This window comes from Bacteroides sp. OF03-11BH (assembly GCF_003604005.1).
Classification (GTDB): domain Bacteria; phylum Bacteroidota; class Bacteroidia; order Bacteroidales; family Bacteroidaceae; genus Bacteroides; species Bacteroides ovatus.
Map to the genome: position 1 here is coordinate 1 of NZ_QTMW01000019.1, position 115,343 is coordinate 115,343.

65 protein-coding genes and 2 pseudogenes (1 of these 67 running past the window's edge) are annotated in these 115,343 nt (G+C 41.0%); 53 read left to right on the forward strand and 14 right to left on the reverse strand.

The window, feature by feature from the left end:
• The 23 genes from DXA54_RS15065 to DXA54_RS15170 form a co-directional block, all read left to right on the forward strand.
• Positions 1 to 2,815, forward strand: a 2,815-nt coding sequence (locus tag DXA54_RS15065; RefSeq protein WP_233525090.1) for a SusC/RagA family TonB-linked outer membrane protein, incomplete at its 5' end; no start/stop codon positions are given.
• An 18-nt stretch (positions 2,816 to 2,833) separates the two neighbouring features.
• Positions 2,834 to 4,411, forward strand: coding sequence for a SusD/RagB family nutrient-binding outer membrane lipoprotein (locus DXA54_RS15070; protein ID WP_004310777.1), 1,578 nt, complete (start codon positions 2,834 to 2,836; stop codon positions 4,409 to 4,411).
• Between the two features lie 32 nt (positions 4,412 to 4,443).
• Positions 4,444 to 5,508 (forward strand): glycoside hydrolase family 18, encoded by a 1,065-nt coding sequence (locus DXA54_RS15075; protein ID WP_022199820.1) that lies wholly within the window; start codon positions 4,444 to 4,446, stop codon positions 5,506 to 5,508.
• Between the two features lie 22 nt (positions 5,509 to 5,530).
• The gene (locus tag DXA54_RS15080) at positions 5,531 to 6,742 is read left to right on the forward strand and encodes a DUF1735 and LamG domain-containing protein (protein WP_008640544.1); all 1,212 of its coding nucleotides are present in this window, start codon (positions 5,531 to 5,533) and stop codon (positions 6,740 to 6,742) included.
• 23 nt (positions 6,743 to 6,765) lie between these two features.
• Positions 6,766 to 7,248 carry a DUF1735 domain-containing protein gene (locus tag DXA54_RS28525; RefSeq protein ID WP_243647657.1) on the forward strand — a complete coding sequence of 161 codons (483 nt, stop codon included), beginning with the start codon at positions 6,766 to 6,768 and terminating at the stop codon, positions 7,246 to 7,248.
• The gene (locus tag DXA54_RS28530) at positions 7,217 to 7,729 is read left to right on the forward strand and encodes a discoidin domain-containing protein (protein ID WP_243647658.1); all 513 of its coding nucleotides are present in this window, start codon (positions 7,217 to 7,219) and stop codon (positions 7,727 to 7,729) included. Before DXA54_RS28525 ends, DXA54_RS28530 begins: the two co-directional genes overlap by 32 nt.
• 164 nt (positions 7,730 to 7,893) lie before the next feature.
• Positions 7,894 to 10,095: a DUF4838 domain-containing protein gene (locus tag DXA54_RS15090; RefSeq protein WP_120079905.1), complete on the forward strand. Its 2,202-nt coding sequence runs from the start codon at positions 7,894 to 7,896 to the stop codon at positions 10,093 to 10,095.
• Between the two features lie 97 nt (positions 10,096 to 10,192).
• Positions 10,193 to 11,521 carry an MFS transporter gene (locus DXA54_RS15095; protein ID WP_009039639.1) on the forward strand — a complete coding sequence of 443 codons (1,329 nt, stop codon included), beginning with the start codon at positions 10,193 to 10,195 and terminating at the stop codon, positions 11,519 to 11,521.
• A gap of 16 nt (positions 11,522 to 11,537) precedes the next feature.
• Complete coding sequence (locus DXA54_RS15100) at positions 11,538 to 12,506, forward strand: 1,4-beta-mannosyl-N-acetylglucosamine phosphorylase (protein WP_004318517.1); 969 nt, start codon at positions 11,538 to 11,540, stop codon at positions 12,504 to 12,506.
• A gap of 7 nt (positions 12,507 to 12,513) precedes the next feature.
• A complete protein-coding gene (locus tag DXA54_RS15105) occupies positions 12,514 to 14,787 on the forward strand; it encodes a GH92 family glycosyl hydrolase (RefSeq protein WP_120079907.1) in 2,274 nt (757 codons plus the stop codon).
• 301 nt (positions 14,788 to 15,088) lie between these two features.
• A complete protein-coding gene (locus tag DXA54_RS15110; protein WP_120079909.1) occupies positions 15,089 to 15,982 on the forward strand; it encodes a sugar phosphate isomerase/epimerase family protein in 894 nt (297 codons plus the stop codon).
• Positions 15,983 to 16,141: 159 nt separating this feature from the next.
• Positions 16,142 to 17,578 (forward strand): DUF4992 family lipoprotein, encoded by a 1,437-nt coding sequence (locus tag DXA54_RS15115; protein ID WP_008640536.1) that lies wholly within the window; start codon positions 16,142 to 16,144, stop codon positions 17,576 to 17,578.
• 29 nt (positions 17,579 to 17,607) lie between these two features.
• Positions 17,608 to 20,994, forward strand: coding sequence for a SusC/RagA family TonB-linked outer membrane protein (locus DXA54_RS15120; protein WP_004311797.1), 3,387 nt, complete (start codon positions 17,608 to 17,610; stop codon positions 20,992 to 20,994).
• A 12-nt stretch (positions 20,995 to 21,006) separates the two neighbouring features.
• Complete coding sequence (locus tag DXA54_RS15125; protein ID WP_120079911.1) at positions 21,007 to 23,199, forward strand: RagB/SusD family nutrient uptake outer membrane protein; 2,193 nt, start codon at positions 21,007 to 21,009, stop codon at positions 23,197 to 23,199.
• 456 nt (positions 23,200 to 23,655) lie between these two features.
• A complete protein-coding gene (locus tag DXA54_RS15130) occupies positions 23,656 to 24,510 on the forward strand; it encodes a DUF6261 family protein (RefSeq protein ID WP_120079913.1) in 855 nt (284 codons plus the stop codon).
• Positions 24,511 to 24,836: 326 nt separating this feature from the next.
• The gene (locus DXA54_RS15135) at positions 24,837 to 26,576 is read left to right on the forward strand and encodes a thrombospondin type 3 repeat-containing protein (RefSeq protein WP_070782974.1); all 1,740 of its coding nucleotides are present in this window, start codon (positions 24,837 to 24,839) and stop codon (positions 26,574 to 26,576) included.
• Between the two features lie 2 nt (positions 26,577 to 26,578).
• Positions 26,579 to 27,247, forward strand: coding sequence for a DUF3826 domain-containing protein (locus tag DXA54_RS15140; protein ID WP_115484745.1), 669 nt, complete (start codon positions 26,579 to 26,581; stop codon positions 27,245 to 27,247).
• 205 nt (positions 27,248 to 27,452) lie between these two features.
• The gene (locus tag DXA54_RS15145; protein WP_004300482.1) at positions 27,453 to 28,376 is read left to right on the forward strand and encodes a glycoside hydrolase family 43 protein; all 924 of its coding nucleotides are present in this window, start codon (positions 27,453 to 27,455) and stop codon (positions 28,374 to 28,376) included.
• 31 nt (positions 28,377 to 28,407) lie between these two features.
• Entirely contained in the window at positions 28,408 to 31,728 is a 3,321-nt protein-coding gene (locus tag DXA54_RS15150; protein ID WP_120079915.1) for an MGH1-like glycoside hydrolase domain-containing protein, read from the forward strand.
• A gap of 153 nt (positions 31,729 to 31,881) precedes the next feature.
• Positions 31,882 to 34,716, forward strand: coding sequence for a glycoside hydrolase family 78 protein (locus DXA54_RS15155; RefSeq protein WP_165863253.1), 2,835 nt, complete (start codon positions 31,882 to 31,884; stop codon positions 34,714 to 34,716).
• 199 nt (positions 34,717 to 34,915) lie between these two features.
• On the forward strand, positions 34,916 to 36,268 hold the full coding sequence (locus tag DXA54_RS15160; protein WP_008647389.1) for a glycoside hydrolase family 28 protein: 1,353 nt from the start codon (positions 34,916 to 34,918) through the stop codon (positions 36,266 to 36,268).
• A 96-nt stretch (positions 36,269 to 36,364) separates the two neighbouring features.
• Positions 36,365 to 38,329 (forward strand): DUF3826 domain-containing protein, encoded by a 1,965-nt coding sequence (locus tag DXA54_RS15165; protein WP_120079917.1) that lies wholly within the window; start codon positions 36,365 to 36,367, stop codon positions 38,327 to 38,329.
• Between the two features lie 201 nt (positions 38,330 to 38,530).
• Complete coding sequence (locus DXA54_RS15170; protein ID WP_004306221.1) at positions 38,531 to 39,322, forward strand: patatin-like phospholipase family protein; 792 nt, start codon at positions 38,531 to 38,533, stop codon at positions 39,320 to 39,322.
• Between the two features lie 26 nt (positions 39,323 to 39,348).
• On the opposite strand, the gene DXA54_RS15175 is transcribed toward DXA54_RS15170, so the two are convergent.
• From DXA54_RS15175 to DXA54_RS15195, 5 genes are all read right to left on the reverse strand, one after another.
• Complete coding sequence (locus DXA54_RS15175) at positions 39,349 to 40,233, reverse strand: SDR family NAD(P)-dependent oxidoreductase (protein ID WP_008647395.1); 885 nt, start codon at positions 40,231 to 40,233, stop codon at positions 39,349 to 39,351.
• 113 nt (positions 40,234 to 40,346) lie between these two features.
• Positions 40,347 to 44,207 (reverse strand): family 78 glycoside hydrolase catalytic domain, encoded by a 3,861-nt coding sequence (locus DXA54_RS15180; RefSeq protein ID WP_120079919.1) that lies wholly within the window; start codon positions 44,205 to 44,207, stop codon positions 40,347 to 40,349.
• A gap of 31 nt (positions 44,208 to 44,238) precedes the next feature.
• Entirely contained in the window at positions 44,239 to 45,705 is a 1,467-nt protein-coding gene (locus DXA54_RS15185) for a glycoside hydrolase family 140 protein (RefSeq protein ID WP_004306218.1), read from the reverse strand.
• Between the two features lie 20 nt (positions 45,706 to 45,725).
• Complete coding sequence (locus tag DXA54_RS15190; protein WP_120079921.1) at positions 45,726 to 46,928, reverse strand: glycoside hydrolase family 105 protein; 1,203 nt, start codon at positions 46,926 to 46,928, stop codon at positions 45,726 to 45,728.
• A gap of 14 nt (positions 46,929 to 46,942) precedes the next feature.
• A complete protein-coding gene (locus DXA54_RS15195; RefSeq protein WP_120079923.1) occupies positions 46,943 to 49,411 on the reverse strand; it encodes a glycosyl hydrolase family 95 catalytic domain-containing protein in 2,469 nt (822 codons plus the stop codon).
• Positions 49,412 to 49,662: 251 nt separating this feature from the next.
• On the opposite strand from DXA54_RS15195, the gene DXA54_RS15200 reads away from it, so the two are divergent.
• From DXA54_RS15200 to DXA54_RS15230, 7 genes and pseudogenes are all read left to right on the forward strand, one after another.
• Positions 49,663 to 50,670, forward strand: a complete 1,008-nt coding sequence (locus DXA54_RS15200) for a quinone-dependent dihydroorotate dehydrogenase (RefSeq protein WP_115484753.1) — start codon at positions 49,663 to 49,665, stop codon at positions 50,668 to 50,670.
• Positions 50,667 to 51,461, forward strand: a complete 795-nt coding sequence (locus DXA54_RS15205) for an alpha/beta hydrolase (protein ID WP_004306213.1) — start codon at positions 50,667 to 50,669, stop codon at positions 51,459 to 51,461. Before DXA54_RS15200 ends, DXA54_RS15205 begins: the two co-directional genes overlap by 4 nt.
• A gap of 144 nt (positions 51,462 to 51,605) precedes the next feature.
• Positions 51,606 to 52,523, forward strand: a pseudogene (locus DXA54_RS15210) (hypothetical protein); the annotation flags it as partial.
• 30 nt (positions 52,524 to 52,553) lie between these two features.
• A complete protein-coding gene (locus DXA54_RS15215; RefSeq protein ID WP_118418843.1) occupies positions 52,554 to 53,471 on the forward strand; it encodes a dihydrodipicolinate synthase family protein in 918 nt (305 codons plus the stop codon).
• 11 nt (positions 53,472 to 53,482) lie between these two features.
• Positions 53,483 to 54,685: an AGE family epimerase/isomerase gene (locus tag DXA54_RS15220; protein WP_120079925.1), complete on the forward strand. Its 1,203-nt coding sequence runs from the start codon at positions 53,483 to 53,485 to the stop codon at positions 54,683 to 54,685.
• On the forward strand, positions 54,682 to 55,128 hold the full coding sequence (locus DXA54_RS15225) for a YhcH/YjgK/YiaL family protein (RefSeq protein WP_120079927.1): 447 nt from the start codon (positions 54,682 to 54,684) through the stop codon (positions 55,126 to 55,128). Before DXA54_RS15220 ends, DXA54_RS15225 begins: the two co-directional genes overlap by 4 nt.
• A 36-nt stretch (positions 55,129 to 55,164) precedes the next feature.
• Positions 55,165 to 56,400, forward strand: a complete 1,236-nt coding sequence (locus DXA54_RS15230) for an MFS transporter (protein ID WP_061448333.1) — start codon at positions 55,165 to 55,167, stop codon at positions 56,398 to 56,400.
• A gap of 444 nt (positions 56,401 to 56,844) precedes the next feature.
• On the opposite strand, the gene DXA54_RS15235 is transcribed toward DXA54_RS15230, so the two are convergent.
• Both DXA54_RS15235 and DXA54_RS15240 read right to left on the reverse strand, forming a co-directional pair.
• Positions 56,845 to 57,375: a GNAT family N-acetyltransferase gene (locus tag DXA54_RS15235; protein WP_120079974.1), complete on the reverse strand. Its 531-nt coding sequence runs from the start codon at positions 57,373 to 57,375 to the stop codon at positions 56,845 to 56,847.
• Positions 57,376 to 57,489: 114 nt separating this feature from the next.
• Positions 57,490 to 59,922 (reverse strand): ATP-binding protein, encoded by a 2,433-nt coding sequence (locus DXA54_RS15240; protein ID WP_120079929.1) that lies wholly within the window; start codon positions 59,920 to 59,922, stop codon positions 57,490 to 57,492.
• Positions 59,923 to 60,138: 216 nt separating this feature from the next.
• Between DXA54_RS15240 and DXA54_RS15245 the strand changes: the two genes are divergently transcribed.
• The 3 genes from DXA54_RS15245 (at position 60,139) to DXA54_RS15255 (ending at position 68,300) form a co-directional block, all read left to right on the forward strand.
• A complete protein-coding gene (locus DXA54_RS15245; protein ID WP_004318345.1) occupies positions 60,139 to 62,838 on the forward strand; it encodes a hypothetical protein in 2,700 nt (899 codons plus the stop codon).
• Between the two features lie 202 nt (positions 62,839 to 63,040).
• Complete coding sequence (locus DXA54_RS15250) at positions 63,041 to 67,240, forward strand: malectin domain-containing carbohydrate-binding protein (protein ID WP_120079931.1); 4,200 nt, start codon at positions 63,041 to 63,043, stop codon at positions 67,238 to 67,240.
• A gap of 214 nt (positions 67,241 to 67,454) precedes the next feature.
• Entirely contained in the window at positions 67,455 to 68,300 is an 846-nt protein-coding gene (locus DXA54_RS15255) for a helix-turn-helix domain-containing protein (RefSeq protein ID WP_120079934.1), read from the forward strand.
• On the opposite strand, the gene DXA54_RS15260 is transcribed toward DXA54_RS15255, so the two are convergent.
• Positions 68,297 to 69,799, reverse strand: coding sequence for a PAS domain-containing sensor histidine kinase (locus DXA54_RS15260; protein ID WP_120079936.1), 1,503 nt, complete (start codon positions 69,797 to 69,799; stop codon positions 68,297 to 68,299). The genes DXA54_RS15255 and DXA54_RS15260 overlap by 4 nt on opposite strands.
• Before the next feature lie 172 nt (positions 69,800 to 69,971).
• Complete coding sequence (locus DXA54_RS15265; RefSeq protein WP_099147522.1) at positions 69,972 to 71,501, reverse strand: TlpA disulfide reductase family protein; 1,530 nt, start codon at positions 71,499 to 71,501, stop codon at positions 69,972 to 69,974.
• A 126-nt stretch (positions 71,502 to 71,627) separates the two neighbouring features.
• Here DXA54_RS15265 and DXA54_RS15270 point away from each other — a divergent pair, with 126 nt between their 5' ends.
• The 6 genes from DXA54_RS15270 (at position 71,628) to DXA54_RS15295 (ending at position 84,412) form a co-directional block, all read left to right on the forward strand.
• Entirely contained in the window at positions 71,628 to 74,882 is a 3,255-nt protein-coding gene (locus DXA54_RS15270; protein WP_120079938.1) for a glycoside hydrolase family 2 TIM barrel-domain containing protein, read from the forward strand.
• Between the two features lie 36 nt (positions 74,883 to 74,918).
• Complete coding sequence (locus DXA54_RS15275; protein ID WP_120079940.1) at positions 74,919 to 77,768, forward strand: glycoside hydrolase family 2 protein; 2,850 nt, start codon at positions 74,919 to 74,921, stop codon at positions 77,766 to 77,768.
• A 145-nt stretch (positions 77,769 to 77,913) separates the two neighbouring features.
• Positions 77,914 to 78,600 (forward strand): response regulator transcription factor, encoded by a 687-nt coding sequence (locus tag DXA54_RS15280; protein WP_120079976.1) that lies wholly within the window; start codon positions 77,914 to 77,916, stop codon positions 78,598 to 78,600.
• A complete protein-coding gene (locus DXA54_RS15285) occupies positions 78,597 to 79,964 on the forward strand; it encodes a sensor histidine kinase (RefSeq protein ID WP_120079942.1) in 1,368 nt (455 codons plus the stop codon). The genes DXA54_RS15280 and DXA54_RS15285 overlap by 4 nt, the downstream gene beginning before the upstream one ends.
• Before the next feature lie 119 nt (positions 79,965 to 80,083).
• Entirely contained in the window at positions 80,084 to 82,735 is a 2,652-nt protein-coding gene (mgtA, locus tag DXA54_RS15290; RefSeq protein WP_120079944.1) for a magnesium-translocating P-type ATPase, read from the forward strand.
• Between the two features lie 162 nt (positions 82,736 to 82,897).
• Positions 82,898 to 84,412: a TlpA family protein disulfide reductase gene (locus tag DXA54_RS15295; protein ID WP_004312799.1), complete on the forward strand. Its 1,515-nt coding sequence runs from the start codon at positions 82,898 to 82,900 to the stop codon at positions 84,410 to 84,412.
• Here the strand turns inward: DXA54_RS15295 and DXA54_RS15300 are convergent.
• The 5 genes from DXA54_RS15300 to DXA54_RS15325 all read right to left on the reverse strand — a co-directional run bounded on the left by DXA54_RS15300 (position 84,405) and on the right by DXA54_RS15325 (position 88,073).
• Complete coding sequence (locus DXA54_RS15300; protein ID WP_004325968.1) at positions 84,405 to 84,923, reverse strand: hypothetical protein; 519 nt, start codon at positions 84,921 to 84,923, stop codon at positions 84,405 to 84,407. The two genes, DXA54_RS15295 and DXA54_RS15300, sit on opposite strands and share 8 nt — an antisense overlap.
• Positions 84,913 to 86,124, reverse strand: coding sequence for an AAA family ATPase (locus tag DXA54_RS15305; protein ID WP_004325967.1), 1,212 nt, complete (start codon positions 86,122 to 86,124; stop codon positions 84,913 to 84,915). Before DXA54_RS15305 ends, DXA54_RS15300 begins: the two co-directional genes overlap by 11 nt.
• Before the next feature lie 281 nt (positions 86,125 to 86,405).
• Positions 86,406 to 87,134: a DUF3990 domain-containing protein gene (locus DXA54_RS15315; RefSeq protein ID WP_120079946.1), complete on the reverse strand. Its 729-nt coding sequence runs from the start codon at positions 87,132 to 87,134 to the stop codon at positions 86,406 to 86,408.
• On the reverse strand, positions 87,128 to 87,409 hold the full coding sequence (locus DXA54_RS15320) for a DUF3791 domain-containing protein (RefSeq protein WP_004296045.1): 282 nt from the start codon (positions 87,407 to 87,409) through the stop codon (positions 87,128 to 87,130). Before DXA54_RS15320 ends, DXA54_RS15315 begins: the two co-directional genes overlap by 7 nt.
• A gap of 142 nt (positions 87,410 to 87,551) precedes the next feature.
• Entirely contained in the window at positions 87,552 to 88,073 is a 522-nt protein-coding gene (locus DXA54_RS15325; RefSeq protein WP_120079978.1) for a hypothetical protein, read from the reverse strand.
• Positions 88,074 to 88,693: 620 nt separating this feature from the next.
• Here DXA54_RS15325 and DXA54_RS15330 point away from each other — a divergent pair.
• The 14 genes and pseudogenes from DXA54_RS15330 to DXA54_RS15395 all read left to right on the forward strand — a co-directional run.
• Positions 88,694 to 89,281: a DUF3575 domain-containing protein gene (locus DXA54_RS15330; RefSeq protein WP_004296042.1), complete on the forward strand. Its 588-nt coding sequence runs from the start codon at positions 88,694 to 88,696 to the stop codon at positions 89,279 to 89,281.
• A gap of 7 nt (positions 89,282 to 89,288) precedes the next feature.
• Positions 89,289 to 90,830, forward strand: a complete 1,542-nt coding sequence (locus DXA54_RS15335) for a DUF3868 domain-containing protein (RefSeq protein ID WP_004325964.1) — start codon at positions 89,289 to 89,291, stop codon at positions 90,828 to 90,830.
• Positions 90,831 to 90,885: 55 nt separating this feature from the next.
• A pseudogene (locus DXA54_RS15340) lies at positions 90,886 to 92,474 on the forward strand (Mfa1 family fimbria major subunit).
• 3 nt (positions 92,475 to 92,477) lie between these two features.
• On the forward strand, positions 92,478 to 93,446 hold the full coding sequence (locus DXA54_RS15345; protein WP_008647475.1) for a FimB/Mfa2 family fimbrial subunit: 969 nt from the start codon (positions 92,478 to 92,480) through the stop codon (positions 93,444 to 93,446).
• Between the two features lie 37 nt (positions 93,447 to 93,483).
• Complete coding sequence (locus tag DXA54_RS15350; protein ID WP_120079948.1) at positions 93,484 to 95,958, forward strand: fimbrial protein; 2,475 nt, start codon at positions 93,484 to 93,486, stop codon at positions 95,956 to 95,958.
• A gap of 30 nt (positions 95,959 to 95,988) precedes the next feature.
• The gene (locus DXA54_RS15355) at positions 95,989 to 98,298 is read left to right on the forward strand and encodes a DUF4906 domain-containing protein (protein WP_165863254.1); all 2,310 of its coding nucleotides are present in this window, start codon (positions 95,989 to 95,991) and stop codon (positions 98,296 to 98,298) included.
• A gap of 33 nt (positions 98,299 to 98,331) precedes the next feature.
• Positions 98,332 to 99,126 (forward strand): DUF1566 domain-containing protein, encoded by a 795-nt coding sequence (locus DXA54_RS15360; RefSeq protein ID WP_120079952.1) that lies wholly within the window; start codon positions 98,332 to 98,334, stop codon positions 99,124 to 99,126.
• 51 nt (positions 99,127 to 99,177) lie between these two features.
• Positions 99,178 to 99,543 carry a DUF4469 domain-containing protein gene (locus DXA54_RS15365; RefSeq protein ID WP_004296035.1) on the forward strand — a complete coding sequence of 122 codons (366 nt, stop codon included), beginning with the start codon at positions 99,178 to 99,180 and terminating at the stop codon, positions 99,541 to 99,543.
• Positions 99,544 to 99,623: 80 nt separating this feature from the next.
• Positions 99,624 to 100,517, forward strand: coding sequence for a helix-turn-helix domain-containing protein (locus tag DXA54_RS15370; protein ID WP_008647481.1), 894 nt, complete (start codon positions 99,624 to 99,626; stop codon positions 100,515 to 100,517).
• 207 nt (positions 100,518 to 100,724) lie between these two features.
• Complete coding sequence (locus DXA54_RS15375; RefSeq protein ID WP_120079954.1) at positions 100,725 to 104,024, forward strand: glycosyl hydrolase; 3,300 nt, start codon at positions 100,725 to 100,727, stop codon at positions 104,022 to 104,024.
• A gap of 116 nt (positions 104,025 to 104,140) precedes the next feature.
• Positions 104,141 to 105,574 (forward strand): sialate O-acetylesterase, encoded by a 1,434-nt coding sequence (locus tag DXA54_RS15380; RefSeq protein WP_008647485.1) that lies wholly within the window; start codon positions 104,141 to 104,143, stop codon positions 105,572 to 105,574.
• A gap of 33 nt (positions 105,575 to 105,607) precedes the next feature.
• Positions 105,608 to 107,908 carry a DUF5703 domain-containing protein gene (locus DXA54_RS15385; RefSeq protein WP_120079956.1) on the forward strand — a complete coding sequence of 767 codons (2,301 nt, stop codon included), beginning with the start codon at positions 105,608 to 105,610 and terminating at the stop codon, positions 107,906 to 107,908.
• A 273-nt stretch (positions 107,909 to 108,181) separates the two neighbouring features.
• Positions 108,182 to 110,836, forward strand: a complete 2,655-nt coding sequence (locus DXA54_RS15390; protein WP_120079958.1) for a glycoside hydrolase family 2 protein — start codon at positions 108,182 to 108,184, stop codon at positions 110,834 to 110,836.
• A gap of 136 nt (positions 110,837 to 110,972) precedes the next feature.
• Positions 110,973 to 115,343 carry the 5' portion of a two-component regulator propeller domain-containing protein gene (locus DXA54_RS15395; RefSeq protein ID WP_120079960.1) on the forward strand. The gene runs 60 nt beyond the window's last position, so only the first 4,371 of its 4,431 coding nucleotides appear in the window; the start codon lies at positions 110,973 to 110,975; its stop codon lies beyond the right edge, outside the window.

A 115,343-nucleotide genomic window follows, 5' to 3' on the forward strand; every position in this document is an offset into this window, starting at 1 on the left:
CTCCCAAGCAATCACGCTTACTAGTGCACAACCCTTGAAGGTTACTTTAGGAGAAGATACGCAGGTGTTGGACGAAGTAGTCGTTACTGCATTAGGTATCAAGCGCGCAACTAAAGCATTAAGCTATAATGTGCAAGAAGTAAAAGGTGATGAATTGACAACTGTAAAAAGTGCCAATTTTATGAACTCACTGGCTGGAAAGGTGGCTGGTGTTAATATCAATGCATCTTCATCCGGTGTTGGAGGGGCTACGCGTGTAGTTATGCGTGGTACCAAATCTATATCTTCAGACAATAATGCTTTATATGTAATTGATGGTGTTCCTATTTTTAATACAAATAAAGGTGACACTAACGGACAATATTCAGCCCAACCGAGAGGAGAGGGTATATCTGATATCAATCCGGAAGATATTGAAAGCATGTCTGTATTAAGTGGACCTGCTGCTGCGGCCTTGTATGGCTCTAATGCAGCGTCTGGTGTAATTTTAATTACTACAAAGAAGGGAAAAGAAGGTAAGGCACGAATTATTATTTCTAATAATTCTACTTTTTCCAATCCTTTTATAATGCCTGAATTCCAAAATTCTTATATAAACCGCGCAGGTTCCTTTGCTTCATGGGGAGATAAAGCGTCTTCCCTTTTCGGAACTTATGAGCCAAAAGATTTTTTCAATACAGGTACTAATATTCAGAATAACGTTTCTTTATCTGTTGGTAATGAAAAGAATCAAACTTATCTGTCTGTAGGTACTACTAATGCAACTGGTATCATTCAAAATAGCAAATATGACCGTTACAATTTTACCTTCAGAAATACAACAAAATTCCTGAAGGATAAAATGACATTAGATGTGGGTTTTAGCTATATTATCCAAGAAGATCTTAATCTAATGGCACAAGGTGAATATTTCAATCCACTACCAGCCGTATATCTATTCCCGCGTGGCGAAAACTTTGAAGCTGTGAGGATGTATAAAACGTATGACACAACTCGTAAGATTGATGTACAGAACTGGGGATGGGGTGATCCTGGATACAGTATGAAAAATAATCCATATTGGGTGGCTAATGAGATGAACCATGGTATGAAAAAACAACGCTACATGGCTAATGCCAGTTTAAAATATGAAATTTTAGATTGGCTTGATGTGACAGGGCGTGTCCGCATTGATAATGCAACCAATGATTATTCAGATAAAAGAAATGCTTCTACTGACCTTTACTTTACTAATAGTTCTATTTATGGATTCTATAAGTACTATAAAGCTGACGATAGACAGGCTTATGCAGACGTGATGGCTAATATTAATAAACGCTTTGGTGACTTAAGTTTAAGTGCTAATATTGGCGGTAGTTTTACTCAAACTTATTATGACGAAAGAGGATTCCAAGGTGGTTTGAAAGATATGTCTAATGTTTTTAGTCTATATAATATGACTACTACCTTGGATAAAGATACTTATCCTATAGAAAGTGGATATAAACAACGTACCAACTCTATTTTTGCTAGTGCGGAAATTGGCTGGAAGAGTATGTTATATATGACTTTAACCGGGCGTAATGATTGGGATTCAGCATTGATTAATACAGAACAATCATCTTTCTTTTATCCATCAATAGGACTTTCAGGAGTAATTTCCGAAATGGTGAAATTACCCAAAGCTATTACTTATTTGAAAGTACGCGGTTCATTTGCTTCAGTAGGTGCTCCTATTCCTAAGAATCTTTCTTCTAACAAAACGTATGAGTGGGACCCTGCGACTAGTCAATGGAAATTACAAACTTACCGTCCTTTGCCTAAACTTTATCCTGAACGTACAAATTCTTGGGAGGCTGGTTTGAATGCCAAATTCTTTAATAATAGTTTAAGTTTGGAAGTTACCTGGTATAAGGCTAATACTCGCAAACAAACATTCCAGGTTCCTTTGTCAGGAACCGCTGTATATGCGACTATGTATGCACAGTCTGGTAATATTGAGAATAAAGGTATGGAATTTTCTTTAGGGTATAATAAATCATGGGGAGATTTCTCATGGAATTCCAATTTGACTTTTAGTTTTAATAAAAATAAGATTGTAGAACTCTTGGATGATGCAGTGGATGATGAAGGTAATCACTATAGTTTGAGTGAGATAGATAAAGGTGGCATTGGATCGGCTAAAGTTATTCTTCGTAAAGGAGGAAGCATGGGAGACATGTATGTCACTAATCGTTTGAAACGTGATAACGAAGGAAATGTATTTATTGATAAAGCGAGCCAGAATGTGAAAAAAGAGGATATAAAGAATTCGGATGAGTTTATTCATATTGGCTCTGTATTGCCTAAGAGCAATTTAGGCTTTAGAAATGATTTCTCTTATAAAGGCATTAGCTTGGGATTCATGCTTGCTGCCCGCTTTGGAGGTATTGTTATCTCACCAACACAAGCTGTAATGGATCAGTTCGGAGTATCTAAGGTCACAGCTTTAGCACGTGATAATGAAGGTGTTCCTGTAAATAATGGAAAAGTGGATCCCCAGACTTATTATACAGAAGTGGGTGGAATAAGTGGATTGATGTCTAACTATGTATATAGTGCTACTAATGTTCGTTTACAAGAGTTATCGGTGGGCTATTCACTTCCAGCCAAATGGTTTAATAACAAATGTAATCTTAGTTTGTCAATAACAGGTCACAACTTGTGGATGATTTATAATAAAGCACCATTTGATCCGGAAGCTACCGCTTCTACTGGTACTTATTATCAAGGTGTTGATTACTTTATGCAACCAAGTTTGAGAAGTTGGGGATTTAATGTAAAAATACAGTTTTAACGATAAAAGAATAACCAAATGAAAATATATAAATTCATAACGCAGATTTCTATTGCAGGCTGTATGCTTGTTGGAACTCCAATGTTACAAGGATGCATGGATAATAGCTTGAATGATCCGTTGGGAAAAGTTTCGGAAGAAGAACTTGGACGAGATGGATTTGCTGCCAATGCTTTCTTCTTGACTTTATGTGATTATGCATATCCCATAGCTACTGAAAACATTTATAATACCAATGAATCCTTGATTGGTGACTGCTATGGACGTTATCAAGTAATGGCAACAGATAAGTTTAAAGGGGCAAATTTTGCTACATATAATGCACCCGAGAACTGGTTAAACTGGCAGTTTGCAGATGATAATGTAATGGTATTGACGTATGGTGCATGGAATAAAATAAAGAATGTAACCCAAGGGACAGGGGTTAACTTTGCATGGGCACAGATCCTAAGAATTGCGACAATGCATCGTATGCTTGATATGTATGGGGCACTTCCTTATTCCCAAATTTCAAGTGATAAACTTTCGACTCCTTACGATACAATGGAGGAAGCATATCATGCAATGTTTACTGATCTGACTGATGCAATTAATGTAATGACTGTTTATGTGACCGAAAATCCAAACAACAGAACGATGGCTAAGTATGATAAAGTTTATGACGGTGATTTTGAGAAATGGGTGAAATTTGCAAATTCACTGAAACTACGTATGGCCATTCGTATTCGTTTTGCAGATCGTGAATATGCCAGACAGATGGCGGAGGAAGCTATTAACCATTCTATAGGGGTAATTACTTCCAATGAAGATAACGCAACTTCTTTAGGCACTAAAAATCAATTGTATACGGTATTAGTGCAATGGCCTGACCAATGTGTCTCTGCCGATATTACATCTTATATGAAAGGATACAACGATCCACGTATGTCGAAATATTTTAAAAAGAAAACGAGCGATAAAGGAGATGATGATTATGTGGGTATGCGCGCAGGTTTGTCTTATGGTAATGATATTACCGGACCGACTTTCTCTAGAATAAATGTTGGAGAGATGGATCGTACTTTATGGATGAGTGCAGCTGAAACAGCTTTTAATAAAGCTGAAGCGGCAATGTTAGGATGGGATGTAAAAGGAGAAACGGTGAAAGATTTGTATGAATCAGCTATCAGACTTTCCTTTGCACAATGGGGAGTATCGGATGGTATTGACCAATACCTGAATGATGAATCAAGTACTCAGGCTGATTATGTAGATCCTAATGAGAATAAGGGGAATGAAAGTGCTATTAGTTCTATAACTATCAAATGGAAAGATGATGCTGGTGAGGAAGAAAAACTGGAAAGATTAATAACCCAAAAATGGATTGCAATGTGGCCTTTGGGACAAGAAGCATGGAGCGAGTATCGTCGTACTGGGTATCCGCGTTTTTTCCCGTTATTGAATGGAAATGTAACCAATCTTCCTTCCGCTAATCGTATTCCGTTCCCACCATCGGAATATATTCGTAATGCTGCTAATGTAAATGCTGCTGTAAGTAAATTGGGTGGCGCTGATAATTATCAGACTAAGGTTTGGTGGCAGCGTAGGGATAAGTGAATAATAGTATAATCTATATTAATATAAATAGTATGAGAAAGATATTCTATTTTATAATGTTGTTATTTGGCATAACGGTTGCGAATACAGCGTGTGATGATTGGACAGACATGGAACCAAAATTCCAGGAAGATATGACTCAGTCGTCACTTCCGGAAGAATACTATGCCCAGCTTCGCGCTTATAAGAAAACAGATCATCCGGTTGCTTTCGGATGGTTTGGTAATTGGACCGGAAATGGAGCTACTTTAGAAAAATGTTTAGCCGGACTTCCTGATAGTGTGGATTTTGTTTCTATTTGGGGTAACTGGAGAAATTTGACAGAAGCGCAAACAAAAGATTTGCGTTATGTACAAAATGTAAAAGGGACTAAAGCTTTGATGTGTTTTATTGTTCAAAATATCGGTGACCAATTGACTCCCGAGGAATATAAAGATAATTATCTGGAATTCTGGGGATGGAATGAGAATAAGGAAGAAGCTATAAAGAAATATGCCCATGCAATATGTGATAGTATTGATAAATATGGATATGATGGCTTTGATATTGACTATGAGCCTAATTTTGGTCATCGAGGTAACATGAGTGGAAGTGATGAGAATATGTTGTTGTTCATTCAGACCTTGGGAGAAAGAATCGGACCAAAATCGGGTACAGACAGGCTATTAGTAATTGACGGTGAGCCACAAAGTATTGTATCGGAGTCAGGTCCTTATTTTAATTATTTTATAGTGCAGGCTTATGATTCTCCAGGAGATAATACTGGACGTGACAATTTGGATAGCCGTTTAAACTCTACAATAAGAAACTTCGATGGGCATTTGACTGCAGAAGAAGTTGCTAAGAAATATATTGTAACTGAAAACTTTGAAAAATGGGCTTTGTCTGGTGGGGCTGATTTCACTGATCGATATGGAAATAAAATGAAGTCATTGGAAGGTATGGCACGTTGGACACCTATTATTAACGGGAAAAAATGTGTAAAAGGAGGGGTTGGAACTTATCATATGGAGTATGAATATACAATTGATGGTACAGAAGAATCTTATCCTTATTTGCGTAATGCTATCCGCATTATGAATCCACCGGTAAAATAATAAATTTAAAGATATAATAATTATGAGATATCTGGTAAAAAATAAAAATACAATAATGTTCGCCTTTGCCATATTGCTTTGTGCAATTATAGCAAGTTGTGAAGATGCAAAGTATGATACTATCGGCAGTAGAATTTATTTAGCTGAATCCAGTAGTTTGTCTTATGAGTCCAAAAAGGTAACAGTAGCCGAAGAGGGTAGTGTTGTCACTGTGACTCCGCGGTCGGGACAAATTGCAACAGAAGATATAGAAGTTACTTTGGGACTAAGTCCGAAATCGTTGGAAGTATATAATACAAAAAGTGGTACGAACTATAAATCTATGCCGGAAGGTTCATATTCTTTTGATCAAAAGACAGTGGTTATAAAAAAAGGAGAATTAGTGGCTCCTACTGTTAAAGTAACAATTGATCCGTTGACAAAGGAAATGCTTGATTCTGGTGATAAATTTGCACTACCGGTTGCTATTACTGCTGTATCAGGTGGGCAACAAACTTTGGAAGGTGCAGATGTGATGATTTATATCATGGATCAGGTTATTATAACCTCTGCACCAGTGTTGACGGGTACAAAACCAATTACTATGGAAATGCGTCAGGATTATACAGTAACTCAATGGTCACTTGAAATGCGTATTAATATGAGCGAACTTGGGGATGGGGTGACTCCTGGAGTTGGTTATCCTGGTCCTCCTAGCTATCAGAATCAAGCAATATTTTCTGCAGGTCCAGGTAATGGTATCGCAGAAGATGGTGAAATTTATATCCGTTTTGGTGATGGCCCGATTCCTGGTAATATTTTGCAGATAAAAACACAAGGTACTCAAGTAAATGCTGCTACTAAGTTTAAAAATAATCAATGGTATCATTTAGCATTTGTTTGTGATGGAGTGAAATTGACTATTTATGTAAATGGAAATATTGATGCAACATTAGATCTTCCAAGAAAACCTTTGCGTCTTGTTAAGAATAGTTTTGGTATATGCAATGGTGATTGGATGGTTACAGATGCTATAGTTAGCGAAGTACGTTTTTGGACTACTGCTATTTCACAGTCGCAGATTCAGAATAATATGTTTGCGATAAATCCGGGTACGGATGGCTTGGAGGCTTATTGGAAATTGAATGAAGGGGCAGGAACCGAGTTTAAAGACGCAACTGGTCATGGAAATAAAGCCACGGCGCCTAATGGAGTTGTCAGATGGGTAGATGGCATTAGATCAGATGGTAAATAATATAATATTCAAATGATGTAATTATGAGATTGAAAAATATAATATGGAAAACAGTAGTGATGTCATTAATGGCATCACCACTGTGCATCTCTTGTGACGATGATGACGAAGTTACTGTAAATTCTAAGTTTTATCTTTCTACGAAAGTTTTTCCGGTAGATTCTTATGAAGCATCGTTGTCAGTGATTTTGAAAGATAATTCAGTGGTCGTAAATGAGTTACAACCTAATTATCGGTTTGTTGCATGTGCCACGGAGAGATTATCGAAAGATGTGAAAATAACAGCCGATAGTGATGATAATCTAGTAAGTGCTTACAATAAAGCTAATGATACGGAATATAACATATTACCTGCTGAAAATTATTCTTTCACCAATAAAACTGTTACTATTGAAAATGGAGAAAGTGTATCTGGAGATTCTATAAAAATAGAGCTATTAAATGTAGGATCGTTGACTACAGAAGGGATATTTGTTGCCAGTTACCATATCTTCTATAGAAGGTAATAACTTAGATGCACTTAGCTCTAACAGAGGAGTAGTTTATGTGAAAATTCAAAATATTCATGTCAATGTAGAGTCCGGGCAACCGGCTGAAGGTACTTTGATTGCCGATCGTTCTGGCTGGACTGTAAAAGTTGCCCCGACGACTCGTGGAGATGCTAAAAATCTAATTGATGGAACAAATTCTGATGTAGCTCGTGATGGAGGAGCAGAATATTGGCTAACTGTGGATATAGGTAAGGTGCAGACATTAACAGGAATAAGAAATAAGTGTTATGCTAGTAGTTATTCACCGACTGCAGTAGAAGTATTTACTTCAGGTGATGGAATAAAATGGAAATCTATCGGAACTGTAACTATTTCAAGAAGTGGCACACAATATATTAAGTTTTCGAAAGCTATTGAAACGCGTTATTTAAAGTATTATGTGAAACAAGGTCCCAATACGGTCAGCCTTACGGAATTTGACCTATATGCGAAATAATTAATAGGTTATTGAAAATTTTTAAGTCCCACTTTTTCGTATTTTCGGATAAAGTGGGACTTATTATATAAGTTAATAAATAAAAAAAGAAAAAGATTGATTGTTTAATAGTATCATATTGATTGTATTACTATTATATAATAACTTTTAATAGCAAGAAAAACATGAAATTATCTATTATTCTACGGTTCTGTTTATGGTTTATGGGAATTAGTATGGCGTTTCCGTCTCTCTCTCAAACTATGTTAGTAACTAATGGGAATACAAGTTCTAGGATCATTTTGAAAGAGAATAATCAAATATCGTGGACAGCTGCAAATTTGTTACAAACATTTATTCAAAAAGTAACCAGTTGTAAGCTGCCTGTTGTTATAAGTCAAACTCCTCGAAAAGGAGATATTCTCATTGGTGGTCAATCTCCAGCGGAAGTAACAGAGGATGGATTCTCTATTTCTACTCAAGATGGTATTCTAAAAATATCTGGTAAAGAAAACGGTGTTGTATATGGGGTTGTTACTTTATTGGAGCAATATTTGGGTATCGATTATTGGGGAGAGAATGAATATTCTCTTACCCCTTCAAAAACGGTGAACTTACCCTTCATTAATAAAGTCGAAAACCCGGGCTTTCGTTATCGTCAGACACAATGTTATGCTATCCATACAGACTCTATTTATAAGTGGTGGAATCGTTTAGAGGAACCGAATGAAGTGTTTGCTGCCGGTTATTGGGTGCATACTTTTGATAAGCTTCTGCCTTCATCCATTTATGGGAAAGAACATCCGGAATATTATTCTTACTTCAAAGGAAAACGCCACCCGGGAAAGGCCAGTCAGTGGTGTTTGAGTAATCCGGAGGTTTTTGAGATTGTTGCTCAACGTGTTGATTCTATTTTCAAAGTAAATCCAGATAAACATATCATGTCTGTAAGTCAGAATGATGGTAATTATACAAATTGTACGTGTGATGCTTGTAAGGCAATTGATGATTATGAAGGAGCATTATCAGGAAGCATCATCACTTTTCTGAATAAGTTGGCTGCCCGTTTTCCGGATAAAGAGTTTTCCACATTGGCTTATCTATATACAATGAATCCTCCGAAGCATGTGAAACCTTTGCCAAATGTGAATATTATGTTGTGTGATATTGACTGTGACCGTGAAGTAACTTTGACGGAGAATGCTTCGGGAAAAGAGTTTGTGAAAGCCATGGAAGGATGGTCTAAGATTACCAATAATATTTTCGTGTGGGATTACGGTATTAACTTTGATAATTATCTGGCTCCATTTCCTAATTTCCATATTTTACAGGACAATATCCGTCTTTTCAAAAAGAATCATGCCACCATGCATTTCTCTCAAATAGCAGGGAGCAGGGGAGGAGATTTTGTAGAACTTCGTGCTTATTTAGTGTCAAAGTTAATGTGGAATCCCGAAGTTAATGTAGACTCATTGATGCAACATTTTCTGCATGGATATTATGGTGAAGCAGCGCCATATCTTTATCAGTACATAAAGATAATGGAAGGCGCATTAATCGGTAGTGGACAGCGGTTGTGGATATATGATTCACCCGTATCACATAAGTATGGCATGCTAAAGCCTGCTTTGATGCGTCGTTATAATCATTTATTTGATTTGGCTGAAAAGGCTGTTGCAGCAGATCCCGATTTCTTAAAACGAGTTCAACGGGCACGTCTGCCAATTCAGTATTCAGAACTGGAGATTGCACGAACAGAGACAGAAAAAGATTTGGTAGATATCAATAAAAAGTTAGACCTTTTTGAGGAACGCGTGAAAGAGTTTCAAGTTCCTACATTGAATGAGCGTTCCAATTCACCGGTAGACTATTGCAAATTGTATCGTAAACGTTACATGCCGCAGAAAGAAAAAAGTTTGGCTTTGGGTGCAAAAGTTACTTATCTAATTCCTCCTACGGGAAAATATGCGGCATTAGGAAAAAACGCATTGGTTGACGGTTTGTTTGGTGGAGCAACCTTTGTTGATAGCTGGATTGGTTGGGAAGGAACCGATGGTGCATTCGTTATAGATTTGGGCGAAGCGAAAGAGATACAAAGTGTGGAAACAGATTTTCTTCATCAAATAGGGGCCTGGATTCTTTTTCCTCTAAAGGTGGTTTATTCATACGCTGATGACGGTGAACATTATACGCATTGGAAAACGATTGATTTACCGGAAGAACGTACCGGTGAGGTAAAATTCCGTGGAGTCAAGGCTGAATCAGCCGAACCGATAAAAACTCGTTATGTAAAAGTAGAAGTCACTGGAACGAAAGAATGTCCGACTTGGCATTATGGTGTAGGCCATCCTTCGTGGTTCTTTATAGACGAAGTGATAATAAAATAAAAAAAGTAGGGGGAGACGTTAGTAGTTTCCCCCTTTTAGTTGTATTATATATAGATGGGTCAGAAAAATGTTTTTTTTCATCTATATACTATGATTTATGCAACAGAATAAAACTGCTTCTCAACGAAAAACTATTAACCCGGCTTGCTGGGTACCTACTGCTTATTTTGCAATGGGACTTCCCTTTATTGCTATTAATTTGGTTTCTGTTTTCATGTTTAAGGATCTTGGAATTTCGGATACGCAAATTGCATTCTGGACTTCTCTGATTATGATGCCTTGGACACTGAAATTTTTGTGGAGTCCTTTTCTTGAAATGTATCGGACGAAAAAATTCTTCGTATTGATTACAGAATTATTGAGTGGTGTATTGTTTGGAGTAGTAGCCTTTTCTTTGTTTTTTGATTACTTTTTCGCTATAAGTATCTCTACGATGGCAGTGATTGCCTTTAGTGGAGCAACGCACGATATTGCTTGTGATGGTGTATATATGGCTGAATTGAACAAGGAAGATCAGGCAAAATATATCGGAGTTCAAGGGGCTTTTTATAATGTAGCCAAATTGGTTGCTAATGGAGGATTAGTTGCTATGGCAGGAGCATTGGCAGAGCACTTCGGAGCAATAGAAGGTGCTTCGATAGATGTTAACAAAGGAGCGTATTCATCTGCATGGATGATTATTTTCGGCGTAATTGCGGCAATAATGGTACTGATCGGTATTTATCATATAAAAATGTTACCTTCTACACAGGTTCCGTCAACAACAAAGAAAACTGCATCGGAGGTTGGACACGAATTGGTAGCAGTAATTGCTAACTTCTTTACTAAAAAGCATATTCTTTATTACATCTGTTTTATTATTTTATATCGTTTGGCAGAAGGCTTTATCATGAAAATAGCTCCGCTGTTTTTACGTGCTTCAAGGGATGTAGGCGGCTTAGGACTGTCGTTAACAGAGATCGGCACGCTAAATGGTATCTTTGGTTCCGCTGCTTTCGTTTTAGGCTCATTGTTAGCAGGTATTTATGTCTCTAAGTTCGGATTGAAAAAGACACTGTTCACTCTCTGTTGTATTTTTAATCTTCCGTTTGTTGCCTATACTTTTTTGGCAGTTGCACAGCCTACTAATGTATATCTGATCGGAACTTGTATAACAATGGAATATTTTGGTTATGGCTTTGGTTTTGTCGGATTGACGTTGTTTATGATGCAACAGATTGCTCCAGGCAAACATCAAATGTCACATTACGCATTTGCTTCAGGAATCATGAATCTGGGAGTGATGCTTCCGGGAATGGTTAGTGGTTATCTTAGTGACTTATTAGGATATCGTAATTTCTTTATCTATGTGTTAATCGCAACTATTCCAGCTTTTCTGATTACTTATTTCATACCTTTCACGTATGATGACTCAAAAAATAAATAATATAAAATCAACGATTATGAATAAAATTCAAATTCCTTGGGAAGATCGTCCTGTCGGATGTACGGACGTTATGTGGCGTTACTCACAAAATCCAGTTATCGGACGTTATCATATTCCTTCATCTAATAGTATTTTCAATAGTGCTGTTGTTCCTTTTGAGGATGGTTTTGCAGGCGTATTCCGTTGTGATAACAAAGCTGTACAGATGAATATCTTTGCAGGTTTTAGTAAGGACGGAATTCATTGGGATATCAATCATGAACCTATTCAGTTTAAAGCAGGTAACACGGAAATGATTGAGTCGGAATATAAATACGACCCTCGTGTTACATGGATTGAAGACCGCTATTGGGTGACTTGGTGTAATGGCTATCATGGCCCTACGATTGGTATTGCCTATACTTTTGACTTTAAGGAGTTTTTCCAGTGCGAAAATGCTTTCTTGCCTTTCAATCGTAATGGTGTACTTTTCCCGCAGAAGATCGATGGCAAGTATGCGATGTTGAGTCGTCCCAGTGATAATGGACATACTCCGTTTGGCGATATATACATCAGCTATAGCCCGGATATGAAATATTGGGGTGAACACCGTTGTGTAATGAAAGTGACTCCTTTCCCGGAAAGCGCTTGGCAGTGTACAAAGATTGGTGCAGGTTCAGTTCCTTTCCTTACAGATGAAGGCTGGTTGCTGTTCTATCACGGTGTAATCACTACTTGTAATGGTTTCCGTTACGCTATGGGAGCTGCCATATTGGATAAAGATCATCCGGAAAAAGTTCTTTACCGTACACGTGAATATCTGATAGGTCCGGCTGCTCCTTACGAACTTCAGGGTGACGTTCCTAATGTAGTATTCCCCTGTGCTGCTTTGCAAGATGGTGAACGTGTTGCTGTTTATTATGGTGCGGCAGATACTGTGGTAGGTATGGCCTTCGGATATATAAAAGAGATTATCGATTTTACGAAACGAACGAGTATCATTTAATAAAGATATGAAACGTATTATATTAACTTACACACTTGCTTTTTCCCTTCTTTCCGCATCTGCGGGGGAAGGGGGAAGCCCTCCCCTAAAAAATACGGATAAAGGTCTTTTGATAGATTATGTAGATCCTTTTATCGGAACTACTAATTTCGGGACTACCAATCCCGGAGCGATTTGTCCAAATGGTATGATGTCTGTGGTTCCTTTCAATGTGATGGGATCTTCCGAAAACACATACGATAAAGATGCCCGATGGTGGTCTACGCCTTATGAATATACAAATTGTTTCTTTACCGGATATGCTCATGTGAATTTGAGTGGAGTCGGTTGTCCGGAATTAGGTTCTTTATTATTGATGCCTACTACCGGAGAACTGAATGTGGATTATAAAGAATATGGTAGTAAGTATAAGGATGAACAGGCCTCACCGGGCTATTATTCTAATTATCTGACTAAATATAATGTAAAAACAGAAGTTTCGGCTACTCCGCGTAGCGGTATTGCCCGGTTTACTTTCCCAAAAGGGAAAAGCCACATCCTGCTGAATTTGGGTGAGGGGTTAACGAATGAGAGTGGCGCTATGCTTCGTCGTGTAAGCGATAGCGAAGTGGAAGGAGTCAAACTACTTGGCACATTTTGTTATAATCCTCAAGCTGTATTCCCCATTTACTTTGTATTGCGGGTTAAGAAGAATCCTTCTGCAACAGGGTATTGGAAGAAACAACGTCCGATGATGGGGGTTGAGGCTGAATGGGATAAGGATCAGGGAAAGTATAAACTTTATACTCGCTACGGAAAAGAAATAGCAGGAGATGACATTGGTACTTATTTCTCCTTCGATACAGAAGAAGGTGAACAAGTAGAAGTACAAATGGGAGTTTCTTTTGTAAGCATAGAAAATGCCCGTTTGAATCTGGATCGTGAACAGGCTGGAAAGGAGTTTGAGAAGATTCATGCGGAAGCACGTTCCAAATGGAATCATGACTTGTCACGCATAACAGTGGAAGGTGGTACAGATGCCCAAAAGACTGTGTTTTATACAGCGCTTTATCATTTGCTGATTCATCCTAATATTTTGCAGGATGTAAACGGAGAATATCCGGCAATGGAAAGTGATAAGATCCTGACAACCAAAGGTGATCGCTATACCGTATTTTCTCTTTGGGATACCTACCGCAATGTTCATCAATTGCTGACCTTGGTTTATCCGGAACGTCAGATGGAAATGGTGCGCACAATGCTTGATATGTATCGTGAACATGGATGGTTGCCTAAGTGGGAATTATATGGCAGAGAAACATTGACAATGGAAGGTGATCCGAGTATTCCGGTAATTGTAGATACCTGGATGAAAGGTTTGCGTGACTTTGATGTTGATTTGGCTTATGAGGCAATGTACAAATCTGCTACGTTACCGGGGGCGGAAAACTTGATGCGTCCTGATAATGATGATTATATGTCTAAAGGATATGTACCCCTTCGTGAACAGTATGACAATTCCGTCTCTCATGCATTGGAATATTATATTGCCGATTTTGCATTGTCTCGTTTTGCAGCTGCTTTAGGTAAAAAGAAAGATGCAGAGATGTTCTATAAACGTTCTTTAGGATACAAACATTATTATAGTAAAGAATTTGGTACTTTCCGTCCGATTCTCCCCGATGGAACGTTTTATAGCCCGTTTAATCCGAGACAAGGAGAGAACTTTGAACCGAATCCCGGTTTCCATGAAGGTAGTTCCTGGAATTATACGTTCTATGTACCACATGATGTATATGGCTTGGCGAAATTAATGGGGGGAAAGAAACCTTTTATCGATAAACTACAAATGGTTTTTGACGAAGGACTTTACGACCCGGCAAATGAACCGGATATTGCTTATGCTCATTTATTCTCATACTTTAAAGGTGAAGAATGGCGTACGCAGAAAGAGACGCAGCGTTTATTAGATAAGTACTTTACAACAAAACCTGATGGTATTCCAGGAAATGATGATACGGGAACGATGTCTTCCTGGGCTATTTTCAATATGATCGGTTTTTATCCGGATTGTCCCGGACTGCCCGAATATACATTGACGACTCCGGTCTTTAATAAGGTAACGATCCGGTTAGATCCGAAATGGTATAAAGAGAACGAATTGGTGATTGAAACCAATCGTACTCAACCAGGAGCTTTATATATTGATAAGGTACTATTGAATGGCAAGAAGTTCAATAAATATCATATCACACATGATGAACTTGTTCACGGCAAATATTTAAAGTTTGATTTGAAATAACACACAGTGTTTCATAGGTATCGTTTTTGGGTTGACAGGGCTGTCGGACTTCTTATAGTCCGGCAGCCCATTTTTTTACATTTACTTCTGTTATTACTTCTTCGAAAATAGTGACGGTATATGCCCGGGATAGTGACGGTATCGGACCAAGATAGCGTCACTATTTGTCTTGGATACCGTCACTATCTTACTTTCATTAAATTATACTTCGTAGCATTTTTAGTTATTCTCTGTTTTATAGGTGATTACAAAAATCTATTCCATACGTCTACTATGTAAATCGTATGCAATAAAATAAAAAATGAGAAGAAATTTATTTAAACATATCCTTTGGATATTGATACTTGCAGAGTGTTTTCCTCTATTGGCAATTGCCGGATCGCAGCAAAAGGAACAACGTTATAAAATAGCCGTATGTGACTGGATGATTCTGAAACGTCAGAAAATCGGTTCATTCCAATTGGTACATGAATTGAATGGTGACGGTGTAGAATTGGATATGGGTGGCCTTGGCAAGAGGGAAATGTTTGATAATAAATTGCGCAAGCCCCATTTCCAGCAATTATTTCGTGAAACTGCTCAAAAATATCAATTAGAAGTTTCTTCTATTGCTATGTCCGGTTTCTATGGACAGTCTTTTCTGGAACGAGCTAATTATAAAGATTTAGTTCGGGATTGCCTTCATGCCATGAAAGTGATGAATGCCAAAGTAGCCTTTCTTCCTTTGGGAGGAATCAAAGCCGGATGGGAAAAGATTCCGGCACTACGGACAGAAGTTGTAAAACGCTTGAAGGAGGTAGGAGATATGGCAGCTTCTGAAGGAGTGGTGATTGGTATTGAAACTCAACTGGATGCAAAAGGAGATGTGAAACTACTGAAAGAAATTAATTCTCCCGGAATCAAGATCTATTTTAAATTTCAAAATGCATTGGAGAATGGAAGGGATTTGTGCAAGGAGTTGAAGATTCTGGGGAAAAAGAGGATTTGCCAGATTCACTGTACGGACACAGATGGAGTGACTTTACCTTATAATGAACGATTGGACATGAATAAGGTGAAAAAGACACTGGATAAGATGGGATGGAGTGGATGGCTGGTGGTAGAACGTTCGCGTGACAAGAATGACGTGCGGAACGTGAAAAAGAATTATGGTACGAATATTAAGTATTTGAAAGAGGTGTTTCAACAGAGATAGGAGGATATTATGATATAGTTAAGAGAGAAAAAAGTGCAAAATCTATTTTTTTATTCTTTTAAGTGATTACATATTTTTTGATTGTACGTCTTTCCTTAAAAGAACTTTTAGATTTTGAAGATATAATATATTATTTTTGTTTAAATTAAAATTTAATCTATGAAGAGTAAGATGAAGATTAAAATGAAAGTTGTCGGGAGCATAGCTTGTTTATCGATGATTTTATTTATGGGCTCTTGTGCTGGAGATGGTTTTGATGAAGAAACCTTCTCCGGTGGCGTGACGAATACGCAATTGGATTCGCCGAAAGCATCGGATGTGGCTTTTGAAAAACTGGCTACAACTGAAAATAATGTAAAAGTTACTTGGTCTGTTGTTATGGGGGCAGGTGGTTATAAATTTTCTATGTACATTGTAGATGACCCTGATCATCCTGTAGCTGTAGTGAAGGACAGTATTGTAGACGGGACGGCTGTAGTATGTCCTTGGGTAGAAGATACGAACTATAAGGTTGAGATTGCAGCATTGGGGAATGAAAAGTTGAATAATACAGCTTCCGTTTCCGCCACTGAAATCAGTTGGTCTACACTTGTTGCCGCAACGCTTGTTCCTAATGGTACAGACTTGACTACATATTTTGCTGAACATCCGGTGACTACGGGAAAAGATACAGAAGTTGCTTTCGAACTGGAAGCAGGAGGGACGTATTATATTTCAGGAGATTTGAACTTTGGCGTAAATAATGTACAGTTGCGCGGAAATAAAACACGCGGGAATGCGAATGTGAAATTCACTGCTCCGGCTTCTATTATTACTTGTGGTGGAGGATTAGCCTTGAAGTTTATCAACTTTGATTGTGATGTAGTGACAGATGGGGCTTTTTTAAAGTTTGGTGATGTTCCGGAAGAGATATTGGATACAAAGAGAACCGATCATGGAAAAGTAACTAATCCTATGGTTATTCAATCTTGCAATATCAAGGCTGTTAGAAAATACTTAGTTCACATTAACGGAAAGAAGTATGGTATTCAAAATTTTGCAATCAGAAATTGTGTAATAGATTGCTATCAAGCTGCTGACCTGATAAACTTTAACTCTAGCAGTTCGATTGTGAAAGACTTCGAAATAAGTAACTCTACGATTTATAGTCATAACCAAAACGGTTCTCGTTTTTTACGTTATGGAGGTGGACAAACAACCAGTTATGATGGTTGGTCAAGAGGATCGATGACATTTATAAGCAATACATTCTATAATCTCTCCTATTCCGGACAGAGTTTTAATGGCAATGGTTGGTCACAGACACATAATGAGGTAATTTCAAAGAACAATTTGTTTATTGACTCATTTTCGGGAAATTTCAATCGTCGTATAAGAATGCAGGGTACAAAGGTAGCTGCAACTTTTGAAAATAACTGTTATTGGTACAATGGCGCATTGCCACTGGATGAGACTTCAAATCGTGCGGATGGTGATAAGAGCAATTCTGCTTATGGCGTGGATCCGGGATTCGCTGATGCTGCAAACGGTGATTTTACTCCGAGTGCTCCCGAAGTATTTGCTCATGGTAGTGGCGACCCGCGTTGGTTAAATTAAAAAGATAATAAATCTAGAATACGATAAAGATGAAACATAAGAATATATATAGAATCAGTATCAGCCTGCTTCTAGCTTTTGTGATGGCTTTGCCGACAATAGCACAGAATACTAAAACATTCAAAGGAGTTGTGCTGGATGAGACCGAGCAACCTATTATTGGAGCTGCCATAAAGGTTGTAGGAACAACAGTGGGAACAATAACGGATTTAGATGGAAATTTCACATTGAATGTTCCTGATGGTAAGGAAGTGGAAATCTCTTATATAGGATATGTACCACAACGTTTTTCTGCTCCATTCAAATTGACAAAGATCATCTTGAAGGAAGATACGCAGCAATTGGATGAAGTTGTAGTTGTGGGTTATGGTACGCAGAAGAAAGCGCATTTGACTGGTGCTATCGCCACTGTTCCCGTTGATGATATTCAGGATATTTCAAGTGGAAGTTTGGCCAGTACATTGAGCGGTTTGGCAAATGGTATCTCTGTAAACGGAGGTGATACTCGTCCGGGACAAAACGCTACGATTACTATTCGTCAGAATGGTGAGTTGGAAGAAATGGGAGGTACCAACCTGCAGCCATTGTATGTTATTGATGGTTACATTTATCCTACGGAAGTAAAAGTGGGAAGTACTTATACTAATTTGGGTGCGGAAGCGTTTAACAACTTAGATCCATCAGTTGTGGAAAGTATTTCTATCTTGAAGGATGCTTCTGCAGCAGTTTACGGTGCTCGTGCAGCAAATGGTGTTATTCTGGTAACCACAAAAAAGGGAAAGTTAGGTGCGCCTAAAATTTCATATAATGGAACATTTGGTATTACAGATGAAGTATCTCGTCCTAAGATGTTGAATGCGTATGAGTATGGCAAGTTATGGAATGCAGTACGTATGGCTGACCCGACGGAGACAAGTATTGATCCGTTAAGAGCTATTTTTCAGCAGGATGAGTTGAATGCCATGAAAAGTTTGCACTATGATTTACTGGATAAATATTGGGAATCCGCATTGACGCAGCAGCATAGTGTAAACCTGAGCGGTGCTACTGAAAAAGCCAGTTATTTTGCCGGAATTTCTTATTTTGATCAGGATGGTAACTTAGGTAAGCTGGATTACAATCGTTGGAATTACCGTGCTGGTGTAGATGTGAAAATCAGCAAGTGGATAAAAGCGAATGTACAGGTCTCCGGTGATTATGGAAAGAAAAATACTCCTCTGAATCAGGTCGGAGGTTCGTCTGCAGAGAAAGATTACAATACGCTGTTGACACATCCTTATTATATTCCCGAATATGTGGGTGAATATGCGGTAGCTGCTTACGGTCCTACTAATTCATCGGTAAGTAATATTCAGAATTACAATTTCAATGTACTTCAGAATAATGGCGACTATAAACGAAACATGACATCAAACATGAATATTAATGCCGGGTTGGAATACGATTTCGGATGGAATAAATGGTTGAAAGGACTGAAATTGAAGTTTACTTATTCGAAGAGTGTCAATACGAATAAGACAAATGATTATGGTACTTCTTATAATCTTTATTATTTGGAGACTCGTTCTGGTAGTGGAGAACATTTGTATACTCCAATTGAAGGAGCGGATAACAGTGCATTTGAAAATACTAGTTTTTATTTGGCAAATAGTGGAAAACCGGTGGTTAACTCCAGTACAAGTGATATTACTGGATATTTGTCTCGTTCCATGACTCGTTCGGATAACTATCAGATGAACTTTACTGCAGCATATAATAGGGATTTCGGACTACATTCTGTAGGAGGTTTATTCTCCATTGAAAAGTCTGAATCAGAAACAGAATATTTGTACGGTATGGTTACTAACCCATACGAATTTACGACAGGACAATCTAATTCGGTAGACTGGAATAGTACTCCTAGTACAGAATTCACTCGTTTTGAGTCGGGTAATTTATCTTATATCGGTCGTTTGAATTATTCTTATGATAACAAATATTTACTGGAGTTCCTGCTTCGTTCGGATTCTTCCACCAAGTTTGCTCCTGAAAATTATTGGGGATTTTTCCCGTCAGTATCTGCTGGTTGGGTGGTTTCACAAGAAGAATGGTTTACTAAGAACGTTACATGGATTGATTACTTAAAGTTGCGTGCATCTTTTGGTTTGACCGGTCGTGATAATACAACAGCATGGCAATGGTTGCAGACTTACGGAACAGATAAGGATAAAGGGCCAGTATTTGGCACTAGTACAGAGGCCAATGCCGGTAGTCACCTCACAATGAATAAAAACAATGCAGCAATCAATCGGGATGCTCATTGGGATAAATCTTATAAAGGTAATTTGGGGCTTGATTTCAATGTTCTCGATAATCGTTTATCATTCAATATTGACGCTTACTATGAATGGAACCGTGAGATGTTGCTTAGTTATAATGCCTCTGTTCCATCTACAGTGGGAGCTAATTCTGCGAAAGTGAATTATGGAGAATTGAATACTTATGGTGTCGAACTGTCTGCTACATGGAGAGACAAGATAGGTAAGGATTTTAAGTATAAAATTCAGTTGAACACCGGGTATAGTGATAATGAGATTTTGGTAAGAGACTGGGATCAGAAGCCTACTTATAAGAGCTATAAGAAGGGTGATCGTTTGGATCAAGGCATCTGGGGTATGCAGTGTATCGGTATGTTCCGCAGCTATCAGGATATTGACGAGTATTTTGCCAAGTACAATATTACTTCCTATATGGGTAACGTTAAAGAAGATGTAAAACCGGGTATGTTGATTTATAAAGACGTGCGTGGAGCCAGACAAGATGATGGTACATACGCCGGACCGGATGGTGTGGTTAGCTCTGAAGATGACCAAGTACGGTTATCTAATCGAAGCAATCCTTACAGCATGACAATGAACCTGAACGCAGAATGGAAGGGGCTTTCTTTGACAGCTCAGTTTAATGCGAGCTGGGGTGGTTATAGTTTCTTGCCTGATGATGCAATTTCTTTAGGAAACCAAGGAACATCGGCTAATAAGTATAATGATTTGGAATATGCAAATATGCCTTCGTTCTGGACTACAGACAATATGTTTGTGTATAACGACGTAGTAGATGCAGCAGGTAATGTAGTGGTGAAAGCCAATCGCAATGGAAAATATCCGAACTTGAGATGGGGCAGCGTGAATGCAGTAACTTCTTCTTTCTGGAGAGTAAGCGGAACACGTGTCAAACTGAATCGCGTTACATTAGCTTACCGTATACCGTCAAAATATACAAAAATGATAGGTATCGAAAGTTGCCGTTTTAACATTACAGGACAGAATCTATTAAGTTTCTATAATCCTTATCCGGATAATTTTATTGATCCGATGACTACTTATGGGAATTATCCTACCCTGCGTAAATTCACGATTGGTGTTAATTTAACATTCTAAAAGAACAGTAAAATGAAAAGAAAAAATATATTCCGTATCAGCGTAGCTTTTTGGGCGATGACTGCGTTTACTTCTTGTAGCGACCAGTTCATGCAAGACAAGCAGAACTTTGACAGCACTACTGCCGATGCTTATAATTATTGGAGTGGTGCACTGGGACGTGTAGCAGATGTTTATAGAGTATGTCTGCCAGATCCTAAGGCTACTCCCAGTTCAATGTATAACAGTACCGGTTTAGCAGACGACCAATCTAAGTCGACTGAAGAATATAGTGGATTCAGTGCTTTTGTCGATCCACTCAAGCCGTTGACTTATCAAACCGGAAATAATCCTGTACCTGATTACTTTGAAGGAACGAAAGGTGATCCTATAACTTCCGCTTATGGACGTATTCGTAATATTAATGATGTCATTGCAGGCATTGAAGGAAGCACGCTTTCGCAGGAAGAAAAGAATGAGTTGTTAGGGCAGGTTTACTTCTTTCGTGCATGGTGCTATTATAATTTGGTGAAATGGTATGGTGGTGTGCCCATCATTACGGAAGTACAGGAACCTGTTGAAAGTTCTGTTGTTCCCCGTTCTTCCGCAAAGGATTGTTTCAAATTTATTTGTGACGATTTGGAGAGAGCTGAAACATTGTTAGCACCTTTTACGGGAGCCGGACAATGGATGTCTGGTGATAATTACGGTCGTGTTACTTCCGGTACAGCAGTGGCTTTGTTGGGTCGAGTACGTGTACTATATGCCAGTCCGTTATTTAATCGCTCCAATGATTTGTCTCGTTGGACACAGGCTTACAATGATATAAAAAGATCTATTGACGTGCTGACAGCTGCCGGATATGGCTTGGCTAATGAAAGTAATCCCGGTGTGAACGCTTCCGGTTGGGCTAATCTTTTTACTGAAGTGCCGAGTCAAGAAGCTGTATTTGTAACGCTACACAACACGCTGACGGAAGGAGTTCCTGATTATCGTAAGAATAATACATGGGAAAATGGCATCCGGCCGTACAATGCTAGAGGAGGAGGTGGCAAAACACCTTCCGCCATGTTGGTAGATATGTTTCCTATGTCTGACGGCAAGATACCTGCAACTTGTGAAACATACAATACGTTAACTAAATCAGATATACCTTATTATCGCGAATTTCCTTTCGTCGATCGTGATCCGCGCTTCTATCGTACATTCGCTTTCCCGGGAGTTCGTTGGTCGTTTGTCGGTAATCCTACGACACAAGAGAACCGATACCCGCACAATGGTCCTGATTATGAACTTTGGAACTATACCTGGTATACGGATGCAGCTTATGTAGATGATATTGAAGCCAATAGCAGTGTGACCTATGGCGCTGATGGTCTCCTTAATGATGTAAAAGGTTTTTATGTACGTAAACGCTCTGATGACAGAGATGTGAATGCTATTGCCCGTTATGTCTATGATGAAAAGTCCGGGGGATTCACACGTTCTGCCGCGCCGTATATGGAGATTAGATATGCGGAAGTATTACTTAATTATGCAGAAGCAGCATGTAATGCGGGTGAGATGGGAGTTGCCGTTGATCAATTACAAAAAATCCGTGCTCGTGTTGGTTATAAAGCTGAAAATAATTATGGATTGGAAGCAGGTTTGGACGGTGACCAAGCTAAATGTATGGCAGCTATCATGTATGAACGTCAAATTGAATTGGCATACGAAGGAAAACGTTTCGATGATATGCGTCGCTGGATGTTGTTTGATGGCGGCATAGAACTTCCTGAAGGTGCGCCTGCTACTTGGAAACTGACTGGCTGGGGTGGAAACACATGTACATATCTTGGTTTTAAGCCACTCAACGGACAACGTCGCGAGAATCTTGAATTCCGTACAACTGTAAACGGTGGCATTGGTGGAACAAATGTTGACGACGATCCGTTAGTAAAAGCTGGAATTACCCGTCCGGCTGCAATGGATTTGAGAAAGGATCTTGCCAGCGAACAGGATAGGCTGAAAGAATTTTATTCAAATTATTTGACCCGTAAGACAAAGAAAGGCGATTCTTATGATGATAGCCATTCTCCATTGTATATCGCGTTCCTTCCAAGGTATTATATCCTTGGTTTCCATCAAGGTATCCAGGGTAATAATAGTACATTGCTGCAAACCATCGGCTGGGGAGATTACAACAACGGTGGCGCAAACGGTACTTTTGACCCGCTGGCTGAATAAAAAACTCAACTTCCTTCGATAAGAACCTTGCATTTCGGTGCAGGGATAATTACATCGGAGATGAATCACAGGATGCTTCGGCATCGAAAACCATAGAAATTCACCGGTTCCTCCCTCTTTTCTTTGAGAAGACGGCAGGAATTGGTGAATTTTTGTTCGTTAAATCAGCTGATTTTAGTTATCTTTGCCTTCGCAAACTTCTCAAACTTCTCAAAACGCTTCCCCAAGCCTGCTGAATGCCTGCAAACTTCCAGAAACGCTTTCCCAAGCTTGTAAAATGCCGGAAAACTTTTTAAATCGCTTTTGCAAGCTTGAAAAACGCCTGCAAATTTTAAAAAATGCTTTCACAGGTATGCAAAACGTCCACGAATTTACAGCAACCATTTCGCGGGCTTGTCCGGACTTCGAATTTTTCAGAGATAGATAGAACAAGTATGAATCCCGAAAGAAAAAATTATGGGAAGTTATCAAAAAGCAGACGGTATCACACTGTCACAACTGAACAACACTGAGTACACCAATTTCATGAATCGTGTGCTGACACTCCTCACCGCAGGAAGTATTTCCAAACTGACAGTAACAAACATCGTGAACAGCATCAAGCCGAAGTTGGTACAAATGGAAGACCTAGTGAACCGTTCCACGGCCAACGCCGAAACAAAGGATTTACTGAAACTGGATGCCGAACGCGATTCGTATGTCAGTTATTTGTTGGCTACTGTCCGTGCGGCCAAAAACTCACCGTTGGCAGCGCAACGAGATGCATATAATACCTTGGAAATCACGGTGCGCCCTTATACCGGACTGGCATGCATGCGCAATATGGAGGAAACGGCAGCCATCAGCGGACTACTGCTTGATTTCCGCAAGGAAGCCGTGAAAACCGCCGTTACGGCACTCAATTTGGATGCCATATTAACGGCACTCGAAACCGCCAATAAAAACTATTCGGCACTGACAGACGCCCGTTCCGTTACTCGTACAGCAGAATCGGTTGCGGACTCAAAGACTGTGCGTGCGCAGCTTGATTCACTCTACGATGACTTGGTGATGCACATAACCGCTGTCAATATACTGACTCCCTCCATAACGGAAGCTTCAGCGTTTCTTACTGCTCTCAACCAAGTCATAGCCGAAACAAAAGCTGCTTATAATCGTCGTAAAGGTATTACGGCTCCCTCAAAGCCTTCCGGAGGCAACGGAACGATAACGCCTGGTGAAGGTGAAGCTCCCGATCCTGATGAAGGCGGTGGAGTAACTCCTCCTTCCGGTGGCAGCGACAGTGGCGAAGCTCCCGATCCGGCTCTCTGACGGCAGCCAATAGAAGAGAAAATGTGAAAAGAGGGAATCTTAAGATTCCCTCTTTTCTTTTACACCAAGCTATTCCGGTTATTCGGATTTCGTGTGTGACACATTCCTTCCTTCGTCGTTTTTTCTTCCGATAGAGAAATGACCGGCAGAAAAAGACACTTTTCAGCAAAGTGATTCTCGATAGTACTACACGGACCATTGGAGACTGGAAAGTCGTTTCTCTCCCCCGCATTTGATAAAAGATCATCATCACTGATTACAAATCTTTTCTTCTTTCGTCTTATTATTGTATTTTTGAATTAACAACTTCACAAAACCAAATAAAAATGAAGAAGAAACAGGTACTTTTAGCAGTTTTTGCTGCAACAATGTTGACTCCGACCGTTGCATGGGCGCAATACCCACAAATATCTGGCGAAGCCAAAGAAAATTATACAAAAATGATGACTGAAGAGCGGAAACGCTCTGATGAAGCATGGGCAAAAGCGTTGCCGATAGTACAAAAAGAAGCTAGAGAAGGACGTCCATATATTCCTTGGGCTGGTCGTCCGTACGATTTGCCGCAGGCTGATATCCCTTCATTCCCAGGTGCTGAAGGTGGTGGTATGTACAGTTTCGGTGGTCGTGGAGGTAAAGTGATAACTGTCACAAATCTGAATGATCGTGGACCGGGTTCTTTCCGTGAAGCATGTGAAACTGGTGGTGCACGTATTATTGTATTCAATGTTGCTGGTATCATCCGTCTGGAATCTCCGATTATCGTCCGTGCTCCTTACGTAACTATTGCCGGACAAACAGCTCCGGGAGACGGTGTTTGTATTGCCGGCGAGTCATTTTGGGTAGATACACATGATGTTGTTGTACGTCATATGCGTTTCCGTCGTGGAGAAACGAAAGTATGGCATCGCGATGACTCTTTCGGAGGTAATCCTGTTGGTAATATAATGATCGACCACTGCTCCTGTACATGGGGATTGGATGAGAACATTTCTTTCTATCGCCACATGTACGACCCGAGTGAAGGACAATATGAAAGCAAAGACTTGAAACTTCCTACTGTAAACGTAACTATTCAAAATACTATCTCGGCAAAAGCGTTGGATACATACAATCATGCGTTTGGTAGCACGTTAGGTGGTGAGAACTGTGCATTTGCCCGTAACCTTTGGGCTAGTAACTCCGGACGTAATCCTTCTATCGGCTGGAATGGTATATTCAATTTCGTTAATAATGTAGTATTCAATTGGGTGCACCGTTCTTCCGATGGTGGTGATTATACCGCGATGTTCAATATGATTAACAACTACTACAAACCGGGACCTGCTACTCCTAAGGATTCCAATGTAGGACATCGTATCTTGAAACCGGAAGCAGGACGTAGTAAGCTGGATCATAAAGAATATGGGCGAGTATATGCCGACGGAAATATAATGGAAGGCTATCCTGAAATAACTAAAGACAACTGGAATGGCGGTATTCAGATTGAAACTCAACCGAACACTGACGGATATACTGAATACATGCGTAGCTACCAGCCGTTCGAAATGCCGTATATCAATATCATGGGAGCTAAAGATGCTTATGACTATGTATTGAAACATGTAGGTGCGAATATTCCTTGTCGTGATATTGTTGACGAACGCGTGATTGAAGAAGTAAGAACAGGTATTCCTTATTATGAAAAGAAACTTCCTAAAGACGCTTATGGTGACTTGACAGGTTTGTCTCCTAAGTCAATGGGAGAAGACGGACAGTTCAAGTATCGTCGTTTGCCGAAAGATTCTTATAAGCAGGGTATTATTACTGATATTCGCCAGATGGGTGGTTATCCTGAATACAAAGGTACTCCTTATGTTGATACAGACAAAGATGGTATGCCGGACGAATGGGAAATTGCTAACGGATTAAATCCGAATGACCCGAGTGATGCCAATAAAGACTGTACTGGTGACGGATATACGAATATTGAAAAATATATCAACGGTATCAGTACAAAGCATAAAGTAGATTGGAGAGATATGAAGAACAACTACGATACATTAGCTGAAAAAGGAAAATTAATGTAATTATGAAAAAGATACTGATACTATCATTGCTTTTTATTTCCGGTTGGATGTCTGCGCAGGCAGTCGACTTAAATAAAGAGAATCGTGATCCTGAATATGTAAAATCTATTGTCAGCCGGTCACAAAAGATCGTTGATAAACTCGGACTCACAGATGCGAAAACAGCCGAAGATGTTCGCAATGTCATAGCCAATCGTTACTTCGAATTAAATGATATTTATGAGGTGCGGGATGCGAAAGTCAAGAAAGTAAAAGAATCCGGGTTGACTGGTGAGGCTAAAAATGAAGCTTTGAAAGCTGCGGAAGATGAAAAAGATGCGGCGCTATATCGTTCACATTTTGCTTTTCCTGCCAATTTATCTCTCTTTCTTGATGAAAAGCAAATAGAAGCTGTTAAAGATGGCATGACTTATGGAGTAGTAAAAGTGACTTATGACTCACATCTGGACATGATTCCTACTTTGAAAGAAGAAGAAAAAGCTCAAATCTATGCTTGGTTGATAGAGGCTCGTGAATTTGCGTTGGATGCAGAAAATTCGAATAAGAAACACGCTGCTTTCGGAAAATACAAAGGACGTATCAACAACTATCTGGCTAAACGCGGATATGATCTGAAGAAAGAACGAGAGGAATGGTATAAACGTATAAAGGCCCGTGGAGGTTCTATATAATTAAAAAATAAGATACTATAAAAAGAAGTGAAATTCTTTCCCATTGTAAATGGTTAGTTTGTTTGATGGTGGAAAGGGTGGCTCGGAGAGTCGCCCTTTTATCGTATATAAATTTTGAATCTATTGATTCTTCTAGTATATTTGAGTACAAATGACACTTTCTATCGTCTCCTCTGTATAAAAGATACAAATATAGAATATAGAAATGAAAAAGTTAAGAAATACATTAGCCGCAATAAGTCTTCTGTTTCTGGCTTCTTGTGGGGGGAACAAAGACTACTACATGTTCACTTCGTTTCATGAACCGGCTGATGAGGGTTTGAGATACTTATATAGTGAGGACGGAATTCACTGGGACAGTATTCCGGGAGTTTGGCTAAAGCCGGAACTGGGACAGCACCAGCTCATGCGGGATCCCTCGATGGTACGTACTCCGGATGGAACCTACCATTTGGTCTGGACTACAAGTTGGAAAGGTGATTTAGGATTTGGCTACGCACATTCCAAAGATCTGATCCATTGGTCGGAACAACAGATGATTCCTGTAATGGCAGACGAACCGACTACTATTAATGTATGGGCTCCGGAAATTTTCTATGACGACGAGAACGATCAGTTTATGGTCGTATGGGCTTCCTGTGTCCCCGGGCGTTTCGAAAAGGGGATAGAAGAAGAGAATAATAATCATCGTTTATACTATATCACTACAAAAGATTTTAAAACCGTTTCGAAAGCAAAACTTTTGTACGATCCGGGATTCAGTACCATTGATGCCGTTATCGTGAAACGGGCAAAGAATGACTATGTAATGGTACTCAAGGATAACACCCGTCCGGAACGTAATCTGAAAATCGCTTTTTCCGATTCTATGACCGGTCCTTATTCGCCCGCATCCCAGCCTTTCACTGAATCCTTTGTAGAAGGACCATCTGTAGAGAAAGTGGGAGATGATTATCTAATCTATTTTGATGTATATAAGAAAAAAATATATGGCGCTATGCGTACGAAGGATTTCCGGAACTTTACAGATGTAACAGAAGAGGTAAGCATCCCTGTAGGGCATAAGCATGGAACCATATTTACGGCTCCGGAATCAGTCGTAAAAGCATTATTGGAAGAAAAGAAATAAATCCGGAAACAATTTTAAATCAGAATAAATCATGAACAACTCTGCTAAAATTCTTTTTGTACTGGCTGCCGGTTGGTTGACTACTACAGCCTTTGCACAAGATAGAATTCATTATACAGGAAAAGAATTATCGAACCCTGCTTGTCACGACGGACAACTGTCTCCGGTAGTCGGAGTACATAACATTCAGTTGGTGCGTGCCAATCGTGAACATCCCGATGCTTCGAACGGCAATGGATGGACGTATAATCATCAGCCGATGCTGGCTTATTGGAATGGACAGTTTTTCTATCAATACCTGGCAGATCCTTCTGACGAACACGTACCGCCTTCACAGACTTTTCTAATGACATCGAAAGATGGATATCGCTGGACAAATCCGGAAATAGTGTTTCCTCCTTATCAAGTTCCTGATGGATACACCAAAGAGTCTCGTCCGGGGGGACAGGCCAAAGATCTGATTGCCATTATGCACCAGCGTGTAGGATTCTATGTTTCTAAATCCGGCAAGCTGATTACAATGGGAAATTACGGAGTTGCTTTGGATAAAAAGGATGATCCCAATGATGGAAACGGTATTGGCCGGGTGGTTCGTGAAATAAAGAAAGACGGTTCTTACGGACCGATCTATTTCATTTATTATAATCATGGATTTAATGAAAAGAATACTGATTTTCCGTATTTTAAGAAAAGCAAGGATCGTGAGTTTGTGAAGGCTTGCCAGGAAATTCTCGACAATCCGCTGTATATGATGCAGTGGGTGGAAGAAGCCGACCGTGAAGATCCTATTCTTCCGTTGAAGAAAGGATACAAAGCATTCAATTGTTATACATTGCCGGATGGACGTATTGCCAGTCTTTGGAAACATGCGCTTACCTCTATCAGCGAGGATGGCGGACATACTTGGGCAGAGCCTGTGCTTCGTGCAAAAGGTTTCGTCAATAGCAACGCGAAAATTTGGGGGCAGCGTTTAAGTGATGGTACATACGCTACCGTGTATAATCCGTCGGAATTTCGTTGGCCGCTGGCTATATCTTTGAGTAAAGATGGATTGGAATATACAACATTGAATTTGGTGCATGGTGAAATCACTCCCATGCGTTATGGAGGAAATTATAAATCATACGGTCCTCAATATCCGCGTGGTATTCAGGAAGGCAATGGGGTGCCTGCCGATGGTGATTTGTGGGTTTCTTACAGTGTGAACAAGGAAGATATGTGGATTTCCCGTATTCCTGTTCCGGTGGAAATAAATGCTTCAGCACATGCGGATGATGATTTCTCAAAAAATAAATCAATTGCGGAACTGACTGACTGGAATATTTATTCTCCGGTTTGGGCCCCTGTTTCTTTGGAGGATCAATGGTTGAAGTTGCAGGATAAAGATCCGTTTGATTATGCCAAAGTGGAACGTAAAATTCCGGCCTCTAAAGAATTAAAAGTATCATTTGATTTGAAAGCCGGCCAGAATAATAAAGGTACACTCCACATTGAATTTCTGGATGAGAATGGAATAGCCTGTTCCCGTATAGAACTTACTGATGATGGCATTTTTCGATTGAAAGGCGGCTCCCGGTTTGCAAATATGATGAAATATGAAGCAGGAAAGATTTATCATGTAGAAGCAGTCCTTTCTACTGTTGATCGTAATATTCAAGTGTATGTAGATGGTAAGAGAGTAGGGTTGCGTATGTTCTATGCGCCCGTGGCTGCTGTGGAACGAATTGTATTCCGTACTGGCGTACCTCGTACATTCCCAACCGTAGATACTCCTGCCGACCAGACTTATGATCTGCCGAATGCAGGTGCGCAAGATCCATTGGCTGAATATGGCATTGCCAATGTAAAAACATCTTCTACAGATAAGGATGCGTCTTCTGCTTTTTTAAAGTATGCTGACTTCAGTCATTATGCAGACTATTTCAACGGTATGGAAGACGAAAATATTGTTCAGGCAATTCCCAATGAAAAGGCTTCAGAATGGATGGAGGAAAATATTCCTTTGTTCGAGTGTCCGCAACATAACTTTGAAGAAATGTATTATTATCGTTGGTGGTCATTGCGTAAGCATATCAAGGAGACTCCTGTTGGCTATGGCATGACCGAGTTTCTCGTTCAGCGTTCTTATTCAGATAAATATAATTTGATTGCTTGTGCTATTGGACATCACATTTATGAAAGCCGTTGGTTGCGTGATCCGAAATATTTGGATCAGATTATTCATACATGGTATCGTGGCAATGATGGCGGTCCGATGAAGAAAATGGATAAGTTCAGCTCATGGAACGCAGATGCTGTTTTGGCTCGTTACATGGTAGATGGTGATAAGGACTATCTGCTGGATATGAAGAAAGATCTGGAAACCGAATACCAGCGTTGGGAACGTACGAACCGTTTGAAGAACGGATTGTATTGGCAGGGTGACGTACAGGATGGTATGGAAGAATCAATCAGTGGCGGACGGAGGAAGAAATATGCCCGGCCGACAATCAATAGCTATATGTATGGCAATGCCAAAGCACTTTCATGTATAGGAATTCTTTCCGGTGATGAGGGGATGGCTATGAAATATGGCATGAGAGCGGATACTTTGAAAAATCTGGTAGAAAATGAATTGTGGAATACACGTCATCAGTTTTTTGAAACGATGCGTACGGACTCTTCTGCAAATGTGCGTGAAGCAATCGGATATATTCCCTGGTATTTCAACCTGCCGGATACCACCCAAAAGTATGAAATTGCCTGGAAAGAAATTATGGATGAAAAAGGCTTTTCTGCTCCTTATGGATTGACAACTGCAGAACGTCGTCATCCGGAGTTCCGTACACGTGGAGTAGGCAAGTGTGAGTGGGACGGTGCTATCTGGCCGTTTGCTTCCGCACAGACATTGACAGCAATGGCTAACTTTATGAATAATTATCCGCAGACTGTATTGTCTGACAGTGTATATTTCCGTCAGATGGAATTGTATGTGGAATCACAGTATCATCGTGGTCGTCCCTATATTGGTGAATATTTGGATGAGGTGACCGGTTATTGGCTGAAAGGAGATCAGGAACGTAGCCGTTATTATAACCATTCCACTTTCAACGACCTGATAATTACAGGATTGATCGGACTTCGTCCACGTTTGGATAATACGATTGAAGTGAACCCCTTAATTCCTGCCGACAAGTGGGATTGGTTCTGCTTGGATAATGTATTATATCATGGTCATAATCTGACGATTCTTTGGGATAAGAATGGTGATCGCTATCATTGCGGAAAAGGATTGCGCATTTTTGTAGATGGTAAGGAAGTAGGGCATACAGATACATTGACTAGAATTGTTTGTGAAAATGTACTCAAATAATCTTTATTTTTAGACATAAGAACAAAAGAACATAAATGCTGCGCTTTGAAATTATTTCTATTGCTTATTGAACTGCTATTTTATTTTTTGTTCTTATGTTCTTCTGTCTGAATTAGATTCCCATTTATCGAACAAATAAAAGATACTTGAAAAATGAAATTCAAAAAGATTCTTCTTTCATTGCTAATTTGTTTGTCTTGTTTTGTACAGGCGAAGAATATAACCATCAGTCGTCTTACCTGTGAGATGCAGGAGGGACTGGTAGTGGTCGAAGGTTCACCCCGTTTGGGCTGGGTGATGGAATCGCCGGAAAATGGGACACGACAATCTGCCTATGAGATTGACATTCGGGAGGCTTTTACAGGACGTTCCATTTGGAATAGTGGGAAGGTTTATTCTTCGCAGAGCCAGTTAGTTTCTACAAAGGGGGCAGATATACGTCCTGATAACTCATTTAATTATAGTTGGCGCGTTCGTGTTTGGGATGAAACAGATACGCCTTCCGAGTGGAGCAGTGAAGCGAAATTCCGGGCAGTACCCGAAAGGTTATCTTCGGGGCAATGGATTGGAGCTATTACCCGACAAAATGCTCATTTACCGGAAGGGCGTAAGTTCCACGGTGGAGAGCTGAAGAAGCCGGAAGTGAAAGCAGCTTGGGAAGCAGTGGACACTTTGGCAAAGAAAAGTATTTGTTTGAGAAGAACATTCCAGGTAGGAGATGCGACAGAAGGGGGTACAAACCGTAAACCGGGCAAGAAAATAGTGGAAGCAACGGCATACGTTTGTGGGCTGGGATTTTATGAATTTTCTTTGAATGGCAAAAAAGTAGGTAACAGTGAGTTTGCTCCATTGTGGAGTGATTATGATAAAACTGTTTACTATAACACATACGATGTAACGGAACAATTGCGGCGTGGTGAGAATGTCGTAGGAATCTTATTGGGGAATGGATTCTATAATGTGCAGGGGGGGCGTTATCGCAAATTACAGATCAGCTTTGGTCCTCCCACACTTTTATTTGAGCTGGTTATTAACTACGAAGATGGAACATGTACGACAGTTCATTCAGATAATGACTGGAAATATGATTTTAGTCCGGTAACCTTCAATTGCATATATGGAGGGGAAGATTATGATGCGCGTCGTGAACAGAAAGGATGGAATCAGATTGGCTTTGATGACAGTCACTGGCGTCCGGTAGTCATACAGGAAGCTCCTAAAGGAATACTTCGTCCACAGATGGCGGCTCCGGTGAAAATCATGGAACGGTATGATATTCAAAAGGTAACAAAACTAAATGCGGACCAAATTGCATCAGCTTCTGTATCAACAAAGAGAACAGTCGATCCTTCTGCTTTTGTGTTGGATATGGGACAGAATCTGGCTGGCTTTCCGGAAATAACAGTACGTGGCAAACGTGGTCAGAAAGTAACTCTGATTGTAGCCGAAGCATTGACAGAGGAAGGTGCTTGCAATCAGCGACAAACGGGACGTCAACACTATTATGAATATACACTGAAAGGTGAAGGTGACGAAACCTGGCATCCTCGTTTCTCTTATTACGGTTTTAGATATATTCAAGTCGAGGGGGCTGTCTTAAAAGGACAAAAGAATCCGCAGAAGTTGCCTGTGTTGAAGAATATTCAATCCTGTTTCGTATTTAATTCAGCTAAGAAAGTTTCCACTTTCGAATCATCCAACCGAATATTTAATGCTGCCCATCGATTGATCGAAAAAGCAGTGCGTAGCAATATGCAGTCTGTGTTTACAGATTGTCCGCATCGTGAAAAACTAGGCTGGCTGGAGCAGGTGCATTTGAATGGTCCTGGGTTATTATACAACTATGATTTGACAGCTTATGCTCCGCAGATTATGCAGAATATGGCAGATGCGCAACATGCCAACGGTGCCATGCCGACAACTGCTCCGGAATACGTAGTTTTTGAAGGTCCGGGTATGGATGCTTTTGCCGAATCTCCGGAATGGGGTGGTTCTCTGGTTATTTTCCCATTTATGTACTATGAGACGTATGGAGATGACTCGTTGATTAAGAAATATTATCCGAATATGCGCCGTTATGTGGATTATCTGAAGACTCGTGCAGAGATGGGTATTCTTTCTTTCGGCTTGGGAGATTGGTATGATTATGGAGATTTTCGTGCCGGATTCTCCAGGAACACACCGGTTCCCCTGGTGGCTACCGCGCATTATTATATGACAGTAATGTATTTAATAAAAGCTGCGAAAATGGTTGGCAATGACTTTGACATTCATTATTATACTTCTTTGGCACATGAAATACTTGCCGCATTTAATAAATGTTTTCTCAATAAAGAGACAGCACAGTATGGTACAGGGAGCCAATGTAGTAATGCACTTCCGTTATTCCTCCAGATGACGCAGGATTCAGATGAACAAGGCAGTTATCAACCGGATGCAAAGTTGGATGAGAAAGTACTTATGAATCTGATTAAAGATGTGGAAGCACATGGCAATCGCTTAACGACCGGTGATGTGGGTAACCGCTATCTGATTCAGACACTGGCGCGTAATGGTCAGCACGAACTTATTTATAAAATGTTCAATCATGAAGAAGCTCCCGGATATGGTTTCCAGTTAAAATTCGGCGCTACAACTTTGACCGAGCAGTGGGACCCCCGTCAAGGTTCTTCCTGGAATCACTTTATGATGGGACAGATTGATGAATGGTTCTTTAATTCACTGGTCGGTATTCGTCCTTCTACTACTCCAAAACAAGGTTATCAGAAGTTCATCATCGCTCCCCAACCTGTGGGAGATTTGAAATATGTCAAAGCGTCGTATGAAACTTTATACGGTACCATTAATGTGGACTGGACTTGTGAGAATGGAACTTTTACTTTAAACGTGTCTGTTCCGGTGAATACTACCGCTGTCGTTTACCTTCCGGGCGAAAAAGAACCGAAAGAGATACAGAGCGGAACATATCAATTGATTTGTGCAAAATGAAAGAGACATTTTATATATATTTGTAGAATGAAAAACAATGTATTCGTATAAAAAATCATGCAGCATCTTTATTTTAATCATGTAGCATGTTTGAAAAAAACATCTCAATGATTGTCTTCAAACATTGGGAAGAAAAAAAGATTCTATTAGCATGATTTTTTAGAAGGAAACGATGAAATATACTTTAATAATATCGATTATGAATTTACGAACAACTCTTATCGTCTTTCTTTGCTTCTGTGCAACCACAGTTCTTCGTGCCGAGCGTGTAGATATGCTGAAGGCCGGTGCAAAAGCAAATGGCAAGACTCTTAATACAAAACTAATCAATTCAACGATTGACCGTCTGAACCGTGGGGGCGGAGGTACTCTTTTCTTTCCTGCCGGGACTTATCTGACGGGGAGTATCCATCTGAAAAGTAATATTACACTGGAGTTGGAAGCCGGAGCTACCTTGCTCTTTTCCGATAACTTTGATGACTATCTTCCTTTTGTCGAGGTTCGTCACGAAGGAGTGATGATGAAAAGTTTCCAGCCTTTGATTTATGCGGTAGATACCGAGAACATTACGATCAAAGGAGAAGGAACTTTGGACGGACAAGGAAAGAAATGGTGGATGGAGTTCTTTCGTGTCATGATTGATTTGAAAGACAATGGTATGCGTGATGTGAATAAATATCAGCCAATGTGGGATGCAGCAAACGATACGACAGCAATTTATGCTGAAACGAACAAGGATTATGTAAATACATTGCAACGTCGCTTTTTCCGTCCTCCGTTTATTCAGCCCGTTCGTTGTAAGAAAGTAAAGATTGAAGGAGTGAAAATCATAAATTCTCCCTTCTGGACGGTCAATCCGGAGTTTTGCAACAATGTAACCATAAAGGGGATCACCATAGATAATGCACCCTCACCAAATACGGACGGAGTGAATCCGGAATCCTGCCGCAACGTACATATCAGCGACTGCCATATATCAGTAGGAGACGATTGCATCACAATCAAGTCGGGAAGAGATGCGCAGGCCCGTCGTTTGGGAGTACCTTGCGAGAATATCACTATCACCAACTGCACCATGCTTTCCGGTCATGGAGGCGTTGTTATCGGCAGCGAGATGAGTGGGAGTGTGCGTAAAGTTACTATTTCCAATTGCGTGTTTGACGGAACAGATCGTGGAATCCGTATTAAGTCGACCCGTGGAAGGGGAGGAGTCGTTGAAGATATTCGTGTCAGCAACGTCGTAATGAGCAACATTAAACAGGAAGCTGTTGTATTGAATTTGAAATACAGTAAAATGCCTGCCGAACCTAAGAGTGAACGCACTCCGATATTCCGTAACGTACATATCAGTGGAATGACTGTGACAAACGTAAAGACTCCGATCAAAATAGTGGGCTTGGAAGAAGCGCCAATATCTGACATCGTTTTGCGTGATATTCATATTCAGGGAGGGAAACAGAAATGTATCTTCGAAAATTGTGAACGTATCATGATGGATGACGTAATCGTCAATGGTGAAGTAATTAAAAGCACCACAGATACCACAGATTAACACAGATTTTTAATTCGACTAAATTATAAAAATAATAAATCTGTGAAAATCTGTGTAATCTGTGGTGAAAAAACAACTTACATAAATTAAAAATAAATGAAACGAATCCTTTTTACTATGCTTCTTGCCGCATCTCTTTCGGCCGAAGCCCAGACGCAAACATACGAGACGGAATTTGCCCGTCCCTTGAACGAAGTACTGACGGATATACAGAACCGTTTCGGAGTCCGTTTGAAATATGACATTGATACGGTGGGAAAAATGCTGTCTTATGCCGATTTCCGTATTCGTCCTTATTCCGTGGAAGAATCCTTGACGAATGTATTGGCACCTTTCGATTATAAATTTGTTAAGCAGAAAGGAAATATGTATAAGCTGAAAGCATACGAGTATCCACGTCGTACAGATGCAGACGGAGAGAAGATGTTGGCTTATCTGAATACACTCTATACAGACCGACAGTCTTTTCAACTTCGTGCCGATTCTCTGAAAAAAGAGGTACGTCAGCGTTTAGGTATCGATACTTTGCTGGCTCAATGTGTCAAATCCAAACCTATTCTTTCAAAGATACGTAAGTTTGATGGCTATACCGTGCAGAATTTCGCGCTTGAAACACTTCCCGGGTTATACATTTGCGGTTCTATCTATACGCCCCAATCGAAAGGAAAACATGCGTTGATAATCTGCCCTAACGGACATTTTGGTGGCGGACGTTATCGGGAAGACCAACAACAACGTATGGGAACTTTGGCACGTATGGGAGCTGTTTGTGTAGACTATGATTTGTTTGGATGGGGAGAGTCGGCTTTGCAAGTTGGCAGTGCGGCACACCGTAGCAGTGCGGCGCACACTATTCAGGCAATGAACGGCTTATTGATTCTTGACTACATGCTTGCTTTCCGTAAGGATATTGATACCAGCCGTATCGGTACGAATGGTGGTTCGGGTGGAGGTACCCATGCTGTATTGTTGAGCGTATTGGATGATCGTTTCACCGCTTCAGCTCCGGTGGTGAGCCTGGCTTCTCACTTCGACGGTGGCTGTCCCTGCGAAAGCGGAATGCCTATTCAATTATCTGCAGGAGGAACCTGTAATGCGGAATTAGCCGCAACTTTTGCTCCTCGTCCACAACTGATCGTATCGGATGGTGGCGACTGGACGGCCAGTGTTCCTACTCTTGAATTTCCTTATCTGCAACGAATCTATGGATTCTACCAGGCAAAAGATAAAGTAACGAATGTACATCTTCCCAAAGAGAAACATGACTTTGGCCCGAATAAGCGGAACGCCGTCTATGACTTCTTCGCAGAAGTATTCAAGTTGGATAAAAAGATGTTGGATGAAAGCAAGGTCACCATTGAACCGGAATCCGCTATGTATAGTTTTGGCGAAAAAGGAGCTTTGCTTCCTGAAGGCGCCATCCGTTCTTTTGACAAGGTAGCTGCCTGTTTTGACAAGAAGGCTTATGCTAATTTAAAATCAGATGCTTCTCTCGAAAAGAAAGCCATTGACTGGGTAGCTTCTTTAGAGTTGAACGATGATAAAAAGGCAGGTTTTGCAGTAACTGCCATTTATAATCATCTTCGTAAAGTGCGTGACTGGCACAATGAGCACCCTTATACAACAATCCCCGAGGGTATCAATCCTCTGACAGGCAAACCGCTTTCCAAGCTCGACCGTGAAATGATTGCAGATTCCGCTATGCCGAAAGAAGTACATGAAAGGCTAATGAAAGATTTACGCAGAGTATTGACGGAAGAACAGATTGAACAAATCTTGGATAAATACACGGTAGGTAAAGTTGCTTTTACCTTGAAAGGTTATCAGGCCATTGTGCCCAATATGACAGAGGAGGAAACAGCTTTCGTTCTGGAACAGTTGAAATTGGCTCGCGAACAAGCTATTGACTACAAGAATATGAAGCAGATTTCTGCTATCTTTGAAATTTATAAAACCAAATGCGAACAGTATTTCAATGAGCATGGTCGCAACTGGCGTCAGATGTTCAAAGAGTATGTGAATAAGCGAAATGCAGAAAAGAAGGCTCAAGGAAAGAAATAAATGAAGGTATACCCTTAACCTTCTGCATAACCGGAATATCTCCGGGATAATAGAAGAATATAATAGAGCTATGCTTTGCAACTGACAAAGCATAGCTTTATCATATCTAAAGCTATGCTTTAGTTCCCCTAAAACACTGCTATAATTTATTTCTTCACGATTACTAAACATCTTTTTCGCAGAAAATGTGTTATTTTGTAGATGGCTAACAGAAATGTATATGATATGGATAAGCAAAAAGTAGCATTAGTCCTTTCCATGGGGGGAGCACGTGGAATAGCACATATAGGAGTAATTGAAGAATTACTTCGTCACAACTTTGAGATTACTTCCATTGCAGGAAGTTCTATGGGAGCAATGGTGGGAGCAATGTATGCTTCAGGAAAAATGGAAGAATGTAAAGAATGGCTGTATAGTTGGGATAAACGCAAAATGTGGGAATTGGCGGATCTTACCTTAAGCCGGGATGGATTAGTGAAAGGTGACCGTTTTATTAAAGAACTGAAACAAATTATTCCGGACATGAATATCGAAGACCTGCCTGTCCCTTATGTAGCGATGGCTACGGATATTGTCCGCGATCAGGAAGTCAGGTTTGACAGAGGGAGCTTACATGAAGCTATCCGTGCGTCTATTTCTATCCCTATGCTTTTCCGTCCATTAAGAAAAGACGGTATGGTATTGATTGATGGAGGTATTCTGAATCCTCTTCCATTGAGTCATGTGCAACGCACTGAAGGAGACATTCTGATAGCTGTCGATGTGAATGCCCCCATTGATACCGGAAAGAAAAAGAAAGTATCTCCTTATAATCTGTTGACAGAATCTTCCAGGATGATGATGCAGCAAATCACCCGTTATCAGATAGAACGTTGTCAGCCGGATATCTTAATTCAAATTTCCGGTGATACGTATGATATGTTGGAGTTCCATCATGCTGCTTCGATAGTGAAAACTGGAGTGGAAGTTGCTCGAAGAATATTAATGCAATAAATAGTATTCATTAAAGTGATAGATTTTTATTCAATATAAATCATCTTTTTCGTCATTCCCCCGTCAATAGTGATGTTTTCTCCATTGATGAAATCATTGTTTTCCTCGCAGAGAAACAGACACATGCGGGCAATATCTTCCGGTTTACCTACCCGCCGGGAAGGATGCTGTGAATGGTCTTCCGGTTGGAGTTGAGCATAATCATGAGTCTGTATCCATCCCGGAGCAATGGAATTTACGGTGATATTCCATTCAGATAAAGACAAAGCCAATGCATGAGTCAAAGAATAGATACCACCTTTCGATGCTGCATAACCTTCACTTCTCGGTTCACTCATCAGATAACGTGTAGAGCAGATATTTATAATTCGGCCGTATGGGTTGGGAGAGGGCTGCTTTTTACGATGGATGGCAAGCAGTCGGGAAGTGATGAATACAGGACGCAGGTTAATAGAAAGAATTTTGTCGAAATCTTCTACACTTGTTTCTGTGATAGAAGAAAATTTGCTGATACCGACGTTGTTGACAATAATATCAATATCGTTCCATTCGGCAAGAATGGTTTGCATACAACTTTCAAGCGCGTTTTTATCACTTACGTCGACTTTATGGAATATAGCCCCGGTTGCCTTCGCAGTTTCCTGTCCCGATATTTCGTTTATATCACAAAAGGCAACTTGATTTCCAGCCAGGCGAAAAGCTTCTACTATTGCTTTGCCTATTCCTTCCGCTCCGCCTGTTATAAATACTCTTCTTTTTGAGTCCTCCGGTTTTGAAACCGTTGAAGTGTGAGACTTCGATTCAGCCGGACGTACTGTTGTTTTCTTCTTACCATATTTTTGTGCTTGTTTCCAAGCAGCTTTTCGGGCTTCGTATTGTTCCTGTTGTCTCTCTATGTAATTATCTGCCATCGTTATTTTTTATTTATTGGCAAATGTAAAGTATAAAATGGATAAATACAAGAATCGACCGCTCTTTTGCGGACAAAGGAGCAGTCGATTTCATTCAGATGGTCGTTCAAAATTTAAAACTTTGTCAGATCTATCTCTGCATATTTAATTCGTTGACGGCGCCAAGTGTAAATGGCATGCAGTTTCCCGTCTTTCCCTTGAATAATGCTAGGGTAAGAGTATTGGCTAATCGGACTATCTTCTAATGTAAGAACAGGCTGCCAATTGATACCATCTTCTGAAACGGCCACACAGAGCGGAGTACGCGGACCTTTCGGAGTTCCGGGCAATGTAGAGAAATTATTGTAGATAAGTATATGTCTACCGTCTTTCATTGTCACAGCATCCGTTCCGGAATTATTATTCGGAACATCCAGTAGCGTTACTTTACTCCACGTATCACCATTATCGCTGCTCCACGCAGTTGCTACCTGTGCGTTACGTGTGCGGCAGAGTATCTGTAATCTTCCATCCTTATGCTTCAAAATACTGGGTTGTATTGCATAAACAGGTTTGGCTCCTTCTCCTTTGATAGCTTCTCCGCCTTCCTGGTCATCCACATTCATATCCCCCTTTTTGCGGTTTTGGGTGGGGACGGATAACTCGGCATCCAGTGGTCCGACCATCTTCCAGGTCTTGCCTTTATCATCGGAAATCTCGAAATGAACTCTCCATCCGTTACTTCCTTCCGTACTGGAAGGGCAGATGATACGCCCATTGATATATTCCGGCTTATTCTTAATAGGTCCAAGAAAACCTTCCGGAAGCGGTTCGCGTTTGCTCCAGGTCTTTCCTCCATCGCGTGAACGAACTAACCATCCTGTCCAGTCACTCACTTTCAGACCTATTTTATAGAATAAAATCAAGTCACCTCCGGGAATCTGGAAAAGAACCGGATTCCAACAAGCTTTTCTGCGGGCAATAAGTTTTCCTTTTTCATTTTTCACAGGTGTACAAGTTGAATCGATTCCAGCCAATGCAGCTTGTGAATCTTTGAGCGAGAACACACCGTCAGCGGCAAGTTGGGGGGCGGTCCATTCTTTTGAGTCTTTAGGCTTACGACATACCCAAATGCAACAATCCGGATTGCGCTCTTTGGTTCCTCCGAAGAAAGAGGCTACGAGATCGCCGTTCTTCAGTTCTACAATCGTAGCTCCGTGACATTCGGGGAAAGAAGCTTTTTTGTATAGGAATTCATCACTTAGAATAGCTGTATTCCGGGTGGGTATGTCTACACTGAAGTGATATTTTCCCGATCCGATCTTTTCCTTCCGTCCATCCGGTAGGTGCACTTCACCTGTTGTGTTGGCAGGAAGCTCGATGTCCCATTCCAGATGAGTAGGAGTCTTTGCCCACCGGCTGATTATTTTCCCGTAGATACTCATGTATGAGGCATCCACATTGCTCAATTCCTGGATTTCAAAAGCCGGTTGGAAAATGATATGTTTGTAACCGGACTTCCAGCGGTCTGCACGAATACCTGCCAAATTATTGAAACACCAGGGTAATAAATCGCCTAAAAGCATCACGTGATTACCGCTGTTCATTTCAGGATTGGCCGTATCACCGTTCCATAACTCCCAAATAGTGGTAGCACCTTTTTCAACCATATATCCCCAAGATGGATATGTTTTATTGGTAGCCAATAGGTAGGCTACATCGGCATGGCCACGACGGCTCAATTCGCGCAATAGCCATTGCACACCGATTACTCCGGTACTTATATGTCCCTTGTTGGTGGTGATAATAGAAGTGACGGCATTTTTAGCTACCTCATGGATGTAGTTCTTAGGTACCAGTCCAAAAGCAAGTGGCAGGATATTGGCAGTAACTGTGTTGTTGCCATAGAAAATGCTGTCGGGATATAAAGTATGTCCCGGTACGGGAGAAGTACCTTCTTTTATGTGCAGAAAACGGGCATTGAATGCATCTTTCATACGATGTTCCAAATCTTCCCATTCTTCTGCGTCAGATTTCAGCCCTTGCAGGCTTGCAAAGCGGTGCATCAGTTGTAATACCTTCAGATAATAAGCGGTGGCGATCAAGGCACCGTCGGTCTTGCGGGAGGGGTCCTTACTATGAATTAACTCCAGTGATTCGGGTGGAACACACCAGTCACCATATTTATCTTTGGTGATGATAAAATCCTCTGTCATGTAGTATTCACGGATATGAGATACCCACTTCTTGATAGCCGGATAATTCTCTTCGATCGAACGTTTATCTCCAAAGTTCGTGAAAAGCATATCGCAGGCCATCGGTAAGGCGGCAGGCCAAGTCACATTGTCCGAGTAGTAGTTCCAGTATGCCGGGGCTACATCAGGAATACAACCGTCTTCCCGTTGCGCTTCGCGAATGTCACGCGCCCATTTGGTATACATGGCGTAATTATCGAAAAGCATACTTTCTCCCCAACAACCCATGGTACGGTCACCCAACCAGGGTTGGCGTTCATTCCGTTGCGGACAGTCAACCGGCATCCCTTTATAGTTGCTCCGGATTCCCCAAAATGCATTACGGACAATCTTATTCAGAGTTTCATCGGAACAGTTGAAAGTACCGGTATGTTCCATTTCATCTTCTACTACTTCGGCAACGAAATCTTCTGCTTTGGCGTCCGGATAACCGCTGACTTCTACATAACGGAATCCATGATAAATAAAGCGAGGCGCCCAGGTAGCATCTTTTGTTTCGCGTCCGTTGGCAACATATACATCTGTAGAACGGGCATCCCTGAAGTTTCTTGTATAAAGTTCACCATTATCTTGCAGGCTTTCTGCAAAACGGAGACGGATGCTGTCACCGGCTTGCCCTTTTATCCGGAAACGTACCCATCCCGCCATATTCTGACCGATATCCAGAATATATTTGCTACCGAGCTTTTTAATAGAAACGGGTTTCAAGGTTTCTGTGACTTTCATGCCCGGCATCATTTGTGCACGCAATGTTCCCGAAGGAATACTGACGCGTTGGGCCTGCATCCAGTCCTTGTCATCATATCCGGTTTGAGTCCAGTCTCCTAACTCTTTACGGGCATCGTATTCTTCGCCGTCATATTCATTGTTGCTACGGATAGGACCTTCAGTAGTTAATTTCCATGAAGTGTTTGTAGCAATTGTTTCTTTGCTGCCGTCTGCATATTCAACAATCAGATTCAACCGAAGCTTAGGATAACCGAAAGTCGGTATCTTATACGGTTTATAGTTCTGACGCATCGTATAGAAGCGGCCATTTCCGAGAGTTACTCCCATAGTATTTTCTGCCTGAAGCAGTGAAGTCACATCGTATGTGTTGTACAGAATCGTTTTCCGGTAGTCGGTAGGAGCAGGTGCCAGTACTTGATTGCCGATGCGTTGCCCGTTGATAAACAGCTCATATAATCCCATTCCGGCGATATGTACTGTGGCACGTTTCACGCCTTTCTTTAACGCAAACTCTTTTCGAAGATAACGGGCTGCCAAACGGCTCCATTGTGTTTCGCTGTCTCCGGGAGCGGCCCGATCCAAGCCGATCCATTGTCCTTGCCAGTCCGCTTCATTAAATAGTCCTGTGGTCCAAAAAGCCGGAGCACTCCAATTCGTTGCACCTTTGTTGGTGTCGATTTTCACTTTCCAATAGTAGGAAGCATTACGTTTTAATGTTTTTCCCTGATAAGTGATCCATTGGGAAGCGTCAGATTCAATCTTTCCTGAATCCCATATATCTCCTTTTTCTTGTTCCAATAGTTCCGGGGAAGATGCGACAAGAATGTGATACGCAGTCTGTATCACATTCTGTTCATCCGATTCGATGCGCCAACTCAATCGGGGCTGGCGCACGTCGATACCTTCCGGACTTTTCAGCAGTTCCGTTCGCAGATCAGTGATATCTATGGCTGCGTATATGGACCCGGTAAAGAGCAGAAGAAAGAAGAATGATACTATCCTTTTATTCATAAGTATGTTTTCATCATTCGTTTATATAAGATTATTTATTCCATTTTTGTTGTGCGTCCGGTAACTCTGTCCAGTCTTTCCCTATATAGTTCTTACTACTGTCCACTACAATCAGGATATGGTCGTTCCCGCTGCAATAACCGCTATCGTGCTGGAATTTATGCACACCATTATCAAATTCTCCGATGTATTCCAATTTACCATCTTTCGTAGTGTACCACCAGGCATTCTTTTTCGCACCGCTAATCTTGCTGAAATCAACTTCCATCGGACGTCCGGTATAGTTGTATACCATCAGATAATCATTACCACGTGTAGCGATAGCGCGGTCGTAACGTTCTCCATTCTGTCCTGCAATGATAGACTGATCGGGTATGCGTTCGAAGAACGGGAAAGTCAGCATTAGGTTTTTCAGATACTTCATCTGATTGTAGCCCGGATCATTCAAAGCATCATACCAGGGCTTTTTTGCACCGTAAGCACCACCTACACCCGGTTTGATAAATTGCATGATGGAATTATGACCGTAAGTATGTCCGAAAGCTCCGGCAAATACAGACCAGTAAGCATAACGGCGTACGTCATAATCCTTCCACAACAGTTCATTCTCATCGTGCAGGCCATGAGGAATTTCTTCGTAGATCGGTTCGCCGTCAATCACAGGTTTCATGGGTTCCATGGCCATGCTGCGTTCTACAAAACGCCAGTTATCTTCTTCCGTATTTTCTTCGATAGGATAGTCACCATCTCCGAAACGTTGTCCGTAGCGGCGGTGTCCGCTTTGGAACATGTTGAAATCCAACCAGGGAGCATTATTGAACCAAGTTGCGGAGGTTGTCCTTCCGCGTGGATGGAATGTCATCAGGTGATTTTTGTCGATAGCCTTGATAGAGGTTGCTAATGCTTCCCATTCGGCTGTTTTCACGTCTCCGCGAATATCCCCACCGATAAACCAGATAATATTGGGTTCGTCCTTATAACGCTCCGCTAAAAACTTGCCGTATGCTTTTGCCTGTTCTACAGTCATTTCGCCCCGATTTACCGGGCTTCCCCAAATACAGACCATGCCGATATATTGTCCCTTCTTTGCTGCTGTACGGATGATGTAATCCATGTGATCCCAATAACCGTATACGCCTTTTTGATTGATGTTTTTGAAGTTGTATCCGTCAATCATCGAATATTGTCCGTAGATATTCATAGACGGAACATTGTTCAACGTTTGAACCTGAATCACGTTATATCCGCGACGTTTACATTGTTCCAGGTAATATTCGGCTTCATCCCGGTTCAAGCGTTCGGGCAATAGCCAACCGGTTTCTCCTAACCAAAAGAAAGGAGTGCCATTTTCGTGTTTCAGATAACGTCCCTCTTCGGAAACTACGAGCTTGCCATTGTTCCAGGGGATATACGTCTTTTGTGTTTTCTTCTGTGCTGCGACCGAAGTTGCCATTGTCAATAGCAGCAACAAAAGAGGAAGAATTTTGAATTTTCTCATTGTACTTTATCGTTTTTAGTTTATTTCTTTGTCATTTTCTCATACTCAATGGCAGCCAGAATAAATGAACCTACCGATTTCGGATCATTTTCTATGATCGGTTCACTGATATAATATTCAAATGAGCCGTCACGGTATCTTTTTGAATCTCCACCCAATCCTGCAACAGCACAGCAATTGGTGATTGTATAACTGCCATCTTCTTCCAAACGGGTAAATGTCTTTACCATTCCGTCAAAGGCTTTTTGTGTCGGTTCGATATATTCGTTGTCAATATATCCTTTATTAATAGCTTTGGCAAGCGTATAGATAAACAGGGCAGTGGCAGATGATTCCAAATAATTACCTTCACGCGCTCCCTGATCGGTTACCTGATACCAGGTTCCGGATGAAGGATCCTGATATTTCACAATCGCTTTAGCCAATCCCTGCAGAATCTGTATAATGCTGTCGCGTCCGGCAGTTTCCTGTGGCAGGAAGTCCAGTACATCCACAATAGCTGCTCCATACCATCCGATGCTGCGACTCCAAAAATTAGGAGAGCAACCCGTTTCAGGATTGGACCATTTCTGTTCGTGACTTTCATCCCATCCGTGATAATAAAGCCCTGTTGCGGGATCATAAGTCTTGCTCTTTATCAAAAGAATTTGTTTCGTTGCTTCGTCAAATAAAGCAGGTTCATCAAAAGTAGCACCATATTGAACCAGATAAGGAGAAGCCATAAAAATTCCGTCCAACCACATTTGATGAGGATATCTCAATTTATGCCAAAATCCTCCCTCACTGGTACGGGGTTGCTCCGCCATTTGCTTGCGTAAAGTATCCATAGCTATTTTGTAGCGTTCGTCTCCGGTCTGTGCATAAAGATCGAAAAGGATCTTTCCGCCGTTGACATTATCAATATTGAATGAAAGATACTTCATGGTTTTGATATGCCCGTCAGCATCTATCAGGCTATCCGCATAAATCTTGGCATACTCATAATATGTACTGTCCCCGGTATGTTTCCATTCTTCCAACATGGATTTCACTACAAGTCCGTGGGTATATCCCCAACGTGGTTTTTTCGCTTTTTCAATCATCCAGGGTTCGGGAAAACGTTGCATTTCGGAGCGTGCCATGCGTTCACTCCATTTTTCCGTTTCTGCTTTTTGAGGTGCTGTGCAAGCCAGAAAACAAGCAGTTCCATAGACGGCAATCAGTTTTAATAAGTTCTTGTTCATTATCGGTCGAGTTATTATTTTCCAATCAGTACATATTCTTTTCCTGCTTTGGTAGGCAGATCATAGAGGTAAGTCTCTGCAATTTCCACTTTGTTCAAGTTTGCTTTTTCGTTAATCAACGGTTTCGGAATGCTAGGGACTATATAAAGGGAATTCGGATTTTCACCTTTGGCACGCTTCAACCCCTTGCCTGTTAATGGGTTGAGCGAACGTAAACGACAATTTCCTCCCTTATGAGATTTGACAACCAGCCGGCTAACTTTTCCGTTTTTCCAACTCAAATCAAGTTCAAAACCTCCACGGGCAATGATTCCCTTGATAGAACCTTCTTTCCAAACGGCAGGCAATGCAGGAAGTAAATATATAAAACCGTCGTAACTTTGCATCAACATCTCTGCAATACCTGCGGCACAACCAAAGTTCCCATCAATTTGAAATGGCGGATGCGCATCGAACAGATTAGGGTAGGTGCCTCCTTTTTTCTTTTCGTTGCGTACGAGAGTCAACTGGTCAGTTATCAGTTTGTAAGCGTGGTCGCCATCAAGCAGGCGTGCCCAAAGGCAAACTTTCCATCCCATGCTCCACCCGGTCGACGGGTCGCCACGATGAATCAGAGAAGTACGTGCCGCATCGAATAGTTCGGGGGTACGGTAAGGGGAAATCTGATTGCTGGGGAAAAGTCCGTACAAATGAGAAATATGGCGGTGCACATCCTTCGGATCATCCCAGTCGAACATCCACTCCTGTAATTGTCCCCAATGTCCTACCTGCATGGGAGCCATTTCTTTGAGACGTTGTGTCAGATGAGAGGCAAACTCCCGGTCTGTATCCAGTATTTGAGAGGCAGATATAATTGCTGTCCAAAGATCGAAAATCAATTGGTTGTCCATGGTGCATCCGGCAGCTGTGGTAGCTTTTCCATTGCTTCCCGAATGTACATTCTCCGGTGAATTACTGGGGCAGACTACCAGCCAGTTGTGCACGGGTTCTTTCACCATAATTTCATCAAAGAAACGTCCGGACTCTTTCAGTATCGGATAAACGGAACGCAGAAATTCCACATCCCCGGTGTATAGGTAACGCTCCCAAAGATGTCGGCAAAGCCATGCGCCACCACTGGGCCACATACCCGAAGGAGCTTTGTCAACTGCTCCTGTAATACGCCATATATCTGTGTTATGATGCAACACCCATCCGTTGGCTCCATACATAATCTTAGCCGTCTCTTTTCCTGTGTCACTCACTTCTTTTATCAGACGGAATAACGGTTCATTCAGTTCACTTAGATTCGTTACTTCCGAAGGCCAGTAATTCATTTCCAAATTGATATTACAAGTATATTTACTATCCCAGGAAGGAACTAATTTATCATTCCAAATTCCTTGTAAATTGGCGGGTTGTCCTCCCGGTTGGGAAGAACAGATCAACAGATAACGTCCGAATTGAAAATAAGTAGCAACCAGATGTGCGTCATTGGTGTTTTTGAAATTCTCCACACGCTTATCGGTTGTCACATTTGCATATTGGTCTTCTCCTAAATCAAGAGAAACACGTGTCAGATATTGTCGGTAGAAATCAACGTGATTCCGCTTCGATTCAATGAACGGATGAACCATTGCCTTTGCCAAATAGTTTTTTGCCCGTTCTATCTGATTACCGGTGATGTCTTGATAGTTATTGAAATTAGTTGCAATAGATACATAGATGATCGCTTCGTCGGCTTTCTCTACAGAAAGTATTCCATCGGCGCAAGCTATTTCTCCACCTTTATTTTTAGCAGTCAATCTGCCTTGAAATTCTACTTTTCCTTTCAATCCTTCATGCAAGGAAGAGACTCCCGAGAGTGTTACACAGTTTCCCTCTTCAGAAGCGATCATAACATCCTGGTGAGGGGAGGTAAGCTGTGCATTGAAAGTAATTTGGCCGGGGCGATTGGCAGTCAGTCGTACCATTACTACCTGATCGGTAAATGAAGTAATCGTTTCGCGTTGATACTGCACTCCGTCTACTTCATAACGTACGATTGCACGTGCGGAATCCAGACTTAATTCCCGGTAATAGTTAGAATAACGTGTATGTCCGGGAAAAGCGATTCGTAAATCTCCGAAACTTTGATATGGCATTCCTGAATTCGTCTTTGCCATCACCTTTTCTGTAGCGAGAGTTTGTGCTTCCAGATATTTTCCGGCAAAAACAAGTTCACGCACTTTGGGAATATACTCCAGTGCATTCGGATTAGCGTTATTATTGGGATGTCCCGCCCAAATGGTTTCTTCGTTTAGTTGTATTTGTTCTGTGCCCGGTGTTCCATATACCATGGCCCCCAAACGACCATTTCCAAGGGGTAATGCCTCGGTCCATACCTGCGCGGGACAGTCATACCATAGCTTGTATTCGGGTACAGATAACTTTTTCTCCTGTGCATGAATACAACCTACAGATACTATTACCAACAGATATCCGATTAATCTCTTTTTATTCATTTCTTTCTATTGCTTTTATTCTTATATAAACCTGTTGTTTACATACTTTTATAAAAGAGACGATTGAAAGTTCTTTTTGTACCCATTGCACAAGCAATAAGAAATAGGAATAATTAAAAGTTATCGGGTATAAAAAAAACGAACTTCAATATCCGGCTAAAAAGAACTTACTTTGCATCTGTAAAAATACTCCTGAAAAGTATAATTTCAGATATAGACTTATGTATTTGCTATTAAACAAGTATATGAATATGTATAATTTAATCATTAGGCCGTTATTATTTTGCATTGATCCGGAAAAAGTGCACCGGATGCTTTTAAGCTGGTTGAAGTTTTATCGCTATTTGTTTCCGGTCCGAGCTTGCGTGAGAGGCTACAGCAGAGTTTCTGATCCATTTTCGTATGGGCATTTGCAATTTAAGAACCGAATTGGACTGTCTGCCGGGTTTGATAAGAATGCAGAGGCTTTTGATGAGTTGGCAGACTTTGGTTTCGGCTTTCTGGAAGTAGGTACAGTAACTCCTGACAGCCAATCAGGAAATCCTTCCCCACGTATTTTTAGATTGGTGGATGATGAATCGTTGATTTCACGTACGGGCTTCAATAATTGTGGAGTAGATGCTGTCCGGCAACATATCAGGAAATATAGAAAGCATTCTTATGTATTAGGAGTAAATATTAATAAGAATCCGCTTTCTACAGGAGATCAAATTGTCAAAGATTTTGAGTCGACTTTCATCCATTTATATGATTGTGTGGATTATTTTACCCTAAACTGGGGTAGTATAGATAACGACCTATTTGCTATGGTTTTAGAAAAGCTCACAATATTTCGTCAGGCGGCGAACAAAAGATGTAATATTTTCATTAAACTTCCGGCAGATATAGATGAAAAAGCACTGGATACAGTCATTTCGCTTGCATATAAATACTCTATAGAGGGCTTTATAGCCACGGGACCTACAATGGATCGTTCAGGATTGCATCAGGCAGAAACAAAACAATTGGAGAAGATTGGCAACGGCGGGGTGAGTGGCCGGGGTATTGGAAAGAAATCGCAGGAAGTAGTGCGTTATTTATCCGAACATACCGATCGGCACTTTCTGATTATCGGAGCAGGAGGAATCATGACAGCCGAAGATGCAGCCGGAATGATTTCTCAAGGGGCTGACATGATACAAATCTATTCGGCTTTCATCTATTCCGGTCCGTCTATTGTTCATAAGTTAGGAAATAAACTTAAAAACGAATTGAAATGAAGAATTTAATTTGTGTAAGCCTGTACGATAATTTATCGATGAAGGTATATAACTTGTCGGAAGTGAATAATAAAGAGCTGATGGGGATAGTGGAAAATGCTCCTGAAGGAACTTTATTTGTTTTTACCAGTGAAAAATCAAATGGTAGCAGTGTTATTATGTGTCCCGGCGGCGGCTTCTTAAAGACCAATTTGGAACATGAAGGTCTTGATTTCGCCGAATGGTTCACTCAAAAGGGAATGACTTACGTGCTTTTCAAATATAGAATGCCTCATGAAAATCCTGATATTCCTAGACAGGACATCCGGTTGGCATTAGCAGTTATACGAGAAAAATTCCCGGAATTTAGCAAACGGGTAGGAGTAATGGGAGCTTCTATTGGTGGATATTTGGCCACTTGTTCGGCTACGATATTATCTGATAAGGAAAAGCCTGATTTTCAGATATTAATGTACCCGGTAGCTAGTATTGATGATCGTTTAACGCATCTTCCCTGCCGTGAACGGATGTTTGGTCACTCTTATTCACCGGATAAGATGGTACAATATTCACCGATTGAACATGTCACTTCAAGTACACCCGTCGCTTTTATAGTGGCTGCCTCAGATGACAGTGTGGTCAGTCCCCAGAATGGAATACAATTTGCTGCCCAATTACAGAAATCTGGTGTTCCTATATCCTTGCATATATATCCTACAGGAGGGCATGGATTTGGTTACAATGATAGCTTTGTGTACAAACAGGAATGGCTTCAAGAACTCGATGTATGGTTGGAGAAATTAATTTATTAATTCTTTTAGTTGCCATACTTTGAAATATACTTCTTATATTTGTCAGTAGAATATTTAATAATAAGAAGTTATGAAAAATTTTAATGTTACATCTATGCTAGTAATGCTGATGTTCATGTGTATTACAAGTATGCAGGCGCAGAGTATTGGCGTTCACGCAATTATTTGGAACATGAAGATCCGGAAATGCTGGTTAGCCTGGCACATAGGATATATGACAACAAGAGTGATAAGTTTATCCGTTATTGGTTTAATGCCGATGACGACGATCCGCGTCATCCTCAATTTCCCGAACTGCGTCCACAGATATACAATCATGAAGCAATGCCGTATGAGGGCTGTATATTAGGCTACTTCACCGTTTGGCAGGGACCGGAGAACAATGTTTGTGACAGTCTGAACATTCAAAAAAGGAATGAAGTCCTGATAGGTTGGAGCAAAGACGGTTTTCATTGGAACCGGGAAAACAAGAAACCATTTCTTCCTGTCAGTGAGGACTTTCATGCATGGAATGCAGGCAATGTACAGTCTACTGCGGGTAGCCCTCTGATAGTCGGAGACTCTCTTTATTTTTATGTCAGTGGACGCTATAACAGCAAGCCGAAACATGATTCCAATTTTGCCACAGGACTTGCGATGCTTCGTCGTGATGGTTTTGTTTCGATGCGGGCAGGAAGAAAAGAAGGATATGTAGAAATAAAAACTAAGATTCCGGCAAATGGAAACTATTTGTTTGTAAATGCAGATGTGAAGGGAACTTTAGCGGTAGAAGTGTTGGATGATAACGGTCAGCCAATGGAAGGATTTACAAAGAAGGACTGCATATCAATGAAAAAATCGGATAAAACGAAACAGATGATTTCATGGGAAAAACATCCAGGCGTAACATCACTGGTAGGGAAAACAGTCCGGTTGAAGTTTTATCTGAATCAGGCGGATATCTATGCATTTTGGATTTCGGCATGGCAAACAGGCGAAAGTGGTGGATATACCGGCGGTGGAGGACCGGGACTATCAGACAAGGGTATAGATACCACCATGGATAAATTGAAAAATAACTAAATATATTAAACTTAAAAAAGAAACTGTATTATGGAAAAGATTATAGGATTAATCAACGCTCCTTTTACTCCGTTTTATGAAGATGGAGAAGTAAATTACGAACCAATCGAAGCCTATGCGAAGCTACTTGTAAAAAATGGCTTGAAAGGTGTTTTCATCAACGGTTCTTCTGGAGAAGGGTATATGTTGACTGATGAAGAACGAATGAAGTTGGCAGAACGTTGGATGGAAGTTGCACCGGATGGCTTTAAGGTAATTGTACACGTGGGGAGTTGCTGTGTAAAGTCAAGCCGGATGCTGGCGGAACATGCGCAGAAAATCGGAGCTTGGGGAATTGGTGCAATGGCACCTCCTTTCCCGAAAATAGGACGAATAGAAGAATTGGTAAAGTACTGCGAAGAAATCGCTGCCGGAGCACCGAAGCTGCCCTTCTATTATTATCACATTCCTGCATTCAATGGAGCATTCTTATCGATGCTTGCTTTCCTGAAAGCTGTTGAAAACCGTATTCCCAATTTTGCGGGAATCAAATATACCTTCGAAAGCCTGTATGAATACAATCAATGTCGTTTGTATAAAGACGGCAAGTTCGATATGCTTCACGGGCAGGATGAAACCATTCTTCCTTGTCTCGCAATGGGAGGGGCGCAAGGCGGAATCGGCGGAACGACCAACTATAACGGTATAAACCTGGTAGGTATCATTGATGCCTGGAAAGCCGGTGAATTGGAGCAAGCCCGTGAATTGCAAAACTTCTCTCAGGAAGTGATTAACGTAATCTGCCATTTCCGTGGGAATATTGTTGGTGGCAAACGTATCATGAAGCTTATCGGACTTGATTTGGGCGGCAACCGTACTCCTTTCCAAAACATGACCGCTGACGAAGAAAAACAAATGAAAGCGGAACTGGAAGAAATCCGTTTCTTCGAACGTTGCAATAAATTCTAATAGGAGGACGTATGAAGAATATTACTGACTATATACAACAATGGGCTAATACCTATAAGGATGATATGCAGAATAATATCATGCCCTTTTGGATAAAGTATGGACTGGATAGAGTGAATGGTGGTATATATACTTGTGTAGATTGCGACGGTGCATTAATGGATAGTACAAAATCCGTTTGGTTTCAGGGGCGTTTTGCATTTACTTGTTCCTATGCCTATAATCATATAGAAAAGAATCCGGCATGGTTGCAAGCCGCAAAAAGCACACTAGACTTTATAGAGAAGTATTGCTTTGATTCGGACGGGCGTATGTACTTTGAGATGACAGCAGACGGTCGCCCTTTACGTAAGCGCCGTTATATTTTCTCCGAGTCATTTGCAGCCATAGCGATGTCCGAATATTCGATAGCGTCGGGGGATAAGACGTATGCGGTGAAGGCACTCGAACTGTTCAAACGTATGCAATATTTCCTGCAAACTCCCGGACTGCTTGCTCCCAAATATACAGATACGCTCCCCATGAAAGGACATTCCATCACCATGATATTGATAAACGTAGCTTCCCGAATCAGGGAAGCTATTCAAGACGAATGTCTGACACGGCAGATTGACGAGTCCATTAGCTGTCTGGAAAAAGATTTCCTACATCCGGAGTTCAAGGCATTATTGGAAACCGTAGGACCGAACGGAGAATTTATAGACTCCAATATGGGGCGTACCATCAATCCGGGGCATTGTATCGAAACAGCTTGGTTTTTGCTGGAAGAATCCAAGCTCCGGGGAAGGGATCAAAACATAAAAGAACTGGGGCTGAAGATTCTGGACTGGTCATGGGAGTGGGGCTGGGATAAAGAATTCGGCGGTATTATCAATTTCAAAGATTGCAGGAATCTTCCTTCGCAGGACTATGCGCAGGATATGAAATTCTGGTGGCCGCAAACAGAAGCAATTATCGCTACCCTGTATGCCTATCTGATGACGAAAGAAGAGAAATACCTGAAGATGCATCAACAAATCAGCGAGTGGACATATACACATTTCCCGGACAAAGAATACGGAGAGTGGTATGGCTATCTCCATCGGGATGGAACAGTCGCCCAGCCGGCAAAAGGAAATTTATTTAAAGGACCTTTTCATATCCCTCGCATGATGACAAAAGGATATATGCTTTGTGAGGAAATAATGTCTGAAATAAAAAAAGAAATAAGATGATTGTATCCAATTTACAAAATAGCCAACGGGTGGAGAAACTTCACCCGTTGTTCAAACAGCTTTTCGATTATGTGAAATCGCACGATCTGTTGCACGAGGAACTGGGAACTATCAGACTGGATGGTGATAATCTGATTGTCAATAATATCTATCCTGAATGTATTCCTGAAGGAAAGCGTTTATTAGAACTGCATCACGATTATATTGATGTGCACATATTGCTTGAAGGCAAAGAAACCATTGGCTGGAAAGCCTTGGAAGAATTAAAAGTGGAAAGGCAAGCTTATGATAAAAAGAGTGATTGTGCCCTATATGGTGACGTTCCTACTACTTTCATCAATCTCTTGCCCGGACAATTCGTCATTGTATATCCGGAGGACCCCCATGCTCCGGCTATCGGTAAAGGCTGGATACGCAAACTGATAGCTAAAGTAAAAATCTAAGTAAACAGTCTCAAAAATCTTTTAAATACAACTACCATGAAAAATAAAAATATTTATCCATGGGTAGTGGTTGCGTTGCTTTGGGTAGTAGCGTTGCTCAACTACATGGATAGACAAATGCTTTCTACAATGCAGGAAGCAATGAAAATAGATATTGTAGAACTGACGAAGGCAGAAGCTTTCGGTGCATTAATGGCAGTCTTTCTTTGGATTTACGGCTTTATGAGCCCGGTTGCCGGAATTATTGCAGACAGGCTTAGTCGTAAATGGTTAATCGTCGGAAGCTTGTTTGTTTGGTCGGCTGTAACATTCCTGATGGGATATGCCACGACGTTTGAGCAATTATATGGTTTGCGTGCAGTGATGGGGATTAGTGAAGCATTGTATATTCCTTCCGCTCTGTCCTTGATAGCGGATTGGCATCGGGACAAATCACGCTCATTGGCAATTGGAGTTCACATGACCGGACTGTATGTCGGTCAGGCAATCGGTGGGTTTGGAGCTACGGCAGCCGCTGCATTTTCCTGGCAGAGCACTTTTCACTGGTTTGGCATTGTAGGTATTGCTTATTCTGTGGTTCTTATCTTTTTCCTGCATGAGAATCCTGTCCGAATGAAAATAGAAAAGGTTGTTGCTAATGGCATTAGCAAGGGGAATTCAATTGGAAAAGGGCTGTTACTGTTATTTTCAAATATTTCTTTTTGGGTGATATTATTTTATTTTGCGGCTCCAAGTTTACCGGGGTGGGCTACAAAGAACTGGTTGCCAACGCTATTTGCGGAGAATCTGGATATTCCGATGTCACAGGCAGGACCAATATCTACGATTACCATTGCTCTATCTTCATTTGTCGGAGTAATATTGGGAGGATTCTTGTCGGATAGATGGGTGCTGAAGAATATCCGCGGACGTGTCTACACAGGGGCAATCGGACTGGGGATGACTATCCCCGCACTGTTATTGTTAGGTTTCGGACACGGTTTCATTAGCGTAATAGGTGCAGGATTGTTGTTCGGCATCGGCTTTGGTATTTTCGATGCCAACAATATGCCTATTCTATGCCAGTTCGTTTCTGCTAAATATAGGGGGACGGCATATGGTATTATGAATATGACAGGAGTTTTTGCAGGAGCTGCAGTAACTCAATTATTGGGAAAATGGACGGACGGTGGAAGTCTGGGCGAAGGATTTGCTATGCTTAGTATTGTCGTTGCACTTGCATTAGGGCTACAAATCTACTTTTTAAGACCTAAAACGGATAATATGGAGTAATACAATGATAGTTATAGTTTGGGTTGTTATGAGTAATAAGAAGAAAAGAATATTAGTGTAAAGCTCATTTATTATCTCAAATGTATAGATATATTTGTGAATATTGCATTCGTACTATTCTTACTCTTAAACTGTTTTCTTTTTATTATACAGGATGCTGATAAACTCAATTTGCATTTTTAATAAATAATGAAACAGTTTATTATAAACGGGTCTTACATTTATAATAAACGATATTCGGGATAATTCACTAAGTAGGCACGAATATATTAAACAAAATGGGGTGAAATCCATGTAGATTCCACCCCATTTCTATTCTTTCAGACACATATTTATGTTTCTGTAAATTCTCTTTATGTCTTTATTTTTGTATATATCATATCTGTTGTCTGCTAATTGGTTATTGCAAATATACGAAATTAAAAGAGGAAAGTCAATAGCATTTTAAAATTTGATGTGATACAACACATGCCTGCACAACGGATGCTCACCAGGGACAAGCGGATGATCGAATTCCCTCACTCGTTCCATTCCTATTTTCTGCATTACACGTTCTGACCGTTGGTTGAGAAGGGAAGTAAAAGAAAAGAGTTCTTTTATATCCGTTTTATTGCGTGTATATTCCAAACAAGCTGTTGCAGCTTCAGGAGCATAATCCTGTCCCCAATATTCGTGTGCTAACCGCCAGCCTATTTCTATGCCCGGAGCAAAGTCTACATCAAATGCAATCTGATGTAGTCCGGTATAGCCCATAAAAGCATGATCTTCTTTTCGTTCTACAGCATACAAACCGAAGCCACAGGTTTGGAACTCATTTTGAATACGCTGATAAAAGGCTAATGATTCTTCCGATGACAATGAATTAAGAAAAAACTCCATCACATGCGGATCGGCATTCATACGGGCAAAAAACGGGATGTCTTCTTCTTTCCAGTCGCGGAGAATCAGACGGGGTGTTTCTATATACTTTTGCATAACTATGATAATAATAAAATGCAAAGGTACAATTCTTTTTCCTTATTGGAAGTTATTCGTTATTATAAGTATTAACCATCATTCATTGAATACCCCCTTTCACATATAGTCAGTCTAGTCAGCAGCGTGGTACGGATGTGTAAACCAGAAGCAGGAACCTATTCCTTCGGTCGAATCCACGCCAATTTCTCCTCCCATTTGGGAAACAATGCTTTTGCAGATAGAAAGTCCGAGTCCTGTACCCTGAACAAAGGTATTGAGCTTCACAAAACGTTCGAATATACTCTTTTGCTTTTCTTCTGGTATTCCCATTCCGGTGTCGCGCACATAGAATTTTATTTTCTGATGGGATACTTGTTCATATCCCAGGGTAATACAGCCTTGCTGGGTGAACTTTAATGCGTTATTTATAAAGTTACTGATAACTTGAGTGAATCTGTTTTTGTCAGTGTAGAGATAACATTCCGGCAGTGGTTCCTCAAAAATCAATTCAACACCTTTACTCACTTTCATACTCATTGATTTGATGATTTCAGCACACGTCTCATTTACATCCACATTGGTATATACAAAATTAAATGTTCCCGCTTCGATTTTCGAAAGATCGAGAATATCCGATATCAGTTGCAAGAGAAGTTCATTATTCTCTTGCACAATCTTGATATATTCCTGCCGTTCGTTTCTGCTGTCCGTTTCTGCCAGAAGACTGGAAAAACCGACAATAGCATTGAGAGGAGTACGGATCTCATGACTCATGTTAGCTAGGAAAGCCGACTTCAGACGATCCAGTTCTTCCGCTTTATCGCGGGCAATAATCAATTTCTGTTCAGTCTCTTTCAAAGGCGTGATGTCATAATTGATACACAACATCTCGATAATACCGTCTTGCGGACGGTAATCCCTGACCATCACATTGATGCTGGTCCATGTATATTTGCCATTCTCCCTGCATACACGAACTTCTTTACGCAAACTGGTTGCCTTTCCCGTTTTCACTTCACCTACAAAGTTTTTCAGAACAGCCTGATCTTCAGGAACTACATGTGCATATACTCCAATAACCTGTGGCATGGGAGTACCTTCTTTTTCACCCAAATTCCTGTACCATGTATCTTGGGCATATCCATCTCTTGTCAATACATTGAAATGAGCAAATCCTACCTTGGCATAATCACCGATTAGAAGAAACAGATTCTCAAACTCCTGTATCTTAGTGTATGCATTGGTCGTTTCCGTTGTATCTATATTGATAAACAGATAGTTGATAAATCGATTTTGAGAATCATAGAGAGCAGTAACCTTAGTGGTAAGATTAATAATCCCATTTCTCCGGCTATCTACATATTGATTTATTTTTGAGAAGTCATAATTGATGGAGAAGTTTACATCTTCTTTCGCTCTCAATCTCTCTTTAACCTCTAAAGGAATATTGGGATTGTCGAACAGATTAACTCCCAATGCTTCATTCTTGTCAGACAAGCCGAATATTTCAAGCTCTTTATCATTAATGTCTACCAGATAACCGTCTTTGTCGTAAAGTTCGACGCCAGCCGGAAGATTCTTATAGATGTTTCTCAATATCTTTTCGCTGTTGTCCAAAGCTAGACGATCTTCTTTGGCTTGTAATTCCGACTTTCGCAATTCGATGCAAATACTGATAATATTAGCAAGAGAGGAGAAGCATTGATAATCCACATTGCTCCAGCTACGCTGCGTTCTTACCATATCAATTCCCATATAGCCCCATACCTCTTCTTTAGAGATTAGCGGAACTACCATCAGCGACTTGATATCTTGTATCTCCAACGTCTGACGATATTCCGCAGCTTCTTCGGGCATGTCGTCCAGCGTGTTCAGAATGATAGCCCTTCTTTCGGCTATCTGATGATTCCACCAGGTAGAAGGATCCCAGGGAATATTGCTCAAGAATTCCTGTTCCTTGGATATTCCTTCGGCGGTAACCTCATAAGTGCAATCCTGGCGTTGTTCTTTTCGGTTTATTTCGAAGATATAGATACGATCGCCCAAAAACTGGTTGAGGAGATCTCCTAATGTCTTGTTAACCACTTGAGTGACATCATCACATTGCAGAAAAGCAAGCAATGAATATGAAATATTAGTTTGTTGGTAAAGCAGATTGCTCACTTGAAAGAAATCAATGTTTTCATTCGTAGTATCGATCGGTCTGTCAATATATTGCAGAAAGCCCGTCATATTCCTATATCCCTCTTTATCGGGCTTTTGGAAATTAATCTTAGAGTACACCCATATTTCCCCGTCTTTTGCCCGGATTGGGAACATTTGTTCGTATGTCTCCAGATAAGAAAGAGACATATATTCATTTTTAAGACGCAGCCGGTGATCTTCACGTATTCTTTGGTGAAATTCGGTGAAACTGATGCGGTTACTTTCAAGGCCGAGTAAGTCAACAATAAAGTCAGAGCAGATATATTCTTTATTTTTCAAATCTGACTCCCACCATCCCATTTTGGCCATTTGTGCTATCTGAACGTATTTTTCATAGTCATAATTTGTTTGTTCTTTCATATTGTTTGCTCTTGTTTTCTGTTTTATATTATAAGCTAGCCGGCAAAGATAAGCATAACTTTTAAATAATGAGGAATTTGCATATCACAGCAGGATGAAAGTGGAAATTTGGTGCTGAAAAGTGGAAAAAGAGACAAATGAGTACAAACAGGGGATTATTTCGTCTTTCTCTTAGTGAAGAAGTGAATTATATAATCTATAATATATATCAGAAGAATGAAAAATACCAGATTATTCATGTTTGCGGCATGCACACTTTTTTTGGCAGCGTGTGGCAGGCAAACCGTGAAGATTATGACTCCGCCGGATGCGTCAAATCGTGTTTTGTTTGGTGCGGAGCAGTTACAGACTACCTTGGATAAAGCCGGTTATCAGGTAATGATGCAACAGGGAGACACGACATTCTCCGATCCCGAAATCAAAACGATTCTCTTGACGGAAGTAAATGACACGACGCTCAAGAAAGAAGGTTTTCATATTTCGACGACGGGCAATCTGACCAGAGTGTCCGGCAGGGATGGGAGTGGTGTCATTTACGGATGCCGTGAACTGATTGACCGTGTGAATGATTCGGATGGTAAGTTGAACTTCCCGGAGGAACTGAAAGACGGTCCTGAAATGGTATTGCGTGGCGCATGTGTAGGATTACAGAAGATGACTTACCTGCCGGGACATGGTGTGTACGAATATCCGTATACGCCGGAAAGTTTCCCCTGGTTTTATGATAAAGAACAGTGGATTAAATACTTGGATATGCTGGTTGCCAACCGCATGAATTCACTGTACCTTTGGAACGGTCATCCGTTTGCGTCATTGGTGAAACTGGAAGATTATCCGTTTGCATTAGAAGTAGATGAAGAAACGTTCAAAATGAACGAAGAAATGTTCTCTTTCCTCACAGAAGAAGCGGACAAACGCGGTATCTTTGTCATACAGATGTTTTATAATATCATTCTTTCCAAACCTTTTGCTGAACATTACGGACTGAAAACACAGGACCGTAACCGTCCCATTACTCCTCTGATTGCCGATTATACACGCAAGAGTATTGCCGCTTTCATTGAAAAGTATCCCAATGTAGGATTACTGGTTTGTCTGGGTGAAGCGATGTGTACAGTGGAGGACGATGTGGAATGGTTTACCAAAACAATAATTCCGGGAGTGAAAGACGGATTACAGGCATTGGGACGTACGGATGAACCGCCTCTTTTGTTGCGTGCGCACGACACGGACTGCAAACTGGTGATGGACGCTGCCTTGCCGCTCTATAAGAATCTTTATACGATGCATAAGTACAATGGTGAATCGTTGACTACCTACGAACCTCGTGGGCCTTGGTCGAAAATTCATACGGATTTGAGTTCGTTGGGTTCCATTCATATCAGTAACGTACATATCCTGGCAAATTTGGAACCGTTCCGCTGGGGTTCTCCGGATTTCGTACAAAAGGCGGTCACTGCCATGCACAATGTACACGGTGCCAATGCGTTGCACCTTTATCCGCAGGCCTCATATTGGGACTGGCCTTATACGGCGGACAAATTACCAAACAATGAACGTGAATTCCAGTTGGATCGCGATTGGATCTGGTATCAGACCTGGGGACGCTATGCGTGGAACTGCCATCGCGACCGTACAGATGAAATGGGTTACTGGGACCATCAGTTGGGCAAGTTCTACGGAACCTCTGACGAAAATGCAAGTAATATCCGTGTAGCATACGAAGAAAGCGGAGAGATTGCTCCGAAGTTGTTACGTCGTTTCGGTATTACAGAGGGAAATCGCCAAACGTTATTACTGGGTATGTTTATGAGTCAGCTTGTCAATCCGTACAAATATACGATCTATCCGGGATTCTATGAAAGTTGCGGACCGGAAGGGGAGAAGCTGATAGAGTATGTAGAAAAAGAATGGAAAAAGCAACCTCATGTAGGTGAAATGCCTTTGGATATTGTTGCTCAAGTAATAGAACATGGAGATAAAGCAGTAGCGGCTATTGATAAAGCAGCAGGTTCCGTCTCTTCAAATAAGGATGAATTTGCACGTTTGCAGAATGATATGCATTGTTATCGTGAATTTGCGTATGCGTTCAACCTGAAAGTGAAAGCTGCCAAACTGGTATTGGATTATCAATGGGGAAAAGAGATTAAGAATCTTGAAGAAGCTATTCCTTTGATGGAACAAAGCTTGGAACACTATCGCAAATTGGTGGAACTGACGGACGAACATTACTTGTATGCCAACAGTATGCAGACTGCCCAACGTCGTATTCCTATCGGTGGAGATGATGGAAAGAATAAGACTTGGAAAGAATTGCTGGTACACTATGAGAAGGAATTGGAAAATTTCAAAGCCAACCTCGCTTTGTTGAAAGAAAAACAGAATGGAAATGCGGTGACTGAAACTGTCGAGATTGCTGCCTGGACTCCTGCAAACGTGAAACTGATTTCTAATTATCCGACAGTGAAAGTGGATGAGGGTATTTCTTTATTTGTGGATGTTCCAGGTAAGATAGAAGCAGTAGCTCCGGAATTGAAAGGAATGAAGGCGCTCCGCTTTAATGGAAATGAGCAGAGAGAGAAAGGCACAAGCATCACTTTCGAAACGGATGCTCCGGTGAAATTGTTAGTCGCTTATTTCAAAGACGACCAGAAAAAGTATGCAAAAGCTCCGAAACTGGAAATCGATGCGTCAGCCAATGATTACGGTCAGGCGGAACCTGTATTGACGAATGCTGTCCGTATCAATGGAATGCCTTTGGCAAATGTGCATGCATATAGTTTTCCGGCTGGAAAGCATACGTTGATGTTACCCAAAGGCTATCTGCAAGTGTTGGGATTCACGGCTGCGGAAACGAAAGTGCGTAATGCTGGGCTTGCCGGGGATGAAGAAACGATGGATTGGTTGTTTTATTAATGAGAATTTATATTTCACCACAGAGGACACGGAGGACACAGAGTTCTTCTCTCTCTTTTCCGCAAGTAAAACAGAGCGATACATACGATTATAAATACGTAAGACTCTTTGTTACTCTATAGTGGATAAAAATAATAAACCTCTGCGTCCTCCGTGTCCTCTGTGGTGAAATATTAAGTATTAAACGATTAGAAAAAGTATCATGAAGAAGTTATTGCTGGCAGTTTTTAGTATAGCCACCACTTTCTCTCTATATGCGCAACGGGAAGTTCCGCAAGAACGAATGGAGCAGATTTACGAGGAAGTAAAGACACCATACAAGTACGGGCTCGCAGTTGCCCCGGCAGACAATTATCATAAGATTGATTGTCCTACCGTTTTTCGCCAGGGAGACAAGTGGCTGATGACTTATGTGGTTTACAACGGTAAAGGTGGAACCGATGGTCGTGGTTACGAAACGTGGATAGCAGAAAGTGATAATTTGCTCGAATGGCGCACTTTGGGACGGGTTCTTTCTTATCGGGATGGAAAATGGGACTGCAATCAGCGTGGCGGATTTCCTGCATTGCCGGATATGGAATGGGGTGGAAGCTATGAGCTTCAGACTTATAAAGGTCGCCATTGGATGACTTATATCGGTGGTGAAGGAACGGGCTACGAAGCTGTAAAAGCCCCGCTTTATGTCGGACTGGCATGGACGAAAGGAGATATTTCTACGGCACATGAATGGGAATCTCTGGACAAACCGATTTTGAGCATCCATGATAAAGATGCCCAATGGTGGGAAAAACTGACTCAATATAAGAGTACTGTTTATTGGGATAAAGATAAAACATTGGGAGCTCCGTTTGTGATGTATTACAACGCGGGCGGACGTCATCCGGAAACGGATTTAAAGGGCGAACGTGTCGGCATTGCGCTTTCCAAAGATATGAAAACATGGAAACGCTACTCCGGAAATCCGGTCTTCGCGCACGAAGCAGATGGAACCATTACAGGAGATGCGCATATCCAAAAGATGGGAGATGTGTATGTGATGTTTTACTTCTCTGCTTTTGAACCTTCGCGTAAATATAAAGCATTCAATACATTTGCCGCCAGCTATGATTTGGTGAACTGGACTGATTGGAAAGGAGCCGACCTGATTATCCCCTCCAAGAACTACGATGAACTGTTTGCTCATAAGAGCTATGTGGTGAAACATGACGGAGTGGTTTATCATTTCTATTGTGCAGTAAACAACGCAGAGCAACGTGGCATTGCCATTGCTACCAGTAAGCCAATGGGACGTTCGGCTGTCCGTTTCCCGGTTCCGGAGAGTAAGAATCGCCGGCAAATCATGACATTGAATGAGGGTTGGAAAACCTGGATTACAGAGGCAACTCACTTGAAAGGTAATTTTATGATGCCTGCAAAAACGGTGAATATTCCTCATAATTGGGACGATTATTATGGATACCGTCAGTTGACACATGGAAACCTGCATGGAACAGCTATGTATGTGAAAGATTTCACGGCAGATGTAAAATCCGGGAAACGGTATTTCCTTCGTTTTGACGGAGTGGGTACATACGCCACCATTACAGTGAACGGAAAGGACTTCGGACGCCACCCCATAGGGCGCACCACATTGACTTTGGATGTCACAGATGAATTAAAACAGGGAGTAAATCGCTTGGAAGTGAAAGCCGAGCATCCTGAAATGATCGCCGATATGCCTTGGGTATGCGGGGGATGTTCGTCGGAATGGGGATTCAGTGAGGGTTCCCAGCCGTTAGGAATCTTCCGTCCTGTGGTATTGGAAGTAACAGATGAGATTCGCATAGAACCTTTTGGTGTACATATTTGGAATGACGAAAAAGCTGCTAACGTATTTGTTGAAACAGAGATAAAAAATTATAATAAAGCAACAGAAACGGTAGAGTTAGTCAATAAACTAAGCAATGCCGATGGAAAACAAGTTTTCCGTTTGGTTGAAAAAGTTACTTTAGCTCCGGGAGAAATGAAAGTGATTCGCCAGCAGGCTCCTGTTGAGAATCCTGTCTTGTGGAATACGGAAAATCCATATCTCTATAAATTGGCTAGCATGATAAAGCGTGATACGAAAACAACGGATGAAATTTCGACACCCTTCGGTATTCGTACCATTAGCTGGCCGGTAAAACGAAACGATGGAGACGGACGTTTTTACCTGAATGGAAAGCCGGTGTTTATCAATGGAGTATGCGAGTATGAGCATCAGTTCGGACAAAGCCATGCGTTCAGTAATGAACAAGTTGCCGCAAGGGTAAAACAGATACGTGCAGCCGGTTTCAATGCGTTCCGGGATGCTCATCAGCCCCATCATCTCGATTATCAGAAGTATTGGGATAAAGAGGGAATCTTGTTTTGGACACAATTTTCCGCCCACGTGTGGTATGACACTCCGGAGTTTCGTGAGAATTTTAAGAAGTTGCTTCGTCAATGGGTGAAAGAACGTCGTAATTCTCCGTCAGTGGTGATGTGGGGATTGCAGAATGAAAGCACTTTGCCTCGTGAGTTTGCACAGGAGTGCAGTGATATTATTCGGGAGATGGATCCGACTGCAAAGACGATGCGTGTCATAACAACCTGCAATGGCGGTGAGGGTACAGACTGGAATGTGATTCAAAATTGGAGTGGGACGTATGGAGGAGATGTGACGAAATATGGTCGTGAGCTTTCTCAAGCGAACCAATTATTGAACGGGGAATATGGAGCGTGGAGAAGCATCGACCTACATACTGAGCCGGGAGATTTCCAGGTGAACGGAGTGTGGAGTGAAGACCGTATGTGTCAGCTGATGGAAACTAAAATCCGTTTGGCAGAACAGGCTAAAGATAGTGTTTGCGGACAATTCCAATGGATATACAGCAGTCATGACAATCCCGGACGCCGCCAACCGGATGAAGCGTATCGCAAGATAGATAAAGTAGGTCCGTTCAATTATAAAGGATTGGTTACTCCGTGGGAAGAACCGTTGGACGTATATTATATGTATCGCGCCAACTATGTTCCGGCTGCAAAAGACCCGATGGTTTACCTGGTATCACATACATGGGCCAACCGCTTTGAAAAAGGACGTCACCGTGCCACTATCGAGGCTTATAGCAATTGTGATTCTGTATTGCTATACAACGATCTGACAAATGAAAAGGCAACCTTCCTCGGACGTAAAAAGAACAACGGAACAGGCACTCATTTTATGTGGGAAAACCGGGATATTCGTTATAACGTACTTCGTGCAGTAGGCTATTACAAAGGTAAACCGGTAGCAGAAGACCTGATCCTATTGAATGGCTTGGAGCAAGCCCCTAACTTCGAACTTCTTTATCAGGATGATAAAAAGATATTGAAAGGAGAGGCAGGATATAATTATCTGTATCGTCTCAACTGTGGAGGGGATGATTATACAGATAGTTTCGGACAGTTATGGTTGCAGGACAATACGAATTATTCCCGTTCATGGGCGGAGAATTTCAAGGATCTGAATCCTTATCTTGCCAGTCAACGTACCACCAATGATCCGATTCATGGCACCCGCGACTGGACGTTATTCCAACATTTCCGCTTCGGACGTCACCAACTGGAATATCGTTTCCCTGTGGCAGACGGAACATATCGTATTGAACTGTATTTCACAGAGCCTTGGCATGGTACGGGCGGAAGCGCTTCTACCGACTGTGAAGGACTGCGCATATTTGATGTTGCCGTGAATGATTCTGTTGTATTAGACGACTTGGATATTTGGGCTGAAAGCGGTCACGATGGAGTTTGTAAGAAAGTGGTATATGCCACAGTGAAAGGTGGGATGTTGAAAATTCATTTCCCGGAAGTGAAAGCAGGACAAGCCTTGATTTCAGGCATTGCTATTGCCAGCACAGATCAGGAACTGAAACCGAAGATATTCCCTGCATCCGGTTGGAGCTGGGAAAAGGCGGATAAAGAAGTGATAGAAAAGACTCCGAAAGAGTTGCTTCCGGAAGATAAAAATGCTCGTATCAGTATATCATACGAAGCGGAAATGGCTGTACTGAAAGGCAAATTCCAAAAGAAAGAACATCGCAAACAGATGGGAGTGTTTTTTGGTAAAGGAAAAGGCAACAGTATTGAATGGAATGTTTCTACCGGGTTGGCGCAAGTGTACGCGCTTCGCTTTAAATATATGAATACTACCGGAAAGCCAATACCTGTTTTGATGAAATTCATTGATTCAAAAGGAGTAGTATTGAAAGAGGACATATTGAACTTCCCGGAAACACCGGATAAATGGAAGATGATGAGCACCACCACCGGGACCTTTATTAATGCCGGACATTACAAAGTATTACTTTCGGCAGAAAATATGGACGGTCTGGCATTCGATGCATTGGATGTTCAATAAGTTTTTTAGAAACACACACATATAAACAGAAAAATAGAAGCGGGACATTAAGAAGTTTGAATATACTTCCGGTGTCCTGCTTTTCATATTCTGATACTTTCTTATAAATAAAATATAGATGTTATTTTTTTAAGATTCGATGTTCTGATTTTAATTATTCGAGGGAGAAACTTCAAATAATCCCTATATTTGAAATCAAAAACAAAATAACACAATGGAGAGCGATTTACCTAATTTTGATTTGCCGTCTGATTATATTGTTGGAGAAGGGTATGGGATAAATTTATTAAAAAGGTATAAAAACTTTCCTTGCAGGGTAAAAGCCGGTTTTTTCATTCTTTGTGTAAAAGGGATAATGCAAACGACAATCAATGGGAATCTTCAAAATATTGGTGAAAATGATTTGATAACCTTACCGCCCGGATATTTTATGGAAATTCTTGATTTTTCACCGGATATTCATATCTATTATGCCGGGTTCTCATCCGAATTCATAGAGGGTATAAATCTAATGAAGTCTACAGAACATCTTCTCCCTATAATTATGGAAAATCCGATAATAAGATTATCTCCATTGCAGGCTTGCAGTTATAAAATGTTCTATGAATCGTCAATTCTTTCGTATGCTTCTCCAAAAACATTGGCAAACAAGGAAATAGTAAAGGCGGTTCTTACCATGTTCCTTCAGGGAGCCACTGAAATTTATAAAATGCAAAATAACTTGTATTTATCTTCCCAGTCAAGAAAGTACGAAATTTATCAGGAATTTTTGCAATTGGTCATGAAATATTATACTATTCATCACGGAACCTCTTTTTATGCCGAACATCTAGGACTTAGCTTGCCGCATTTCTGTTCAACAATAAAAAAAGTTGCAGGAAACACTCCTTTAGAAGTCATAGCTTCCATCATTCTGATGGATGCCAAATCCCGGCTGAAGTCAACCAATGAACCGGTGAAGAATATAGCCTTATCTTTGGGATTTAATAATATCTCTTTCTTCAATAAGTTTTTTAAGCAACATACGGGTGTTACCCCACAGGAATACAGAGGACATTAAGCTTCCACCGGCTGTTTTTCGAGTGGTAATGTAACGGTAAAACGGCTGCCTCTTCCTACTTCCGATACAACATAAATACTCCCTTGCAGATGTTCTACAATCGTTTTGCAGATAGAGAGTCCCAACCCCGTACCCTGCTTGAAAGTATTGACTTTATAGAAACGGTCGAATATTTCTTTCTGGCATTCTTGGGGAATACCTTCCCCCGTGTCCTCCACAAACAGACAAACTGAATCGTCATTTTCCGGATTAACCATAAAACCGAAATGAATATATCCTTCTTCTGTAAATTTCCGGGCATTATTTATGAAATTGCATATTACTTGTTTCAAGCGTGTAGCGTCAGTAGTTATGTAAATATCATCATCCGGCAAGATTGCTTTTATTTCGATTTCCGGCACATTTTTCACGACCTGCTCTTTCTCTATATCCTTCATTATGGATTTGAGGGAATAATTGGAATAAGTAAACTTGATAGTGTTTGATTCAATCTTGGACAAATCAAGTATATCGTCAATCAATCGTACTAAATGTTCGCTATTGATGCTGATTAGTCGCACGAAATCGGCACGTTCCTCTTCACTTAACTCATCATAAGTAGAACCTATAACATCAGAAAAGCCGACTATTGCATTCAGCGGCGTACGGATTTCATGACTCATATTGGCTAAAAATGCCATTTTAAGACGATCGCTTTCTTCTGCTTTTTTACGTGCCTCGATTAAGGTGTTTTCTATGTCTTTATATTCCTGAATACTCAAGCAGATTCCCACTAACCGATAGGGATGACCGGATATGTTTGCAATATAAGTTGACTGCCCTTCAAACCATTCCCAAGTACCATCCCCCCGGCGCAAACGGAATGGAACTGTTTTGTCAAAAGTTGTATTACCACTAAGTTGTACAACAAAGGCGTCAGCCATAGTTTGCCGATCGTCCGGATGAATCATATTCACATATTCCTCCATTGTCAAAGTATTATTCTCTCCGGCTGGAATACCTAAATGTTCAAAATAACGATCGTCAAGAGTAAATTCACTCCGGCTTATATCATAATACCAGGGGTATATCCTAGTTCTTTGCAAGGCTGTATTTAATATATATTCTTGTGTCAGTTCCACTGTAATATTACGGAAAAAGAACAAGATGATTTTTTCGCCCTCTTCATTTTCCATTGTAGCAAATTCTCCTCTTATCGGGAATTGTGTATAGTCAACTTGTTCCTGCATAAATGTATGTTCAGGCAGTGAGTATACTTTTTTGCCCTGATGAATTTCTTCCAAAATGGTCGAGAGTATATCTTCTTTCTTATTTAACAGCTTGAATATCTTGTTGGTCGGAAGAGGCATCATCGCATTGACTGACGAATGTACATGAAGTTCCGTAAAAGCTTGCTGATTCAGTTGTATGACTTCTCTATTTATATCCAATATGATAACTCCGTCAGGTAGGATATTCAGCAAATCATCATTGTAGAGTGTTTGTCCGTTCGCTTCCATATTTTGTTATTTTTCGTTCAATGTACAAGATAATAATTAAATTCATAACAAAGAAAGCCATTTTACTGAAGAAAACATTATTTCAACAAACCTTTTGTACCTGTTTATATAGCTATTTTAATTTGCAACACATTGAATGTTAATACGATATTCCTTTTTTAAGATTCGATACTCATTTATTAAGCCTCACTCCGTTTATTTGCCAGTCATTTTTTTCTGTTCCTTCAGTGAAATTGAATGATTGCACAGAAGAAGACAACGGTTCGAATGTGAGTGAAAATTCTGCTTCGCCGCTTTCAGGCAAATAAAAGTGCTCACCGGGTTTAATCCCATCTGCTTTCTTTAAGGTATACGTTTCACCTTTCTCATCTACCAATCTACAATTCGGGCTGACTCGTATCCAGTATTTGGGAATATAATAAGCGTTGAAATGTACGATGGTAGCGGTGTCTGTCAGTACCACTTGCTTGACTTCAAGAATATCGGTATTGGTTGATTCCGACACCGGATAGTTAACGACTTTTGTATTTCCTTGCCATGTAATACTCATTTCATGTTTGACAGCATCCAGATACCTGCGCATTTTTAGTTTCAAACTACCTTTGCCATAACCCGACCACATTTTCATGATTTTGCCTTCGGGAGAGATAAGGACATAGTTGGGAATACCTCGAACTCCATATTTAGCGTATAATCCGGCTGTTTGTTTTAAGTCACTTAAATTCTGCCAGGTCATTTCATGTTTTGCCGAAGCTGCCTTCCACCTGCTTTTCGTATCGGAGCTTAGACTAATGATAGTAAGACGCTCTTTATATTGTTCTTGAATCTCTTTCATCTCTGGTAAAGCCATAATGCAAGGACCGCAACCGCTACTCCAGAAATCAAGCAATATATATTTTCCATTGAAATCAGTCAGATGATGAATCTTTCCATCCAAATCGAAAAGTTCGGTATCTGCCATTTTATCTCCCTCTTTCACAACTGTAGGTGGGAAAAGATTAACTGTAATTTCCTGTCCTGTTATAGAAGTTTTTTGTGCTTCATTCATTCTATTATACAAAGCCAGTGTTTCATCTTTATAAGAGAAATTTGGATTGTACTTCACCGACATGCTCAATTTATATAGCCTGTCCATCCAAATGTTTGATACAGGAAGTTCCTGCATCAGTTTCATTTCACGTTTGCTGATTAAAGCTGAAATACTGTCTTCTTTCGCACGTAGAGCCTTCCGTTCGGCTTCCGGGGCAGAACGCAGACTTCTTGCTTTGATAGACAAACGTTGATACTCATCCCATAAATCGTGTGAATCTTCAATAAACCTATTATATTCTATTTGTTCCTTTACAGGGCTGTCTACTGTCCACGTATGTATCAAGGTATTCGTTCCGGTTACTTTGATTCTTGCATTAGGAGTTGCATAAATCTCCAGCGACATGGAAGGAAAATCATCATTACGGGTACACATTAGAGATAATTTGTCTAAACCATCTTCTCCGGCATTTCGTTTGAAGAAGAAAGTACCGTTTTGTATGGTATCCATGGCTACTGTACTTCCTACATTTCCGTCAAGTAGAAAAAGAGAAACAAGAGTTCCATCCTTTACACCTTCCACTTTACCTTCAATCGTATACTCGTGTTGTGCTTGTGAAACGAGACTGCCTAATAAAAAGAGGCTGCTAAATAGTAGTTTTTTCATCATCATAATATTAGAAGTAATTATACGCCACAAGGTAAAGCTTTTCTTTATAGAGTGTTACTCCTTTTATTGTTCTTTAATATTTCTGTAAAAGAAAGGGGTACAAAATGCCCTTTCGTTCGTCTACTTGATATGAAGAAAAAAGAACGAATGAAAATATATACTTTACTGCTTGGCGCATTGTTTGTAAGTCCTACACAGGCACAAACAATGCATGATTGGGAGAATCATCATGTTCTCCAGATCAACCGTGAACCGGCAAGAGCTACTTTTACCCCTTTCTCTGTACAGAAAGGAGACGGCTCAATCTCTTTAGACGGAACCTGGAAATTCCGTTGGACTCCCGTTCCCAATGAAAGAGTCGTGAACTTTTATCAGATAAATTTTGATGATAAAGATTGGACGGATTTTCCTGTTCCCGCCAACTGGGAAGTGAACGGATATGGCACGCCTATCTATGTTTCAGCAGGCTATCCGTTTAAAATAGATCCTCCACGGGTGATGGGAGAACCGAGAACTGACTATACCACGTATAAAGAAAGAAACCCGGTAGGGCAATATCGCCGCACTTTTGTATTGCCGACCGGATGGAAAGTGAATGGACAGACTTTTCTACGGTTTGAGGGCGTAATGAGCGCCTTTTATGTTTGGATCAACGGTGAGCGGGTAGGGTATAGCCAAGGCAGTATGGAACCGAGCGAATTTAATGTCACGAAGTATCTGAAATCCGGAGAAAATCAGATTTCACTGGAAGTCTACCGATATAGTGACGGTTCTTATCTGGAAGATCAGGATTTCTGGCGTTTTGGTGGTATTCATCGTAGTATTCATCTGATACATACGCCGGATATTCATGTCCGTGATTATGCGGTACGTACTCTTCCCGCATCTGCTGGTAATTATAAAGACTTTATTTTGCAGATTGATCCGCAATTTAGTGTATATCGAGGGATGACCGGAAAAGGGTATATTTTACAGGGAGTACTGAAGGATGCTTCAGGCAAAGAAGTTGCCACATTGAAAGGCGATGTGGAAGATATGCTTGATTTGGAGCATAAAGCAAGCCGGATGAATGAATGGTATCCGCAGCGTGGCCCGCGTAAGATGGGACGTTTGTCAGCTATTATAAAATCACCGGAAAGATGGACGGCAGAAACGCCCTATCTCTATAAATTACACTTAACTCTCCAAAATGAAGAAAGAAGAGTCGTAGAACAGATAGAACAGGCCGTGGGCTTCCGCTCTGTAGAAATCAAAAAAGGACAACTGTTAGTGAATGGTAATCCGGTTCGTTTTCGTGGAGTGAACCGTCACGAACATGATCCACGGACGGCACGTGTCATGAGCGAGGAACGAATGTTGCAGGATATTCTTTTAATGAAGCAGGCGAATATAAATGCCGTACGCACCAGCCATTACCCCAATGTCAGTCGTTGGTACGAGCTATGCGACAGCTTGGGATTGTACGTGATGGACGAAGCGGATATAGAAGAACACGGATTGCGTGGCACGCTCGCAAGTACCCCCGACTGGCATGCAGCATTTATGGACCGTGCGGTCCGTATGGCGGAACGTGATAAGAATTATCCATGTATTGTAATGTGGAGCATGGGAAACGAAAGCGGTTACGGACCGAACTTCGCTGCTATTTCGGCATGGCTGCATGATTTCGATCCCACTCGTCCTGTACACTATGAGGGGGCGCAGGGAGTGGACGGAAATCCTGACCCGAAGACGGTCGATGTTATCAGCCGCTTTTATACCCGGGTGAAACAAGAATATTTAAATCCCGGTATTGCAGAAGGAGAGGATAAAGAACGCGCTGAAAATGCACGTTGGGAACGGTTGCTGGAGATTGCGGAGCGTACCAATGACGACCGTCCGGTGATGACGAGTGAATATGCACATTCCATGGGGAATGCATTAGGAAATTTCAAGGAATATTGGGATGAGATATATAGTAATCCCCGTATGCTGGGTGGTTTTATATGGGATTGGGTAGATCAGGGAATCTACAAGACTTTACCCGACGGTCGTACCATGGTGGCTTATGGTGGTGACTTTGGCGATAAGCCGAATTTAAAAGCTTTCTGCTTTAATGGATTGCTGATGAGTGACCGTGAAACTACGCCTAAATATTGGGAGGTAAAGAAGGTATATGCACCAGTTGAACTGAAAATGGAAAATGGGAAGCTGAAAGTGACGAACCGGAACCATCATATCGATTTATCATCTTATCGCTGCTTATGGACATTGTCTGTGGATGGAAAACAGAAAGAACAAGGAGAAATTACATTGCCGGAAATAGCTCCAGGAGAAAGTGGAACAATAGATTTGCCGACTTTCCGTTCATTGAATCCTCTTTCCGATTGCCAACTGAAAGTAAGCATTGTTTTGAAATCGGATGCTCTTTGGGCAAAGGCAGGACATGAAGTGGCCTGGGAACAATTCTGTTTGCAAAAAGGAGATTTAGCTTCTGCTGATTTAATTAATAAAGGAACGCTTCAAGTGGAAGAGGATGATAAATCTTTATTGATTAGCGGACGTGGTTTTTCTGTTCAGTGGGAAAAGAAAGTGAACGGAAGTATGACCTCCCTTATATATAAGAACAAAGAAATGCTGGCTCACTCCGATGATTTTCCGGTTCAGCCTGTCACTCTAGTTTTCCGTGCTCCGACAGATAATGACAAGAGCTTCGGAAACTGGTTGGCTAAAGACTGGAAATTGCATGGAATGGATCATCCGCAGATAAATCTGGAATCTTTCCACCATGAAAAACGTGCAGACGGGGCGGCCATTGTCCGGATTCAAACTAGTAATTTATATAAAGAAGGAAAAGTGGTGACTACTTCTGTCTATACGGTCTTTTCAGATGGAACGATTGATCTGAAAACAACTTTCTTGCCACAAGGAGTTCTTCCTGAAATTCCCCGTTTAGGTATCGCATTCTGTCTGGCGCCTGCTTATGATACATTTACCTGGTATGGCAGAGGACCGCAGGATAACTATCCTGACCGCAAAACATCTGCTATGATAGGGCTTTGGAAAGGAAGCGTTGCAGACCAATACGTACATTATCCACGTCCGCAGGACAGTGGAAACAAAGAGGAAGTGCATTATCTTACCTTGACCGACAAACAGAATAAAGGTATTCGTGTTGACGCGGTAGAAAACGCATTTTCTGCATCTGCCCTGCATTACACCGTACAAGACATCTATGAAGAAACTCACGATTGCGATTTAAAACCACGTGCGGAAGTTATTCTTAGTATGGATACTGCCGTACTTGGATTAGGGAACAGTAGTTGCGGACCGGGTGTATTGAAGAAATATGCCATAGAGAAAAAAGAACATACGTTGCATCTCCGCATCAGTAGTAAACAATGATAGCAATAAATAACTAACACAATTATAAAAGTAACAATGAAAAAAGTAACCACTTTATTATCAACCTTGGCGTTGGCAACTACCCTGGCTGCTCAAAACCTTCCACAAACGGAAAGGCAATATCTCTCCGGTCACGGATGCGACGATATGGTTGAATGGGACTTCTTTTGTACCGACGGACGCAATTCCGGCAAATGGACGAAAATCGGCGTACCTTCCTGCTGGGAATTGCAAGGCTTCGGCACTTATCAGTATGGAATCACTTTCTATGGAAAGCCATTTCCTGAAGGCGTTGCCGATGAAAAAGGTATGTATAAGTACGAATTTGAAGTTCCGGAAAAGTTTCGCGGCAAACAGGTCAATCTTGTATTCGAAGCTTCAATGACAGATACGGAAGTAAAAGTAAACGGACGCAAAGTTGGTTCCAAACATCAGGGAGCCTTCTATCGTTTTTCATACAACGTCACGGATTTCCTGAAATATGGCAAAAAGAATTTACTGGAAGTCACTGTTGCCAAAGAGAGTGAAAATGCCAGTGTGAACCTTGCCGAACGTCGTGCTGATTATTGGAATTTTGGCGGTATCTTCCGTCCGGTGTTCCTGGAGGTGAAACCAGCCGTAAACCTGCGGCACATTGCCATTGACGCAAAGATGAATGGAACTTTCCGTGCCAACTGCTACACAAATATCTCTAATGACGGAATGAGCATCCGCGCACAGATTTTAGATAAAAAAGGGAAAAAGATAACGGAAACCACCGTACCCGTAAAAGCAGGAGGCGACTGGACTTCCCTGCAACTGAATGTATCTAACCCCGCATTATGGACAGCGGAAACTCCGAATCTTTATCAAGCGCAATTCTCTCTATTGGATAAGACCGGTAAGGTTTTGCATAGTGAAACAGAAAATTTTGGTTTCCGCACGATTGAAGTACGCGAAAGCGACGGACTTTATATAAACGGAGTACGTATCAATGTGCGTGGTGTCAATCGCCATAGTTTCCGTCCTGAAAGTGGTCGTACGTTGAGTAAAGAGAAGAATATCGAAGACGTTCTCTTGATGAAAGGCATGAATATGAATTCTGTTCGTTTGAGCCACTATCCGGCTGACCCGGAATTTTTGGAAGCCTGTGATTCTCTCGGACTTTATGTGATGGATGAATTGGGAGGCTGGCATGGCAAGTATGATACCCCCACCGGAGTACGTCTGATTGAAGGCATGATAGAACGTGACGTGAATCATCCGTCTATTATTTGGTGGAGTAATGGTAACGAAAAAGGATGGAATACCGAACTGGATGGAGAGTTTCATAAATACGATCCACAGAAACGTCCGGTTATTCACCCGCAAGGCAATTTCTCCGGTTTTGAAACCATGCATTACCGCTCTTACGGAGAAAGCCAGAACTACATGCGCTTACCGGAAATCTTTATGCCTACGGAATTCTTGCATGGTTTATACGATGGCGGCCATGGTGCCGGATTATATGATTATTGGGAAATGATGCGCAAGCATCCTCGTTGTATCGGTGGATTCCTTTGGGTATTGGCAGACGAAGGTGTGAAGCGTGTAGATATGGACGGATTCATTGATAACCAGGGAAACTTTGGAGCAGACGGTATTGTAGGACCACATCACGAAAAGGAAGGTAGCTACTACACTATCAAGCAGTTATGGAGTCCGGTACAAATCATGAATACTTCTATCGACAAGCAATTTGATGGCAAATTCTCCGTAGAAAACCGTTACGATTATCTGAATCTGAATACTTGCCGTTTCCTTTGGAAGCAAGTAAAATTCCCGCTGGCAACAGATGCTTCCAATGCTGCTATTCAAGTGTTGAAAGAGGGTGAAGTGCAAGGCAGTGACGTGGTTGCTCACTCGGCAGGCATTTTGGATATAAAAACAAATATCCTCCCCAATGCAGACGCCCTCTTCCTGACAGCAATCGATCCATACGGCCATGAACTTTGGCGCTGGACTTTCCCGATCAACCAACTGAATCAGCAGACAGAACAGCTTTCTCCCTTGTCCAGTCGTCCTGCTTATACAGAGACAGAAAATGAGCTTACTGTGAAAGCGAATAAGCGTACGTTTATCTTCTCAAAGAAAGACGGACAACTGAAAGGAGTATCTGTAGATAACCGTAAGATTAGTTTCGCCAATGGCCCCCGTTTCATCGGAGCCCGTCGTGCAGACCGCTCATTGGATCAGTTCTATAACCATGATGATGAGAAAGCAAAAGAAAAAGACCGTACATATAGCGAATTCCCTGATGCTGCCGTATTTACGAAACTGGACGTAAAACAAGATGGAGGTGATCTGGTTGTTACCGCCAATTATAAACTGGGCAATCTGGATAAAGCCCAATGGACAATCAACCCGAGTGGGGATTTGGCTTTGGATTACACCTACAATTTCTCCGGTGTCGTAGACTTGATGGGTATTCGTTTCGACTATCCTGAAGATCAGGTAATCAGCAAACGCTGGCTGGGTGCCGGACCTTACCGTGTATGGCAAAACCGTATTCACGGAACGCAATACGATGTATGGGAAAACGACTATAACGATCCTATTCCGGGTGAGACCTTCACATATCCCGAATTTAAAGGATACTTTGGTGATGTTTCCTGGATGAATATCCAAACGAAAGAAGGCACTATCAGTCTGACAAACGAAACTCCCGACACGTATATAGGAGTATATCAGCCTCGTGATGGCCGCGACCGTTTGCTTTATACTCTTCCCGAAAGCGGAATCTCTGTCCTGAACGTGATTCCTCCGGTACGTAATAAAGTAAACTCCACCGATTTGTGTGGTCCCTCTTCACAACCGAAATGGGTAAATGGTCCACAAACCGGACGAGTCATTTTCCGGTTTATGTAAATGAATCATATAAAGGTATCCACATTGCGTTGGGTACCTTTTTTATTTGGCCTTCTCACCGATTTTTCAAGGAAAAAGGCTATAAGTGGGGAATAATCATTATTTTTGTTTCGTTTTATACATTCAGATTAATGAATTCTTTCCTATGTACACAATACTAATTATAGAAGATGAACCCCGGGTTGCAAGTTTGCTGATGAACGGACTGGAGGAAAATGGCTATCAGACAATGGTGGCTTATGACGGACTGATGGGCTTACGGCTTTTTCAGACGCATACATTCGATCTGGTTATATCCGACATTGTTCTGCCTAAGATGGACGGATTTGAACTGGCGAAAGAAATTCGCAAAACCAATCCCAATATTCCTATATTGATGTTGACGGCATTAGGATCGACGAATGATAAACTGGACGGCTTCGATGCCGGTGCAGACGATTACATGGTGAAACCTTTTGATTTCAGAGAGTTAAATGCCAGAATCAAAGTGCTATTGAAACGTGTGGCGGGTAATGCTCAGGAATTACCGCAGGAACTTGTCTATGCAGATTTGCGTATTGATCTTCAACGAAAAGATGTAGAACGGAATGGTATATCCATTAAACTTTCTCCTAAAGAATACAACCTGTTGTTATATATGGTAGAAAATGCCGAAAGAGTATTGAGCAGGGTTGAAATAGCAGAGAAAGTATGGAACACCCATTTTGATACAGGAACGAATTTCATAGATGTATATATCAACTATCTTCGCAAAAAGATAGACCGGGATTTTGAACCGAAACTTATTCATACCAAAGCTGGAATGGGTTTCATACTGACTGATAAATTATGAAGATCAGGACAACGTTGACTCTACAATATGCAGGGCTTACAGCTGCGGTATTCTTTGTTTTTGTGATGGCTGTCTACTATGTAAGTGAACACTCGCGTAGTAATGCTTTCTTTCGTAATCTTCAAAGTGAAGCTATAACCAAAGCGCATTTATTCCTTAAAAATCAAGTAGATGCCAAAACCATGCAGTCCATATACCTGAATAATCAGAAGTTTATTGATGAAGTAGAGGTTGCCGTCTATACAACAGATTTTAAAATATTATATCATGATGCTTTGCAAAACGATATTGTCAAAGAAACACCGGAGATGATAAAGCGTATTTTACAGCGGAAGAACATCAATTTCTATGTAGATGAATATCAGGCTATAGGACTGGTGTATTCGTTTGAGGGCAAAGACTATGTGGTTACTGCCGCAGCCTACGACGGTTATGGATACGCCAACCGGGATGCGCTAAGAAACATGCTCATTCTCCTATTTATCGGTGGATTGAGCGTATTGGTAGTTGTGGGATATATCCTTTCACGAAGCACTTTAAAACCGATACGTAATATAGTGAAAGAAGCGGAAAAAATCACAGCATCGCATATTGATAAAAGATTGCCTGTAAAAAATGAACAGGATGAACTGGGAGAATTGAGTACGACATTCAATGCATTGTTGGAGCGCCTGGAAAAGTCTTTCAATTCACAAAAGATGTTCGTCAGTAATGTATCTCATGAATTACGTACTCCTATGGCAGCCCTTACAGCTGAACTGGATTTAGCTTTATTGAAAGAACGGAGTTCCGAACAATATCAGATGGCTATCGGCAATGCATTGCAGGATTCTCATAGGATTGTAAACCTGATCGACGGATTGTTGAACTTGGCAAAAGTCGACTATCAATCGGAACAGATCACAATGGAAGAGGTTCGTTTAGACGAGCTGTTGCTGGACGCCAGAGAGCTGGTATTAAAAGCCCATCCGGATTATCACATCGAATTAGTATTTGAGCAAGAAGCTGAAGAAGATAATGTGCTGACAGTAATTGGAAACAGTTATTTACTGACCACCGCTTTTGTGAATTTGGTAGAGAATAACTGCAAATATTCTTCCAACCGAACTTCGTCAGTCTTGATAGCCTATTGGGACCAATGGGCAATTATCCGCCTGTCAGATACCGGTGTAGGCATGTCTGATACGGATAAAGAAAACCTGTTTACACTGTTTTATCGCGGAGAAAACAAGAATATTGCTCCCGGAAATGGTATAGGTATGGCCTTGACACAAAAGATCATCCACCTTCACAAAGGCGAACTTACCGTATCTTCCCATAAGGATGAGGGCACTACCTTTGTGGTGAAGCTCCCGCATATCTAAGAAACTCTAATCGTTTTCTAATACCACTCTAATCATTCTCTAACAGCTTCCCGGTGAAGTCCTCCTTACTTTTGCATCGAATTAATAAATGCAGTTAGTAACTAAAAAAAATAGAGATTATGGTATGGAAGAAAAAACTGCGTTCACTACAGTACACATTCAATTCAGAGAAAGTATTTTTGGTTGCCACACAACCCGGTAAATCAATCTATTCATACTTGCAGACAACCAAGCTTGGATTAACACAGGGAGAAGTGCAGGAGCGACAATCCATTTATGGAAGAAACGAAGTGGTACATGAACAGAAAAAGAATCCGTTTATCCTGTTTATCAAAACGTTTATCAATCCTTTCATTGGCGTTCTGACCGGGCTCGCCATAATATCCTTATTTTTGGATGTATTGATGGCCGATCCTGGAGAGCAGGAATGGACGGGAGTCATTATCATCTCATCCATGGTGCTGTTCAGTGCTATCCTGCGTTTTTGGCAGGAATGGCGAGCAAGTGAGGCTACGGATTCTTTAATGAAAATGGTAAAAAACACATGTCTCGCCAAACGTGCGGGAGAGCATGAAGAAGAGATCGAGATTACGGAACTCGTCCCGGGGGATATCGTGTATTTGGCAGCTGGGGACATGGTTCCCGCTGATATTCGGATCATCGATTCTAAAGACTTGTTTATCAGCCAGGCTTCATTAACAGGAGAGTCCGAACCGATAGAAAAGTTTTCGGAGATACAGGGACAGCAGTTTCGGAAAGGAAGCGTCATCGAGTTGGACAATATTTGTTATATGGGTTCCAATGTGATAAGTGGTGCGGCAAAAGGAATCGTTTTTGAGACGGGGAACAAAACCTATCTGGGTACTATTGCAAAGAGCCTGGTCGGACATCGTGCCACTACAGCTTTTGACAAAGGCATTAGTAAAGTTAGCTTTTTGTTGATTCGCTTCATGCTGGTTATGGTTCCATTTGTATTTTTCGTAAATGGCTTTACGAAAGGGGGTTGGTTTGAAGCTTTCATATTCGCCATATCCGTTGCGGTTGGCCTTACTCCGGAAATGTTACCGATGATTGTGACTGCCAACCTTTCCAAAGGAGCGATAGCCATGTCCAAAAAGAAAACAATCGTAAAGAATCTCAATGCCATTCAGAATTTTGGAGCGATGGACATACTCTGTACTGACAAAACCGGTACATTGACCTGCGATAAAATCGTGTTGGAAAAATATATCAATGCAGATGGCAGTGACGACAACAGTAAACGTATTCTTCGTCATGCTTACTTCAACAGTTATTTCCAAACCGGTTTAAGGAACCTGATGGATAAAGCGATTCTTTCCCATGTAAGAGATTTGAGCCTGGAACATCTGAAGGATGACTATACCAAAGTGGATGAAATACCTTTCGACTTTACGCGCAGAAGAATGTCTGTTGTAATAGAAGACAGGCAGGGAAAGCGGCAAATCATCACCAAAGGAGCGGTAGAAGAGGTTCTCGATGTCTGTTCCTATGCCGAGTTCAACGGGCAGATTCATCCCTTGACTGATGCCTTGAAAATCAAAGCACAGATGATTAGTGAAGAAATGAATCAGCAGGGGATGAGAGTATTGGCAGTTTCCCAGAAAAGTTTTATCGAGAAAGATTGTAATTTTGCCATCGAAGATGAAAAAGAAATGGTACTGATCGGGTATCTTGCTTTTCTTGATCCTCCGAAACCTTCTGCTGCCGAAGCCATCGAACAATTATATGCGCATGGAGTAGCAGTGAAAATTCTATCGGGAGATAATGATGTCGTAGTGAAAGCGATTGCCCGGCAGGTAGGAATTGATACCAGTCATTTTCTTACCGGGATAGAAATAGAGAATATGGACGAAACAGCATTGAAAGAAGCGGTAAAGGATACCACTTTATTTTCAAAACTGACTCCATTACAAAAGACACAAATCATCTCTCTGTTGCAGGAACAAGGCAATACGGTAGGGTTCTTGGGAGATGGAATCAATGATGCAGGTGCATTGCGTCAGTCGGACATTGGTATATCAGTCGATTCTGCTGTGGATATAGCCAAAGAAAGCGCAGATATTATCTTGTTAGAAAAAGATTTGATGGTATTGGAAGACGGAGTGCTTGAAGGAAGAAAGACATTCGGCAATATCAATAAGTATATCAAGATGACTGCCAGTTCCAATTTTGGTAATATGTTCAGTGTGATGTTTGCCAGTGCATTCCTGCCGTTTCTGCCCATGATGCCGATACATCTATTGATCCAGAACTTATTGTATGACATATCACAGACAACCATTCCATTTGACCGTATGGACCCGGAGTTCCTAAAGAAACCCCGTAAATGGGATGCGTCCGATCTAAGTCGTTTTATGATTTATGTAGGTCCCATCAGTTCTATCTTTGATATTATAACGTATCTGGTTATGTGGTACGTATTTAGCTGCAACAGCCCCGAACATCAGACACTGTTTCAGACCGGATGGTTTGTGGAAGGTTTGTTATCACAGACATTGATTGTCCACATGATACGTACCCGCAAGATACCGTTCATACAAAGCCGTGCCACATGGCCTGTGATGGGACTGACCTTCTTAATCATGGCAATAGGTATTCTTATTCCTTTCACTGCTTTCGGGCGTTCCATCGGATTGACAGCTCTTCCTTTGAGCTATTTCCCCTGGCTGGTTGGGATTTTGCTCTCTTATTGCATTTTGACGCAGATCGTGAAGAATTGGTATATTAAGAAGTTTGTGCGCTGGTTATAGCTTTGTCTGTTTATCTCGCAAATTAAATGTATATATTGTAAAAGATTTAAAATTGAGACGAATTGTCTGTCAAGAGTTTTTGCCCCTAAAATTAATTTCATATATTTAGGAGCAAGAACTCTTATTTATTTAGATTTGCAAACTTTCTAATATTCAGGCACGATGAAACACTATTATTCCTTTCTGATAATAACCTCTTTGTTATTAGCCGGATGCGGGCAAAAAGACCGGGCAAAATCTCAATTCGAATCATCTGTACAGACAGAAGAAAGTTATTCGTTAGCAAAAGAATATATTAAAGAAGCTGTTATCACAGGAAAAGTGTTGAACCGGGATTTTTATCCTCAAGAAAAGGAATTAACTCTCATCATTCCATTTTTTTGGAAAATGGAAAATCAATATCGTACCCCCATACAAGAAGACGGCTCATTTTCATTCCGCTTTCCGGTTTATGCAAAATTAAGAGAAGTTTCCATTCGCAATTATGCGGAACATTTGTATATCCACCCGGGAGATAGCATACATGTGGAAATAGACTTCAAAGATCTTTTTCATCCCAAAGTAACAGGTGATGCAGAAAAGTTGAATCAAGAAATACTGGCATTTACAGAAAGCGCTTACTATTACATACAGAATTATAGTATAAACCCGAATTTGAATATTAAGGATTTTGAGGCTGAATTAAAGAAAGAATATGACTTTCGTTTGGAGCGGAGAAACGAGTATCTGACGAAGTATAAGCCAATGGACGATGTTACGTTATTTACTGAAGAGTTACTGAAACAGGACTATTATTACGCTTTGTTATCCTATGGTAACCAATGCCAGTTTAAAACGAAAAAAGAAATGGACCGATATCATAAACTTCTGTCTGCAATCAATAAGCTTTATAATAAAGGGATTCTTTCAGCACGTTTATATGATATTGCCGATGAGGTAGAACACTATATAGCTTATGGGATAACATACAAAGATAAAAAAAATCCATCTGTAGAAGAGATTATGTCGGCAGTAGGAGAGAATGAACTGAACCAGTATATATATACCAAAATGACAGTTGGCTCTTTGAATGCGAATGATACACTTGCTTTAACAACGAGGCATACACAGTTTGATTCGATCGTAAAAATGCCGCATTTGCGTGCACAAGTGATGCAGATATATAATCAGACTAAATCTTACCTGGAAAATCCGCAACCAGTTTCCAATAATTTATTATATGGTGAGTTTCACGAAAACTCAAAGCTAAAAACATCTATGCCTTACATGGAACCCGTCTATAATATACTTGAGAAGAATCACGGAAAAGTGATCTATTTCGATTTTTGGGCTAGGTGGTGTCCACCATGCCTGGCAGAAATGGAACCTTTGAAACAATTGCGGAGTAAGTATTCCACCAAAGACCTGGTCATATATTCCATATGTGTAAGTGAACCCAAGGAAGAATGGGAAGAATGTCTGAATGAGTATTCATTGAAGAACCGGGGAATTGAATGTATTTATGCATCTGATTATTTTGGAAAAGATAACTTACAGAAAATTCGCAAACAATGGAAAATAGATAGAATGCCCTATTATCTGTTGATTAATAGAAAAGGGCAAATTGTAGATTTCGGAACTACAGCACGTCCCAGCAATCCGCAATTTGTATCTCGAATTGACGATGCCCTCAAATAACTTTATCATTAATAGGATCGTATGTCATTTCTTTATTCTTCTTTTCTATACGAAAGCTTTTTATTTTTGATGAAAGTGATTTTTCTAGGGTTTGTTTTGCTTTACGATACGTACCGTCATTGGATGGATGTCGTGAACTAACAATAGCTCCTATAACTTTTTTATCTTTTAGATATCCTTGATTGTAGAATAAGTTCACAGTATTGCCGATTTGTGTTATAGCGTGTGCAATATCCGTTCCTTTTAGTTCTACAAAAATATAAACACAACTAAGGGGTGATGTGTATACAAATAAGTAATCACACTTTCTATGCTCTGATGAACTATCAAAATAACCATCAATTTTTATTTTATCAACTTCGGAAATATCTTTAGATGCAATAGTGAACTTACTTTTATTTTCACAAATCGTAAAACGAGAAGTGCATTTACACTTTGAATTAACATATTTATGATCAAAAGAATCTGTATTCTTGAATACGAATCTTCTATTAAAACATTTACAACTCATTTCTTTCAATATTGCATAGTTCGTCAAAAATATATCCTAATTTGTCAGAAGCCGTATCTATGTATTCAGCTCCCAAAGATTTTATGTCAGTATCTCTTATATCTTTAACAGTTCCATCTGAATGAAAAAAGTAGGATGATACATCATCAAAATCAATTAGCGCCATTGATGGAATGAGTTCTTTAATTTTAGATAGCACCAACTTCTTTTTATTGCTTTTCTTTAATATTTCTTGTGCTAAAATTAAATTATCTACTACTGATAACACATATGGACTATGTGTCGTAATTACAATACTTCCATTTGATTTTCTCATCTTTCTCATGATCCAATCAATAAGAAAGTGTTGAGTAGAAGGAAATAAATTTAATTCAGGTTCTTCTATTACTAATATCTGTTTTTTCTTGCTTTCAACATATTGGTTAAATACAATCCACAACGGAATAATTGATTGAATTCCACTAGAAGTTTGAGATAGTTTTACTTCTTTGTTTTCATTCATTAGATATACTGTGTCACCATTGTTATTGAATGACACTTTAATGTCAAGAATGTTTATATCAATATTTTTATACTGAATTCTTGCTTTTTCGTATAAGCTACCAAAATCCTTTATGCAATCGGGAATACTAGCTCCTGCTTGAAGTAAAGAAAATATGCTATTAGAAAATGTTGAAATCAACAATCTTTCAGCTGGAATATATACTGGTATACATTCTTCATAAAGGAGTCCAACTAAGGCAGGTTTTATTAACTCTACCATTGCGCTATCTTTTAAATCTAAGAGGTTTTTAAGACTTTTGATAAATTCTTTGTATGCAAAGTTATTTTCTTTTCGTTCTATAAATTTTAAAATAAAATCATATGACTTTGAAGTATTAGCCATTTCCATCAAATCAGCATCCTCGTAGTTACTGTGAAATTTATTTAAGCCTATTTCCCAATAGTATTTTTCATTGCTATAACGAATAATGGTTGTAGACGTAAATTCAAAATTAATATTATATTTATCCAATAACCTTAAGAAACTATTGAAATCTCCTTCTTTAATAGTCCAAAAAATCGAATTGTTAAATATTGCAAGAAGTTTTGCAATAGTACTTTTTCCACTAGAAGTATGTCCAATAAAGAAATTATATTTCTTTATTTCTATATTTGCGGATTTTATAGCCCCAAAATCTGTTACAATTAAATGTGCCATGCTCATTAAAAAATTTAAGTTATATCCCTCATATAAAAGAATAACTATTGGCAAATGTAGTCATTAATACTGGTATAATACCTAAAGTAGTTCTTTTTTATAGAAAAAAACAAGAAAAAGTTAGTAGATGTTCACTCATATTATAAATTTTCGCTAACTTCTTAATGTCTTCTTTGCCATTCACAATATGAGTACTGTCACCGATCCGGATGGCCTGACTACTTCATCGGAAGAAGACTTCTCGAACAGCTTAACAATAGGGATAAAAGACAAGGCTAATGTCAACCTTGTCTTTTTTGTAGCTCTCTCATCAATTCATCTACAATATATGCATCGCTCATGAGATATAGATCTCCAAGTCGGTGGACAATGCGCTGGTAGCTTTCGCTATTATAAAATATATCAAGTGCCTGTAGACTGGAAATATGCAGACGGGTAGCAAGAAGTTCTACAATGCTGTAATATTTGCCTTGCATTACAATATCAGCATTGGGGATTTCTTTTGAGAGAGATGGGAAAGGCAAAAGTATAGCATCCACAAAATGTAAGTGTTCGTCAATTACTTTTTGGTTCGTAATACAAATTTGATTGTTAGGCTCTTGATGAATCAAACGTGACAACGCTTCTTCACGAGTGTAATCACCACGCATATAAAGGTCAATAGTACGTATCACACGGTCATCTGCTATACCGCCTTCTATTATGTCATAATCCTGCCATATAACATTCCCTTGTCGACATGCTACAACAAAATCCAGCCAATGTGCATCGTAAGTGGTAAAGTGCAAATAATTAAAAGAAGAGTTGCGGCAGGCATCTATATCCAATGAATAAATATTGAGCCACACACTATTTTCATGGCGAATATCAGCTGTGCGAAGAGCCCAACGAACTGCCTGTTCCTTTAAATCAGTAAGATAAAAGCCCACTCCGAAATCAAGATTCAGTCGGCATACGCCAGCTAATGGTTGTTCTACACGGTAAGTAGAACCATGATAAACAGTTAACATGACTTATCTCCTTTTTGCTGTGTCGAAACTTGAAAAGGACGATAATCTTCCGGTAACCATTGTGGATCACGATGATAGATATATTCTAATAAAGAATCTACTATGTAGGCTTTGCCTTGGGTATGCAAAGTATCATAAAAAGCATTTATATAGCCGTCTATAGCACCTAATTCTTTTAGTTTATTATATACATCCGCACTATAGCGTCCTAACCGTTCGGCTGTATTCTCTATACAATAGATAATAAACTCTAATTGTTTTTCTTTGAGGGTCATATTATTTTCTCCTTTCTTATCTTAATCAATTAGCGAAAAAGATTAATATTAGCAAAGATAGAAAAGTTCCTTCTTTCTTCCAATTAATTAGTATAGTATATCACGTTTCATTATGGATTAAATCAAAATCAATATACTTTCATTATAGCTTTATAGCTTTTTCTTCTTTCACCAACTTCCTCCATCTTTGAAATGCCCTCATCAGCGTTTCTTCCTGTACCAGTCCTACCATTTCGTAGTGCTCTACGAATTGTTCTATTGACTTTTTAAACATCACTCCTTTATTGAACTTATTATCCAATAGAAAGGAGTATAATTCCGCTTTCATCTCCGTTTCTATTTCCTTTTCTATAATCAATGCACTATCGTTTCCGATATAGTTATAGACTCCCGGATTCTTCCCATTACGCGGTTTGGGCAGTACAAAGCAAATATTCCCAATTTCTTTCCATGAAGTATTTTGCGGATGAGGGACAGATAGTTGATGAAGGAAGTGATAAACTGGAGTAATGTGGGAGAGATGGATAGGGATAAGTCGTTTGGAAGAAGAAGAAGGAGAGGAGGAATGAGACTGGTTCTCTGGATCGGGTTCTAAACTTTGTCGATATCGGACATACATATGTCCAGCCAAATATGGCTTGATATTAATTGTAACTGTAACCATGGGAAAATTTTTAAAGTTTGTAATAAAAAAGTATGTATATACAGCCCTTTGGACTGTGAATTCCGTTTGGTTTATTGAGAATATTCCCATGGTTATCGGGACGGAATTCTTCTTTTTATAATAAATTGATATACAGTGTATTATAGATACTGTTTTTTGGTTTAAAACCAAGGAACCGTTCCTTTTAAAGGAACGCCCTGTTTCTCACCGAGGAACGCCTTGTTCCTTTTAAAGAAACGGATGACTCCTTAAAATCCGGGAACAAAACTAGTTGTAATATTCCGATATTTCAAGATGGATGATTGAAGCATTAAACAATACGTGTAAATATAAATAATCATTTTTATACATCGTTTATTTTACGCGTGTATAAACAACCGGTATGTCATGAAAGTTAATTGAATAGAATGGATAATAATTTAACAATGTTTACCGGATAAACCTTTTTTGAGAGTGTTAAAACTCGCTTCTTAGATGATTATGTGGCTATTTTGAGTGAAATTTCGGAATCTGTGTGCAATTTCAGAACGTTTTATTTTAATATATATTTCTTTTGTAAATTTGCAGCATATAATATTTAAATAAACATAAGCGAATAAGCAATAAATATACGCATTTTAATGAAGATACATGACATAGCAATTCTTTTTTTTATATTTTGGGGAAGCATTTCACAATGTGCGGCTCAAAAGATAGCGGTAAAAACAAACCTACTCTACGGTACATACGCCAGTTCACCTAATCTGGAAACCGAATTCGGGATTTCACCGCGAGGTACAGTAGATCTGGGTGCTGGCTTCAACTGGTTTACATCCGTTCATTCATCCTCAAACAAGAAACTGGTGCATTGGCTTGGCTCGGTAGAATATCGTTATTGGACGTGTGAAAGATTCAGCGGACATTTTTGGGGAATACATATACTAGGCGGACAGTACAACATAGCCGGTCATCATTTGCCGCTTCTATTTGGAGATGATTCCGGTCACTATCGCTATGAAGGATGGGGAATAGGCGGAGGCATTTCGTACGGCTACCATTTTCTTTTAGGCAATCGTTGGAGTCTCGAAGCAAATATAGGTATAGGGTATGTCAGACTACATTATGACAAGTTCCGATGCGAGACTTGTGGTGAAAAGACCGGAACAGAAAATCGCAACTATTTCGGACCTACTAAAGCAGCAGTTTCACTTATATTTCTTATAAAATAACAAAAACATGATAAATCTAAAATCTATCCTATGGCTGTTGCCTCTGTCACTGCTCGTTTCTCCATTACTATATGGAGAAAACCTGCCGGACAAATGGTATAAAGGAACGATACAAGCAACAGCCATCGAATTGCAACAAGTGGGGGATTCCCTACATATTCAAGTGCTTTATGACCTTGATAAAATAAAAGTCAGTTCCAATCATTCGATAGAACTGATACCGGTATTGATTGCTGCAAACCACCAACTGGAGTTACCGGAGATTTCTGTCAAAGGGCATAGTAATTTCCAAAACCTGAAACGTAAACTGGCTTTAATGAATACACAGGAACGTGATTTTTACCAGTCGGAAGCTCCGTACTATGTTGTGAAAGGATATGGAATAACCGAAGAAAAACAAATTCGATATTCCTTGGTCATTCCATTCGAATCGTGGATGAAAGATGCACGTTTGGATATAAAAAAGGAAGTAATGGGCTGTTGCAAACCGGGCAAGTTATTATCGACGTTTCCGCTTTTCGGTACCGTCACTTTGGAGCAACCGCCTGTTCCATATCACATCGTCCCGCATATCAGTTATGTCCGCCCCCAAGTTGAACCTGTAAAAAAACGTGAGATGTCATGTGAAGCGTTCCTGGATTTTGTTGTATCAAAGACCATCATAAGGCCGGATTACATGAACAACCCGGTCGAACTGGAAAAAATATCCTCTATGCTTGCCGAAGTGAGAAATGATACAACTATTACCATTCGTGGAATATCAGTCATTGGTTATGCTTCACCGGAGGGTTCTGTCCTTTTTAACAAACAGCTTTCCGAAGGACGTGCAAAGGCACTTGTTAATTACCTTCTCCCTCGTTTCCCTTTCTCTAAAGAATTATACAAGGTGGAATATGGTGGCGAAAACTGGGAAGGACTACGTAAAATGGTTGCAGAGTCTGACATGGCAGAAAAGGATAGAATTCTTCATATTATAGATCACATACCAGTTGAAATAAACTACCGAACGAATACCAGTCGCAAGAAATCGTTGATGCTATATAAACAGGGCAATCCTTATCGGTTTATGTTGCGTGAGTATTACCCACATCTGCGTAAAGCGATCTGTAAAATAGAGTACGATGTTCAGAATTTTAATATAGAACAGGCAAAAGTGCTGATTCATAGTCGGCCACAAAATTTGAGCCTGAATGAAATTTATTTGGTCGCTCTCACTTACAAAAACGGATCACCGGAGTTTATAGAATTGTTTGAAAAAGCTGTCAGTCTCTTTCCTGATGATAAGATTGCCAACCTGAATGCTGCCTCGGCTGCACTTTCGCGAGAAGACATTGCATTAGCAGAAAAATATCTTAAGAAAGCAGAGATTTCTGCACCGGAATATGAAAATGCCGTAGGAGTGTTGTACCTGTTGAAAAGCGACTATAAACAGGCAAAGCTACATCTAATCAAAGCTGCCGAATCCGGATTGGAACAAGCATATTTCAATCTGGAGGAATTGAATAAAAAGGAAGAAGATATTCGATCAATGACTAAACTAGATTATTGATTTTTTATTTATTATAATTATCATTTTATTTACAACATTTTAAAATTTAACAAAGATGAAAACAAAAAGTTTTCTATTATCTACATTGGTGACTTTTATGTTTGCCGGCTGTAGTAGTGATGATGCCCGGGAAGGGAATATTCCGAGCGGTGAACTGAATGGAAAGGCGTATCTGTCGCTTTCCCTGCAAAGTCACACATCCACTACAAGAGCAGAGAATGTAGTAGAAAAACCGGGAAGTTCAGGGGAAAGTAAAGCAGGGACAGTCAGAGTTTTATTATTTGACGAGGAAGATGTGTGCCTTGATGTGGTTAATTTTGATGGTCTTACTGTTGGGAATAGCGGAGGAACAAGTGCAGAGGGGACAGGGACCCGGAAGCTGCAGCTAGTGAAGCTCAATTAGTACCGGAGAAGACTAAAAAAGTATTTGTGGTTATCAATCCTTACACCGACGGGAATAAAGGGTGGAATTTAACTGCGGATGCTGTAAAAGGTAAACCTTGGTCTGCAATTAACACTGCTATTGAGGCGGTTATTGCCAATGTCGCTACCACCAATCAATTCATGATGACGAGTGCTGGCAAAGGTACTGGGATAGAAGGAGCATTAACGAATGTAACAGTGCATAAGCCAAGTGGATATACCAATGAAGCCATAAATCAGGCAAAAACAGATGCCAAAAACAATCCTGCTGAAATTAGTGTGGATCGATTGAGTGCAAAAGTAGAAGTTGCGGTTAAAGACCCTTTCAGTACAAAACCTGATGGTGCCAAATTTGCTTTCGGCGGTTGGGAATTAAGCGTTACCAATAAGAGTGTGAAACTGTATAGTGAACTTATCACTTACGATAATGCCACGACTGGAGCGGTTTATCGTCGGGATAAAAACTACTTGTCTGACGAACAACCTGATGTATCAAATGCGAGTACTATGGAAACGAATATGGATGCAGCTTTCAATTATCTAAAAAATATAGATAGCGAAAGTGAGGAGATACCTGCTGTTGCACAGAGTAAGGGAACAAGTCTGTATTGTCTTGAAAATACAATGGAAGCTAAGGCACAGCAATTAGGATTCACCACCAAGGTAGTGGTAAAAGCTACATATACTCCCAATGGTTTGACCGAAAATAGCAGTTATTTCTCTTGGAAAGGGAACTATTATACATTAGGCCAGCTTAAAGATGAATATAATAACACTGCTAGTGGCGGACTGAAAACAGACTTACCTATATTCTTAAAAAAAGCGGGTGTCGTGGCAGAGGGTGTTTCGGACATAGATAAGGCGATTGCAGAGCTTACCGCAGACAAATTTACTGCGAAAACCGGTATCATCGGACGCTTCTGTGCCGTACGTTATTATCATGAATCTGTATGCTATTACGATGTCCTGATTCGTCATGACCAAAATGTAACAACCAAAATGGCTTTGGGTAGATACGGTGTGGTACGTAACAACTGGTATCACCTGGAACTTCAGAGCGTGAGCGGTCCCGGAACACCGTGGATTCCCGACCCGTCTGATCCTGATCCTACTAATCCTACACCTCCGGGTACCGATGATGATGAAGCAGACGCATACATTTCTGTAAAAATCACTATCAATCCATGGACTTACTGGACACAAGGTGTTGATTTGCATTAATAGATGAAAATCAAGAGACACATAAAGAAATACATAATAATCCTTGCCGCTTTTATGGCGGCAGGGATTACCGGTTGCGACGTCTTTCATGACGATCTCGACCAGTGTGACCTTTTTCTTGAATTCAGGTATGACTATAACATGGTAAATGAAGACTGGTTTGCCGATCAGGTGGAGGAAGTAAAAGTCTATGTGTTCGATGCAGAAGGGAAATATCTTCAGACATTCATCGAAAAAGGTAATCCGCTGAAAAATACGGACTATCGTATGCTGATCCCTTATCGACTGAAAGGCTGTACGGCTGTTGTATGGGCCGGAAAAACAGATGAGTTTTACCGGCTATCATCAATGACTGCAGGTGATCCGATAGACAAACTATCCTTAAAATACGAACCCGATAATGACATGAGCAACAATCATCTTGATGCATTATGGCATAGCGGTCCCCTGCAAATGTTTTCTCCGGAGAACATAAGCAATACAGAAACTGTCAGCCTGATACGTAATACCAATGATATAACGATAGGCATTACACGAGGCAGCAATCAGGTCGATCTTTCAAAATACAATATACAATTGATAGCGGCAAACAGTATTTATGACTATAAAAATAATTTTGGAGATGGAAACAAGAACATAATTTACCACCCTTGTGCAGATGAGGAAGACAACAAACTATCTCTTCAGACCCGGCTCCACACGCTTAGATTCGTCAAAGATGTCGCTATGCCTTTTTCCATTACGGAGCAAACATCAGGAAAAGCGATAGACATTGGAGGAGAAACAACCATAAACCTTATTGACTACTTGCTGAAAAGTAAACCAGAAACGATGGGGGACCAGGAATATCTCGACCGCAGATATCAGTGGGACATTAACATCCGCATCGGAGATAAGGAAGAGAACGGTTACATAGCATTAAGTATCACTATTAACAACTGGACCTACTGGTTCCAACCAACGGATATGTAAGACGTTTCTTTGAAACGGAATTATGGCACGATAAAGGATGAATATAACTATCAACATAAAATTTTCGGCAATTATTCTGCTTTTGACGATGTTTGCCCTGTTTACATACTCTTGTACAAAGGAGAATGAAACAACAGGCGCACGTATTTACGAAGGAGAAAGGATACCGATGAGTATTAAAATGGGGACACGCAATACTACCGTCGACGAAGATGAAGTCATAAAATCCGTACGTGCAATTGTGTTTAATGACAAAAACGAATTGGTATACAACGACGTTTCTGACGCTTCCATAAATGCTGATGGTATATACACCGCTTCCATAAGAGCGGCACGGGGATATAATAACATTTACATCATCTGTAACGAAACACCGGAGCTTACGGAAAAGCTCGCTGCCATTACATTGGAAAATGAAATAGAAAAAGTGACATTCTCCGCCATAGGTATTGTTGCTCCGCCACCTATGTATGGAAATGTGTCACGTGCCTATGTGGAATCCCGTAGCGACGGAACAAATGCCACAGTTACCATCAATAATGTTACGACAACGGAACTGCCGATTGAGGTAAACCGCATGGTGTCCCGCATCAGCTTTACGGCAATTAAAAATATCGCCAATGAGGATGAAGATTTTAAAGTAACCAGACTGAATGTAAAAGTGTGTCGAATGCCGGTTGCCACTACTATAGGGGAGGGGCAGGCATATACGGAAAATATATGGTCGGATGATCTTACTATATCAGGAACAGGCGAGCTCGATAATAACGGTACGTATACGATAAATGGAAATAACTACACCATTCCTGATAACATAGATTTCATAACGATTCCTACTACTTATATTCCCGAACACATATTGGCCGACCCTCAAAATGCTTCACAAGCAACCTATCTTAAAATAGATGCACAATGCGTTCTTAAAAACGGCAGCACACAGGTGCTGAACTGCATCTATCTGCTGAATATCGGTCAGGAGCCTCCTAAGAATCATAACCTGATACGAAACAACCATTATCAAATATACGCCACCATTACCGGCATGGGAGCAATGGGACTTTATGCAGAAATAGTGGCAATGGAGGAACATGATATCACTATCAACTGGAAACCGATTGACGGGCTGGTCATTGTAAGTGACAAGGCTGCAGACTATGACGCCGTAGCCGATACGTCCAGAAATGTGAATATATGGAATGACTTTAGTGTTTATTCAGGGATACTGAAAGCATATCATTCAGGAACAGGATACAAGGATATCCTATTTAAATACGGCAGCCTGATAGCCATAAGTTCACCGGATGCAGATACGGGATTCACCCCACCTGCCAATGCCACTACATTGAACGATGTACTTTGGTATCCGGGCTCGTACACTCCTTTAAATATTACGGAATGGGCGGATATTCCTTATCTGGAAACGGATAAAATACCCACAGATAATACAATCGCCCAAGTGACAGCGGGAAAGGGAGACCCTTGCAAACTTGCCGGACTATCCGAATCCCAAATTAAGACTTTGGGGATTGTGGATAATAAGCAGTGGCGCATGGCTACTCCGGCTGAAAATCAAATACTGAAAACGGCAGCGGATAATGAAAGTAATTCACGGGGTTATCCTTCATTCCATTGGTTGTTTTCTCCACATAACAGGTATAGGGATACAAACGGTATATCGCAAGGAGACCGTTCCAATGGATGGTATTGGGACAACAATGCTACCGTATTCAATTTTTCCGGAGAAAATCCGCAAAATGCAGGAATTCAAGAAAATATGAACAGGCAAAACGCGTATATGATCCGTTGTGTGCGCAATGAGATGATAAAAAGCCAACTGGAAGTAGGTATCGTCAGCAGCCCGACTTATCAGGGAACCGAAACAAGTGGAAATGCTTATTTTGGTATTATCTCGAATATTCCTTACTGGACAGCAACACTTGTCACAGAAGGAGCAGATGTGGGATCAACAACCGAATTTGACGATTTCTCATTTGTAGCCGGAGAAACAATACATACCACCCATGGCAGTAACACTCAAAACATTCCTATATACGTCAAACGTAAAGAAAGCACCTCATCCCGTTCATTTAGAGTGAAAGTGGAGGGGATCGGTTTGGAAGGAAAGACAGTCAATAAAATACTCACAGTTTCTCAAAGCGGGTATATTTTACGTGCGAAGACAGGATTAAGTAGCATAGGTAATATACCACAAGGAGAACACTCTTATACTACGACTATTGCCCTTACTCCTACAGACGTAACCCTGCCTGCTGGAAAGTTGTATTTACAAATTACTTACGGAGGTACTGTAAGGTGTGAAAGTACTAAAGTAGATATTGAATCGGGTAAATATAGTTATAATGTTGATATTACCATTCCGGAAAACAATAGTCCAAGTATCGTTGAACTTATAGGAAATATATATTTAGAGTATGAAAACAACTATACAGTTTCTCTTGGCAGTCCGATAATTAAGCAGAACGGGACAATATCCTCCGACAATGAGAATTGAGATGAAAGTATGATGATAAATAGATACAATATGACAATAAATATAAAATATAATGCGTATTTCCGGACAGCTTGCATTGCTTTGTTTTCACTGATATTCACAGGCTGTACAAAAGATAAACTGGAAGAATTCAGTCCTGGAAATGCTACCGGTAAAATGGTAATGGTCAGCCTGAATGTCAGCCTTCCCCCTGCTGTAGAGCCAACATCTGTGAGCAGGTATGCAGTTACCAAGCCATTTTTTAGAAACAGAACCAATGCTGATTCGCCGTTTACGGTGATTTTGGGAGAGGGGCAAAAGGAATATGCAATAAACTCTAATACCCGGGTATCCGATGGTACAACCTCGTTATATAATCTTTGGCTTTTCCAGTTTCATGAGAATGGTTCGATCAACGGAAAACCTCACAAACTTAGTGATGTAAAGACAGCTATTAATGACATGGTAACTATAGATGTTCCCTTAGTTGTGGCAGATAATCAGACTTTATACCTGCTTGTACTGGGACCTAAACTTGATTGTGATATGAGTGAAGTGGGAACACTTGATGATCTCAAGAAATGGAATTTCAAATATCTAACTAATGTAGAAGGACATACCCAATCGCTTATCACAGCTGATAATGAGGTGCCATTTGCCGGAGAAGTGTCAGGAGTCACTGTCGTAAACGTTGATGATGGTAAACGTGGCCTGGTGGAATACAACAAGCCCGTCGGTTTTGTAGGAGGTATTGAAATCAGGAGGTTGATGGCACGCATTACATTACGCTATAAATTTGAAGTGGAGAATTACCAATTACAAGGACTGAAATTATTGAATGTCAACAATACGATTCGACTTACCAACCCTTCAAAAAATACCACCGAGGACACTTATGCCACGCTTGAAACTGTTGATTTTGAGGGACCCGATTCCAATGATTTCTATTCGGCAACCTGGTATGTTGCACAGAATTGTCAAGGGACGATAGAAAAAATTCTTAGTGAAAATCAACGCTACTATAAAATTGTTGATAAAACCCCTGCTGGGGATGCACCGCCATTGGGTACGCAGATTGAGGCATGGGCATACCCGACAACTGCATCTGCAACTGACGAATATGCAATTTACCAGATGTATGTTGGAAATAACAATACCAATAACTTTGACGTAGAACCCAACCATTTTTACAACCTACGTACTACCATAAATGCAGACCTAACTTCAGCAAAGAATGACGAACGGATCAGAACGTATACCGCCAGTCAGTATGTAGAGTTTCATGCCAGTCAGAATATAAGCGTTGGTGGAGGAGCGAAATTTTATTATACAAAATACAACAAAGCGGGCGTAAGATATGATCTTGATGCAGCCTATGATGTACGTCCCATAGTTATACAGACTCAAGGACGGAAAGTGGAAGTTGGGATATATACGGATAATCTCTGTATCACAAAAGTTTCTTCTGATAAGAGTTGGCTCTATCTGTCTTCCTCATCTAATTATACAGATGCGTTCAACAATACTGATGAGCCATTGGCTACATCTGCCAAAGCAAATACCATACTTCCTACACAAGTGAAGTTTTATCTTTACAATGATGAATATGTTTATGATGAAAACGGTAAACTGGTCAATCCTGGTGAAAATGATAAGGACGGAAAGCGTTCCCTGTATATTAAAGTGACTACTACAACCGAGGGTGACGAAGGAGAGCCTATACAAGCTTATCATATATTCAAGATGGATCAGCGACCAGCTGTATATGCCGGACGTTTCGGAGGAGGGAAAGATGCAGACGGGAACTATATGATGGGATTAGTGCATGACAGATTGCCTGCGCGCGGCAGCTCTAAATATTTGGAAGACATAACAGTTGGAACAATACAATATGGTTATGATAAAGTTGAAACAGCTACATACTCATACGGAACCGATAATATGGATTACGGAAAAGAGGCAACGAGAAATTTGGCTGAGAATATTAAAAATCTCACTTGGAATAACGAAAAAATAGCTGCTCCGCAAAAAAATGCATCTGGATATGTATTGCTCTATCAATATCAATATCCGGCCAGCTCCTTTTCAGCGAGAGTTTGCTATGACAAAAACAGGGATAAAAATGGAAACGGACGAATTGATAAAGAGGAAATGGAATGGTATTTCCCGGCCTCTAATCAAATGATTGGTATGTATATAGGCAGTTTTTTAAATAACGAAAACTTTCCTGGTGGTGCAACAACAGAAGACGGAAATGACAATGTCAAAAGATGGTACCAAGGGGTGAATTCTTATCAAAAAATGCAAACCGGATTTTCCAAATGTGTCAGAGATATAGATATCTCGCTCGATACTGATTAATGATGACATGAACTAAAATAAATAAAGAACAAAATGAAAAGAATAACAGTCATAATCTTCGTATCTTTTTTTATCCTGCTGAAAGGGTATTCTCAAAAGATTGAAATATATGAAGAGGCGGGAATTAAGTATGCAGCTATTAAATCAATGGAGTTACCGGCAAACAGGGTGGAAAATAAAAGTGAAAACCCTGACTTTTATAAAACTATTCAATTATTTAAGTACACCGACAGCGGTATGGATACTGAACCCATTCAAGTTAACGGTGAGAATGTTTATGTAAAACGGATTACACGACATCCTTACAACGAGAATAATCAAACAATAAAAATCGTTTGGAAAGTATCGGAATACTTTATCATTTCTCCGGATAATGTATGTAGCGATGGAAATGATAGTGATGGAAAGAATGTGGGAGAGAAAACAATGAAATGGGCTACAGCGAACGGATACCTTGCTACGGCAAACACAAATAGTTACACTACGGCAAGTTTTGCAGTACCTAAAGGATGTGCAATGTATCGTGGAAAGGACGGGAAAGATGAACCTGGGACATGGCGGATACCTACATTAAGGGAGGGAAGCCTAATTATGATTTTTTATAAGGAATTAGAGAGAACCAAGGATAAAGGCACCGATTTCCAGCCGTTTGATTTGTCGTTAGATGATAAAAAGGGAACAGCTTATTGGTTGGCAACAGAAAATAATAGTAGTGGGAGTGCATGGTCTATAAAATTTTATCCTATGGCAGTGAAATATACATCATCCCTTATCTCCAAGGGTAGCACTCTTTATCTCCGCTGTATCCGGGATATTCCATTAAAATGAGTTACGAACAAAATCATTATCAGTTTATATACACACTTATTATCATACCAAATGAAAACGATAAAAGCCGAAATATTAATGATTGAAGGAGCACCATTCCCTGCCATTGAAAAAGTATATGATCCTTCAAGTAAAAAATGTAATGGGAGGATTACACCACAAGCCCCCATTGTCATCACCGGACATCACTTGGATATGTTAACATGGGATAGCGCCAATCTATACCTTGTGTCTTCAGTAAATGACAGAATGTTGATAGAATGTGGTGATATTCATAAATATTCGGACGATAAAGTGTATACAACCATTCCTGATATTGATGAAGGTGAATATTTTCTGGCACTGATGATTCTGATGAAAGATAAAGAAAGTTTCTTATATATCTTTCCCATATCTTTGATTGTACAATTTACTTAATCAAAATGTCACGATTAACATATGTATATGATAGAAGCAAGAAATAAAGACAAACAGCATAATAGCATAAATTGCAGTCAATGAAAGATAATAAGCCATATAGGCAAAATAAAGTATTTGATAATATATCAGAAACAGAAGAGTTTAATGTCTATACTAAAATAGACGATTTACCGCTTAATGAAACTCCTGCGTATCTTGAAGAAGGGATAAACGGGATATGTACGGGAGGCAGTGCGCTTTTCAATGTTTTTGGTAATAAACGACGGATTGTTTCCAATGATCTGGTTGTTATTTTTCCTTTCCAGTTGGCTGCTGTCACAGAGATTAGCGATGACTTTTCAATGACTTTTCTCAAAGTATCCAAAAACTTGTTTATGGATACGATAAGCGGAGTATGTATACCTACTCTTGATTTTTTCTTTTATATGCGGAAAAATTTCAGCACTCCGCTATGCGATGAAGAATGTCAACGCTTCATTCACTTTTGTCATATACTGATTTATCGTATCAACTTGCCTCGGAACTTATTCAGACGGGAGTCTATTATGCAACTATTACGTGTTTTCTATTGGGATATCTATGTGGCTTATAAAAGAAATCCGAAAGCTGCCGAATTAGTAAAATATACCCGTAAGGAAAAACTTTTATTCGACTTCTTTTGTTTGGTGATCGAATTTCATACCGTAAGCCGGGATGTTGCGTTTTATGCGCAAAAGATGTGCGTGTCCGCTAAACACCTTACAATGGTAATTACGGATATGAGCGGCCGTTCGGCAAAAGACTGGATTATAGAATATTCCATTCTTGAGATAAAGGCTCTTCTACGGGATTCGGACCTTGAAATAAAAGAAGTGGCATCACGTACAAACTTCCAGTCGAATTCCGTTATGACAAGGTTCTTTCGCGAACATACCGGCATGACACCGTCTGATTATAGAGAAAGAATTTTTATTCAGATAGATGGATCATGATTTATAGTTAGTTAAGTAATATACGAAATACTGCCTGTGAAGGTCGTCTATTGTTTGTTTTGTTTGTGTGGTGCACCTTCTTCCGAGAGTAGGAAAGGAGGTGCACCTTTTTTTGATTAAAGTTGTTATATTCCTGATCTCATAAGCTAATAGTGAGTACAAAACAGAGTGATTTTCGTCTTTACTTTAGTAAAAATATAGACTGGAATGAAAAGCCGACTGAAACAACAAATATTTGCACTTTCTCTATTAGCATGGACAGCCGTATGCCCTGCCGATGCACAGCAAACACGCTCACTTAGGGAGCAATTTCAAAATCCGTCAGACGAAGCAAAACCCTGGACCTTTTGGTATTGGATGTATGGTGCCGTGTCTAAAGAAGGCATTACAGCCGACTTGGAGGCAATGAAACATGCCGGATTAGGAGGTACTTATCTGATGCCGATTAAAGGTATTCATGAAGGTGCCCAATACGATGGCAAGGCGCAGCAGCTAACTCCCGAATGGTGGGAGATGGTACGTTTCAGCATGGAAGAAGCAGATCGTTTGGGGCTGAAATTGGGGATGCACATTTGTGATGGTTTCGCATTGGCGGGAGGCCCCTGGATTACTCCCGAAGAATCTATGCAAAAAGTGGTTTGGAGTGATACGATTGTAAACGGAGGAAAGCTGATGGCTATTCGCTTGCCACAACCGGAGGCTTATGAAAACTACTATGAAGACATCGCATTATTCGCTTTGCCGGTAGAAGGCGCAGCGGACGAAATGCAGGCAAAAATTACCTGTGTCAATTTAGCCACAACAGGAAATGTAAAAGCTGCTCAAACAGTGAATATGGATGCGGCAGGGGTGATCCGTTCTTCGTATCCTTGTTATATCCAGTATGAATACGAACAACCCTTCACTTGTCGGAATATTGAAATCGTTTTAAATGGTAATAATTATCAGGCACACCGCTTGAAAGTAATGGCCAGTGATGACGGAGTGAATTATCGTTTAGTTAAGCAGTTGGTTCCTGCCCGTCAGGGATGGCAGAATACGGATGAGAATTCAACTCATAGTATTCCTCCGACTACCGCCCGTTTCTTCCGTTTCTACTGGACTCCTGAAGGAAGCGAACCGGGAAGTGAAGATATGGATGCTGCCAAATGGAAGCCCAATCTGAAAATAAAAGAATTACGCCTGCATCGGGAAGCCCGTCTGAACCAGTGGGAAGGAAAAGCCGGACTGGTATGGCGTGTTGCTCAAGCTACCAAAGAAGAGGAAGTTGGGAAACAGGACTGCTATTCACTTTCACAAGTCATCAATCTGACAGAGCAATATACCGGTCATTCGAATGGAAAAACATTGACTGCCACTCTCCCCAAAGGAAAATGGAAATTACTACGCATGGGACATACAGCTACCGGACATACCAATGCGACAGCGGGAGGCGGAAAAGGATTGGAATGTGATAAGTTTAACCCGAAAACGGTACGGAAACAATTCGATAACTGGTTTGCGCAGGCATTTGCAAAGACCAATCCCGAAGTAGCTCGTCGCGTACTGAAATATATGCATGTCGACAGTTGGGAATGTGGCAGCCAAAACTGGAATAAACGTTTCGCTATTGAATTTCAGAAACGTCGTGGCTACGATTTGATGCCTTATCTACCTCTATTGGCAGGTATTCCGATGGAAAGTGTCGAACAAAGTGAAAAGATTCTGCGAGACGTACGTACTACCATATCAGAACTCGTCGTAGATGTGTTTTATCAGGTATTGGCGGACTGTGCGAGAGAATATGATTGCCAGTTTTCGGCAGAATGTGTAGCTCCGACGATGGTAAGCGATGGTCTACTACATTATCAAAAAGTAGATCTTCCGATGGGTGAATTTTGGTTGAACAGTCCTACACATGACAAACCGAATGATATGCTCGACGCTATTAGCGGAGCACATATCTACGGAAAGAATATTATTCAGGCTGAAGGGTTCACGGAAGTGCGTGGCACGTGGGATGAATACCCCGGAATGTTGAAAGCCTTGTTGGATCGTAATTACGCATTAGGAATCAATCGTCTTTTCTACCATGTATATGTACATAATCCCTGGTTGGACCGCAAGCCCGGTATGACATTGGATGGCATCGGACTTTTCTTCCAACGAGATCAGACCTGGTGGGATAAAGGCGCAAAAGCCTTTTCCGAATATGCTACCCGTTGCCAGTCGTTATTGCAATATGGACATCCGGTAACAGACATCGCAGTCTTTACAGGCGAAGAAGTTCCAAGACGTTCGATATTACCGGAACGATTGGTTCCCTCTCTACCGGGAATCTTCGGTGCAGAACGAGTGGAAAGTGAACGCATCCGTCTGGCTAATGAGGGACAGCCTTTACGTGTACGTCCGGTAGGTGTTACTCATTCAGCTAACATGGCTGATCCGGAGAAATGGGTGAATCCGCTTCGTGGATATGCATACGATAGTTTTAATAAAGATGCAATCCTTCGTTTGGCGAAAGCCGAAAACGGACGAATAACGTTGCCGGGTGGAGCAAGTTATAAAGTGTTGGTACTGCCTCTTTCGCGTCCTATGAATCCCGAACCTGTATTGTCATCGGAAGTGCAGAAGAAAATCAATGAACTAAAAGAAGCTGGCATTTTGGTACCTTCTTTACCTTATACAGAAGAAGATTTTTCTGTGTATGGCTTGGAACGTGACATGATCGTGCCGGAAGATATTGCCTGGACGCATCGTCGTGGCGAACTTGGCGAACTCTATTTCGTAGCCAACCAAAAGGACGAAACACGCACGTTTACCGCAAGTATGCGTATTAACGGTAGAAAACCGGAATGTTGGAACCCGGTGACGGGTGAAATGAATGTCCATCCTTCCTATCGTATCAACGGAAACCGGACGGAAGTTACTCTCACATTGGCTCCTAATGAGTCCGTATTCATCGTATATCCTGTGGAGGGAGTACATGAAGGCTATGGAGAATCCTCTCTCCAACTGCAAAAGGAGAAAAAAGATACAGCTAAAGCCCCTTTAAACATAGCTTTGGAGGCAAAGGAATATACTATAACTTTTGCAGCTAACCAAAAAACGCTCACACGACAAGAACTCTTCGACTGGAGCCAAGAATCGGACGAACAGATACGTTACTATTCGGGGACAGCGACTTATAAGATCACTTTCCGCTGGAAAAATAAACCGAATAAAGACCAACAGATTTATCTGAATCTGGGAACAGTTTATAATTTGGCAACTGTTCGTGTGAATGGCGTAGATTGTGGCACAATCTGGACTGCTCCTTATCGTGCAAATATTACAGGTGCCCTGAAAAAAGGAACTAATGAGCTTGAAATAGAGGTTACAAATACTTGGGCGAATGCACTGACAGGAGCTGATGAAGGAAAAGCACCGTTTGATGGCATTTGGACTAATGCAAAATATCGCAGGGCAGAGAAAACGTTGCTTCCGGCAGGATTGCTCGGACCTTTGAGTTTTTCTACCACAGAATAAAATAGATTTTTAAGGCACGGATTACGCGGATTACACGGTTTATGAGAATCGTATTACATAAAGTAACAGCGCAATCCATGTAATCCGTGCCCAATTCATTATAATATAGCTAAAGTATGAAAAGTTCAATTATTAAAACAGGTACAATGTTGGCAGGTTTTCTGCTTGCTGCCTGCCTGTCAACACACGCAGAAGTAAAGCTACCGGCTATTTTTTCTGATGGCATGGTGATGCAGCAACAGACCAATGCAAACCTTTGGGGGACGGCAACTCCTCATAAAAAAGTAACAGTAACCACTAGTTGGAATGGAAAACAATATGCAGCAACAGCAGATAAAAATGGGGCATGGAAACTGACAGTAGCTACTCCCGAAGCGGGAGGCCCTTATACTGTGACTTTTGATGATGGAACCCAAAAGACACTGAATAATATTCTGATAGGCGAACTTTGGCTTTGTTCCGGACAAAGTAATATGGAAATGCCGATGAAAGGCTTCAAAAACCAACCGGTGGAAAATGCCAATATGGACATTCTTCACAGCAAGAATCCACAAATCCGTCTGTTTACGGTGAAACGTACTTCTACATTCACTCCGCAGAATGACGTTATCGGTTCGTGGAAAGAAGCAACCCCGGCCAGCGTCCGTGATTTCAGCGCAACAGCCTATTATTTCGGGAGACTGGTAAATGAAATATTAGATGTTCCGGTTGGGTTGGTTGTAGCAGCCTGGGGTGGTTCCGCCTGTGAAGCATGGATGACAGCGGACTGGCTGAAAGCCTTCCCGGAAGCGAAGATTCCTCAAACGGAAGCCGACATAAAATCCAAGAACCGTACTCCGACCGTGCTTTATAACGGTATGTTGCATCCGTTAATCGGTATGACCATGAAAGGAGTGATTTGGTATCAGGGCGAAGATAACTGGAATCGTGCCCATACATATGCTGATATGTTTACCCGATTGATTAACGGTTGGCGTGCCGAATGGAAACAGGGTGATTTTCCCTTTTATTATTGCCAGATAGCTCCGTATGATTACGGGATTATTACCGAAAAAGGAAAGGAAGTGATAAATTCGGCATATCTCCGGGAGGCACAGGCAAAAGTTGAACATCGTGTAGCTAACAGCGGTATGGCTGTATTACTGGATGCAGGAATGGAAAAAGGTATTCATCCCGCAAAGAAACAGGTTGCAGGCGAACGCCTGGCACTTCTGGCTTTAACTAAAACGTATGGAGTGGAAGGCGTGAATGGCGAAAGTCCTTATTATAAAAGCATTGAAATAAAGAACGACACCGTAGTTGTCAGCTTCGAACGTGCCAATATGTGGATCAGCGGCAAGAACTGTTTCGAATCGAAAAACTTTCAGGTAGCCGGCGAAGATAAAGTTTTTTACCCGGCCAAAGCATGGATAGAACGTAGTAAGATGCTGGTGAAAAGCGATAAAGTACCGCACCCGGTAGCTGTTCGATATTGTTTTGAAAACTATGTGGAAGGAGATGTATATTGCGACGGATTGCCTTTAGGGTCTTTTCGTTCGGATGATTGGTAATAGCAAATAGACAAGGTAAAATATGAAAAATATATGAAGAGATTTTATCTGATTATAACCATACTGTTTGTTGGCGTGTCGGCTCTTTGGAGTCAGCATGCCAATGTCATTTGGAATACTCCCAGTCGTAATTCTTCTGAATCTATGCCCTGTGGCGGTGGAGATATTGGGATGAATATATGGGTAGAAGACGGTGACGTTATGTTCTATGTGAGCCGTAGCGGTACATTCGACGAAAACAACTGCCAGTTAAAACAAGGGCGTGTACGTCTCCGCCTGTCGCCCAATCCTTTCAAAGACGCTAAAGATTTTCGTCAGGAGTTGAAGCTAAAAGACGGATATGTAGAAATCGCGGCGGGAAACACGCAGATACAATTTTGGGTAGATGTTTTTCATCCGATTATACATGTAGAGGTAACAAATGCACAACCGTTGCAGACTGAAGTCTTTTATGAAAATTGGCGCTATCAGGAACGGCCTGTCAGAAAAGGAGAGGGGCAACAGTGTTCCTACAAATGGGCTCCCCCGAAAGGTACTGTGACGGAGTCCGACTGTGTTTCCGTAAATACAAATCAACTTCTGTTCTATCATCGCAATCCCGAACAGACCGTTTTTGATGTAGTTGTCGCTCAACAAGGAATGAACGAAGTAAAATCTCAAATGATGAATCCTCTGAAAAACTTAACTTTCGGAGGAACTCTTTTTGGTGAAAACTTAGAATTTGCAGGCACTGCGGATGATGTATATGCCGGAACAGACTACCGTGCCTGGAAATTCCGTTCTTCCAAAGCAGCTCGGAAAGAACATTTCTGCATTGTGTTACATACAGACCAGACAGAAACAATAGAAGAGTGGGAGCAGGGAATACAAATAGCTTTGCATAGAATAGCCCCCAAAGGCAAAGTTTCATCGAAGACTATCATACAGGATAAAAAACAGACCCGTTCGTGGTGGAATTCCTTTTGGCAACGCAGTTTTATCGAAGCAGATGGTGAAGCCAAAGAAATAACTAGAAACTACACCCTTTTCCGTTATATGCTGGGATGTAATGCTTATGGCAGCGTACCGACTAAATTCAATGGTGGACTATTTACCTTTGATCCTTGCCATGTCGATGAAAAACAATCTTTTACCCCTGACTACCGGAAATGGGGAGGTGGTACGATGACTGCACAGAATCAACGTTTAGTATACTGGCCGATGCTGAAAAGCGGAGACTTTGATATGATGCCTTCCCAGTTTGATTTTTATAACCACATGTTGAAAAATGCAGAACTGCGAAGCCGTGTATATTGGCAACATGATGGAGCCTGCTTTAGCGAGCAGATCGAAAATTTCGGTTTGCCGAACCCCGCAGAATATGGTTTCAAACGACCGGACTGGTTTGACAAAGGATTGGAATATAATGCCTGGCTGGAATATGAATGGGATACGGTTCTTGAGTTCTGCCAAATGATATTGGAAACAAAGAACTATGCAAATGCTGATATTACCCCTTATTTACCTCTGATCGAGAGTTCGCTGACATTCTTCGACGAACATTACCGGCAACTAGCTTCCCGCCGGGGACGGAAAGCGTTGGATGGCAACGGACATCTGATTCTTTTCCCGGGCTCTGCTTGTGAGACATATAAGATGACTAATAATGCCAGTAGCACCATCGCTGCTCTAAAAACAGTATTGGAAACTTATGGAAAGAAGGAAGAGATGCTAAAGACAATCCCTCCGATTCCATTGCGGTACATAGAAATAAAAGATACGTTGAATCCGACTATTGCTCCGGTCTTGAAGCAAACAATTTCGCCCGCTGTAAGTTGGGAACGAATTAATAATGTTGAAACGCCACAACTTTATCCAGTGTTTCCATGGCGTATTTATGGAGTAGGAAAGGAGGATCTGGATATAGCCCGTAATACCTACTTTTATGACCCGGATGCCATCAAGTTCCGTTCGCATACCGGATGGAAACAAGATAATATATGGGCTGCCTGTTTAGGCCTGACCGAAGAAGCAAAGAAACTATCTTTAGCCAAATTATCGAATGGACCGCATCGTTTCCCCGCATTTTGGGGACCGGGATATGACTGGACACCCGATCACAACTGGGGAGGTAGCGGCATGATAGGACTTCAGGAAATGCTATTGCAAACCAATGGAGAACAAATACTCCTTTTCCCGGCATGGCCGAAAGAATGGAACGTACATTTCAAACTTCATGCTCCGGGCGAAACAACAGTAGAAGCCACTCTGAAAGACGGAAAAGTGACAGACTTGAAAGTTTTACCGGAAAGTAGAGAAAAGGATATTGTTATAATGATTGAAAAGGAAAAATGATAATTTTGCGGAGTGCCCTGAAAGGGCTTAATTATATAGCGTAGGGCAACGCCCTACGTAAAAACGACAATCTGAATTTGCGCCCTGAAAGGGCATAATTGTATACAGTTCCGCCCTTTCAGGGCTTGTGACTGGTGTGTTTTTTTCGTAGGGCGTTGCCCTACGCTATATAATTAAGCCCTTTCAGGGCACCCCAATAAATATATAATTGTAAGGCCTTCAACCTAACTGCTAAATTCCCATTTAACGAATGAAATATATAAATAAAGAATTATGAATAAAAGACCATTTATCATCTTATCAGCTTTTCTGTTGCTATTCTCCTTGATAGAAAAAGGGCAGGCTACAGAAACTTACCGTCCCGAGACATCGGTTGCCGGATTCATCCAGCTTCCCGGTAGCGGGCGACAAGTCTATAATTTCAATCCGGGATGGCGCTTTTTCAGAGGCGATGTCCGGGGAGCAGAAGCGGTAAACTTTGATGACCGTTCCTGGAACGTCGTTTCCACCCCTCATACTGTAGAGTTGATGCCGGCCGAAGGAAGCGGATGCCGCAATTATCAGGGACCAGCTTGGTACCGTAAACACTTTGTCCTCCCCGCTGAAACAAAAGGGCAACGGGTAGTGCTTCATTTTGAAGCAGCTATGGGCAAACAGATTCTTTATCTGAATGGTAAACGCATCCAGGAACATCTGGGAGGTTATCTACCTTTTACTTTAGACTTGACTGCCAATGGTGTACAGGCCGGAGACTCCTGTCTGCTCGCTGTTTTCACGGACAACAGTGATGACAAATCCTATCCTCCCGGAAAACGTCAATACACATTAGACTTTGCTTATCATGGTGGCATTTACCGTGATGTATGGATGATTGCCAAATCTCCGGTAGCTATTACTGACGCTATTGATTCACAAACCGTTGGCGGTGGAGGTGTATTCGTTCATTTTGATAAGATCAGTGAAAAGAGTGCGCAGGTATATGTAAACACCGAAGTTCAGAATGACGACACCCGTTCCGAGTCAGTCATTGTAGAAACGACTTTGACAGATGCGGATGGAAAAGTAATCAAGCGCAGTTCAGGAAAACTTTCTTTAAAGCCGGGAGAGAAGAAATCCATCCGTCAACAGATGGAAGTAAAGAATCCTACTCTTTGGTCACCGGACACACCTTATTTATATAGAGTACAATCACGTATTAAAAAAGGAAATAAATCCATTGACGGAGGCATTACCCGTGTCGGTATTCGTCTGGCAGAATTCCGTGGTAAAGACGGATTCTGGCTGAATGGCAAACCTTTCGGACAACTGGTAGGAGCCAATCGCCATCAGGATTTTGCATACGTAGGCAATGCTTTGCCGAACTCACAGCAATGGCGTGACGCCAAACGTCTGCGTGATACCGGATGCACCATTATTCGTGTAGCCCACTATCCCCAAGACCCTGCCTTCATGGATGCCTGTGACGAGCTCGGTCTGTTCGTGATTGTCGCTACTCCGGGATGGCAGTACTGGAACAAAGACCCGAAATTCGGAGAGTTGGTTCATCAGAATACCCGCGAAATGATTCGTCGTGACCGTAATCACCCTTCCGTATTGATGTGGGAACCCATCTTGAATGAAACCCGCTATCCGCTCGATTTTGCCTTGAAAGCTCTTGAGATTACCAAAGAAGAATATCCCTATCCGGGACGTCCGGTAGCTGCTGCCGATGTCCATTCTGCCGGAGTGAAAGAGCATTATGACGTTGTTTATGGCTGGCCGGGTGATGATGAAAAAGAAGACAAACCGGAGCAATGTATCTTTACCCGTGAATTCGGGGAGAATGTAGACGACTGGTATGCTCACAACAATAATAACCGTGCCAGCCGCAGTTGGGGAGAACGCCCGTTACTGGTACAGGCTATGTCCTTGGCAAAGAGCTATGACGAGATGTACCGCACGACCGGTTTGTTTATCGGTGGTGCCCAATGGCATCCGTTCGACCATCAGCGTGGCTATCATCCGGACCCTTATTGGGGCGGTATTTATGATGCTTTCCGTCAGAAGAAATATGCGTATGAAGTATTTCGCAGCCAGTCGCCGGCCAGCCTCAAACACCCATTGGCAGAATGTGGCCCGATGATATTCATTGCTCATGAAATGTCACAGTTCTCCGATAAGGACGTAGTTGTATTCACAAACTGTGATTCAGTCCGTCTTTCTATTTATGATGGAACGAAAACCTGGACGAAACCGGTGGTTCATGCCAAAGGACACATGCCGAATGCTCCCGTTATATTCGAGAATGTCTGGGACTTTTGGGAAGCACGCGGATATAGCTATACCCAAAAGAACTGGCAAAAAGTGAACATGGTTGCCGAAGGAATCATCGACGGAAAAGTAGTATGCACTCAAAAGAAAATGCCTTCCCGACGTTCCACCAAACTACGCCTTTACATAGATACCCAAAAAGTGAACCTGGTAGCTGACGGCTCTGACTTTATCGTCGTAGTTGCTGAAGTAACCGATGATAGTGGAAATGTGCGCCGTCTGGCAAAAGAGAACATCGTTTTCACGGTAGAAGGTGAAGGAGAAATCATCGGAGATGCTACTATTGGCGCCAATCCCCGTGCGGTGGAGTTCGGCTCTGCTCCGGTGTTGATTCGTTCTACCCGGAAAGCCGGAAAAATTAAGGTGAAAGCCCGCGTACAGTTTGAGGGCACTCAAGCTCCGACAGCTACTGAAATTGAACTGGAAAGCGTTCCTGCAGAACTCCCTTTCTGCTATGAGGAACAGGCTTATGAAATACAAAGGACAACACCGTCCACTCTTAATGCACCCCCGGTCAAGGGATCATCTGAAGGAAAAGTACAACTGACAGAGGAAGAACGCCAACGGGTGTTGGATGAAGTAGAACGTCAACAGACTGAATTTGGAACTGAAAAATAGTACGATAAAAGTGATTAGCAGGTTAGTAATAAGTGATTAGCAGGGTAATCTGCCAACTTGTTTTTTATATGTTACTAAAGCACTATTCAAAAAAAAGACTATCTTTGAGTACGTTTAATTCCAATTATAGCCATCAATGAGAAAACGGAATATTCTAATACTATTACTATCCATGATAGGCATGTATGCTTTTGCCTATCCAAATATGATTGTAGAACACTACACGGCTGAACGTGGTTTGCCTAATAATATCGTAAACTGTACATTAAAAGGACAAGACGGATTTATCTGGTTTGGTACCTGGTATGGACTATGCAGCTTTGACGGAAGTAAATTCCGTTCCTACGATAACCATGACGGCTTTTATTCCACAGATATTCCGCCGCGTAAAATTCAGCGTATCGTAGAAGATAAGAATGGTTTTCTGTGGATTAAGACTATCGACCGTAAACTCTATCTGTTCGATAAACGGCATGAGAGCTTTCATGCCGTCTACGACGATGTGAAAGAATATTCCGAGAACATTCAGATTATCAAGATTCAGACGACCGAAGACGGCGACGTATTGTTGCTGACAAAAGATAAAAGCCTTTTGCGTGCGTACACCGACAAGGAAGGTAAAATAACGATGAAACAATTGCATGATTCGCGTCCTAACGTGAACGTGTACGACATGCGTCTGAAACACAACATATTCTGCGAAACAGCCGAGTTTATCAATTGGATCGGTATGGATTATCAGATTCTGTCCCTACGGAAAGGGGAAGCGCTGAAAGACAAACCTGCCGACTTTATACAGAAAAAAGTATCTGCTAACCCGGATCAGTTTACTTGTGCCTCTTATAATTCTAAATTCTTATGGTTGGGAGACAAGAAAGGCCACATTTATAGCATTGATCCGCAAAACGGAGTGGTCAACCGTTACGAGATACCGGAAATCAAACAGCCGGTTTCTAATTTGCTGGTAACGGAATCCGGTTTGATGTACATTACCACCAACGAAGGAGCATACGAGTACAATATCGGCTACAAACAGTTGACCAAGCTCCCCTTTACCATCCCCGAAAAGGACAATGGAATTATATTCTATGATAAATATGATAAGGTATGGTTTCAGGAGGGTAACCAGGCATTGACCTATTATGATCCCCTGAACAGGAGCCATCACCGCTTTACATTCCCCAATCAGAACGCAATCGGCAATTTTGAAATGCAGGATGCCGGCGAACAAGGCATGTTCTTTATGACTCCGGGAGGAGAAATTCTTCTATTCGACAGGGAGAAACTGGAAATGACCCGTATCAACCAATTGAAGCCTTTCTCCGACGATCTTCCCAATCAGCTTTTCTTCCATCTTCTGCTGGATAAAGATGGCATCCTTTGGCTGGCATCTACGAGCAGCGGAGTATACAGGCTTAATTTCCCCAAGAAGCAATTCCAACTGCTGACAGAAGTTTCTCCATCTCCGGTGGTGCCCGAGAGATCGACTTCTTGGAATCAGGGAATACGTGCTCTCTTCCAGGCGCAAAATGGGGATATTTGGGTAGGAACCCGCTGGCAAGCCTTGTATCGCCTGGATCGTAACGGACAAGTGAAACAAATCTTCTCGGATAAGAACTATCTGTTAGGAGCCGTATATCATATTATGGAAGACAAAGACGGTAATCTTTGGTTTTCCACCAAGGGAAACGGGCTTGTTAAAGCCGAACCGGACATGAATTCACCGCACGGGTTGCGTTTTACCCGTTATATCAATGACCCCAAGAATCCGAATTCTATCAGTAACAACGATGTGTACTTTACCTATCAGGACAGCCAGGGACGCATTTGGGTAGGATTACTGGGAGGAGGTCTGAATCTAATTTCCGAAGAGAACGGAGCAATTACCTTTATACATAAATACAATGGCTTGAAACAATATCCTGCATACGGTCTTTATATGGAGGTACGTACCATGACGGAAGATGAAGACGGACGTATTTGGGTAGGAACAATGGATGGCCTGATGTCTTTCGACGGACATTTCACTACCCCCGAACAGATCCAGTTTGAAACGTACCGCCAGGTCAGCGAAAATTCAAACGTAGCGGATAACGATATTTATGTACTCTACAAAGATACTGATTCGCAAATCTGGGTAAGTGTATTCGGAGGCGGTTTGAATAAATTAGTCCGCTATGATAAAGAAAAGCGTGAACCGATCTTCAAATCATACGGCATACGCGAAGGAATGAATAACGATGTAGTCAAGTCCATCGTAGAAGATAAAAACGGTAACTTGTGGTTTACAACGGAAATTGGCTTGTCTTGCTTCAATAAAGCTACCGAACAGTTTCGTAACTACGACAAATACGACGGTTTCCTGAACGTAGAACTGGAAGAGGGTAGTGCCCTCCGTACCTTGAATGGAGATTTGTGGATTGGTACCCGGCAGGGAATCCTGACATTCTCTCCCGACAAACTGGAAACATTGCATACGAACTACGATACACGTATTGTTGACTTTAAAGTTTCCAACCGCGATCTGCGTAGTTTCCGCGAATGTCCGATTCTGAAAGAATCCATCACATACGCCAAAGCAATCGAACTTAACTACAATCAATCCATGTTCACGATTGAATTTGCCGCATTGAATTTCTATAATCAGAACCGGGTATCTTACCGATATATACTCGAAGGATATGAAAAAGAATGGCATTATAACGGAAAGAACCGTATCGCTTCTTATACCAACGTACCTCCCGGAGACTATACATTCCGTGTAGAAACCGTAGATGAAGCCAATCCGGAGCTGGTTTCCAACTGTACACTGGCCATCACTATCCTTCCACCGTGGTGGTTGAGCTGGTGGGCAACCCTTATATATGTAATTCTAGGTTTGGCAGCTCTCTATTTCAGCCTGCGCCTGGCTTTCTTCATGCTCAAAATGAAGAATGATATTTATATCGAGCAGAAGGTATCGGAGATGAAAATCAAGTTCTTTACCAATATCTCCCATGAATTGCGCACTCCTTTGACATTGATAAAAGGTCCGATACAGGAACTAAGAGAACGCGAAAAGCTCTCTCCGAAAGGATTGCAATATGTGGATCTGATGGAGAAGAACACCAATCAAATGCTGCAATTAGTGAATCAGATCCTTGATTTCCGGAAGATTCAGAACGGCAAGATGCGTTTGCATGTGTCATTAATTGATTTTAATGAGATGATAGCTTCTTTCCAGAAAGAATTCCGGGTACTTTCCGAAGAAAACGAGATCAGTTTTACTTTCCAGTTGCCGGATGAAGCGATTATGGTATGGGCGGACAAGGAAAAAATGAGCATTGTTATCCGCAACATCATATCCAATGCATTCAAATTCACTCATTCCGGAGGAAGTATTTATATAACTACCGGATTGACGGACGACGGTAAACGTTGTTATGTACGGGTGGAAGATAACGGAGTAGGTATTCCACAAAATAAACTGACCGAGATTTTCGAACGCTTCTCGCAAGGAGAGAACGCGAAAAACTCCTATTATCAGGGCACGGGTATCGGATTGGCACTTTCAAAAGAGATCGTCAATCTGCATCACGGACAGATTCGTGCCGAAAGTCCCGAAGGACAAGGAGCGGTGTTTATTGTGGAACTTCTGATGGATAAAGAGCATTACCGCCCGTCGGAAGTAGACTTCTATGTGGGAGATACGGAGACAGCCCCTGTTTCGGTAGAACAAGATCCTGTTGCAAATGCCATATCCGAAGACGGTACGGAAGAAGAACCGGAAATCGACGCTTCATTACCGACCCTTCTGTTGGTGGAAGATAACAAAGACCTTTGCCAGTTGATAAAGCTTCAGTTGGAAGACAAGTTCAATATCCATATTGCCAATAACGGAGTGGAAGGTTTGAAGAAAGTACACCTGTATCATCCGGATATTGTGGTGACCGATCAGATGATGCCCGAAATGGATGGGCTTGAAATGTTGCAATCCATCCGCAAAGATTTCCAAATCAGCCATATCCCTGTCATTATCCTGACTGCGAAGAATGATGAAGGCGCCAAGACCAAAGCGATCACTTTAGGGGCGAACGCCTACATCACCAAACCTTTCAGTAAGGAATATCTGTTGGCACGTATCGACCAGTTGCTTGCCGAACGGAAACTGTTCCGTGAACGAATCCGTCAGCAAATGGAAAACCAGACGACGACCGAAGAAGACAGCTACGAACAATTTTTGGTAAAGAAAGACGTACAGTTCCTCGAAAAGATACATCAGGTCATTGAAGAAAATATGGACGACAGTGACTTTAACATTGACACCATAGCATCCGGTATCGGATTGAGCCGTTCGGCATTCTTCAAGAAACTGAAGAGTCTTACCGGCCTGGCACCCGTCGATCTGGTAAAAGAGATTCGTTTGAATAAATCTATCGAGCTGATTAAAAATACGGATTTAAGTGTTTCCGAAATTGCTTTTGCTGTCGGATTCAAGGATTCGGGATATTATAGCAAGTGTTTCCGG

Excerpts from the sequence above, each read along its gene's own strand:
- DXA54_RS15070 (WP_004310777.1), top strand. The coding sequence starts at position 2,834 with ATGAAAATATATAAATTCATAACGCAGATTTCTATTGCAGGCTGTATG.
- DXA54_RS15075 (WP_022199820.1), top strand. The coding sequence starts at position 4,444 with ATGAGAAAGATATTCTATTTTATAATGTTGTTATTTGGCATAACGGTT.
- DXA54_RS15080 (WP_008640544.1), top strand. The coding sequence starts at position 5,531 with ATGAGATATCTGGTAAAAAATAAAAATACAATAATGTTCGCCTTTGCC.
- DXA54_RS28525 (WP_243647657.1), top strand. The coding sequence starts at position 6,766 with ATGAGATTGAAAAATATAATATGGAAAACAGTAGTGATGTCATTAATG.
- DXA54_RS15090 (WP_120079905.1), top strand. The coding sequence starts at position 7,894 with ATGAAATTATCTATTATTCTACGGTTCTGTTTATGGTTTATGGGAATT.
- DXA54_RS15095 (WP_009039639.1), top strand. The coding sequence starts at position 10,193 with ATGCAACAGAATAAAACTGCTTCTCAACGAAAAACTATTAACCCGGCT.
- DXA54_RS15100 (WP_004318517.1), top strand. The coding sequence starts at position 11,538 with ATGAATAAAATTCAAATTCCTTGGGAAGATCGTCCTGTCGGATGTACG.
- DXA54_RS15105 (WP_120079907.1), top strand. The coding sequence starts at position 12,514 with ATGAAACGTATTATATTAACTTACACACTTGCTTTTTCCCTTCTTTCC.
- DXA54_RS15110 (WP_120079909.1), top strand. The coding sequence starts at position 15,089 with ATGAGAAGAAATTTATTTAAACATATCCTTTGGATATTGATACTTGCA.
- DXA54_RS15115 (WP_008640536.1), top strand. The coding sequence starts at position 16,142 with ATGAAGAGTAAGATGAAGATTAAAATGAAAGTTGTCGGGAGCATAGCT.
- DXA54_RS15120 (WP_004311797.1), top strand. The coding sequence starts at position 17,608 with ATGAAACATAAGAATATATATAGAATCAGTATCAGCCTGCTTCTAGCT.
- DXA54_RS15125 (WP_120079911.1), top strand. The coding sequence starts at position 21,007 with ATGAAAAGAAAAAATATATTCCGTATCAGCGTAGCTTTTTGGGCGATG.
- DXA54_RS15130 (WP_120079913.1), top strand. The coding sequence starts at position 23,656 with ATGGGAAGTTATCAAAAAGCAGACGGTATCACACTGTCACAACTGAAC.
- DXA54_RS15135 (WP_070782974.1), top strand. The coding sequence starts at position 24,837 with ATGAAGAAGAAACAGGTACTTTTAGCAGTTTTTGCTGCAACAATGTTG.
- DXA54_RS15140 (WP_115484745.1), top strand. The coding sequence starts at position 26,579 with ATGAAAAAGATACTGATACTATCATTGCTTTTTATTTCCGGTTGGATG.
- DXA54_RS15145 (WP_004300482.1), top strand. The coding sequence starts at position 27,453 with ATGAAAAAGTTAAGAAATACATTAGCCGCAATAAGTCTTCTGTTTCTG.
- DXA54_RS15150 (WP_120079915.1), top strand. The coding sequence starts at position 28,408 with ATGAACAACTCTGCTAAAATTCTTTTTGTACTGGCTGCCGGTTGGTTG.
- DXA54_RS15155 (WP_165863253.1), top strand. The coding sequence starts at position 31,882 with ATGAAATTCAAAAAGATTCTTCTTTCATTGCTAATTTGTTTGTCTTGT.
- DXA54_RS15160 (WP_008647389.1), top strand. The coding sequence starts at position 34,916 with ATGAATTTACGAACAACTCTTATCGTCTTTCTTTGCTTCTGTGCAACC.
- DXA54_RS15165 (WP_120079917.1), top strand. The coding sequence starts at position 36,365 with ATGAAACGAATCCTTTTTACTATGCTTCTTGCCGCATCTCTTTCGGCC.
- DXA54_RS15170 (WP_004306221.1), top strand. The coding sequence starts at position 38,531 with ATGGCTAACAGAAATGTATATGATATGGATAAGCAAAAAGTAGCATTA.
- DXA54_RS15175 (WP_008647395.1), bottom strand. The coding sequence starts at position 40,233 with ATGGCAGATAATTACATAGAGAGACAACAGGAACAATACGAAGCCCGA.
- DXA54_RS15180 (WP_120079919.1), bottom strand. The coding sequence starts at position 44,207 with ATGAATAAAAGGATAGTATCATTCTTCTTTCTTCTGCTCTTTACCGGG.
- DXA54_RS15185 (WP_004306218.1), bottom strand. The coding sequence starts at position 45,705 with ATGAGAAAATTCAAAATTCTTCCTCTTTTGTTGCTGCTATTGACAATG.
- DXA54_RS15190 (WP_120079921.1), bottom strand. The coding sequence starts at position 46,928 with ATGAACAAGAACTTATTAAAACTGATTGCCGTCTATGGAACTGCTTGT.
- DXA54_RS15195 (WP_120079923.1), bottom strand. The coding sequence starts at position 49,411 with ATGAATAAAAAGAGATTAATCGGATATCTGTTGGTAATAGTATCTGTA.
- DXA54_RS15200 (WP_115484753.1), top strand. The coding sequence starts at position 49,663 with ATGTATAATTTAATCATTAGGCCGTTATTATTTTGCATTGATCCGGAA.
- DXA54_RS15205 (WP_004306213.1), top strand. The coding sequence starts at position 50,667 with ATGAAGAATTTAATTTGTGTAAGCCTGTACGATAATTTATCGATGAAG.
- DXA54_RS15215 (WP_118418843.1), top strand. The coding sequence starts at position 52,554 with ATGGAAAAGATTATAGGATTAATCAACGCTCCTTTTACTCCGTTTTAT.
- DXA54_RS15220 (WP_120079925.1), top strand. The coding sequence starts at position 53,483 with ATGAAGAATATTACTGACTATATACAACAATGGGCTAATACCTATAAG.
- DXA54_RS15225 (WP_120079927.1), top strand. The coding sequence starts at position 54,682 with ATGATTGTATCCAATTTACAAAATAGCCAACGGGTGGAGAAACTTCAC.
- DXA54_RS15230 (WP_061448333.1), top strand. The coding sequence starts at position 55,165 with ATGAAAAATAAAAATATTTATCCATGGGTAGTGGTTGCGTTGCTTTGG.
- DXA54_RS15235 (WP_120079974.1), bottom strand. The coding sequence starts at position 57,375 with ATGCAAAAGTATATAGAAACACCCCGTCTGATTCTCCGCGACTGGAAA.
- DXA54_RS15240 (WP_120079929.1), bottom strand. The coding sequence starts at position 59,922 with ATGAAAGAACAAACAAATTATGACTATGAAAAATACGTTCAGATAGCA.
- DXA54_RS15245 (WP_004318345.1), top strand. The coding sequence starts at position 60,139 with ATGAAAAATACCAGATTATTCATGTTTGCGGCATGCACACTTTTTTTG.
- DXA54_RS15250 (WP_120079931.1), top strand. The coding sequence starts at position 63,041 with ATGAAGAAGTTATTGCTGGCAGTTTTTAGTATAGCCACCACTTTCTCT.
- DXA54_RS15255 (WP_120079934.1), top strand. The coding sequence starts at position 67,455 with ATGGAGAGCGATTTACCTAATTTTGATTTGCCGTCTGATTATATTGTT.
- DXA54_RS15260 (WP_120079936.1), bottom strand. The coding sequence starts at position 69,799 with ATGGAAGCGAACGGACAAACACTCTACAATGATGATTTGCTGAATATC.
- DXA54_RS15265 (WP_099147522.1), bottom strand. The coding sequence starts at position 71,501 with ATGATGATGAAAAAACTACTATTTAGCAGCCTCTTTTTATTAGGCAGT.
- DXA54_RS15270 (WP_120079938.1), top strand. The coding sequence starts at position 71,628 with ATGAAGAAAAAAGAACGAATGAAAATATATACTTTACTGCTTGGCGCA.
- DXA54_RS15275 (WP_120079940.1), top strand. The coding sequence starts at position 74,919 with ATGAAAAAAGTAACCACTTTATTATCAACCTTGGCGTTGGCAACTACC.
- DXA54_RS15280 (WP_120079976.1), top strand. The coding sequence starts at position 77,914 with ATGTACACAATACTAATTATAGAAGATGAACCCCGGGTTGCAAGTTTG.
- DXA54_RS15285 (WP_120079942.1), top strand. The coding sequence starts at position 78,597 with ATGAAGATCAGGACAACGTTGACTCTACAATATGCAGGGCTTACAGCT.
- mgtA (WP_120079944.1), top strand. The coding sequence starts at position 80,084 with ATGGTATGGAAGAAAAAACTGCGTTCACTACAGTACACATTCAATTCA.
- DXA54_RS15295 (WP_004312799.1), top strand. The coding sequence starts at position 82,898 with ATGAAACACTATTATTCCTTTCTGATAATAACCTCTTTGTTATTAGCC.
- DXA54_RS15300 (WP_004325968.1), bottom strand. The coding sequence starts at position 84,923 with ATGAGTTGTAAATGTTTTAATAGAAGATTCGTATTCAAGAATACAGAT.
- DXA54_RS15305 (WP_004325967.1), bottom strand. The coding sequence starts at position 86,124 with ATGGCACATTTAATTGTAACAGATTTTGGGGCTATAAAATCCGCAAAT.
- DXA54_RS15315 (WP_120079946.1), bottom strand. The coding sequence starts at position 87,134 with ATGTTAACTGTTTATCATGGTTCTACTTACCGTGTAGAACAACCATTA.
- DXA54_RS15320 (WP_004296045.1), bottom strand. The coding sequence starts at position 87,409 with ATGACCCTCAAAGAAAAACAATTAGAGTTTATTATCTATTGTATAGAG.
- DXA54_RS15325 (WP_120079978.1), bottom strand. The coding sequence starts at position 88,073 with ATGGTTACAGTTACAATTAATATCAAGCCATATTTGGCTGGACATATG.
- DXA54_RS15330 (WP_004296042.1), top strand. The coding sequence starts at position 88,694 with ATGAAGATACATGACATAGCAATTCTTTTTTTTATATTTTGGGGAAGC.
- DXA54_RS15335 (WP_004325964.1), top strand. The coding sequence starts at position 89,289 with ATGATAAATCTAAAATCTATCCTATGGCTGTTGCCTCTGTCACTGCTC.
- DXA54_RS15345 (WP_008647475.1), top strand. The coding sequence starts at position 92,478 with ATGAAAATCAAGAGACACATAAAGAAATACATAATAATCCTTGCCGCT.
- DXA54_RS15350 (WP_120079948.1), top strand. The coding sequence starts at position 93,484 with ATGAATATAACTATCAACATAAAATTTTCGGCAATTATTCTGCTTTTG.
- DXA54_RS15355 (WP_165863254.1), top strand. The coding sequence starts at position 95,989 with ATGACAATAAATATAAAATATAATGCGTATTTCCGGACAGCTTGCATT.
- DXA54_RS15360 (WP_120079952.1), top strand. The coding sequence starts at position 98,332 with ATGAAAAGAATAACAGTCATAATCTTCGTATCTTTTTTTATCCTGCTG.
- DXA54_RS15365 (WP_004296035.1), top strand. The coding sequence starts at position 99,178 with ATGAAAACGATAAAAGCCGAAATATTAATGATTGAAGGAGCACCATTC.
- DXA54_RS15370 (WP_008647481.1), top strand. The coding sequence starts at position 99,624 with ATGAAAGATAATAAGCCATATAGGCAAAATAAAGTATTTGATAATATA.
- DXA54_RS15375 (WP_120079954.1), top strand. The coding sequence starts at position 100,725 with ATGAAAAGCCGACTGAAACAACAAATATTTGCACTTTCTCTATTAGCA.
- DXA54_RS15380 (WP_008647485.1), top strand. The coding sequence starts at position 104,141 with ATGAAAAGTTCAATTATTAAAACAGGTACAATGTTGGCAGGTTTTCTG.
- DXA54_RS15385 (WP_120079956.1), top strand. The coding sequence starts at position 105,608 with ATGAAGAGATTTTATCTGATTATAACCATACTGTTTGTTGGCGTGTCG.
- DXA54_RS15390 (WP_120079958.1), top strand. The coding sequence starts at position 108,182 with ATGAATAAAAGACCATTTATCATCTTATCAGCTTTTCTGTTGCTATTC.